Source organism: Salarchaeum japonicum, assembly GCF_049705945.1.
In the GTDB taxonomy this organism is placed as follows: Archaea; Halobacteriota; Halobacteria; order Halobacteriales; family Halobacteriaceae; genus Salarchaeum; species Salarchaeum japonicum_A.
Map to the genome: position 1 here is coordinate 1 of NZ_JBNAMV010000003.1, position 114,174 is coordinate 114,174.

General features: G+C 57.1%; 101 protein-coding genes and 8 pseudogenes. 72 read left to right on the top strand and 37 right to left on the bottom strand.

The genetic code is table 11. The annotated features are described in order from the left end of the window. Positions 1–143: 143 nt before the first annotated feature. Positions 144–1,904 (bottom strand): 5-methylcytosine restriction system specificity protein McrC, encoded by a 1,761-nt coding sequence (locus ACOZ4O_RS01070; protein WP_424523516.1) that lies wholly within the window; start codon positions 1,902–1,904, stop codon positions 144–146. Next, the gene (locus ACOZ4O_RS01075; protein ID WP_135823125.1) at positions 1,904–3,133 is read right to left on the bottom strand and encodes an AAA family ATPase; all 1,230 of its coding nucleotides are present in this window, start codon (positions 3,131–3,133) and stop codon (positions 1,904–1,906) included. The genes ACOZ4O_RS01070 and ACOZ4O_RS01075 overlap by 1 nt, the downstream gene beginning before the upstream one ends. A 43-nt stretch (positions 3,134–3,176) precedes the next feature. Here ACOZ4O_RS01075 and ACOZ4O_RS01080 point away from each other — a divergent pair. Next, positions 3,177–3,512 (top strand): annotated as a pseudogene (locus ACOZ4O_RS01080) (hypothetical protein); the annotation flags it as partial. 101 nt (positions 3,513–3,613) lie between these two features. On the opposite strand, the gene ACOZ4O_RS01085 reads toward ACOZ4O_RS01080, so the two are convergent. Then, a complete protein-coding gene (locus ACOZ4O_RS01085) occupies positions 3,614–4,501 on the bottom strand; it encodes a hypothetical protein (protein WP_424523517.1) in 888 nt (295 codons plus the stop codon). Between the two features lie 68 nt (positions 4,502–4,569). Then, the gene (locus ACOZ4O_RS01090; RefSeq protein WP_144906690.1) at positions 4,570–4,866 is read right to left on the bottom strand and encodes a PadR family transcriptional regulator; all 297 of its coding nucleotides are present in this window, start codon (positions 4,864–4,866) and stop codon (positions 4,570–4,572) included. A 133-nt stretch (positions 4,867–4,999) separates the two neighbouring features. Between ACOZ4O_RS01090 and ACOZ4O_RS01095 the strand changes: the two genes are divergently transcribed. The 22 genes from ACOZ4O_RS01095 (at position 5,000) to ACOZ4O_RS01200 (ending at position 26,354) form a co-directional block, all read left to right on the top strand. Next, positions 5,000–5,167: a DUF1931 domain-containing protein gene (locus tag ACOZ4O_RS01095; protein WP_122106698.1), complete on the top strand. Its 168-nt coding sequence runs from the start codon at positions 5,000–5,002 to the stop codon at positions 5,165–5,167. Between the two features lie 71 nt (positions 5,168–5,238). Further along, positions 5,239–5,799, top strand: coding sequence for a TATA-box-binding protein (locus ACOZ4O_RS01100; protein ID WP_424523518.1), 561 nt, complete (start codon positions 5,239–5,241; stop codon positions 5,797–5,799). An 85-nt stretch (positions 5,800–5,884) separates the two neighbouring features. Beyond that, on the top strand, positions 5,885–6,928 hold the full coding sequence (xseA, locus tag ACOZ4O_RS01105; protein ID WP_424523519.1) for an exodeoxyribonuclease VII large subunit: 1,044 nt from the start codon (positions 5,885–5,887) through the stop codon (positions 6,926–6,928). Between the two features lie 2 nt (positions 6,929–6,930). Then, a complete protein-coding gene (gene xseB / locus ACOZ4O_RS01110; RefSeq protein WP_119712814.1) occupies positions 6,931–7,113 on the top strand; it encodes an exodeoxyribonuclease VII small subunit in 183 nt (60 codons plus the stop codon). A 203-nt stretch (positions 7,114–7,316) separates the two neighbouring features. Next, on the top strand, positions 7,317–7,565 hold the full coding sequence (locus tag ACOZ4O_RS01115) for a hypothetical protein (protein ID WP_235156988.1): 249 nt from the start codon (positions 7,317–7,319) through the stop codon (positions 7,563–7,565). A gap of 6 nt (positions 7,566–7,571) precedes the next feature. After that, positions 7,572–7,994 carry a hypothetical protein gene (locus ACOZ4O_RS01120; RefSeq protein ID WP_424523520.1) on the top strand — a complete coding sequence of 141 codons (423 nt, stop codon included), beginning with the start codon at positions 7,572–7,574 and terminating at the stop codon, positions 7,992–7,994. A 28-nt stretch (positions 7,995–8,022) separates the two neighbouring features. Further along, positions 8,023–9,759: a hypothetical protein gene (locus tag ACOZ4O_RS01125; RefSeq protein ID WP_424523521.1), complete on the top strand. Its 1,737-nt coding sequence runs from the start codon at positions 8,023–8,025 to the stop codon at positions 9,757–9,759. 2 nt (positions 9,760–9,761) lie between these two features. Then, the gene (locus ACOZ4O_RS01130; RefSeq protein WP_424523522.1) at positions 9,762–10,598 is read left to right on the top strand and encodes a hypothetical protein; all 837 of its coding nucleotides are present in this window, start codon (positions 9,762–9,764) and stop codon (positions 10,596–10,598) included. A 2-nt stretch (positions 10,599–10,600) separates the two neighbouring features. Next, positions 10,601–11,716 carry a hypothetical protein gene (locus ACOZ4O_RS01135; protein ID WP_092893807.1) on the top strand — a complete coding sequence of 372 codons (1,116 nt, stop codon included), beginning with the start codon at positions 10,601–10,603 and terminating at the stop codon, positions 11,714–11,716. Positions 11,717–11,718: 2 nt separating this feature from the next. Further along, on the top strand, positions 11,719–12,840 hold the full coding sequence (locus ACOZ4O_RS01140) for a hypothetical protein (protein WP_424523523.1): 1,122 nt from the start codon (positions 11,719–11,721) through the stop codon (positions 12,838–12,840). Then, positions 12,833–15,040, top strand: coding sequence for a VirB4 family type IV secretion system protein (locus ACOZ4O_RS01145; RefSeq protein WP_424523524.1), 2,208 nt, complete (start codon positions 12,833–12,835; stop codon positions 15,038–15,040). Before ACOZ4O_RS01140 ends, ACOZ4O_RS01145 begins: the two co-directional genes overlap by 8 nt. Beyond that, positions 15,033–19,352, top strand: coding sequence for a primase-like DNA-binding domain-containing protein (locus tag ACOZ4O_RS01150; RefSeq protein WP_424523525.1), 4,320 nt, complete (start codon positions 15,033–15,035; stop codon positions 19,350–19,352). Before ACOZ4O_RS01145 ends, ACOZ4O_RS01150 begins: the two co-directional genes overlap by 8 nt. Positions 19,353–19,703: 351 nt before the next feature. Beyond that, positions 19,704–20,960, top strand: coding sequence for a hypothetical protein (locus ACOZ4O_RS01155; RefSeq protein WP_424523526.1), 1,257 nt, complete (start codon positions 19,704–19,706; stop codon positions 20,958–20,960). A gap of 210 nt (positions 20,961–21,170) precedes the next feature. Then, a complete protein-coding gene (locus ACOZ4O_RS01160; protein WP_424523527.1) occupies positions 21,171–21,704 on the top strand; it encodes a DUF7342 family protein in 534 nt (177 codons plus the stop codon). 8 nt (positions 21,705–21,712) lie between these two features. Continuing rightward, positions 21,713–22,147 carry a hypothetical protein gene (locus ACOZ4O_RS01165; RefSeq protein ID WP_424523528.1) on the top strand — a complete coding sequence of 145 codons (435 nt, stop codon included), beginning with the start codon at positions 21,713–21,715 and terminating at the stop codon, positions 22,145–22,147. Positions 22,148–22,275: 128 nt separating this feature from the next. Continuing rightward, positions 22,276–22,764 (top strand): hypothetical protein, encoded by a 489-nt coding sequence (locus tag ACOZ4O_RS01170; RefSeq protein ID WP_424523529.1) that lies wholly within the window; start codon positions 22,276–22,278, stop codon positions 22,762–22,764. A gap of 194 nt (positions 22,765–22,958) precedes the next feature. Then, entirely contained in the window at positions 22,959–23,249 is a 291-nt protein-coding gene (locus ACOZ4O_RS01175) for a hypothetical protein (RefSeq protein WP_424523530.1), read from the top strand. After that, positions 23,249–23,575, top strand: coding sequence for a DUF7558 family protein (locus ACOZ4O_RS01180; protein WP_424523531.1), 327 nt, complete (start codon positions 23,249–23,251; stop codon positions 23,573–23,575). Before ACOZ4O_RS01175 ends, ACOZ4O_RS01180 begins: the two co-directional genes overlap by 1 nt. A 71-nt stretch (positions 23,576–23,646) precedes the next feature. Further along, positions 23,647–23,949: a hypothetical protein gene (locus ACOZ4O_RS01185; protein WP_092893815.1), complete on the top strand. Its 303-nt coding sequence runs from the start codon at positions 23,647–23,649 to the stop codon at positions 23,947–23,949. Then, entirely contained in the window at positions 23,950–24,462 is a 513-nt protein-coding gene (locus tag ACOZ4O_RS01190; protein WP_424523532.1) for a hypothetical protein, read from the top strand. 31 nt (positions 24,463–24,493) lie between these two features. Beyond that, a complete protein-coding gene (locus tag ACOZ4O_RS01195) occupies positions 24,494–24,823 on the top strand; it encodes a hypothetical protein (RefSeq protein WP_424523533.1) in 330 nt (109 codons plus the stop codon). Between the two features lie 664 nt (positions 24,824–25,487). Beyond that, complete coding sequence (locus ACOZ4O_RS01200; RefSeq protein WP_424523534.1) at positions 25,488–26,354, top strand: DNA-binding protein; 867 nt, start codon at positions 25,488–25,490, stop codon at positions 26,352–26,354. 547 nt (positions 26,355–26,901) lie between these two features. Here ACOZ4O_RS01200 and ACOZ4O_RS01205 read toward each other — a convergent pair. Further along, positions 26,902–27,264, bottom strand: coding sequence for a hypothetical protein (locus ACOZ4O_RS01205; RefSeq protein WP_424523535.1), 363 nt, complete (start codon positions 27,262–27,264; stop codon positions 26,902–26,904). A gap of 95 nt (positions 27,265–27,359) precedes the next feature. Then, positions 27,360–28,148: a hypothetical protein gene (locus ACOZ4O_RS01210; protein ID WP_235156930.1), complete on the bottom strand. Its 789-nt coding sequence runs from the start codon at positions 28,146–28,148 to the stop codon at positions 27,360–27,362. A gap of 206 nt (positions 28,149–28,354) precedes the next feature. On the opposite strand from ACOZ4O_RS01210, the gene ACOZ4O_RS01215 reads away from it, so the two are divergent. The 6 genes and pseudogenes from ACOZ4O_RS01215 to ACOZ4O_RS01240 all read left to right on the top strand — a co-directional run bounded on the left by ACOZ4O_RS01215 (position 28,355) and on the right by ACOZ4O_RS01240 (position 32,910). Next, entirely contained in the window at positions 28,355–29,263 is a 909-nt protein-coding gene (locus ACOZ4O_RS01215) for a DUF6293 family protein (RefSeq protein ID WP_254824773.1), read from the top strand. Between the two features lie 281 nt (positions 29,264–29,544). Continuing rightward, positions 29,545–29,949 carry a hypothetical protein gene (locus tag ACOZ4O_RS01220; RefSeq protein WP_137685129.1) on the top strand — a complete coding sequence of 135 codons (405 nt, stop codon included), beginning with the start codon at positions 29,545–29,547 and terminating at the stop codon, positions 29,947–29,949. Positions 29,950–30,183: 234 nt separating this feature from the next. Then, positions 30,184–31,170 carry a transcription initiation factor IIB gene (locus tag ACOZ4O_RS01225; RefSeq protein ID WP_254824842.1) on the top strand — a complete coding sequence of 329 codons (987 nt, stop codon included), beginning with the start codon at positions 30,184–30,186 and terminating at the stop codon, positions 31,168–31,170. A 28-nt stretch (positions 31,171–31,198) separates the two neighbouring features. Next, the gene (locus ACOZ4O_RS01230; RefSeq protein WP_254824839.1) at positions 31,199–31,744 is read left to right on the top strand and encodes a type II toxin-antitoxin system death-on-curing family toxin; all 546 of its coding nucleotides are present in this window, start codon (positions 31,199–31,201) and stop codon (positions 31,742–31,744) included. Between the two features lie 2 nt (positions 31,745–31,746). Then, positions 31,747–31,884 carry a hypothetical protein gene (locus tag ACOZ4O_RS01235; protein ID WP_254824838.1) on the top strand — a complete coding sequence of 46 codons (138 nt, stop codon included), beginning with the start codon at positions 31,747–31,749 and terminating at the stop codon, positions 31,882–31,884. A 155-nt stretch (positions 31,885–32,039) separates the two neighbouring features. Beyond that, a pseudogene (locus tag ACOZ4O_RS01240) lies at positions 32,040–32,910 on the top strand (hypothetical protein). Positions 32,911–33,161: 251 nt separating this feature from the next. Here the strand turns inward: ACOZ4O_RS01240 and ACOZ4O_RS01245 are convergent. After that, entirely contained in the window at positions 33,162–33,650 is a 489-nt protein-coding gene (locus tag ACOZ4O_RS01245) for a hypothetical protein (protein ID WP_350355445.1), read from the bottom strand. Positions 33,651–33,667: 17 nt separating this feature from the next. Next, positions 33,668–34,219: a DUF7342 family protein gene (locus ACOZ4O_RS01250; RefSeq protein ID WP_254824841.1), complete on the bottom strand. Its 552-nt coding sequence runs from the start codon at positions 34,217–34,219 to the stop codon at positions 33,668–33,670. A gap of 136 nt (positions 34,220–34,355) precedes the next feature. Here ACOZ4O_RS01250 and ACOZ4O_RS01255 point away from each other — a divergent pair, with 136 nt between their 5' ends. From ACOZ4O_RS01255 to ACOZ4O_RS01265, 3 genes are all read left to right on the top strand, one after another. Continuing rightward, positions 34,356–35,237 carry a hypothetical protein gene (locus tag ACOZ4O_RS01255; protein WP_424523567.1) on the top strand — a complete coding sequence of 294 codons (882 nt, stop codon included), beginning with the start codon at positions 34,356–34,358 and terminating at the stop codon, positions 35,235–35,237. A gap of 138 nt (positions 35,238–35,375) precedes the next feature. Further along, positions 35,376–35,564: a hypothetical protein gene (locus tag ACOZ4O_RS01260; RefSeq protein WP_254824835.1), complete on the top strand. Its 189-nt coding sequence runs from the start codon at positions 35,376–35,378 to the stop codon at positions 35,562–35,564. Positions 35,565–35,654: 90 nt separating this feature from the next. Then, the gene (locus tag ACOZ4O_RS01265) at positions 35,655–36,035 is read left to right on the top strand and encodes a hypothetical protein (protein WP_254824834.1); all 381 of its coding nucleotides are present in this window, start codon (positions 35,655–35,657) and stop codon (positions 36,033–36,035) included. 138 nt (positions 36,036–36,173) lie between these two features. Here ACOZ4O_RS01265 and ACOZ4O_RS01270 read toward each other — a convergent pair whose 3' ends face one another. Then, on the bottom strand, positions 36,174–36,941 hold the full coding sequence (locus ACOZ4O_RS01270) for a DUF1889 family protein (protein ID WP_254824833.1): 768 nt from the start codon (positions 36,939–36,941) through the stop codon (positions 36,174–36,176). Positions 36,942–37,047: 106 nt separating this feature from the next. Between ACOZ4O_RS01270 and ACOZ4O_RS01275 the strand changes: the two genes are divergently transcribed. Together ACOZ4O_RS01275 and ACOZ4O_RS01280 are read left to right on the top strand one after the other, a co-directional pair. Then, complete coding sequence (locus ACOZ4O_RS01275) at positions 37,048–37,737, top strand: hypothetical protein (RefSeq protein WP_254824832.1); 690 nt, start codon at positions 37,048–37,050, stop codon at positions 37,735–37,737. Positions 37,738–37,761: 24 nt separating this feature from the next. Beyond that, positions 37,762–37,887: a hypothetical protein gene (locus tag ACOZ4O_RS01280; RefSeq protein WP_424523536.1), complete on the top strand. Its 126-nt coding sequence runs from the start codon at positions 37,762–37,764 to the stop codon at positions 37,885–37,887. Between the two features lie 6 nt (positions 37,888–37,893). Here ACOZ4O_RS01280 and ACOZ4O_RS01285 read toward each other — a convergent pair whose 3' ends face one another. Further along, positions 37,894–38,211, bottom strand: a complete 318-nt coding sequence (locus tag ACOZ4O_RS01285; protein ID WP_254824831.1) for a hypothetical protein — start codon at positions 38,209–38,211, stop codon at positions 37,894–37,896. A 182-nt stretch (positions 38,212–38,393) separates the two neighbouring features. Between ACOZ4O_RS01285 and ACOZ4O_RS01290 the strand changes: the two genes are divergently transcribed. Beyond that, positions 38,394–39,056 carry a DUF6735 family protein gene (locus ACOZ4O_RS01290; protein ID WP_254824830.1) on the top strand — a complete coding sequence of 221 codons (663 nt, stop codon included), beginning with the start codon at positions 38,394–38,396 and terminating at the stop codon, positions 39,054–39,056. Between the two features lie 196 nt (positions 39,057–39,252). Here the strand turns inward: ACOZ4O_RS01290 and ACOZ4O_RS01295 are convergent, their stop codons facing one another. From ACOZ4O_RS01295 to ACOZ4O_RS01310, 4 genes are all read right to left on the bottom strand, one after another. Then, positions 39,253–40,017, bottom strand: a complete 765-nt coding sequence (locus ACOZ4O_RS01295) for an SDR family oxidoreductase (RefSeq protein ID WP_254824829.1) — start codon at positions 40,015–40,017, stop codon at positions 39,253–39,255. Positions 40,018–40,188: 171 nt separating this feature from the next. Continuing rightward, positions 40,189–40,572, bottom strand: a complete 384-nt coding sequence (locus ACOZ4O_RS01300) for a DUF2255 family protein (protein ID WP_254824828.1) — start codon at positions 40,570–40,572, stop codon at positions 40,189–40,191. 62 nt (positions 40,573–40,634) lie between these two features. Further along, positions 40,635–41,042: a (R)-mandelonitrile lyase gene (locus tag ACOZ4O_RS01305; RefSeq protein WP_254824827.1), complete on the bottom strand. Its 408-nt coding sequence runs from the start codon at positions 41,040–41,042 to the stop codon at positions 40,635–40,637. Between the two features lie 48 nt (positions 41,043–41,090). Further along, entirely contained in the window at positions 41,091–41,768 is a 678-nt protein-coding gene (locus ACOZ4O_RS01310) for a helix-turn-helix domain-containing protein (protein ID WP_254824826.1), read from the bottom strand. A 271-nt stretch (positions 41,769–42,039) separates the two neighbouring features. Here ACOZ4O_RS01310 and ACOZ4O_RS01315 point away from each other — a divergent pair, with 271 nt between their 5' ends. From ACOZ4O_RS01315 to ACOZ4O_RS01340, 6 genes and pseudogenes are all read left to right on the top strand, one after another. Then, entirely contained in the window at positions 42,040–42,456 is a 417-nt protein-coding gene (locus ACOZ4O_RS01315) for a hypothetical protein (protein ID WP_254824825.1), read from the top strand. 105 nt (positions 42,457–42,561) lie between these two features. Further along, positions 42,562–43,053, top strand: coding sequence for a hypothetical protein (locus ACOZ4O_RS01320; RefSeq protein WP_254824840.1), 492 nt, complete (start codon positions 42,562–42,564; stop codon positions 43,051–43,053). A gap of 3 nt (positions 43,054–43,056) precedes the next feature. Further along, positions 43,057–43,425 (top strand): DUF7568 family protein, encoded by a 369-nt coding sequence (locus ACOZ4O_RS01325; protein ID WP_247010801.1) that lies wholly within the window; start codon positions 43,057–43,059, stop codon positions 43,423–43,425. 133 nt (positions 43,426–43,558) lie between these two features. Continuing rightward, positions 43,559–43,714: a DUF2080 family transposase-associated protein gene (locus ACOZ4O_RS01330; RefSeq protein ID WP_247010802.1), complete on the top strand. Its 156-nt coding sequence runs from the start codon at positions 43,559–43,561 to the stop codon at positions 43,712–43,714. Continuing rightward, a pseudogene (locus ACOZ4O_RS01335) lies at positions 43,711–44,292 on the top strand (RNA-guided endonuclease TnpB family protein); the annotation flags it as partial. The gene ACOZ4O_RS01330 and the pseudogene ACOZ4O_RS01335, both read left to right, overlap by 4 nt. Further along, positions 44,279–45,280: pseudogene (locus tag ACOZ4O_RS01340) on the top strand (IS630 family transposase). The pseudogenes ACOZ4O_RS01335 and ACOZ4O_RS01340, both read left to right, overlap by 14 nt. A 371-nt stretch (positions 45,281–45,651) precedes the next feature. Here ACOZ4O_RS01340 and ACOZ4O_RS01345 read toward each other — a convergent pair. Further along, positions 45,652–46,401: an IclR family transcriptional regulator gene (locus tag ACOZ4O_RS01345; RefSeq protein WP_247010803.1), complete on the bottom strand. Its 750-nt coding sequence runs from the start codon at positions 46,399–46,401 to the stop codon at positions 45,652–45,654. Positions 46,402–46,564: 163 nt separating this feature from the next. Here ACOZ4O_RS01345 and ACOZ4O_RS01350 point away from each other — a divergent pair, with 163 nt between their 5' ends. After that, the gene (locus tag ACOZ4O_RS01350) at positions 46,565–47,200 is read left to right on the top strand and encodes an IS6 family transposase (protein ID WP_247010715.1); all 636 of its coding nucleotides are present in this window, start codon (positions 46,565–46,567) and stop codon (positions 47,198–47,200) included. 199 nt (positions 47,201–47,399) lie between these two features. Here ACOZ4O_RS01350 and ACOZ4O_RS01355 read toward each other — a convergent pair whose 3' ends face one another. Then, on the bottom strand, positions 47,400–48,698 hold the full coding sequence (locus ACOZ4O_RS01355) for an IS4 family transposase (protein WP_247010716.1): 1,299 nt from the start codon (positions 48,696–48,698) through the stop codon (positions 47,400–47,402). Between the two features lie 64 nt (positions 48,699–48,762). On the opposite strand from ACOZ4O_RS01355, the pseudogene ACOZ4O_RS01360 reads away from it, so the two are divergent. Then, positions 48,763–49,465: pseudogene (locus ACOZ4O_RS01360) on the top strand (transposase); the annotation flags it as partial. A gap of 541 nt (positions 49,466–50,006) precedes the next feature. Here the strand turns inward: ACOZ4O_RS01360 and ACOZ4O_RS01365 are convergent. Further along, on the bottom strand, positions 50,007–51,980 hold the full coding sequence (locus ACOZ4O_RS01365) for a 3-hydroxyacyl-CoA dehydrogenase/enoyl-CoA hydratase family protein (RefSeq protein ID WP_256463877.1): 1,974 nt from the start codon (positions 51,978–51,980) through the stop codon (positions 50,007–50,009). Between the two features lie 546 nt (positions 51,981–52,526). On the opposite strand from ACOZ4O_RS01365, the gene ACOZ4O_RS01370 reads away from it, so the two are divergent. The 7 genes and pseudogenes from ACOZ4O_RS01370 (at position 52,527) to ACOZ4O_RS01400 (ending at position 59,717) form a co-directional block, all read left to right on the top strand. Continuing rightward, entirely contained in the window at positions 52,527–52,961 is a 435-nt protein-coding gene (locus ACOZ4O_RS01370) for a Zn-ribbon domain-containing OB-fold protein (RefSeq protein ID WP_247010718.1), read from the top strand. Then, complete coding sequence (locus tag ACOZ4O_RS01375) at positions 52,958–54,130, top strand: thiolase C-terminal domain-containing protein (protein ID WP_247010719.1); 1,173 nt, start codon at positions 52,958–52,960, stop codon at positions 54,128–54,130. Before ACOZ4O_RS01370 ends, ACOZ4O_RS01375 begins: the two co-directional genes overlap by 4 nt. A 145-nt stretch (positions 54,131–54,275) precedes the next feature. Further along, on the top strand, positions 54,276–55,925 hold the full coding sequence (locus ACOZ4O_RS01380) for a long-chain-fatty-acid--CoA ligase (RefSeq protein ID WP_247010720.1): 1,650 nt from the start codon (positions 54,276–54,278) through the stop codon (positions 55,923–55,925). 30 nt (positions 55,926–55,955) lie between these two features. Continuing rightward, complete coding sequence (locus ACOZ4O_RS01385; RefSeq protein WP_247010721.1) at positions 55,956–57,161, top strand: acyl-CoA dehydrogenase family protein; 1,206 nt, start codon at positions 55,956–55,958, stop codon at positions 57,159–57,161. 13 nt (positions 57,162–57,174) lie between these two features. Continuing rightward, a complete protein-coding gene (locus tag ACOZ4O_RS01390; protein ID WP_247010722.1) occupies positions 57,175–57,618 on the top strand; it encodes a MaoC family dehydratase in 444 nt (147 codons plus the stop codon). 279 nt (positions 57,619–57,897) lie between these two features. Continuing rightward, positions 57,898–58,737, top strand: a pseudogene (locus ACOZ4O_RS01395) (IS5 family transposase). Between the two features lie 434 nt (positions 58,738–59,171). Beyond that, positions 59,172–59,717 (top strand): hypothetical protein, encoded by a 546-nt coding sequence (locus ACOZ4O_RS01400; protein ID WP_247010806.1) that lies wholly within the window; start codon positions 59,172–59,174, stop codon positions 59,715–59,717. A 13-nt stretch (positions 59,718–59,730) separates the two neighbouring features. On the opposite strand, the gene ACOZ4O_RS01405 is transcribed toward ACOZ4O_RS01400, so the two are convergent. Next, on the bottom strand, positions 59,731–61,095 hold the full coding sequence (locus ACOZ4O_RS01405) for a restriction endonuclease (protein WP_424523537.1): 1,365 nt from the start codon (positions 61,093–61,095) through the stop codon (positions 59,731–59,733). 122 nt (positions 61,096–61,217) lie between these two features. On the opposite strand from ACOZ4O_RS01405, the gene ACOZ4O_RS01410 reads away from it, so the two are divergent. From ACOZ4O_RS01410 to ACOZ4O_RS01450, 9 genes and pseudogenes are all read left to right on the top strand, one after another. Beyond that, positions 61,218–61,619 carry a DUF6166 domain-containing protein gene (locus ACOZ4O_RS01410; RefSeq protein ID WP_424523538.1) on the top strand — a complete coding sequence of 134 codons (402 nt, stop codon included), beginning with the start codon at positions 61,218–61,220 and terminating at the stop codon, positions 61,617–61,619. 23 nt (positions 61,620–61,642) lie between these two features. Continuing rightward, the gene (locus tag ACOZ4O_RS01415; protein WP_424523539.1) at positions 61,643–61,918 is read left to right on the top strand and encodes a DUF7389 domain-containing protein; all 276 of its coding nucleotides are present in this window, start codon (positions 61,643–61,645) and stop codon (positions 61,916–61,918) included. A gap of 49 nt (positions 61,919–61,967) precedes the next feature. Further along, on the top strand, positions 61,968–62,189 hold the full coding sequence (locus ACOZ4O_RS01420) for a hypothetical protein (RefSeq protein WP_321168183.1): 222 nt from the start codon (positions 61,968–61,970) through the stop codon (positions 62,187–62,189). Between the two features lie 52 nt (positions 62,190–62,241). Next, a pseudogene (locus ACOZ4O_RS01425) lies at positions 62,242–62,540 on the top strand (hypothetical protein). Positions 62,541–62,696: 156 nt separating this feature from the next. Next, positions 62,697–63,383, top strand: coding sequence for a DUF6166 domain-containing protein (locus ACOZ4O_RS01430; RefSeq protein WP_424523540.1), 687 nt, complete (start codon positions 62,697–62,699; stop codon positions 63,381–63,383). Positions 63,384–63,534: 151 nt separating this feature from the next. After that, complete coding sequence (locus ACOZ4O_RS01435; RefSeq protein ID WP_424523541.1) at positions 63,535–64,071, top strand: hypothetical protein; 537 nt, start codon at positions 63,535–63,537, stop codon at positions 64,069–64,071. 156 nt (positions 64,072–64,227) lie between these two features. Then, the gene (locus ACOZ4O_RS01440; protein ID WP_424523542.1) at positions 64,228–65,229 is read left to right on the top strand and encodes a DUF6610 family protein; all 1,002 of its coding nucleotides are present in this window, start codon (positions 64,228–64,230) and stop codon (positions 65,227–65,229) included. Positions 65,230–65,306: 77 nt separating this feature from the next. Next, positions 65,307–65,654, top strand: coding sequence for a hypothetical protein (locus ACOZ4O_RS01445; RefSeq protein WP_424523543.1), 348 nt, complete (start codon positions 65,307–65,309; stop codon positions 65,652–65,654). A 409-nt stretch (positions 65,655–66,063) separates the two neighbouring features. Next, positions 66,064–66,993, top strand: a complete 930-nt coding sequence (locus ACOZ4O_RS01450) for a DUF955 domain-containing protein (RefSeq protein WP_424523568.1) — start codon at positions 66,064–66,066, stop codon at positions 66,991–66,993. A gap of 122 nt (positions 66,994–67,115) precedes the next feature. Here ACOZ4O_RS01450 and ACOZ4O_RS01455 read toward each other — a convergent pair whose 3' ends face one another. Continuing rightward, on the bottom strand, positions 67,116–67,811 hold the full coding sequence (locus ACOZ4O_RS01455; RefSeq protein WP_424523544.1) for a nucleotidyltransferase domain-containing protein: 696 nt from the start codon (positions 67,809–67,811) through the stop codon (positions 67,116–67,118). Next, the gene (locus ACOZ4O_RS01460) at positions 67,808–68,479 is read right to left on the bottom strand and encodes a helix-turn-helix domain-containing protein (RefSeq protein ID WP_424523545.1); all 672 of its coding nucleotides are present in this window, start codon (positions 68,477–68,479) and stop codon (positions 67,808–67,810) included. Before ACOZ4O_RS01460 ends, ACOZ4O_RS01455 begins: the two co-directional genes overlap by 4 nt. Before the next feature lie 228 nt (positions 68,480–68,707). On the opposite strand from ACOZ4O_RS01460, the gene ACOZ4O_RS01465 reads away from it, so the two are divergent. Next, positions 68,708–69,526: a hypothetical protein gene (locus ACOZ4O_RS01465; RefSeq protein ID WP_424523546.1), complete on the top strand. Its 819-nt coding sequence runs from the start codon at positions 68,708–68,710 to the stop codon at positions 69,524–69,526. Between the two features lie 37 nt (positions 69,527–69,563). Here ACOZ4O_RS01465 and ACOZ4O_RS01470 read toward each other — a convergent pair whose 3' ends face one another. Further along, positions 69,564–70,106 (bottom strand): hypothetical protein, encoded by a 543-nt coding sequence (locus ACOZ4O_RS01470; protein WP_424523547.1) that lies wholly within the window; start codon positions 70,104–70,106, stop codon positions 69,564–69,566. A 133-nt stretch (positions 70,107–70,239) separates the two neighbouring features. Between ACOZ4O_RS01470 and ACOZ4O_RS01475 the strand changes: the two genes are divergently transcribed. Next, on the top strand, positions 70,240–70,563 hold the full coding sequence (locus tag ACOZ4O_RS01475; protein ID WP_257300592.1) for a hypothetical protein: 324 nt from the start codon (positions 70,240–70,242) through the stop codon (positions 70,561–70,563). A gap of 1,066 nt (positions 70,564–71,629) precedes the next feature. Beyond that, complete coding sequence (locus ACOZ4O_RS01480; RefSeq protein WP_257300593.1) at positions 71,630–72,955, top strand: orc1/cdc6 family replication initiation protein; 1,326 nt, start codon at positions 71,630–71,632, stop codon at positions 72,953–72,955. 212 nt (positions 72,956–73,167) lie between these two features. On the opposite strand, the pseudogene ACOZ4O_RS01485 reads toward ACOZ4O_RS01480, so the two are convergent. The 8 genes and pseudogenes from ACOZ4O_RS01485 to ACOZ4O_RS01520 all read right to left on the bottom strand — a co-directional run. Continuing rightward, positions 73,168–73,302: pseudogene (locus ACOZ4O_RS01485) on the bottom strand (RNA polymerase subunit sigma-70); the annotation flags it as partial. 106 nt (positions 73,303–73,408) lie between these two features. Further along, positions 73,409–74,758, bottom strand: a complete 1,350-nt coding sequence (locus tag ACOZ4O_RS01490; RefSeq protein WP_257300620.1) for a DUF790 family protein — start codon at positions 74,756–74,758, stop codon at positions 73,409–73,411. Beyond that, positions 74,745–76,157: a DEAD/DEAH box helicase gene (locus ACOZ4O_RS01495; protein ID WP_424523548.1), complete on the bottom strand. Its 1,413-nt coding sequence runs from the start codon at positions 76,155–76,157 to the stop codon at positions 74,745–74,747. The genes ACOZ4O_RS01490 and ACOZ4O_RS01495 overlap by 14 nt, the downstream gene beginning before the upstream one ends. A gap of 114 nt (positions 76,158–76,271) precedes the next feature. Next, entirely contained in the window at positions 76,272–76,628 is a 357-nt protein-coding gene (locus tag ACOZ4O_RS01500) for a calcium-binding protein (RefSeq protein ID WP_424523549.1), read from the bottom strand. A gap of 224 nt (positions 76,629–76,852) precedes the next feature. Further along, on the bottom strand, positions 76,853–77,944 hold the full coding sequence (locus tag ACOZ4O_RS01505) for a tetratricopeptide repeat protein (protein WP_424523550.1): 1,092 nt from the start codon (positions 77,942–77,944) through the stop codon (positions 76,853–76,855). Between the two features lie 56 nt (positions 77,945–78,000). Continuing rightward, positions 78,001–78,792 (bottom strand): hypothetical protein, encoded by a 792-nt coding sequence (locus ACOZ4O_RS01510; protein WP_257300597.1) that lies wholly within the window; start codon positions 78,790–78,792, stop codon positions 78,001–78,003. A 13-nt stretch (positions 78,793–78,805) separates the two neighbouring features. Continuing rightward, entirely contained in the window at positions 78,806–80,593 is a 1,788-nt protein-coding gene (locus ACOZ4O_RS01515; RefSeq protein WP_424523551.1) for an SWIM zinc finger family protein, read from the bottom strand. A 90-nt stretch (positions 80,594–80,683) separates the two neighbouring features. Then, a complete protein-coding gene (locus ACOZ4O_RS01520; RefSeq protein WP_257300599.1) occupies positions 80,684–80,986 on the bottom strand; it encodes a hypothetical protein in 303 nt (100 codons plus the stop codon). A 233-nt stretch (positions 80,987–81,219) separates the two neighbouring features. Between ACOZ4O_RS01520 and ACOZ4O_RS01525 the strand changes: the two genes are divergently transcribed. Next, entirely contained in the window at positions 81,220–82,182 is a 963-nt protein-coding gene (locus ACOZ4O_RS01525; RefSeq protein ID WP_424523552.1) for a hypothetical protein, read from the top strand. A 75-nt stretch (positions 82,183–82,257) separates the two neighbouring features. On the opposite strand, the gene ACOZ4O_RS01530 is transcribed toward ACOZ4O_RS01525, so the two are convergent. Beyond that, the gene (locus tag ACOZ4O_RS01530) at positions 82,258–82,926 is read right to left on the bottom strand and encodes a DUF7509 family protein (RefSeq protein ID WP_303647348.1); all 669 of its coding nucleotides are present in this window, start codon (positions 82,924–82,926) and stop codon (positions 82,258–82,260) included. A gap of 112 nt (positions 82,927–83,038) precedes the next feature. Between ACOZ4O_RS01530 and ACOZ4O_RS01535 the strand changes: the two genes are divergently transcribed. Continuing rightward, on the top strand, positions 83,039–83,431 hold the full coding sequence (locus ACOZ4O_RS01535) for a winged helix-turn-helix domain-containing protein (RefSeq protein WP_144262362.1): 393 nt from the start codon (positions 83,039–83,041) through the stop codon (positions 83,429–83,431). Positions 83,432–83,534: 103 nt separating this feature from the next. Here the strand turns inward: ACOZ4O_RS01535 and ACOZ4O_RS01540 are convergent, their stop codons facing one another. From ACOZ4O_RS01540 to ACOZ4O_RS01550, 3 genes are all read right to left on the bottom strand, one after another. Next, positions 83,535–83,975, bottom strand: a complete 441-nt coding sequence (locus tag ACOZ4O_RS01540) for a hypothetical protein (RefSeq protein WP_363463574.1) — start codon at positions 83,973–83,975, stop codon at positions 83,535–83,537. Between the two features lie 14 nt (positions 83,976–83,989). Further along, on the bottom strand, positions 83,990–84,901 hold the full coding sequence (locus ACOZ4O_RS01545) for a ParA family protein (protein WP_424523553.1): 912 nt from the start codon (positions 84,899–84,901) through the stop codon (positions 83,990–83,992). Between the two features lie 445 nt (positions 84,902–85,346). Then, positions 85,347–86,654 carry a tyrosine-type recombinase/integrase gene (locus ACOZ4O_RS01550; protein WP_424523554.1) on the bottom strand — a complete coding sequence of 436 codons (1,308 nt, stop codon included), beginning with the start codon at positions 86,652–86,654 and terminating at the stop codon, positions 85,347–85,349. 563 nt (positions 86,655–87,217) lie between these two features. On the opposite strand from ACOZ4O_RS01550, the gene ACOZ4O_RS01555 reads away from it, so the two are divergent. The 4 genes from ACOZ4O_RS01555 (at position 87,218) to ACOZ4O_RS01570 (ending at position 97,544) form a co-directional block, all read left to right on the top strand. Then, complete coding sequence (locus ACOZ4O_RS01555; RefSeq protein ID WP_424523555.1) at positions 87,218–88,951, top strand: hypothetical protein; 1,734 nt, start codon at positions 87,218–87,220, stop codon at positions 88,949–88,951. After that, complete coding sequence (locus ACOZ4O_RS01560; protein WP_424523556.1) at positions 88,948–91,911, top strand: AAA family ATPase; 2,964 nt, start codon at positions 88,948–88,950, stop codon at positions 91,909–91,911. Before ACOZ4O_RS01555 ends, ACOZ4O_RS01560 begins: the two co-directional genes overlap by 4 nt. Positions 91,912–92,097: 186 nt before the next feature. Beyond that, complete coding sequence (locus ACOZ4O_RS01565) at positions 92,098–94,686, top strand: PD-(D/E)XK nuclease family protein (protein WP_424523557.1); 2,589 nt, start codon at positions 92,098–92,100, stop codon at positions 94,684–94,686. Continuing rightward, positions 94,683–97,544 carry a UvrD-helicase domain-containing protein gene (locus ACOZ4O_RS01570; protein WP_424523558.1) on the top strand — a complete coding sequence of 954 codons (2,862 nt, stop codon included), beginning with the start codon at positions 94,683–94,685 and terminating at the stop codon, positions 97,542–97,544. The genes ACOZ4O_RS01565 and ACOZ4O_RS01570 overlap by 4 nt, the downstream gene beginning before the upstream one ends. Positions 97,545–98,022: 478 nt before the next feature. Here ACOZ4O_RS01570 and ACOZ4O_RS01575 read toward each other — a convergent pair whose 3' ends face one another. Further along, positions 98,023–99,186: a hypothetical protein gene (locus tag ACOZ4O_RS01575; RefSeq protein ID WP_424523559.1), complete on the bottom strand. Its 1,164-nt coding sequence runs from the start codon at positions 99,184–99,186 to the stop codon at positions 98,023–98,025. After that, positions 99,179–100,933 (bottom strand): DEAD/DEAH box helicase, encoded by a 1,755-nt coding sequence (locus ACOZ4O_RS01580; protein WP_424523560.1) that lies wholly within the window; start codon positions 100,931–100,933, stop codon positions 99,179–99,181. Before ACOZ4O_RS01580 ends, ACOZ4O_RS01575 begins: the two co-directional genes overlap by 8 nt. A gap of 782 nt (positions 100,934–101,715) precedes the next feature. Here ACOZ4O_RS01580 and ACOZ4O_RS01585 point away from each other — a divergent pair. Then, positions 101,716–104,931, top strand: coding sequence for a DUF499 domain-containing protein (locus tag ACOZ4O_RS01585; RefSeq protein WP_424523561.1), 3,216 nt, complete (start codon positions 101,716–101,718; stop codon positions 104,929–104,931). Positions 104,932–104,945: 14 nt separating this feature from the next. Here the strand turns inward: ACOZ4O_RS01585 and ACOZ4O_RS01590 are convergent, their stop codons facing one another. Further along, positions 104,946–106,106 (bottom strand): hypothetical protein, encoded by a 1,161-nt coding sequence (locus ACOZ4O_RS01590; RefSeq protein WP_424523562.1) that lies wholly within the window; start codon positions 106,104–106,106, stop codon positions 104,946–104,948. A 159-nt stretch (positions 106,107–106,265) separates the two neighbouring features. Between ACOZ4O_RS01590 and ACOZ4O_RS01595 the strand changes: the two genes are divergently transcribed. From ACOZ4O_RS01595 to ACOZ4O_RS01605, 3 genes are all read left to right on the top strand, one after another. Further along, positions 106,266–108,938, top strand: coding sequence for a DUF1156 domain-containing protein (locus ACOZ4O_RS01595; protein WP_424523563.1), 2,673 nt, complete (start codon positions 106,266–106,268; stop codon positions 108,936–108,938). Between the two features lie 252 nt (positions 108,939–109,190). After that, positions 109,191–111,320 (top strand): DUF262 domain-containing protein, encoded by a 2,130-nt coding sequence (locus ACOZ4O_RS01600; protein ID WP_424523564.1) that lies wholly within the window; start codon positions 109,191–109,193, stop codon positions 111,318–111,320. Between the two features lie 118 nt (positions 111,321–111,438). Next, positions 111,439–111,822, top strand: a complete 384-nt coding sequence (locus ACOZ4O_RS01605; protein ID WP_424523565.1) for a hypothetical protein — start codon at positions 111,439–111,441, stop codon at positions 111,820–111,822. Between the two features lie 76 nt (positions 111,823–111,898). Here the strand turns inward: ACOZ4O_RS01605 and ACOZ4O_RS01610 are convergent. Further along, the coding region (locus ACOZ4O_RS01610; RefSeq protein ID WP_424523566.1) for a hypothetical protein at positions 111,899–114,174 on the bottom strand (2,276 nt) is incomplete at its 5' end.

Here is a 114,174-nt window from a genome sequence, read left to right on the forward strand (position 1 = left end):
TTTTATCATATTTCTTCCCGAGCAGTAGACCCCAGAACCCGTCATCGTTCGAAAGGGGGTCATGTGATGTCATCTCGTTACTCATTCAACTATCTGATTAGTGTGAAACCAGGTATAAAGAGACTGTCGGACGAAACTATTGTTCAGAGCAGTTTCAGCGGTCCCTCTTTCTCCACTTCATCGGAACCATTCTGGAGGAAGTAGAGATCGATCCACTCCTGCCCGTGCTCGCGGCAGAACACCGGTACGCATGTCGTCGTATGCTCGTAGCGCTGTTCACAGCGCGTCTCGATCTGTTCTCGCGTCCAGTCACCGTCTTGCTCTAGGTCGTATCGATTGCGAACTTCCCACGAGTGTTCGTCGGCAGCGGCCTTGAGGACGCGAAGCGAGAAGTCCCGAGTATCCTTGAACGTAAACGGACCGCTCATCGATGCCGCTTCGCTCAGGGCAGTCTCTTCGACGCCGTCGAGACACAGGCGATTCTCTGCGACGGCGCGGAAGGCTTCGAGTTCAGCAGATTTCTCGACGAGGACGTCGTGTAGGTAGCTGTGGACGACGTCGCCGTATCCCTCCAGAGTGAACGACTGCTCGGGTGAGACGATCTGCAGTTCAGCTCCGGTCTGGGCGACTCGGCGACGTTTCGGTTCGAGTAGCGGACACAGGAATGCGAGCCGGTCAGCGTGCAGGAGGTAGGCGTAGCTGAACAACCGAGACCGAGACGGCGACTCCTTCACTGGGTCGTGGCCTTCTGCGTAGTATTTCGAGTCTAGCACAGCTAGTGTCTCGTCGCCCTCTTGTAGCGCGTGGTCCGGTTCGTGGTAGATCTGGCCCTCACCCTCGAACGGGTTCACGGACGGTGATCGGACAGGCGTCACGTCGTCGAGGCCGCCGAGGTGGTCGTAGGACTTGATATACGAGAGCTCCCGCTCAATGACGACCTGGGAGTACTGCTCGAACAGCGACTCCATATTCAAAACGTAGTCCACGACCAGTTCTCGCGGGCCGTCTCGGAGTTGCTGGCCGAGTGACGATGACATCACTGCCTTGGCGACGTCGAACGCCTTCTGGTAGTACCGTCGCTGCTTCGGAAGGTCGCTAAGCGAGAGACGTCGATACGCGTCCATCCGATCTAACCCGCTGTTAACACCCATACTCTCCAGGCGCTCCACCTCTCGGTGAACCTCTGAGAAGATACGGTCGTACGCAGGGTGGTCGTTCTCGTGAGAGTTCTGTCGAAAGAGCCGAAGCAGCGTCTTCCCCGCGTAGTGGAGCAGCGAGTTCGCGGCGTTGTCGTACTCGGTTTCGTTACGGATCCAGTGTGGTTCCAGCGTCCCCCGCGCGTGGTTCATAAGCGTCTGTTCGACGTCGATCTCTCCCCGACCGTCCAGACTGTCGAGCCGTCGGATAACCAAGTCGCGGATGTACCCCTGCCGGTGGATCGTCTCTAACCCATCGAGGTAGTTGATCGCCAGCACAACGAAGATATCGTCGAGATGGATGTCGTCGGAGAGGAAGTCCTGCAGCGGGATCCCGTGATATTCGATGGAGCGGTTCTGGTCGTAGACCGCCAGCAGCATATCGAAGATGTGCTCCCAGTTGATCTTCGGATCGACCTGGACCTTTGACGACGGCGTGAGGCTCACGACACCGATGATGTCCGTCGCCTCGACGTGGAGTACCTCGTTCTCGTCGCCGTCTACGGTAACCGTGACGACCTCGTACTCCTGCTCGCCGTCGAGCGCCGCCTGACTCTTCGTGAAGACGCCGGGACTCTCTTGTGTGAATGACGCGCGACGAAGCTGGTCCCCGATGGACGACGGACAGCCCTCTATCCGGATCTCCCCGCGTTCGGGGACGTTGAAGGTGTCCTGCCCGTACTCGTAGACTTCGTCAACGGTGCTCATTACTCGTAGGAGCCCATCTGGCGACGCTCCTGTTCGAGTTCCCGTTCGGCGAGCTCAGCAGCAGGGGCGAGATCGAACTCCTCGAACTCGCCGTTCATCGCGCGGTAGTGTTCCGCGATTCGCTCGATCTGCGGGAATGCGGCGGCGTTCAGGAGTCGCGGAACGATGTACGTCCGGAACGCCTGTCCGACCGCATCTTTCTGGTCATACTCGTACTCTCCGCCTTCTCGACAGCCGACGCCAAGGAAGACGGCGACGTCGCGATAGTGCATCGGACCGAAGCGCATGATCGACCCTTGCGACGTCGATTCGTGGCCGTGGTTGATTCCTTGGTAGTCCCGCTCGAATAGCCGGAGGATTTCGCTTTCTCCGAGGTCCGTGTGGTCGGTGACGTGCGTGGTGATCCAGTCTTTGAACAGCTGTCGGCGCTTGTCCTCCTCGTACTCGTCCAACTCGATCATGGCGAACCGGCGGGTGATCGCGTTGTCGAGTTCGTTCACCGTCCGGTCGGACATGTTCATCGTACAGATGATGTTCACCCGCTCGTCCAGTTCAATGGTCTCGCCCTCGTCGGTCTCGAAGATGGTCTGATGGGGATTCTCGATGGCAGTGTACAGCGGACCGAAAATCTTCGAGATGTCGGCTCGCGTGATCTCGTCGAGGATAACGCCGTACTCGACGTCGAATCGGCGGGCACGCTGAACGGCTTCGGACACGCAGCCGAGTTTCGTCCGGTAGCTTAGCGAGTCACCGGTGTAGTCCGGGCTGATGCCGCCGATGATGTCCGACGGCGTCCACGAGGGGGTCGCAGTGTTGAGAGCGTACCCGATACCGGTCTCACGGGCGAGCTGCTTGGCGAAGGTCGTCTTCCCTGTTCCGGTCGGTCCGTACAGGACGACAGGCTTCCCGGCTTCAAGCGCGACTTTGGCGTTGCGTTCGACATCCTTCGGAACGAGTATCTCTTCGGGTGTTTCGTCACCGCGGAGACTCACGACGCGCTTGAGGCGGTCTGAAGCCAGCGGTGACTCAAGCACAGCACGCCGAACCCGACCCAGACCCCGTTCACCGTCGTGGACCACATCGAGTTTTTCGTCCTCGATCAAAAACTCCAGTACGTCTTCGCTCTCTGCATTCCGGATTGCTTCGACGACGTCGTCGGTTACACGGCGAAGAATTCCGACTTCGTCTTTCGCATCTTCAAGTGTATAGTCGTCCGACGAGTCACTCATTATCGAATACAGGTAGTCCGCAGTATATAAAATCCCGTTCAAAATCCTGCTGGCGCTCGATGAGGACATTCGGCCGCCGTCGATTACGACGGACGGCACATGATAGATTCTCCAGCGGGTCTCGAAAGCCACAGAGATCGATATCGACCATCCGAAACACGATTATCTTGCTCCGCACGGTGGTCGACGTGGTCTGGGGGAGGTGCTTGTCCGCGCGTTCGGGTACACGGTGGCTGCTCGTTACTTGGATAACTCCGAGGAGATGGTGAGAGAGCGTTACGCACATATAGAAGCTGGTGAACTTGGCGATGTCGCAACTGAGGCACTTGGTGCGTCAGCACTAGGTTTATACCGCTCGGCAGACTTCTTTCCAGTATGAGCCTCGAAGAGACGGTTGACTACCTCGCCGAGGAACTCGACCTCGAGCGAAGTGAACACGTCCGTGAGGTTGGTCAGTCGGTCGCCGAGCTTCGCGACTGATCAAAACATCTCTCTGAAGTCCCGTTCGACGAGTCCGTCCTCCAGATACGTGATGAACTCTTGTTTCGTTGGTCCTTGACGGTCGAGCAGATCGTCCCGTTCTGCTCGTTCGAGAACTGCCTGCGCGAAGTCCGTACAGTGGGACTCATGCTGCTTAGCGTACTTCGAAAGGGCTTCTCGCCAGTGCATATCCAGCTCGAACTCGGCTAATCGGATTTGGATCCCGTCTTTCCGTTCGACGAGGTCGACCTCCAAGTTTTTGAGTTGCTTGAATCGGAGATTGTTCCGGCGAACCGTGATGAGCCGCTTGGAATCAACGATGTAGGGATCGACCCACTCTCGCCAGGTATCGTCGTCGACGTGTGTTGGTGGCATCGCAAAATCCGGGTTCACACTTTCAATACAGAACTGAAGCATCGCGATGCCAGTTCGATGATTCGCATTCGGGAGGGAATGTCGGAGAATCAAATTCGACATCACCTCTCCAGCGACGTTCGGGAGTGGGGCTCCCCAGGATACGTGATCAAGTGCCTGCTGGATCTTTTGTGGTTCGAACTCCTTGTAAAGCCGAAACTCATCCTCATCTCGAACATCGACAGCAGCTTCGAGCAATTCCACTAACCGGAAAGCGACAACTTGCCCAGGACGGGGGAGGTCACGAATACGGTCGCTCAGCCATTCCTGATCAAAGTCAATATCTTGGGCTGATTCAATCTCTGAATCGCCCTCGTAGAGCACATATACCGGTGTTTCGAAGGGGTACCCGATGAGTTTTGTCGACTCGTCGGATTGCTCTCGCTGAGATTGGATTTCTGTAACCGATGCCGAGCTATATTTGAGTGAGAAATTCTCGGCCTGTGGGTGGTGATAGAAGACGAGCCGAGCCATCTCACTATGTATTCGTGGGAAGTGGGTAAAGCAGTCCCGCTTTTATATTGAGTTCTATTTGCCAGGTACTACGACGTCGTGGGTGCGTTCACGCCCTCTAAATACTGGCTTTCCCACTCACGTCGTGCCTCGATTTCCCGCAATCCGCGTTGCGTGACCGTGTACACGTTCGTCCGTTTGTCGAGTTCACCTTTCTCCAGGAGGCCCTTCCCGACGAGGTCGTCGAGGTTTGGATAGAGCCGCCCATGATTGATCTCTTGTTCGTAGTAGTCGTCAAGTTCGGCCTTTACTGCGAGCCCGTGTGGTTCCTCGAGTCCGGCAATCACGTACAAGATGTCCCGCTGGAACCCAGTTAGATCGTGCATCCGTCTGTTCCCAAATTTTGTGGGTGGCATATGTTCTCTCTGGTACTCCGAGGCGGATACAGCATGACTGGGCAAGAACTCCGCGTGGGAACTTCGAACATTTATATGGTGGACAAGAGAAGTCCGCGATGGAATGTCTGACCTAATCGTCAAAGCAGCCGTGAAGGACGCACTCTCGGACCAGAACGTCTCGGCAGATTTCTACGACGCCCTCGACGAAGAGGTCGCCGACCTGCTCGACGACGCCGCAAAGCGTGCTGAGGCCAACGACCGGAAGACGGTCCAGCCCCGCGACCTCTAATTCGGAAGGTACCACACCGACGCTCGAAGTCACTCCCCGTTTTAAGGGGGTTGTGACTGGAAGGTACTCCTATGAGTGTCACAGCCGAATCAATTCAAGTCGAGAATGTGGTCGCGTCGTCCGATATCGGTCAAGAACTCGATCTGGAAACGCTTTCTGAGGATTTAGGAGCCACCGACTACGATCCCGATAACTTCCCTGGACTCGTATATCGGATGCACGATCCTAAAGCCGCAGCGCTCATTTTCCGCTCGGGGAAAGTCGTCTGTACGGGTGCAAAAAGCGTCGACAATGTGACGACTGCGTTGGAATACGTCTTCGACGAGCTCCGTGAATTGGGTGTCGATGTCGCTACCTCTCCAGATATCGAAATCCAGAATATTGTCTCAAGTGGGGACCTCGACCACACACTCAATTTGAATGCGATTGCGATCGGCCTAGGTCTCGAACACATCGAATACGAACCAGAGCAGTTCCCGGGGCTCGTCTACCGGCTTGACGACCCGGACGTCGTCGCACTCCTCTTCGGGAGTGGAAAGCTCGTCATCACGGGCGGAAAACAGCTTGACGATGCTGAACAAGCGCTTACAGTGATCGAAAACCAGCTCACTGACCTCGGGTTACTGGAGTAATTCGACGACACAGAACAGTTGGCAGGGTACACTGGCACTGGTGAGTACATTTTTGAATCTGCTCTCCCCGTGTTAAGTTAGTGCGATGGCTGATGCCGAACGGGAGGTAGATGATGTCCTGTCCGGGAATGTTCTTTCAGTCCAAGATCTGAACGACCGAATTGCATCGGTCGTCCAGGACACGCCTGCCCTCAACGGCGTCCGCTGTATTGGCGAGGTCACGGATCTCCATCAGAACAGTACCGCCCTCTATTTCACCCTGACTGACGGCGACGCCGAACTTCCCTGTATGCTCTGGGCGAACCGCTATCAGAAGATGGACGCTGACCTCGAGGACGGGACCGAGGTCATCCTCGAAGGCGATATCGACTACTGGACAGAGGGCGGGAAAATCGACCTCAAGCCGTGGGAGGTGATCGTCGTCGGCGACGGCGATCAAGCAGCTGCCGTCGAGCGACTACGAAGCGAACTCGAAGAGCGTGGCTGGTTCGACGACGAGCAGAAACAGCGCCCGCCGGCGTTCCCAGAGCGGGTTGGGGTCGTAACCTCCCTCCGTGGCGATGCCCGTTATGACATCCAGAACGCGATCCACGAACAGGACCCTACCGTCGACATCCTGGTGAAGGACGCCACCGTCCAAGGGTCGGAGTCGCCCACATCCATCGCGAACGGCATCCACCATCTGGACCGCTCCGAGGACGTCGACTCGATCATCGTCGGCCGTGGCGGCGGGAGTGATTCGAACCTCCAGGCGTTCAACACCGAGCGGGTCGCGGAAGCCATCTTCACCGCGAACACCCCGACCGTCACGGCGATCGGGCATACTGACGACCGGTTAATCGCAGATCAGGTCGCGGATGTGGCAACGATCACGCCGACGGCCGCTGGCGAGTATATCGTGAATTCCCGCGAGGAGTTCTTCGCGGGCGAGGTCAAGCCGCTGGCACAGCAACTCGACGCTGCGTACGAAACCTTCCAGCAGGAGCACGAACACGAACAAGAACTTGCCGAAGCAGTCGACGAGGCGGCCGCACCCGAGGGGCTGCCGCCGGTCTACTACAAGGCCGCAATCGCTGTGCTGTTGTTGCTGTTGTTGGCCATCACTGGGCTTTGGTTGGGGGTGATCTAAGCGTGGCAAACGACCAAGAGATCCACGACCGGCTGGCCCGTGTCGAAGAAATCATTGAGCAGCTCGATGCGGACGAGTGTGACCTCGATGAAGGGACAAGGCTCCACGAGGAAGGTCAGGAACTCTTGGCCGAGGTGCGAGAAATCCTCGACAACGGGCGTGGAGAGGTCGTGGAACTCGAGTAGAGCGCCATTCCAACCTTAACCAACAGACAACGGCATCTAACCCCGTTGTTGGTTAACGGTACCTTTGCAAGGTGAACGAACTCTCCGGTTATAATTTACTTTAGATTTTTGCGCCAGTTGGTGGCCAGAAAGCATATACCGATCTTCTAGCTATCGCACCACCATGGACCGGGGCTCAACCGGTGCATACCCACCCCGCACATATGATCACACGGGCAGTCACCATCGAAGACATCGATGATCTGTACCTGACGTGGAACAGCCATATCAACGGGTCCGCCCTCTACCGCCGCGCCCTCCGAGATGAGATGGAGCTTCGCGACGTTAACCCTGACGAGCTTCGAGATCTCTTCGAACGGGCTCGCGAACAGGGCTACACGAAAGACGAGATCGTCGACGAGACCAACCGCTACGCTGATCTGAAAGCACTCGTCGACGACGCAGAGGAGTAACCCGCTATGTCACAGGACAATACGCCCTCCGAGACGGCTTCGAATCGCCCCGACAGCCAGTCCACGGCATCGAGTAGGCTTCCCAGGCAAGCTGTGTTCATCGTCGTCGCCCTGAGCCTGTTCGCTGTGGAACCCGCCGCCGCACAGACGAATGCCGTCTGTAGTGCGGACAACCTCCCCAGCATGATCGAGGGCTTCTTCCAGCTTACCACGGCGCTAGGCATTGTCGGCCTCGCAGTCGTGTGGCAGGCTGACTCCCTTATCGAGATGTTCACGATCACGCCCGAGCAGAAGAAGGGCCTCAAGCGGCACAAACGGTCGGCGATGAAGTCCGCGGTCGTCCTCGTCGCCCTCGGCCCACTCTACACCGTCGCTGGGTCGATGATGAACCTCCCGCTGGCGCAGTGCGTCGACCTCGCCCCCTGGTAGGCGACTACCACCCCCGTCGCGAGCCCCCATGACACAACGAGAGCTCTCCGTGCTAATGGCCGCCCTGTTCGTGACGAGCCTAGTCACAGGTCTCGTCACTGCAAGCCCGCCACGGCCAGGCACGGAGGGGAATGGCCTCACAGAAAATGAATCAGCGACACTGTGGTCTCGCGACGCGGACAACTACATCACCCAAGAGGAGTACCAGCAGCGCTACGGCGAGAGCCGGACCGCGATGCACCAGCTCGCAAACGGGACGGACATCACGTTCACGCGTCCGCCGGCGACAGCTGCAACGTGGACGCGAAACGACTTCGCTGATCTCGAAGCCGGTGGGTCGGATACGTCCGTGCATCCGCGCCACGCGTCGCTCGAAGATGGCGTGTTTATCGAGGACGCCCACGCCACGGTGTTCGCAGTGCAGCCGTCGACGCGAGGTCACTTGGAGTCGGGTGATACGCCGCTCTATATCGCGCCGAACGGCACGATGCGGGGGCTCGTCGACTATCGCGTTCGCGTCCCGAACGGCAGCTCTTCGGGGAACACGACGATCGAGTGGTCGCTCGCGAGCAACGAGGTCGAGGAGGTTCGATTGCAGAAGGACGGCGAAACCATCGTCGAGCGTGACGGCTCGCACACGCCGGCCCTCGACTACCAGATCGAGGATGACTGGAGTGCAAACCTCACGCTTGAAGCCGAGATCAGCGTCCGGCTGAAGAAGACCACGCGAATCGACCTGGGCGACGAGACCGATGTCGAGGTCACGTACCGAACCGAATCGCTCAACGTCTCGGATTCGATCGCCGTCGAGATCTACGACCTCTCAGCGTACCCCTACTACGCCGAGTATCCCAATGGTGACGCCGGTGTGGCCATTTTCCAGTCTCGACCGTGGCAGGGGTACACGCTGACGGAGAATGGAAGCGCACGAGTGCGTGGCGTCTGGCGGTTCTACACCGCTCGGAACTCCAATTGGGATACCCTCGTCAGGTCGAACCGGACCGACAGCGCCACCGTCGAGTCTGACGCAATTCCCGTGTACGTCCATGCATATCCATCGCGGATCGGCCCGAGGGCTGAACCAGTTCGCGATGGCCCAGAGATCATCGACACCTGGGGCACTGACCGACCGTCTCCGGTCGGCACGCTCGGTGAGAACATCAACATCGACATCGTCAACCAGTCGTACACGACGACGTACGGTGTTGCGGTTCGCGCGGAGAACGTCGACCGCAACGCCCTCCAAGTAGCGGGGATCGTGCGGGGTGTGAACGCCTCGATTGTGGCACCTGACGCTGGCTCAGAGCGGCAGCTCCGGCGCAGTAATCTGACTGTTGAGGTGCTCCAGCAGAACGAAAGCCAGGCCACACTCCGCATCGAGCTCCGGGATAACGAGACCGGCGCACCAATCGTGCTCAGCGATCCCGACCGACGATATCCAATCGGCGGGAACACTCGCAACGGGTACATCACCATCGCGGAGCAACGTGTTGAGACCAACGCCTCCGGGGTAGCGATTGTGACGATCGACAAGCCGGGTATCTACACGGCTCGGTACCATCCGGGTTCGTGGCTCGGGCACGACCCCGCGTATGTGAGTGCGACGGCAACTGCTCGGTGGCACCCGCTTGGCACCATCGACGGTTGGTTCGCGTTCATTTTCGAGGTCGGCTGGCAGCTCATCCCGTTTGTTGTGATGTTCTACGCTGGCAAGCGACTTCTCCGAATGCTCGGTCCAGAAGACATCTTCCAACGGAACCCGTAGTCATGACTAGAAACCACCCACACATCAGTCGGCGAACCGCCCTCCGAACAGTCGCAGGTGCTGCCCTCATGAGCGTCGCTGGCTGTCTGAACGACAATGGCGGTTCTGGGACGCCTGGTGACGGAACGACCTCTCCAGATGGCAAAGGTCCACTCACGCGTATCACTATTGAGGGAACAGCACTCGTCGTCGAACTCTCCGAAGAGGCCGACGTCGACCAGGTCAACCTCATCCAACCGAACGGCGAGCTATTCGGGAAACGTGACGTAGCCGCGGGTGCTCAACAGGTCTCGTTCGAGATCGGCACCGCGTATGCGCCCGGTGAGTATCGCGTACTCGCGTTGAAGGGTGAGGAGACAGTAGTCGAGACCACGACTGAACTGCGTCCAGAGATCCAGATACAGGATGTCGGACTCTATCGGAATAATCCAGATAAGCCGTGGGACGAAGTCTATGGTGAGAGCGAGACAGACCGGATCAAGAATGGCGAGGCATTCGTTACGGTAGAGAACACAGGAAGCGGTCCGGAAGCGATAACTGAACTAATCTTCTCCGGGGACGTTCCCAATCCAATTGAGAACCCCAGAGGCAGTGGAATGCACGAAACCGACCGGGTAGTAGTCTCCCCTGGCGAGACGGCCGACCTGTTCAGTAGTTCGTTTCCGTTCGGCACAGAAACTGAGGACGGGATGGGATGTTCCCCAGACGGGAATAGTGGCCAGTTTACTGTTATCGTTGAGACCCGGGTCGGTGGAAATCAGGTCTCAAGCACCTACAACGTCCAATACACTAGTTCCGACGATATGACTGATTGTGAGGTCACGATCACTGAGGTATAACGATGGTCGATCTCATTGATGTCGTCCTTGAGGGTATCAAGGGCGTCGTTGAGTGGTTTATTGGGCTGTTCATGGACGGTCTCAGATCAGGGTATGAAACTCTGACTGAGGGAATGTTCGGGACACCCACTCCAGAGACGAACGGAGCTTTTGTCTTCGGTGAACCGACCAATGCACCCTGGCCAGCGATTCACGATGCTCTCATCGGCGGCGAAATCATGCTAGTTGCCCTCTTGCTCCTTGTGATGAGCGTTCAGGGCCGTCACACGGTTCGGATCTTCAATATTGGAAGTACCTACGAAGCCCGAAAAACGAAGAAAACGGCCTGGGTCGGTGCTTTTCTAATCATTACGTGGTACTGGATTGGGACTCTCGCGCTCTACCTCGTTGACGGATTCACTATCGCCCTGATGCCGGAGCTTTCCTCGGTTACGGAGGCGATGATTGGATTCTTGGAAGTATCTATCACAAACCCAGGGCTGGGATTATTGTTTGCCGTGATTGGTGGAATCTCGATGTGGGCGTTGGAGGCGCTGTTCTACATCCGGATGATTCTGCTGTATGTCTACCTGTACGGAATGCCGATTGCATTTGCACTGGCCTACGGAAATATTCCGGTCGTATCCGATATCGCGATGGGGTTTTGCAAACGGTTTGTCCCGTTGGCTGTCCTCCCGCTCCCGGCAGCGATGGTCCTCAAGGGGTACGACTTGATCTACGGCGGTGGGACGCTCACGCCAGGAACAGCGTTCCTCAAATATCTCGTCGCTGCGTCCCTCCCGCTGGTCGCCCTCTACATCACGTGGAAGACGTTCAAATACGCGACTCCGCTGACGGCCAAAGTCGTCGGCGGTGCGACGAAAGGCGCAGCACTCGTTGGCGGTGTCGCCGCTGGAGCCTACGTCGGTGGCGCCGGCGTCGCGACGACCGCCGCTCGGTGGGGGCCGAAAGCCGCCGCTGGCCACGCCGTCGCCCAAAAAGCGGCTGCCCGCGGTGGGCATGGAGGAGACGATGGCGGGACGCCATCGTACCGTCGAACAGAGAATGACCCTGGTGGAGCGACAGCGGAATCGGCGAGTGACGACCGTGGGATGGAGTTTGATCGAGGAATCCACTAACAATGTCAGCAGATCAAGACGCGGCCGCACGGCGCATCATGGATCAGTTCGGCGAGGAGAGCCGCATCCCGTATCTCAATATCGAGGAAGGGGACGTCGGCATGCTCATCGCCTTCCCCATTATTGGGCTGTTTATCGCGGGCCTCACCGGGATCGAATCACTGGCTCTCCCGTTCGTTGCTGGCGGGCTTGGCTTTGGCGTTGCCGTCATCTACGTCTCACCAACCCACCTGAACGCCTGGACGTGGACCAAAGACGTCTATCGGTACCTCAAACGGCCTCAGGTCACGTTCAGTGCGCCCGCCAACGCCGACACGGGTACCAACGAGTCAGAGCGCAACGAGGGCGGACTCGCGAACTACACGCCGTTCAAGCCGGACGAGCGAACGCAGGATCTCACCAACATCAAGCGAGCGTGGCCGGGCGCTGGTGCTATCCAGCGTGAAGACGGCTCGATGGAGGCATTCATCGAGATCGATCCGGCCAACATGGACTTCGCAATGTCCGACGACTGGGCACAGCTGCAAGACGCCGGAGAAGAGTTCGCCAACAAAGAGCTGGACTCGAAGCTCAAACTCCACGCCACAACCCGTTCCTTCCCGGTCGAGCAGATCACCGAGACCATCGAGGAGCGCCTCACTGACGAAGACGTTACGGAGAACCCGATCTTCCGGGAACTCCTCGAAGAATATCGGGAAACACGGCCGAAGGAGATGCGTGACCGGGGCATTCAGCAGGTCCGGTACTACATCGGCGTTGAAGTCAGCCCGATAGAAGTGTACGACCGCTTCCGCGACGAGGGCACCCCCGCCGAGAAGCTGACCCAGTTCCCCGTCATCGGGTTCCTGTTCAACCCGTTCGTCACCCGCCGCGAGGACCTCACCGACGTCGAACGTCGTGCGCAGATGTTCGAGAAGCTCGACAGTCGCGTGAACGACGTTCGCTCCGAGTTCATCCAGCAGGCGTCGGGGTGGTCCGCACGTCGACTCAGCACGGTCGAGCTGTTCGTTCTGAATATGGACTTTTGGAACGGCCGCGAACATGACTACGACGAGGCGGAACGTGTCGTTCGCGACCAATCGATCATCGGCCACTCGCGCCGGGAGGACCCACACGATGCGTAATGTGATCCTCCAGACTGATGGTGGCGCGCTTGGCTCCGTCACCGGGTGGCTCCAGAACCTGACACCAGCAGAGAGTGCAGTACTAGCCCTTGCAGTAGGTCTCGGCCTTGGCGTCGGCGGTAAGTACCTCTGGGACCGCTTCACTGCGGATGATGAACCAGACGTGGACTTCACCGATATCCTCGACGAGGAGACACTCGAAGAAGGCGAGGCCGAACGCAAGCTCCTCGACGACATCTCCGAGTCGCACAAGACCGTCACCGCGCCCGGAGCTGTCGAGTGGGAAACGCGAGCCGCACGGGTCGGCGAGCAGTGGACGACGACACTGTACATCGCTAACTATGCCGACTATCCCAACGACGGGTATCTGAGCGACCTATTCGAGATGACCGACGTGCAGTTCGATCTGACGGCCCACATCACGCCGAAGAACCAGGAGCGGGCCCGGAACGAACTGCAGGACATCGCGGACGACCTCCAGGTCGATGCTGACCTCGAACAGAGTATCCGGAGCGCGTATCTCCAAGAGCGCGCCAACGAGGCCGCAGCGACGTACAAGGCCGTCGAGAACGGCGCGAACGTCTTCGACCAGGGAATGTTCATCACGGTCAGAGCCGACGAGAAAGACGAGCTCAGAGACGCTGTCCAGACGGTCAAGAGTGCGCTCCGTGACGACCCGGCGAACCTCACGCCAAAGACCGCTATCTGCCGACAGGACCTCGCCCTCCAGTCCGCCGCACCCATCGGCGACAACGAGTTCGGCCGGACATCGATTGCGCTCGGCGGCGCCATCGGTGCGTTACTCTCCTCGCCGCACAACGCGACGATTCTCGAAGAGGGCGGCGTCGAATTCGGGATTCACAAGGACAACCAGAGCCCGGTCGTCATCGACCCGTTCGCGCGGGATAACGGGTACGCGATGTTCACCGTCGGCGACACGGGGTCGGGGAAGTCGTTCAGTTCGAAGCAGAACTTCATCCGTTCCATCGAGCAGAGCAAGGACCGCATCGGCATCATCCTCGAGCCGTTGAACAACTGGGCCGGCGTCTCAGAGGCTCTCGACGCCAAGCGGATTACCGTCGGCGGGACGCTCGGCCTCAACCCCCTAGAGATTCGAGAGACACCCGAACACGTCCAGCGGGCGATGGGCGAGGACGCGAGCCCGTTCAACGAGAAGCTCGACGACGCGATGAGCTTCCTCACGAACTTCTTCGCCCTCCGGGGTATCTCACTGGGAGATCGGCGCACCACGCTCGAACTCGCTCTCAAACGTGCCTACCAGCGCAAGGGCATCACCGACGACATCTCTACGCACAGCAATCCGAGTCCGACCATCCGCGAGATGATGGACGTCTTCGAGGATATGGTCGACGACCCCGAGGAGTTCGTCGTCCGGTCCGACGAGGAGGCAGGGAAGATCAAAGAGGACGCGACGTGGCTGCTCGATCAGCTCCGCCCCTTCGAGGACGACGGCCGCCACGCCAACCTCGGCCAGGAGTCCGACTTCGACATTCGGGACGAGAAGGTCATCTACCTCGACCTCGCTCAGCAGGAGGGCAGCGTCGACAGCAGCACGGCACTGACGATGCAGTTGCTGATCTCGCTGGTCTACGAGCGGGCGAAGGTCTCGGAGAAGGAGGTCGTGTTCTACATCGACGAGGCGCGCTACATCATGCAGGACGCCGCGAGTCTGGCGTTTCTCGAGACGGTGTTCCGCCACCACCGTCACCACGACCTCTCGATCCGGTTGGTCACCCAGACCGTCGACGAGTTCTTCGAGCACGCCGAATCCGAGGCGATTCTGGACCAGTGTGCTGTCAAGCAGTTCCACCGTCTCGACGGGATGGACAAGGAGTGGGCCGACGAGTTCGGTCTGAACTACGCACAGATGCGGTTCGTCCAGGACGCCGTTCCTGGTAACGAGGACGCCGGCTTCTCCGAGGCCCTAGTGGGCGTCGACGGCGAGTGGCGTGGGATCCAGGTCAAAGCGATGCCCAAGGAGAAGCAGGTCATCGACTTCGAGCCAACCGAGCAACGGCGAGACTCACTCCCCGGGACTGGTGAGAATGCTGTGGACGCGGAGGTGCAGGCGTTCCAAGACGATATTGAAAGCCGAGCGACCGACAACGGACAACGCCCACCTGAGCAGACGCCAGCAGAGGCTGATGGTGGCGCAGCGGGAGGTGACGACGATGCGTGAGTACCTTCGCGTGACGCCAACCTCCGAACGCCTCAATCCGGAACGTCTGCCCCAAGCACTGGAGAGCCTCCACAAACTGACCTCCACGGACTCGACAGGGCTAGCTGACAAACTCAATCCGCTACATAGCGACACACCGCTACGCTTCGAATTCCTCGCGCTGAGCGAGGGGAAAGATGACCCCGTCGAATTCTACTACGGTGCAGACGACCATCTGGATACCCTTGAAAAACGGCTCCGGTCGGTCTATCCCGAGACGTTCGACATCGAGCGTACCGAGGTCGACATCGCATCCCGACTCGTACAGCCTGTCGAATTCGACCGTGAGACATTCGTCGAGCACTATGAATCAGGCGAGCTCACGTACGAGTTCGGCCCTGACGAGCAATACGAGAGTGGCACTGACGACAACAGTCAAGCGGGGTCAGGGGACGCCGAATCAGTCGCGGATGGAGGAACGGTCGGCGATCAGTCTGCCGACCACTTCATCGAAATCGAAGATACTGTCCTCGAACTCGCCCCCCCAGATGCGATTCCCGAGGATGAGCCACTCACGACGCTTGCCAAACCAACGGTAACAACGGAGGGGACGATACTCGCCCGGCCAGCGTCCGAATCCGTCTCCCCACTCGGCGTGCGGTGGCAAGGGTCGGCTACTCGGAAGCAGGACTGGATGACTTCACTCTCACCATATACTGCCGACGACGAAGCAGAACTCCCCGCGGTCGATCAGCCAGGGGGTGCGCTCGCGTCGCTCGTCGACCACCTGATGGAGGCGACAGCACCAGTAGCGTTCCAAGTCGTCTTCCAACGACGCGAGAGCTGGCAGTCCGATGCCGACCTTCGCAAGGAGGACGTCATCGACGGACGAGACACACTCGCTCAGGAAATTATTGGCTCCCTCTTCGAACTCGACGATCAGTCGGAGAGCCGGGACAGAAACCAGCTGAGCGACGCCGTTGCAAAACGTGTCGCGGCAATCGAGGCGAAAAACCCGAAGCGGTCGTTCACCGCGAACATCCGAGCCATCGGGATTCCATCCGGTGGTGACGGTCGCGATGATCTCAATGAGCGGATGCAGTCACTTGTCCCGGTGTTCGACCCGCTTGACGGGCCGTACTACCAGGTTGCGGCTGAACGGGTACGTGACAGCGGCTTGCGGGCAGCCACGAAAGAACGGAACGCACGAGCGGCGCTGCAGCGGCTCTTGGATCGTGAGATCACGACCGGTCGCGGGACGACCCGACCGGAGTTCGTCCTGAGCGGCCGAGAACTCGCGCACTTCGTCCTCGTCCCCTCCTCGGAACAGCTTACTGTCGAAGGGGCACGGGGGACGCGTGCGGAACAGCAGAGTCGGAATCCGTTGCCCCGTCCGCACCAGGACCTCATGAGTGAGTTCCGAGACGGGATGGCAATCGGGTATGCCCTCGACGACACTGGCGAGGCCGAAGACGTGCCGACACACATTCCACCCGGACTGTTGCCCACTCATTACGGCCGGTTCGGAACAACCGGCTCTGGGAAGTCGAAAGCCCTCATCAACGATATGCTGTCGCTGTACGACAACACGGAGGGGCCAACGATCCTCATCATCCCGAAGAACGACGATATGGCCCAGAATTACATGCGAGCTCACGCGCGTCGGTTCGGAATGACCGACCTCGAAGAGAACGTCGTCCACTTCCCAATTCCGGACGTCCTCCCCGGGTTCTCGTTTTTCGATCTCGAACCGTCGATGGAGAGTGGACGGCGCCGCGAAGACGCCGTCCAACGGAAGGCCGACCACTACGAAGAGATTTTGAAGCTCGTGATGGGAACCGACCGCTACGAGCGGGCGACTGTAGCCCCGACTCTCATCAAGACACTCATCAAGGCACTGTTCGACGAGGAATACGGCCGTGAGAACGGGCTATACCGAGCGTCGACGGACTACTTCGCCCACCGACAGCTCGAACACGTCGTCGACCAGCTCTGGGAGGCCGGGCCACCGAACGAGAACATCGCCGACGCCCCGCGGTCGAGCGACGAGGAGGTCACCCGGACGATTCGACGGCAGCTCCAGTTAGATTCGAACACCTTCGCGAACGTGATGGGCGGTGTCGGAAACCGCCTTGCGTACATTTCACAGGATACGCACCTGCGGCAGATCTTCAACAATACCGAGAACCAGTTCGACTTTCGGGATGTCCTCGACGAGGATACGGTCATCCTCTTCGACCTCGGCGACCTCCGCGACGACGCCGCCCGGATTATGACCGGTGTGATCCTGACGAATCTCGATGCAGCCCTCAAGGACCGCAAACAGGCGCTCTCCCAGCACCCGGACGACTACGTCGTGAACTTGCTCGTCGACGAGGCAGCATCAGTCGTGGTCTCCGACATCATGAACGATCTCCTTGAGAAAGGGCGGGGATTCCGGCTCTCCGTTGGCCTGTCGATGCAGTTCCCCGAACAAATGGAGGCTGAAGGTGGGCGGAAGATCTACCTGAACGCTCTGAACAACATCGGCAGTTCGCTCATCGGGAAAATCAACGTCGACCGAGAACTGGCGCGAGCGATGGCCCACGAAGAGATGGACCCCGCGGATTTCGCCAATCGGATTCGTTCGTTGCCGCGCGGAGAGTGGATCGCCAGCCTGCCAAGCCCGACGTTCGGTGAAACGGGGCCGTATCCGTTCAGTCTCGAACCACTCCCGATCCCACCGGGCCACCCCGAGAGCGAATCCCCGCTCACTGAGCGTGAAGAGGAGCAGTTCACTGAGACACTCTCCTCGATGCACGAGCACATCAGTGACGAACACGGCGTGCCGGCCGCAACAGACGCCTCAACAACGAGAACACCGACCGACGGACACGAGGTGCTCGATATCGGGAGCGACGACCTGGACGTCGCGATTGCGAAGGTGGTTCGGAGTCTGCAGCTTCGAGAGGGCTGCCGTGAAGAGAACGGCTGGGTGGCTGTCGAAGCAGTTGACGACGAACTCAGACGGCTCTTCGACGACGTCGACGCCGAGCCGCCATCGTATGATGCACTCGCGGACATCCGAGAACGATCACGATACCTCGATACGACCGTCGATATCGACGCCGACGAGCTCCGCATCCGGCTCACTGACGCCGGAGAGGATGTCTCGACACCCGATACTGGTGGCGTGCAGGCCGCTGGTGGAAGTACTCACGATGCAGCACTCCTCCAGATCGAGGAAGAACTCACCGCGCTCGGCTTCACTGTCTCGATCCTCGCACAGGATGGCAGCGAGAAACCTGACGCGAGGGCGAGTCACCCCGACGTTGACGACCGATTCGCCATCGAAGTCGAAACGACGACACCCGAGAATCCCGCAAAGGTGCTTACGAACCTACGAAAGGCCCAAGAAGCAGGGGATATCCCGCTGTTTGTCGTTCGCCCAGGAAACGACGAAACTGAGTGGGCCGAGCGTGTCGACGGCATTCTCACACCACCCGTCCGTACCCTCCAGAATGGTGAGACACGGTTCTACACGACTGACTCGAATCTCACGTTCAACGGTGGAGCGACCGAAGAAGGTGGAGTGACGGCCGTGCGACCGGCGACCGACGACGAGAACGGGACCCAGAACATCTGGCAGCGTGATGGCGACGAGATCGTCCTTCGTGATGCCAGCGGGACGGAACACATCCGTCTCCCATCGCTTGGAAAACTCTCGAAAGATCGTGTTCCAGCCATCTACAGCTACGACCACGCTGCCGACGAGTACGTCGTTTATGAGCATGGTGAGCAACACATCTACGAGACGAAATCGGCGTTCGAGGACGACTGGGTGCGTGTCAAGAAGCCATTCGTCCCCGAAGCTGAACTCCCCGTACCAGACTACACACGTTCGACGTACGGTATCGTTATCCTTCACGATGAGGCGGAATCGGTCGTGTATGAAGACGGTGAGAAGCAGCCACTCTCGGCAATCACTGACGGGGCGCTCCGTCCCGCATCGCCCGAATCATCGGCTGCTGAAGAACCACCTAGTCAGACCCACCAGGCAGATAGCACGGTCGAGAAAGAGCAGAAAGACCCATCGCCACCGTCGTTCGAATCGTTCGTCGACGAATATCTTGTCGAAGACGCGGATGAAGCCGTGCCGAAAGATGACGTATTCGACCTCTATAACGACTGGACAGAGGCACATGACATCGAGGATCCGCTGAACAAGAGCTGGTTCACACGGAAGCTCAATACCCACATCGAGGTAGACTCCACGAAGAAGCGAATCGACGGGGAACCCGTCCGGCATTACACTGGTGTCCGCCTCCGGTCTGAGGAGGATTCTCACCCATGAAATGGAAGTACACGGTCCAATTCCCAATATCATCGCAAATTCTCGGCAGCTGTTCCACCCAAACTGAATCATGACCCCATCCGATCAGACCCTCAAGTCGAGAATCACCCGACTGCGGCATGTTCCACCCAAATCCCCAATGGGTGGAACACCTACGGACCGAGCGAAATGGGTGGAACACGCTCACGTCCAGCGATTTGCAACCAGACATAGTGAGTGTTCCACCCAACAACCAACTAGAATAGAACGGGGGGTCCCCGTTGGGACCAAGGGATTGGATCGCGACGTAACGCAGAGAGAGTTCTGTGCTGGCTCAGAGACAGTGAGAGCCATGCGAGGTGCTGTGTGAGAATGAGTGAGCCTATGATCGACGAGCCGGAGGCAATTCCGGAGACGTTGCGCGAACGCGAGCAGTGGGTGTGCTGGCGGGAAGCAGAGCGAGACGGCAAACCGACAAAGATTCCGGTGACGCCGGGGGCTGGGGGGTTCGCGTCAGCAACAGCGTCGGAGACCTGGGCGAGTTTCGAGGCAGCACTCGACTACACCGAGACGGAGCACGCCGATGGCGTTGGGTTCGTGTTTACTGACGACGATCCCATCGTCGGCATCGACCTGGACGACTGCCGTGATCCTGAAACCGGCGACGTCGACAACGACGCACAGGACATCATCGCACGACTCGACTCCTATACGGAGGTATCGCCGTCCGGCACCGGCTATCACGTCCTGATCACCGGCACACTCCCCGACGGGCGGAACCGGCGCGGGAGCGTCGAACTGTACGACACGGCACGTTTTTTCACCGTTACTGGCGACCACGTCGGCCGGACACCCACTCGCGTTGCACGCCGGCAGGACGCGCTCACAGCGATTCACCGTGAGTACGTCCAGGACACCGAGCGTGACACGGCCCCCGAGTCCAAGCAGTATGAGGGCGCTGACGACGAGTCACCGACGACCGATGCTGTCGACGTCGACCTCGAAGACGAGGACCTCCTCGAGAAAGCACGCAACGCATCGAACGGCGAGAAGTTCGAGCGGCTCTGGAACGGGAATACGGTCGGCTACGATAGTCAGTCGGAAGCCGACATGGCGCTGTGTTGTTTGCTGGCGTTCTGGACCGGTGGTGACCGGACTCAAATGGAACAGCTGTTCCGCCAGTCGGGATTGATGCGGGAGAAGTGGGACGAGGTCCACTACGCTGACGGGTCGACGTACGGGGAGAAGACCATCGAGCGAGCGATTGCAACCACGTCGGAGTTCTACGACCCGGACGCCGGCGACGACGCCGCAGATTCCCACGACGCACCTGACAGGGTCACTGCTGGTAGTACGCCAGACGACGCAGACCGGAGTCGTGCGTACCTGGCGGAGAAAAACCGCTTGTTGAGCGAGCGCGTCGACGAACTCGAGGCAACACTCGAACAGAAGACGGAGCGGATCGAGACTCTTGAAGCAAAGGTCGAGCGGCTCACCGACGAACTCGCAACCCGTGACCGGGAGACTGCGCAGTCTCACGAGGAAGACTCCGGTACTGCGAGAGAGACCGATGACGATTCAGAATCACCCTCTATGTTGAGTCGATTCTTCGGTGGCCAGTCCGAGTAGTAGCGCCGCGTCACCTTCATCCGAGAAGTCCTCCCTCGAGCCTTCTGATTCTGCGAGCCGAGAAGATTAACCAACAAACTCGGTGTTACACGCTATTTGTTGGTTAACTGCGCTCAATCTCGCCACAAGACGGGGGCTACTGCAGGATACTACAGTCAGGAAACTATTCGTCGAAGTAAGAACTATATCCTCTGGCCTACAAGCCCACGTATGTCCGAGTCAGACGCCACCGATGGGCCGCCTCCCTTCGAGGATGCGTTCGCCGGCGACGATGTCGAACAACGCATCTACGGCACCATCCTGCAGACCCGCGAGCCGACGACGGCAAGCGCGATCGCCGACAGCGCCGACTGTGACCCCAAGACCGCCCGGAAGTATCTGGGGTGGTTCGACGACCTCGGCATCGTCACCCGGCACGACGGCCATCCAGCCACCTACGAGCGCAACGACGCGTATTTCGAGTGGCGACGAATCAATCAGCTCGCAGCCGACCACTCCGTTGAGGAGCTTCAGGAACGTGTTCGTGAACTCACGACGCGCATCACCGAGTTTGAAGAGGCGTACGACGCCGCGTCACCGGCTGCCGTCGACGCCGTCACCGCCGCGGAGGGCAGCGAAGAGCAAACCATCGACGACGTGTACAGCGACCTTGGTGACTGGGCGACCGTCCGCGAGGAGCGAGACCGCTACGAGCGCGCCCGCCAGCAACGCACGGGTGGCGAGCACGAACAGGCATCCGGGTAGCCCGCTCGATGGTGCCACCGACAGGCGATGGCGGGAGCCCTGCCCCCATCGATCGCCCCATCCTCGAGTTCCTCCAGACGCGGCTCCAAGCGACGAGGCAGGTCTCCCACGCGGCCATCACGGATGCAAGCGGCCATCTCGAGCTTCAGGTCGTCTTTCCATCGTCATACTACCCAGCGTCCGTCGACGACGCAACCCTGACGGTCCGCTGGTACACGAACGACGACTTCACAATCCACTATCGAGAGGTCCATTCGGAGCACACCTGGGAATGCCGATGGGATCGGCATCCGAACCCCCACAATACGCGCGACCACTTCCATCCCCCACCCACCGCCCCGACGCCCGGTGACGATGACTCCTGGCCGACCGACCATCGTGATGTCCTGCGACTCGTCCTCGACGAGATCGAAGACCGGATTGCAGTACTGTGGAACGAATAGGCGACTGCCCCCGCAGTGGCGTTTTTCGCGCCGACCAAGGGTGACGGCGCTCAGCATGATGGGCACCACCAGGAGTGCCGTCGTGGTGTCCAGCCAGGTGTCAGCTGAGTGCAGTCACAGGTGAATCTATGTCTACGTTCAGTAACTCCGAGACAGCGAGTGCATCGCCGTCAGAAAACCACACGAGCCCACCCCGAGAGACCGAGAACACAGAGCCACAGACATCCTGGCCAGACGATACGAGCAGCGAGGATGGAACACCAACGCTCAGGATGGACCAATGTCCGGAGTGTGGGAACCGTCGCTTCGTCTCAAAACTCCTCGTGTACGAGGTCACCGGCTACGACGAGGGCGGCGAGCAAGAATTCCGCCGCCAGCATGTCCGTGCAGAGTTCGAATACACCTGCAGTGAGTGCCAGACGACACTCCGCACGCTTCCAGCAGATCGCCGTGACTACTACGACGAAGTTGCGGTCCTCGAAACGGAACGGCGGGCAGCGCTCCGTGATCAACTCCGCCAGCTGGGGAGACGGTTCTGGCGGCGTCTCGCAGCGCGGACGACGTGGCTGGCACTCGGACTCGTAACACTCGTGACCGGGCTCGTGATCGCCCTCTAACAGACCGACGGGGACCGACAGCAAGGGGTGGCTCACAGTAGGTGTTGGGGTAGCGTCATGCTCCCTTCCGGCCAGGAACGAGGCTAGCTGGAGGCAGATCGCTGACGTAGGACATCGAGTCCGCACCGCAGGTGTGTCTATCGGCGCCAGGAGGCGTGAGGCGCGCTCGAAGCGCGTGCAGAACATGAGCTTCCATGACTGAACCAGATATCATCGACGACACGACAGGCGACTACGACCGGCTCGAAACCGAACTCGTTGCACAGGACCGGGATGCGGTCCGGGTCGCGACAGGAGACGTCGACGAGCGGAGTGCCCGCCGTCTCGTTGGCGAACTCGTCGAGGACGATGTGGTAACGCCGATCCCTGACCAGCGCGTGCTCGTCCACGAGCCCAGTGGCAAGCCCTTCGAGTCGATCACCCAGCTCGCCGTGTTCCATCGTGGCTGGCAGGCCGCCACCGACGTCGACGCGGAGAACAACTGATGCAACAGACGCTTTCTGGGTGTGCGTTCTGCGATTCACCGCCCGGTGCAGAGATGGGCGAGGCGCATACGTGGGGGAAAGACGAACGGGTGACGCACCCAATCTGTGTCGACTGCGCCACCCAGACGCGGTCGGATCCCGACGAGAGCGACCACCACGCCTGCGACGGGTGCGGACTGGTCGTCGACGCCCTCGCGGCACTTACCCGGTTCCGCGTCGAACTCGGCCATCTCGAGGGGCCGCTCCAACTGTGTGCTCGCTGTAGCCCTGGTGGGCTCGCGACGTACTGGACGCGTGACCTCGAAGAACACCTCGTGGCCGAGTGAGGCTTGGTCGAGTGAGGCTCACATCGTACACACGAAAACGGCTAAGTGCGTTGGCTCACAATGTACACATCATGAGCACCGATAAGAAGCGCGTGCAGTTTCGGGCCCCCGATCGGCTCATCGACCGGGCCGACGCCCTGGCCGCAGTCCTCGGGGAAGACCGAACAGACGTCCTCGTGACCGCGCTTCGGGAGTACCTCCAAGACGCCGCTCACGACGACGCACTCACCCAGGAGATCGCCGCCGCCTATTACGACGATGAGATCACCTTCGAGCAACTCAAAGCGCTCGTCGGCGCCGAGGAGGCGGCAAACCTCCGAGTGTTGAAACAGCAGTTGGACGAGGACTTCATCGACGAGGTCGCCGACGCATAGATGTCGCGGCTCATCGCAGATGCCTCCGCCCTCGTGAGTCTCGGGATCGTTACTGACGACGATCCCGATCCACTCGCACTTTGCCTATCCCAGTACGATGTCGTCGTCCCAACAGCGGTCATCGATGAACTCCAAGAGATCGCCTCGTACGATGACGTCCATGGACACGCTGCGTCCGCCGTCCTCGACCAAACGGAGTCATTCACGACACAGTCGGTCGACCTCGATGCCGAGTTTCCGCTCGATGACGGTGAGAACGCGGCGGTCACGCTCGCGAACGATCTCGATGCTGCGCTCTTCCTCTGTGACGAGTTCAACCAGCTTGGCTTGATCCACGCCTCACTCGCTGATACCCGGCTCGTCACAACACCGACACTGCTCTCGGTTCTCGTTCGAACTGAACACCTATCAGCTGCTGATGCGCGGTTGCTCCTCGATGCGATCAGTGACGCCCGTAGCTGGGGCGCGAACAGTTACGTGCAGCGAGCTCGCTCGTTGCTCGAGGAGACCTAACACCGTGGAGGATCCTTCGAAGTGATTTGGAATGTCCGATAACGACGCTCTCTACGACGTTTGTGAACGAACGAAGAATCCCGAGCACGCATCAGTTGACGATGTAGTCGAACTCGTCCTCGAACGCGCACAGCATCCCCGGACGGGGCACCGGGACGCCCATCTCGACGAGATGATGGCGACTGTCGTCGACAGATACGGGACCGGCCCCGTCCGAACCGTAATCCATCGCATCCTCGTCGACCACTACCCCTTTCGGACTGCCACGCACGACCTCGAGATGCGTAACGTCGACGGTGTTCGTATCGGGACAGCAGCCGGCCAGTTCCTTACAGAATTGAACGCGAAGCACGACGATTGAAATACAGTTTCTGAAAGCCCTCGGCCGCTCGGCATCCCGCGACCACCGCTGCGCGCCTCGTCCCTGTGGTGCTTGCGGGGTCGGGGGACGACCGAGACGGCCTCGCCCTTTCTGAGTCCGCCAGGACATTGGCTGGTTCTCCGAGCGACGAACCCGGTTGAACGATGTTTCTCCACGGGCCCGCCCCGCTCGCCGCTGCCGCCCTCCGCATCGCTCGCGACCGACCATTCCGGGCGTGCGGGCGCTCTCCGCACCGCCCGCGCCCGTTCCGGGCTAAAATGGATGTGCCCTCGGCGCCAGCGGGTATCCCCGTCGGTTGCGCCCCTTGCGGGCTTTCGCGTTCCAGCGCTTTGTGCCGCCTGCGCTGGCGCGCGCCACACCGCGGCGCGCGTTCTCGGCGACAGTCACCCTGGACACGAACCCGCACATCGGGCCGGACACGAGCGGGCATATCCCGCTGGCCGCTCGCTCCGGGCGGGTCGGCGCGCGGTGCTGGATGGGCGTCCGCCTCGGGCGCGCTCTCGCTCGCGCCCACAGGGCGCTCGCGAAGGCGCGAGCGAGAGCGCGCAGACGAGTCTGTCGGTCGTTGTCGTCGAGGAAATCCGCGATGTTGTAGCATCGCGGTGTCGGGCGCGTGAGCGCCTTCAGGAACCAGTGAGTTCCAATGTCAAGTAAGAACGTCTCCAGTGAAGTAGTTTCGGTCGATGAACAGGCTTTCGAGAAACACGATGAAGCTGAGGTCGACGAGGACGGATTCGAGGTCGTCGACGAGACCCCGGAGTTCCGGGCGACGGTCGACATGGAAGTGCAGGCGAAAGTCGATTCCAACCACCCAGATGCGCGGGTCGAAGAAGGCCCGGATCACATGTTCGGGAAGACCCTCGAACAGGAAGAGCGCATCGAGGCCCGGGAGGCCGAGCTGGAGCACATCAGTGCCCAGGCAGAACTCAGTCAACAAGAGGGACGCGCGAAGCGGACGCGAGAGGTCGTCGTCGAGCAGTGTGGCCGTGACGAGCCCGAACCGGTGGAGCGCACGGATCCCCGGGAGATGCTAACGCAAGAGGAACTCGCGACGGTCAACAAGCAGGCGATGCGGATCAGCGACGAAGTGCAGGGCGGCTGGTCGAGAGCAGTCGTCGCGAAGCAGTTGGCCGAGAAGGTGCAGCGCGGAGAGGACGTGACGAAGGCGGTGCTGGAGACGCTGGAGGAACTGAAGGCGGTGCCAGGTGCAATCGTACCCATCGCGGATGTGCCGGACGTGCCCGTCGGGGAAGTGACGGTCCAGGGTGAAATCACTGAGCTCTGGACTCCAAGTGACAACTCGATTCAACAAGTCGGACTCATCGAAGACGAGAGCGGGCGCACGAAATTCACGGTCTGGGAGAAAAGCGGGAAAACGATAGTTCGAGAGGGGCAGACGGTCAGGTTCAGAGCGGTCAAAAAGAACTGGTACCAAGGTCGGTGCAGTCTCGCCATCACGGGCTGGTCGAGGATCGAATTCCCAGAGCGCGGTCGGTGGTGGGAAGAATAGCCAGTTAGCGCAGCCTTCTTTTTTTGCTGTGTGCCGGACCGACCCAGACCCCGCCACCCCACCCTCCGCTCCCGGCCTCCCGCTGGTCGGCCGGCAGCCACGACCGGGCTCCCACGCTTGAGAGGAGCGCAGTGAGACGGCTGTCCAGGGTTGAGAGAGTGGTGTTTGTGTGTACCCAGAGGAGCAGTGGGGGCACAGACAACGTGCCCTGAGCAACGATGTCCAAGGAACATACTCTCACAGCCCGCGAACGGCTTCACATTCCACCTCCGCGAAGCTCACCGGACGACCGACTCACCGATCGTCGAATCACAGTTAGCTGCCGCACTGGACGCCTGGGAAGACCTACCGACGATGCACCTACAGGAGGGGATCTCGGTCATAGACTCTGCAGGACACCTAACACCACCAGACACTGAATGGGCTCGACGGGTCGTGACACAGGAGATGCACAACGTCTCCGAACGCGCCCATAACGGTCCCGAGCGTTCCGGTGAGGACCAAGAGGGCAAGCAAGACCAAAAACGGCCACAGTTCGTCAGCCATCTCAGTCTCGAAGGTGGGAGTCTTCGACCCGGACCAGTTGGAGGGACGGGAACGGTGCGAAGGGAATTTTCTCCTCAACGAGGTCTTCGAGTGGGATTGCAGCTTCCCGGTCGCCCCATCTCGGGATGTGCTGTTCGAGCACATCGAGTGGAGTAACTACGATGATCTCGTCGTCATCCGGGTACTTCGGAGTCTTGTCGGCCAGCGTGTCCCCGTCCTCAAACTCCCACTCGTCGAGTTCGAGTCCAGGAATGTTTACGACGACCAAGGCGATCGGTTCGTCGGCCTCAGTATCGTGGACAATATCGCCGTAGATGAACTCCGGGTCTTCCTCCTCATCGTCCAGTTCAAGTTCCAAGGCCATATCGAGTGACCGTTGGAGTGGTTCCTCGCGTCCCGGAGGCTGCCATTGTTCTTCGTCGGTACGTCCGTCAGGTGGTCCGCCGCCTTTGCGTGGCATTAGTTGATCACCATGAATTCGTCAAGTGCTGTTTGCGAGCTGTGCAGGGCCTCGATCCTCCAGTTGATAGTCTCGGTCAACCGTTCGGGGTCGTGTTCCCCGTTTGGTTGCCTGCACTCGTCCAGGATCGACGTCTTCCCGGAGAACGCAACGACCTCGTCTGGGGCGTGGAGGAGGTGTTCGTGTGAGACCCGACCGTTGAGGTAGATCCGATCCGGGCCGAGCGTCTCGACCAGGGCCTCCAGGTCATCCCAGAGGTTGAACTTCGAGTTGTACTCGGTCCCGTCGAAGGCACACGACTTCGTGCCGAAGACCTCGAACAGCTCCCGGCAGTGCTCGTAGTGCCACGGTTCCCACCCCACGATGATGGGATAGAGTTCGACGTCGAGTTCGGCATCCTCAACCATACGGTAGAGCGCCTTCTGCCCCTCGACCGATCGCTCAATCTCGCTCAGGAGTTCGCGACGGTCCATATCGTCGCTGTCCATGACCCAGCGGTCGCCTGGGAAGTAGACGTCGACGATCCCGTCCAGTTCCTGTAGCCGCTCGAACTCGTCCTCAGGAGTACGACCGACCAGGAACTCGTTCTGCTCCATCGAGTTGATGATGAGCATCTGGTCGGGATGCATGAACGCCTCTCGTGGTTGGTTTACGAACCAAGTCGACCGGCGGAACGGTGCTTGGAGGGCCGGAAACTCCTCGACGTTGTAGCCGAAGAGGCGTCTATCGGTGGAAGCTCCAGGTTTGGTCTTCGGTACGAACTCGTGCGGGAATCGGTCGCCGGGCATGTCGGATCTCTCAGGCGCGGTTGTGTCTCGGTGGCGCCTGTCGTGGCACTATTCACCGCACAGGCATAAGTCTTGTTTGCGTTTATTCGCACAAACACTATTTCTTAGGCTTGCCAAAATACATACTGCCTGTAGAGACCATAATTCGTCCCACATACGAAGCGTATAACGAAGGTCTTTAGCCTAAACCGCAGACAGAGGGAACTATGACCGAACGAGTCCATATCATCCCAGTTGGATTCGACTTCGAGCGTCTCATCTACCCAATTTCGCAGGGACAGATGGAGGCCGACCGAGTCGTGCTCATCACGCACGAAGGCGATCCAGACGATGAGGCAACGAGTAAGGCCGCGCAACTCGCATCGAATATGACTCGCCGATTGGAAGATTCGTTTAAACTGATTGATGTCGAGGTCCAGCGCGAATCCATCGAAATCGAGGGCATGTTTGACTATGAGACCCTCTATCCGATGGCGTACGACTACATCCTCGACGAACTGAAGGCTGATAACGAGGTTTTTGTCAACATCTCTTCGATGCCTCGCACGGTCGCCTTCGCGTTCGCTACTGCGGCCGACTCGATAATCGCCGAGTTCCAGGAGACTATGGATGAAATTCGAGACCGGCTCCACACCTACTACGTCTCTCCGGAGGAATATCTCGTGCACCGGATGATGGAGGTTCTGGAGAACGCCGCGGACACACTCGATGATCTGAAGCAGTACGAGGACCTGACCGTGCACAGCCAGTACGAAGAGATCGTGCAGCTTCTCGACCGAATCAACGAAAGCGGTGTGACGGAGGGTGCCCGAGACCTCGACGGGCAGATGTACGTCGAGTTCCCGTCGTCGCCTGGCAGTGACGTTGAGGATTTCGAGAAGACCATTCTGAACTTCCTCTTTGGGAAGGATCCGATTGCGTCGACGTCGGCGCTCGCCGAACAGCTGGCTGAAGAAGAGGGTGAGGAGTACGACGAGTCGTTCCGCAGCCGCGTCCAGTACAACGTCTCGAAACTCGACGAAAAGGGGTATGTAGACCGCGAGAAGGTCGGAAATAGTCTCGAAACGCAGCTCTCGACGATGGGGCGGATGTGGGTGGAAACTCACCGAGGATGAACTGGATCCTCGCATAATGGACACTCCGCGTAGACCGCTCGGTGGTCGTCCTTCTCGTACTCGATGAGGAGCATACCTGCGGGTATCTCGGTGTCGCAAGCCGGACAGGTTCCGAGGATCGATTGTTCCGACGACATGGGGGATGGAGCGCTGGAGCGTGTGACACTGTATTCCGGGGCTCCAAGTGTAGTAATGGAGTATACGTTCAAAAATTCGAGCCAAGCGAAGTGAAAGTGGAACGCGGAACAAGACCTATGCTGGAACAGTCTGATTATCCGACAGTGTTCGACGACCTCCATCAGACCATCAACAAGATCCGAGGTGACTTCTCCGGTAACAAGGACACCTCTATCGCGGTGGGTCGGGAGGCCGTTCTAGAGAACCTCGAATGGATCTACAGTGGCGTGTGCCTGCTACTCCTCTTTGGCGTGCTGAAGTTCAAGGACGCCGTCCTGCTCGCCGTCTACGGTGGTACACCATTCGTTCTCGACTCAGGCCTCTTCCTGCAATCCGTCCCGTTGCTCAGTCGTGTGCTGCCGCGTGTGACGATGTTGATAGAGCTCGGGATGGAGTTCGGGGCTGTAACCGTCGGTATCTCCCTTGGCGCCGTCTACGGCATCTACAGACTCATTGGCGCGGTGAGGATGGGCGTGCCGTACTACGCAGCACTGAAGCGGGACGATTAGTCCTGCCCCATCATATCCTATGAGAAAGGACTCGATCTGGAGTACAGGAGGTCTAGTGACATTTCGTCGTAGCCCCAGTCGCGGACCTTGTTCCACTTCTTGCCGTTCTTACGGCAGGCATCGAAGTTCCCCCGACTCCCTGTGTAGGCACTTCAGTCCAGCATAGAGTCTATTGTCCCCTCAATGGGTGAGGGGCTCGCCGTACTGGCGGGTTCCCTGAACACGGTGAGAACCATGGCAATCAGAGACATCTACGAAACTGACTTCGATGAGGACGCCCAGACGGAGTCGAGCGCTAACCTGTGTCCCGAGTGCGACGGGCGGGTCACCACCAACGCAGTCGAAACCATCTGCGAGGACTGTGGCCTGGTCATCAACGAGCAGCGGATCGACCACGGGCCAGAATGGCGAGCGTACGATGCAGACGAGCGCGAGCGAACAGGCGCACCGTTAACGGCGGCCCGCCACGATCGAGGCCTCTCGACGGAGATCGGTCACAGAACCGATGCTCACGGGAATGAACTCTCAGGACAGAAGCGACGGCGGCTCGCTCGGATGCGGCGTGAGCAGACCCGTGGTCGCTGGCGGTCCAAAGCGGAACGGAATCTCGCACACGGGTTGGGCGAGGTGCGCCGGCTGGCGAGTGCGCTCGAACTCTCCGAGTCGATTCGTGACCAGGCGTGCCAGCTCTTCCGGAGGGCTCAGAGCGAGGATCTGCTTCGTGGCAGATCCATCGAAGCCATCGGTGCAGCGAGCATCTACGGTACCGGCCGATGCAACGGCCGGTCGCAGCTCCTCGACGACATCGTGGCAGTCGCGACGGTCGGGGAATCACGGGTCACGAACGCCTACAAGACACTCAACGAGGAGCTAGGTCTCCCAGCCAAACCCGCGACACCGACGATGTACATTCCGCGGCTCGCATCTGACCTCGACTGTCCGGAGCGGATCCGACGTCGAGCGCGAACACTTGCCGAAGCGGCCGAGGATGCCGGCGTGACGACCGGCGTCCATCCCGCCGGCTTCGCTGCGGCCTGTCTCTACACGGCCGGCCAGGAAGCAGGGCGATGGGTAACACAGGGCGAGGCCGCGGCCGTGGCGAGCGTTACGGCAACGACGATACGGAACCACCGCGACGTGCTGCAGGAGCTCGACATCGGACAGCGCGGAGATCTTGCCACCGCGGTGGCCCGCGAGTGCGCTCCACAAAACAGTAGATAGATACGCGTTGTCGTAGAGGATATCGACAATGGGCGAGGACTCGGAGTCGATCAGCTACCTGTCGGCCGACGACATCCAGGCCATTCACGCGTTGATCGTGGAGGCAAATGCAGAGACTACCGCCGGGGTGGCCTCGCCAGGCGATATCGAATACGCCGTGGAACACGTTCAGGAAGGCCAGTTCGGTCAGGGCCCCGAGTCGCTCCACGAGAAGGCCTTCCAGCTGCTCCGGCTCATTGCGGCCAATCATCCGTTTGTCGATGGCAACAAGCGAACAGCACTCATGTCGACCCGGATTTTCTACGCGCTGAATGGGCTGCGCTTCGACTACGATCGGGAGATCAAAGAGATTCTGAAGGCACTCGCGACAGACGAGTCCAGTGTCGATGTGGACGATGTGCTCGCGTATCTGCGGGCGCACACAGAGCCGCTGGCACCGGAATACGAGGCGACCATCAATCTGTGGCTGGCCCGTATCGACGGGACGGAGCAGCTCCCAACGGACCGCGACACCGGCGAGCAGGAATCCCACGAACCGAACGATTATGACCACGACCCCCGTAATGAGGAGTAAGCATGGCCGCTGAAAGCGAGCCGCCCGAGATTCCCGATGAGCTGTCCGCCGAGGAGGCGCGGCAGTATCTCATCCGGTTCCTCGGTCGCCAAGACCTCGACGAGCACGCGGAGATCTACGAGGAACTCGCCACCGAATAGGACGGCAGCCGGCGGTATTACGGCGATCGCTCGTTCTTCAATCCCCCAGACTGAGTCCCGCTCGGCATCTGTCTCAGTAGCGTACCGCTCGGGGAGCTGTGTGGACAGCGTCCGGAGACTCAAGTACCAAACCGGGGGAAACGCGGAGCGAATCGATGACTGACCGCAACTCAGACCGAGACGCGTTCCAACCTGTCGGGGAAGGCGCTCTGGTGCCGGACCCAGCGCTGGATCAGCCCGCGGACGGCCAGCCAACCCGCCAGCGTGAAGCCGCGCATTCGGGTGGGTATCCGGATAGAACGGCCGACACAGACCGAGCCTGTGTCTCCTGTGGCGCATCCATACCGGCGTCGCAACGGAAAATGCCGGTTCTGTCTCGAACACGAACTCGACGCCGCCTCAGCGTCGGATGCTGCGAGTTCCGAGCAATCACTCCGTGGTGTGATCCACTTCCTCGTCGAATCCGGGACGTTCTATGGTGCTGTCGCGAAAGGGGCAGCTGCAGCGACACTTCTTACGTCAGGTCACGACGAACCGATCGACGACTGTACGCTCATCTACGCTCTCGACGACGAGCCCGCACCCCAGCTAACCGAACGCTGGCCTACGCTCCCCGCGGCCGCCGAGGTGACCTCAGCGGCCGGTGAGGCGTTGCTAACAGCGACCCGTGAGCGGACAGCGTGGAACGAGAGGAACAATCGCCCTCAGAAGGAGATTCCACGCGTCTATGACGAGCGAGGCCAGGGAATTCGTGATGAGTCGTCCCTCGAGCACACGCTCGACGACAGCGATCAGCTGTGGATCGTCCCAGCAATCGCTGTTGAAACAGTTCCCCGCAAAACCGAATCCACCAGTACCGGAGCTGAAATCCCGACCGTGACAGCCCTGGAGTGCCAGCACTGTACGAGAGAAACAGAACATCGGTTCAGGACACGTGAGTCGCTCTCTGACGAGACCTGGACAGGCCAACCAATCTGGGAGTGCCAGGTGTGTGGCACAGGTCGCTACGGACCTGCTCCCGAATAGGGCAGGAGGAATCTCGCCGATTAACCAACAGTCTCCGACAGAGATGGCTTCTGTTGGTTAATACGGTGAGTACCCTCAATTCCGACGGCAGTCACGGCGGGCGTTCATTTGGCAGGGTTCGCAGCGGCTTACCTCCACAAATCGGGGCGGGAACAGGGGTAGTGGGTAGCGCACCGTGACATCGCCGAGTCCGGAAACGTCACGCCGACCACGACACGGACGCATCACCAGACGCTCGATGAACTCGCTGTCTAGACGGGCCAGGTAGGGAGCGAGGGCGCTCCATTCTTCCAGTGGATCGCATCTAGCGCGGGCGGGAACTGCTGTAGTCGGTCATCGAGGACGGCGAGTGGGTGCGCATCGAGAAACGTCGCCTTGTGCCGATCAACCGGCGTGTCTTCGTAATTGAGTTGGATGTGACAGAGCCCAAGGTCCGGATGGTCGGCGTCCTGGTGGAATCCGAGCATCAGATTTCGGTCCGGTTCGACCCAGTTTATGCGGTAGTATTCGTGGTCGACGCCGGCGGGGTACCAGAAGCGAATCTCCAGTCGTGCTGTCGCCGCATCGTACGAGTCACTCAGGAACGTCGTCGGATCGACATCCGCGATGACGTACCGGGGTCGGCGTCGAGACGGGCGATAGCGGACCTCTTCACACCCTGGCTGGTTCGTCAATCGGTCGTGAACGTCGCGGAGGAGGGTCCGCTGTGTATAGCGGTCGCGACCGGCAAGAAAGATCATTCTGTGAGAGAGGAGGGTTAGCTCGTGGCGCGGTCAGCCACGTCGGTCATCTGCTCGCGGGCAGCTTCGACGTCGGAGTAGAGTTCCAGTGCGTGCTTGATGAGGCGGCGATCCTCCTCGTTCTCACGCCAGAACGCGATGACGTCGCGGCGGTCCCGGAGCTCCGCACTTGTGAGGTCGCCGTCGGCGAGCGACTGTTCGAGGTCTTCCCACGTCTCGACGTCGTAGGTCGCCTGCCACTCCTCGATCTCCTCGGTAATCGCGGCCAATTCACTCCGCAGCTCCTCGCGGGTGTTCTCCTCGATGAGCGTGCGGATCTCCTCGAAGAGCAGTCGCGTGTAGTCCGGCTGGTAGCGCGTCGTCTCGCCGGCCTCGACGCGACGCAATTGGCCCTGGTCGACGAGATCCTGAAGTTCCTCGTTGGTCGTACTCCAGGCAGCGTCGGCCTGCTCGCTGATCCAGTTGACCGACCGCGGTTCGCGAAGTGACTCGGCGACCGCTCGAATGCGTTCGCGGGCGCTCATCGACTCAGTCCACGATTGGACCTCATCTCGCGAGGATTCGGTCATGGTTGGCACCTCTTGGGACAGTGTTCGCGCCCTACTCCCATATATGTTTGTACCGTCTCGCATAATCAAGAGTGCCTTGCAGGCGAAGGCGTCCGGACGTTGAAATGCGATACCGACAGAAGGTATGAGCCAACCGATGCATAACCGATATTCTGACTTTGCAAAACTACGGCCGACTGGCGAGGCGTCCCACATTCCGGACACGAGGCTGGACGACGGCTGTGAGGGTGCCCCCCGACGGCAACGCGTCGCGACGAACGCTGGTGGCTACCCTGATGCGCCGACGGCCACCGACGGCGAGTGCCGGTCCTGTGGGGCCTCAGTCCCAGACGGCCAGACGAAATGCCGGTTCTGCCTCTCTAACCATCTCGGAGGTGACGCCACTAGCACGAACGAGGCAGCGTCGACGACGTTCCTCGGCATCGTCCACCTGGTCGTCGAGTCGACCACGTTCTATGGCGCCGTCGCGAAGGGCGGCGCCGCGGCGAACCTCCTCTCTGCCAACGAGGCGGAGCCGGCCGTCGACGACTACACGCTCATCTACGATCTCGACGAGGCGCCGGCGCGCCAGCTGGCCGAGCAGTGGCCCTCACTCCCCGACGCGGTACAGGTGGCGTCAGAGGAGGGAGAGCGGCTTCTCAGTGCCGCCCGTGACCGGACTGGGTGGCACGGGCAGGAAGCGTCGGAGCGGCAGGAACAGGCCCCGACGCGGCTCTACGACCAGCGTGGGGACGGCATCCGCGGCGCGTCGCGTCTCGACGCGGTCCTCGACGACGCCGCCGACGCGGTGTGGCTGGTTCCAGCGATGGCGCTGACCGAATCCACTGGCGAGGCTGCGGCTGATCGCCAGGTGTCGTCGGTGCCGACGACGCAGGAACTCGACTGTCAAACCTGTGAACGGGCGACCGGCCATCGGTTCAAGACCCACGAGTCGGTCCCGGATGAGGCGTGGACGGGGCAACCGATCTGGGAGTGTCGGGTGTGTGGCTCGGCTCGCTACGGACCCAGTCTCGAGTAGCGCCAGTGCTGGGCGTCGATTAACCAACACCCTGCGAGTAGCGTCGAGGTTCGTTGGTTACGTCCGCGAGCTCCTGCAAGCCCGACGCCAACCTCGATGGGGCGTCTTTCCGCGCCGGCGAGCGGTGAGGCGCTTCCGATGGAGCAAGAGTTCAAACAGGGCTACCGGATGCATCGTATACTCAGCAATCTCAACCGACTCGACATCGACCGATTGGACGACGCGGATCGAGAGCGAGTCGAGACCGCGAGAGACCTCCTGGAAGAGGTGAGTCTTTTCACGCGGCCGGGCGACGGAGCCGGGTCGGACGTCCACGCAGACTCCTAACTGGCGTCGCCGGCCACGCCTCGGGAGGCACCTCTCGCGTCGGTTTATCGCCCCGATAGGGGTGCGGGGGCGACCCCGTGAACTCCAGACATGGCTACACTGCAAGCTGCGACGACGTCGACCGACGCGATCGTATCGGATCCACAGGCAGTCCGCGAGCTCTGTGAGAGCTACTGCTTCGGGACGCTCGACTGGGAGGTGACCGACGAGGGCGAACTCACCATCTGGGGGTACGACGACTTCGAGGTGTACGAGGCGCGGGAGAACGGCCTGCCGGACTACGAGGGCGGGATCGTGACTCACGAATTCCTGCAAGAACTCGCCGACCACCTCGAAGCTGACGAGGAGTTCGATATCCAGACGGCGGGGTTCACCAAGTGCCGCTTCCCAGTCCTGGCGAAGCGGTACGTCGTTCGCGACGGCGAAGTCCTCCACGCGGACCTCAGTTCCCCCGACCCGATCGACGAGTAGCAGTAGTTTCCGATACTGTTTCTTTATTTAGAGTGAGAGCTGAAACAGCTGGTCAGTACAGAGCATAGATGCATCAGAGCGGTCACTACAGGAACGTGAGCAAACGGAGTGAAAACGATTTCCGGCAGTTATATTGGATTAATTAACATTTGCGGCGTCTTTCCACTGGTTCATAATGTCGTTGCTAAGACGGCCAGAGTCGTACTGGAAGCGTTTCCCCGTTTGGACGCCTTCGGCGACCTCTTTTACGTCATCGGCATAATCCGGGTCCCAGCCTTTTTCAGCGACTAACCAGGCTCTGATTGCTTCAGGATCGAAGCTGATACCGTTGCTATGGAGGGTTTTGAAGATCTCGATACAGGTAGCACGATCTGACGAATGCGTGATCCCAGTCGAGGTGTTGACCAATGCATCGAGCGTGTCGACAGCTTCCTTGGCGACCGGATTATCGATTTCTGGTGCATCGCCACTCGCATCTGATTGGAGTGCTGACGCGCCCCAGGTATCGATCCAGAACTGGACGGTGTCCTTCGACCAAGGCACGACGAGCACATCGGTCACACCATACATTCCGTCAATCTTGTCCAGCAGGTCTTTGTCTGGGTAGATAGCAAGGACAGGACCGCTTTGCCACCCCGATGGATCAATCCGTTTCGTCATCAGCTGGATCTCTGCTTCACCGACGCCGACCGGCTTCTTTTTATTCAACGCCTTTGCTGCCTGGTCACCGATCACAGTAGATACGACACCGTCCAGCTGCTTTTTCGTGTTTACTGCCAAGACAGCATCTCGTTTCTCTTCATGCTGCTCACCGAGCTGTTGCACCCACGCGAAGGCCAGTTCGACAGCCTCCTCATTTGGCCCCTCGTAATCGATGAACCAAGATGTTCTGTCGTTTTGACTCATAATTCGGTACTTCTCAGCAACTCTTGAAAAATCAGGTGGGTATGTCTGATTGAGGCTGCTCTCCTACGACTTATAATACTGGTCTGTGAATACTTGCAGTGATAGGATGTCGGTTGGGCAGTACGTGACTGAGCGGTTCATCGGGAAGCTCATCCTTGCCTGGCTTGCTGCCTCCATTCTCGCAGGGATCGGAACCGTCTATACACCTTTTTCGCTCGTGGAGATTGCTGGTGTGATCGGTATGTTAGGCACTCTGGGTATTCTAGCGATCCAAGTCCACAACACGTCGAACAATAGAGTCGAGCCGGAGGACGCTGGCGAGTACGTGGACGGGACTGATCGGTCCGATACCAGTGACGATGTGGTGAATGGGGATGGAGATGGGGCATCGACGGAGCATGACGTAGGTGCGACAGAGGGGTTATCGGCGACCGAGCGGCGGGTCCAGAATGAATTGATCCGTGAGTCATATCGTAGGTTTACAGAGCAGCCGTTTACGTTCTGGCCGAGTCCACAAGGTGAACGGCTACGCAGCTATCTCAACGATGAATTCGAGGACGTTGATGAGGACGTGATCGATAAGGTGTGGCGGTTCTCAAAGGATGATGGGTTCTTCAAGCGGCGGCCAGGGAAGCGGTCACTGACGATTACACCGACGACGCTGTGGCGAGCAAAAGAGTTGGGTGAGGAACTCTTGTTGGATGACGCGGTTCAGGATGAAATCCTGGACGTGTTACTCCAGTCATACCGATCGGATCCTACCTATCCACGGGTTGATCGTGACGAGTTGATTTAGGCAGTGGGCCGGTCGTCAGACGTCGTGGATCATAACCTCTGGTTGCTCCGAGAGAAAGGATACGTCGAGACACAAGCCTACATCAATTCGAGTGACGGCGGGTACAGTGAGGCGGAGATCACCAAGCTCGGGCGGCAGGTCAGTCAGTAACCCACTTCAGTTGAATTGACGTTCAAGGAACCGCTGAGCCGCAGTCTGAGACAAAACTTCCCACGATGGGAAATCCGTGTGCTCGTCGACATAGGTATCGAACTCATCCTCCGGGATGGCCTCGAAATCGTCCTCGTCCTCAACATCCCATTGACTTGCCTCAAGCAACGCTTCGAAAGAGTCGAATTCTGTGTACAGCTGCATGAACTCCTCTGTGAACAATTGCTCCAACGGGATCTCATTCTGCTCGTTCATCCGGAGCCCTGACTGCTCCTCTAACGCCTTCTCTATGTTCTTCTTGAACTCGCCGGCGTCAATATCCATACACGCATTTACACTGACTTCGTTCAAATAACTAAGCAATTCTACTTACCGATTTAGCCGCCCCGATTTCACTACTCATCCCGAATAAAGAAGCCTCGATAGCAACTACTGGTAGCGTTGTTCGTCCCCCGGGAGGGGTGCGGGGCGATCCAGTCGCGGTCGCCCCGTGAGGTGATTGCTCGATGGGACACCGCGCACTCGTTGCGTACGAACGCACGGACGGACAGTACACGCTCCACTACAGCCATTGGGGCGCAGCGAACCTGAAGCTCAAGCACCGAATCTCGGCTGAGTCGCCGTTCGGTGGTGACGACACCGACTCCAAGTGGGCGAAACAGCTCCTCGCAGAGCTTGCCGATGGCCTCGAGGCAGATGCGGTCGACGGCTACCTCGCCGACGAGAACCGACCGTCGACAGTCGTCGAGCCGAAGCCCCGCGCCACCGGGCTCACCCTCGACGAGATCGTCGCGGACCATCTCGACTACCTCCACCACGAGGCGTTTTACGTGGTGTCGCCGACCTTCGAGGTGACCGCCTACCGGACGCTGTGGCTCGGCCTGCAGTACGATTCGGAGACAATCGACCACGGCGAGACGGTCGGGAACGGGGCGCTCGCGACGGTGCGCTGGTACGACGGCGAGCCGGTCGGCGACGGCCATCTGAAGGGGCTGTTCCGGGCACTGAAAGACGTCGTCGGCGATATGGTCGACAAGGGTGTGTTTACCCAGTCGACGGCTCGCCAGTACCTCAAGCAGAAGCTCGGCAAGTGGGTCGGGAAGCGGCAGGAGTTGCGCATCCCGAGCGGTGAATCACCCTTCGAGAAGGCGAGCCTGAATCACTTCTAATTGGTTCTGTTGAAACCCTCAGCCGCTGATAGTATTCTGGGGGTGTGCTGAATACAGTCAGGATACTTCCCGTGGACTATTGCTACACTCAGCGGGAATCCGGAATCCCTCAGTTCGAGTAATTTCCACGGCTAGCTGTCGTGTTCCCTCGGCTTGATGCTATCCAGGAAGAGTGTTCGACCTTGGACGAGCGTGACTACGGTTGGACCTGATCCGTCGGCCGGATCAAGACTTCGTTGATGTCCACGTGCTCCGGCTGCGTCACGACGAACGTAATCGTCCGCGCGATATCGTCGGGTTGGAGCGCCTCCATCGATCCGACGTGTTCCTGTACTCCTGCCTTGATCTCCTCGTCAGGGATGTGTTCGAGGAGTTCTGTACTGACCGCCCCCGGTTCGATTGTCGCCACACGGATTCCCTCTTCGGCGACGTCCAGACGGAGCGAGTCACCGAACATCTTCACGCCTGCTTTTGCCGCATTGTAGTGAGAACTGTTCGCTTGCAGGAACCGTCCGACAACCGACGAGAGGTTGACCACGTGGCCGCTCCCTTGTTCCAGCATCGTGGGGATGACGGCGTGTGTGAGCGTGATGAGGCCAGTGAGGTTGACGTCGATGGTCGTTTGGAGTGTCTCCCTGTCCGCAGTCCCGATGTGTGCGAGCGGCATGAGCCCCGCATTGTTCACGAGGATGTCGATGCGACCGAATTCGTCGGTCGTCCGCTCGACTAAGTTGTCGATGTCCTCGTCATCGGTGATGTCGGTCGGCACAGCAAGCGCGTCGCCATGTTCGTCTTCGATCTGGGCCGCGAGCTCGTCGATTTCGTCCTTCCGCCGAGCAGCGAGGACGACACTCGAACCCCGCGACGCGAGGGACTTGGCCGTTGCTTCGCCGATTCCCGAGGATGCGCCGGTAACTATTGCGACCTGCCCGTCTAGCTCGGAGCCAAACTCTGCTGTCATCAAGTGAACGGAGGGGACGCGGCGGGGTAGATTCGGTGCTATCTGGAAAGGGTGTTTATGTATCAGTCCGGGGGACTCGGCCCAGGCTCGCCGAGGCCACCAGGTACCCGACCTCCGAGTCTCCAACACAGAGCGCTACCGCCGCCACCGGTTCTTCGAGGGGGTCGATGATCAGTCGCCAGTTCCGCGTGGGATGACCCTGACGGTGGCAGCGCGGGCTCGTTCACTGACCATCGGTTTGAGGTATTGACTATACTCGTACTTCTCGCGGTAGGCCTCGTCAATGCGGTCGAGAATCGGTCCATCGACCTGCTCGAAAACGACCTCCTTCGTCATGCCGGCAGCTTCGATTCGGCCCGCGTTCTCACGGACTGCTGCTTGGTACCAACTGGAGTCCTGGCCGTTGTAGGCACGCACGTAGAGGTCGTCCTCAACCCGGACGGACCAGATCCACGTCGGCGTGCCGTACGTCTCGCCGTCCTCCCGAACGGGAGCGATGTGGAAGTCGTCGGAGTCAGCGATTGCGTTCAGTTCGTCGTCTGTCCATGCAGACATTGGTGTTGTTCCTCGGCATCGAGGGAATACTCGGATGGTGGTCCGACTGTCGAGGTGATGGATTAGCTCTCCGAGTCTGTGGGGTACTCTTCGTCGGTGACGTGTTCCAGCCACCTGACGGCCTCCCCATTTTGCTCCTCTTGGATGGCGATGTGGGTCATCGCCTTCTCTGGCGTCGCGCCATGCCAGTGTTTTTCGCCCGGCGGGAACCAGACCACGTCACCCGCGCGAATCTGCTCGATATCTCCGCCGTCTCGTTGCACGAGCCCACAGCCGCTCGTTACGACCAGCCGCTGGCCGAGGGGATGGGTGTGCCACGCCGTGCGAGCGCCTGGTTCGAACGTCACGCTGGCCGCCGCCGCGCGAGCCTCGTCCTGCGGATCAAATAGAGGGTCGATTCGGGCGTTCCCTGTGAAGTACTCGTCAGGGCCTTCGACTGAGGGTTGCGAACAGCCGCTGGTGATATCCATGGATTGTACCCGCCCTTCAGTTGGGCGGGGTGTGACTTCGTTTCGGGGCTATCTGGAAAGGGTGTTTAATTCGCCTTGTATATCGAGCGAAGAGGTGAGGAGTTGGCGCTCGCCGCGTCGGAGGAGACTCGACAGCGAGGGCTGTGAGATGTCGAGTTCTTCGGCGAGTTCTTCGGCCGTCACCTGGCGTGGACTCTCGTAGTAGCCACGAGACACGGCGAGCTCTAGGGCCTCCCGTTGCCGGTCAGTGAGTCCATCTTCTCTGGAGTCGTTGGACGCGGATTGGTTCGACGTAATGGAGATGAGATCGACCGAGATTCCGTGGTTTTCGAACGTGGTGTGGAAGTCATGGAACGTCTCGTAGTCTTTGAACTCCTTCGTTTCGCGCCAGCCCTCGGACGTGATGATCGTTGATTTCATCTTCGCGCCATCGAAGCGTTCTGGGTCGAAGGCCGGGGCGATCGACTCATCCAATTCAACGGTGAGCTTAAAGACGGTTTTGTCACCCCGTTCTCCGAGCGGCTTTACTGAAACGACTTCGTCGAGCGCGGCGAGCTGGGCTTTGGAGAGCTCGTGTTCGGCGTCGATCTCCACGTGAAACACTCGCGCGTCAGGTTCGAGACAGAGTGCGTGAGAGCACACGAGTTCGTCTGGGGGGAGCGTCGCCGGGATGCTGACGAGCGGAAGGGCGGACGAACGGAGTCGAAATTCCGTCGTGATGGTCATGGAGTGATTCTACTCCTTTCTCACAGTTAAGCGTCCGGACGCCGTTGGTCGGCCAAACTCCAGTAACTGGGCAAACCTACCGAAGGGCTGTTTCGGCACTGACGGTTTGAAACAAACAATGCCTCGCCTGCCACCTACACCCTCAACATTCAGCACGCGACACCTATCAGGTCCTGGGAGTTCAACAAAGCTCCTAATTAAATCTGTTTCGTGGAAGATGCTGTTTTTCAGGGGCCGGAATGGGTGAGCCCCGTCATAGGCTCGTGATTCGATGACCTCAGACGACGATCCGTTTCACGACTGCGAGTTGGATCCCGAAGCGATCCTCGGAACACACACCTTCGAAGACGTCCTATTCACCGACGAGACAGAAACTCCGGTGAACGTGATCACCGGCGAGACACCGGCACATTCGCAAACAACCGTCGAGGAAGCGAAGGAGTTCGCTGCGAGTATCGATACGGAGACGCCCCAGATCGCGCTTCCCGCATCCGTCGAGTCGCAGGTCGAAACACAGAGCAAGCCCTACACGGCGGCCGCATTCTTCCACTTCAAGGCGACTGGCTCGCTCGAACTCCACCGCGCCTACCACGCAGCCCACAACTCGGACGCGTTCGCCGTCGATTTCGAGGCCGACTACGAATCGGGCGATCTGACCATCACTGTCGAACGAGCGGACGAGTCCTGAGAATCCGGCGTCACGGGGGAGAGTTTTTCGAGCGCCGGCGATGGGTGCCGGCGCATCTGGAGCGAGCAACGACACCCGGTGCGTCGGCGTTTCGAGGTGTTCGAGATGCACATGGTGATTTACGCCCTCGTAGAGGCATCGACGCACGACGACGCACTGGCCACCGGAAAGACGGTGTTCGACCGCTTGGTCGGCGCGGACCCACACGCCGGCGCCGTCTTCGACTACTACGTCTGTTTCGATGAGGAGGATACGTCCGTTGCGGGCAAAGCGCGGTGGGGAGAGCTCCCGACTGCAGCCCCCGTCGACTCCGACGACGGCCGGGATCTCCTCGAGCGTGGCTGGGAGGCGACGAAGGCGGAATTCGAGCGTAATCTCGAGCGGGTGAAGGAAGCCATCGACGAGTTCTCCGACGAGGAGATCATGCGCGACGAGGACCTCGCGCGGCACGCCTTCCACCAGGTCGGTGCGTACGACGGCCCAACGATCTTCCTGTACACCGAACACGGAACCGGCATTCGCCACCGTGGACAGTTGGATCGACTCCTCGAGGAGAGTGAAGAGCTCTGGATCGTGCCCGCTGACGTCCACTTCTGAACAATGCCCCGCATCACCAACTGGCGACGCGAGTGCCGCTCGCCGACGCTCGCGTATCGGAACACCGAGACCGGTGCGCGAGCCGTCCTGCATCGAGCGCCAGATTCGTATCGGTACAAATGGCGTGGAGCAATCCTCGTCGACGGCTACCCAGTGTGGTCGCGGGGGTACGAGACGAAAGACGCGACGGCGTTCCGTGACGAGCTCCGGGAGCGTCCCGCTCCGGACCTCAGCTGTCCGGAGTGTCCGAACGAGGACGTTCGTGTCGGCGAGAAAGCGGCAGACGGAGCGAAAGTCCAGCGGTGGTACGACTGCCCGGACTGTGGGTACGAAGCCCCCTCACGCATCATCTACGGGCGGAGTACGCCGTAACTCAGGGCTTGACTCCGAGAGTGAAGGCCGTACATTCCGCTAAGGAACGGGTGTGCGTGGTTTGTCTGCTTCTCACATATATGGAGGGTCAGCCACCGAGCCAATTAAGTATATCCAAAAGATATACATCGATATGGCGAATCGATTTCAAATCGACGGCGAGGAAGTTCTCGACGGCCAAGTCAAGGAGTTCGGGAACAGCGCCCACGTCACCGTCCCCAAACGCTGGCGTGGGGCTGACGTGAAAGTCGTCCGTACCTCAGAACCAACCAAACAAGACGAAGAATGACTGATTCACAGGCTCTCATCAAGACGCTGGACTTCCAGCTCGACATCCAGAGCGACAATGAGATCCTGCTGTACGACGCCACCCTCGAAGCGAGGTCGGTATACAACCAATCTATCCGACTCGCTAAGAAAGGTGTGGATTGGGGCGCCATCCCCGATCGCGTGGCCGAGGACGCCAGCCTCGTGAAAAACACGATACAGCGCGTCGTCGCCAAAGCACTCGGTGCGATGGAGAACTACTACGAGTATGACGACTACAACAAACCCAGCCACACCAAAGATGGAACGTACCCGCTCCGGGCGAACTACGAGGAGGGGTACAACTTGTTCCTTACCGACGACGGCGACGTGGCGTTCCGGATCAGCGCGAAGCCCTACAAGCACGTCAAGGGCGTCCTCGATGGTGACGACGCTCATCTCGACATTCTCAAGACCGCACTTGAAAGCGATGCATGGACGATTGGGACGGCGGAAGCCCTGTTCCGAAACGGCAACGCCGAGCTGCACGTCAACGTAACTATAGTAACCGTTAGAACTTTTTGCTCGGAGACTGTTGTAAGAGATAGTGGAACATCTCGACGAGATCTCTGTCGAGGAACTGCAAGACGCTCTTGACAATGTGGACGGAAAAAAGCCGACACAACGGCTCTTAGCCGCAATCGCGTACAAGAACGGTGTAACTCAGACCGAGCTATCCGAGTGGTACGATGTTCAGCGGCGGACGATCTACAGCTGGCTCACGCGACTCGACACTGACGAGTCGCTTGAGCGAGCCGTTTCTGACGATAAGCGAACTGGGAGAAAGAGAAAACTCTCAGAATCACAGCAAGAAAAATTCGAAGAAACCGTTCACGAACCACCTGAAGAGGTCGGGATCGACGCGCCGGCGTGGACGCCGGCGCTTGCCCAAGAGTATCTCGAAGAAACGTACGGTGTCGAGTATTCAATCCCGAGTTGTCGGCGGTTGCTGAAAGAAGCGGGATTGAGCTACCAGAAACCACGCCGTTCAGCCGCCGAAGCCGACGACAACGAGCAAGAAGCGTTTCACGAGAAGCTCAAAAAAAGCGGCGGGAAATGGACGCCACCGTAGTCTGTATCGACCAAACCAAGAAATCTGTGCAAGTTGAGCCGCGGGCCGCGTGGTTTCCGCAGGGCACGCGGCCCTCGGTCGAGCTTTCAGGCCAACGTGATTGGACGTGTCTGCTGGGCGCGATCACCGAGGACGGTGATCGCTTTTTCTCTCGGTTCACCGAGTACGTCACGGCCGAACACGCGAAACATTTCATTTTAGCGTTATGCCAAGAATTCGAAGATGACTTGCTCGTGGTGCTGGATTGTGCGCCATACTTCCAGGCGTCAGCCCGTCACGGACCTGGCGGCCCGTGACGATCTCGCCTTCGTGACGTTACCGTCGTATTCGCCGGAGCTGAATCTTGTCGAGGAGTGCTGGAGACAGCTTCAAGCGTCGCTTAGCAACCGCTTCTTTGACTCACTCGACGAGCTGACGACTGCGATTGATACAGCTCTTGACCAACTCTCCATTCCAAAAGTAAGCAACTATTTCTAATCGCTACTATAGTGAATTTCCTGTTGCGGAATCTGTGGCTGATTGCCCGCTGGAGCGGGCGAGCATTACCCGTCTGCTTTGAGGTATTCCGGAGGTGGATCAACCACGCTCTCGACGAGATGCTTCGTCGGAAGTGGGAAGTATCGACCAATGGTGTCGGGGTTCCTGTGATGTATAGCCTACTGGACGGGGGCTCGGTCACTCCGCACCCAGCTGTGGCTCTCTGGAGAGCGACCCCTTCGACTCTCGCATGTGAGGGCTGTGCTCTCACTACTGTGAGACCACCGTCTCCGCGTCCATCGTCCAAGTCTCTGGGAGGATCTCGCCTCTCTTCCTTGGGAGATCGTGTCAGCCATCAGGGACGATGTGAACTACTGATAATGGAGTTCGACTTCAATAACATTTGCGGCCTCTAACAAAGAGTCAATAATATCCTTCTGGTGTGAATTCTTAGCAGGGACATACATCGATATTGCGCCCGTAACTTCTCCACTCTCTGAGTCCGTGATTGCTGTTCCTATTCCTTGTAATCCGATACCAATCTCCTCGTGATCAACTGCATATTCTTGGTTTCTTATGTCTGTCAGTTCGCTTTGTAACTCATCTTCATCAGTAATAGTCTGGTCAGTCACCGCTACAAGCCCCCGCGATTCAATAATATTCTCTACTTTTTCTTCCGGGGAATGGGCGAGAATCGCTTTTCCAGGTGCAGCTGAATGAAGAAGAAAATGTGTTCCCTCGTGGGTTAGTGCATTCTGCATATTCTCTCCGCTTACCGTATAAAGGACAACACCGTATCCACGTTCTTCGATGGTCAATACTACTGGTGCACCTTTTGAGGTAGCGAGATCTCTAAGTACCGGCCTAGCCGTTCGAAACAACTCATTTCTTTTTCGCAGATTTCCTCCCAGATTCAAAAATTGGTGACTCAGACAATATTCCCCATTCGTGTTGATGACATAACCTTCCTCTGTGAGGGTCCGTAAGTAATCGTGGACAGTACTTCGGTTCATCTCTAACTCATCAGCAATCTTCGTAGCTGTTAGATTGCCGGACGCCGAGAGTAATTGGATTATATCGAATGCGGTTCGGACCGACTTTATCGAGTTTGAGGGAGTCATGTGTGAGTCTATCAATGGTGAGTATTTAATTGTTGGTAATGTCGACAAGATAGTGTTGAGATACTTGAGTTCAAACGTTAGATGGGGTATAAATATCTAGTAACAGCAGACGGCGGTGTTCAGATAAGGATGAAGGATGAGGCGTTCGTTTTCTGAGTGATCTATGCCCGAAAACGACCGCCTCAACGGGTGTTTAGACGAGATCGACTTAGAGTTTGTTGAACGAGAAGCGACACCGCGACTGCTGATGAAGCTCAGTATTCAGCTCCATCTTGCTGGTCTATCGCTTTCGAATACTGTATCTATTCTTGAAGTATTCGGTGTCGAACGCGCTCGGTCCACCATTCATAATTGGGTTCACAAGGCCGATCTACAGCCCGACTCCGGTCGGTGCCCGGATCACATTGCGGTTGACGAGACTGTGATCCGACTGAATGATGAGCAATATTGGCTGTATGCTGCCGTCGAGCCAGAAACAAACGAATTGCTACATACAAAGCTTGAACCGACGACAACGAAGGTTCTCGCGCATTCATTTCTGACGGACCTCTCCGAGAAACACGACGTCTCCGACGCCGTGTTTCTCGTCGATGGCTCGCACTCGTTACAAGACGCGTGCCAGCGTCACGGCTTCGATTTCAGATACGAGAAACATGGAAATCGGAATGCTGTCGAACGTGTCTTTAGAGAGATAAAACGTCGAACTCTCTGCTTCTCAAACTGTTTCAGCAGCGCCAAAGCAGAAACTGCCGACGACTGGCTCAGATCGTTCAGCTTCGCATGGAATCAGCTTATCTGAACACTACCCAGCAGACGGACTTATACTAGTCACATACACATATACGGCTCCGTTGAAACCCTCCGCAAGTGATATATCCTTACCTAGTCGGGGTCAGCACAGGATATTCTCGGAGCAAGTAGCAGTGTCTGGTGATATGACAGCTGTCGACCAATGCTCCGTCCCACCGGTCTTATGATGTACCCGCATCGGTGTTCGGTTAAGCACTGGATCGCCTCATGAAGGCTTCAGCCACTCGTTCGCCGAGTAAGAGGCGTGATTTCTCTGGCTGGCGAGCGTCACGGAACATCAACTCCGGCAGATTCGGCGGTGGATGTCCGAACGACTGGGCCAAATCTTCGAGAATGATCTGGGCGACAGACCGGAAGGTCTTCGCCCAGCGTTCGCGGGGAAACACCGTCTCCGGGAATAGCTCTTGAAACACGCCGAGTAAGGCTCTGCTGACCGTCAGCGTCAGCAGAGCCGCCACCACCAGCAGGTGAACGATTGCTGGATCACTCGTCTGGAACTTCTCCAGCCCATACAGCGACTTCAGTTCCCGGAACAGCAACTCCACTTCCCACCGCAACCCGTACAGCGCTGCGACCTGCCTTGGAGTGAACTCATCGGGTAGATTCGTCACGTACAGGTGGTAGTCGTCGGTGTCCTCGTTGCGGACACCGACGACGCGAAACTCCACCGAATCGGTTGACTGCTTCCCAGCGTATGCCCGCCGTTTGAACTCGATCTCCACGGTTACGTCGATAATCTCCCGACTGAGATCTCCTAGAACGTCCCGAAGACGACGCTCTGGCAAGGAAATGGCGCGCCCGCGCCATTTCCGCCGCTCTCCGACGATCAATGGGTTTGCGTTCGACTTCAGCCGAGTCAGGAAGAAGCCGCCGTTCTCTTCGATCAACGCGAACCGGCGGAAACTGTAGAAGCCCAGATCGAACAGTAACAGCCGCCCTCGCAGCCAACTCCCGGTGCGGAGTTGGCTGCTCTCGTGGGTGCGTTCATCGGTGAGCTGGAACTGCTCGATCGTCTGCTTGGTCGCGTTCTGCACGAGGTGGAGTTTCGCGCCGGATTGATCCGCGTGAGTCGCCGGAAACTCGTTGAGGAGCCGATGCAACCTGAAGACGGTTGCATCGGCGATCAGCACTTCTCGAAACAGCTCGAACTGTGGCGCGATCGTGTGAGGAACCGCGACCTCCTCGAGAGCGTGCTCGAGGAGGTCGCTCAACAGTGCTGCGAGTGCCGGCGTGAACCGGTCGTAGAAGCTGGAGCGGGCAACGGTCTGGTTGGTTGCTGCGGAGTACGCCCGTTGAAATCCGGCGATGGTACGGGCTTCGCCATCGACGGCGAAGCCCATGATGAGCGTCCAAACGAGCATCGTGATGTCGATTGTCCGGTGGCGTTGGACGACATCGCGCTCGCGCGCGATGTCTTCGATACGTTCGGCTGGAAACAGGGAAGTGAGCCGCCGTCGTATGAGGTCCGGGGAGAGTTCCTTCAGCACAACCTCTCCCCACGCGGTCTACGCCGATAACTTCGTCAGTAGAGCGCAGTCTCTTGGTTTCTCAGCTAAACCGAACACGGATGGCTTTCTCACTAATCCCAAATACGCTATCGACGACTTCTTCGACAGGCTCGTCGAGCAGGCCGGCATTCGGGGTCTGCCCGACTCGACGTACTCCACCAATTCGCCGCACATCGAGATGATCCAGTACAACGACGCTGTCTCATGAAACTACGATCCAACCGCCAAAGAGTACTACTACAGCTTCGGGTGTACAATCGTCTCAACCGGTGCAAGGATTCCGATAGCAGCGGAGTTCAAACAGGCTAAACAAGCAGACTAAGAGACGGCGATGCACATCACACGTGGCGCGCTCGCCATCAATACGCCAGTCAGGATGCTTGAGGCAGCAGCTACGACATCCTCGATTGGCACGACCACCTGCTGAACGCAGGGTCGTGCCGATTGCTCCCTACAATCCGCGAAACATTGACGACTTGAAAGACATCGAACACAGGGTCGAAGACCGAACCGAGGAACACAGCGAGGATGTTCAGCTGAAACAATCCATCTTGGACGAGACGTACGACAACCGGACAGGGGTCGAACGAACCAACGACATAGCCAAAGACTCTGGCCTCGGGCATGTGCGTGCTCGAGGCCGCGTCCACGCACGAACAGAGGTGTTCCTTGCGCTGTGTCTCCGACTCGTTGTTGCAATCACCACCTCCGAACAAGGAAACGAACCGGGCTGTGTGAAGCTATGAGATGAATTCTATGACACGTTCGTAGACGTTGATAATATCGACAATTGGAGGCTTTAGGAATCCCCCATCTAGGGCCATAGAATAACAAAGCTACTATTGTTAGTCTATAGGGCCATCATCCGACTATAGCCAGTGTTGACGATATCAACAATTTTGGATCCGGCCGTTGTTGTAGTGAGCCTATTCGCTGCCACTAGGCGATGCGTGATCAATCATTTAGTAAAACGAAGGGGATACGACCTGACGTGGTATCCAACCCAGCCTAGTGGTATAAGTTAAAATGGCTGTAGTGAATCGCCGGACGTAGCTTAATTTCACTATGCCACCGCCTGCCTGATGTGTGAACCGTACACATCAAGGTGAGTTCGCGGAACTTTCCAAACATTCTTTGTGAAGCAGGGATCTTTGACATAATCAGCGGCGGTTTCCCGCTTCATCTCCCTAGTTCTAACGGTAGAAGCAGACGCTATCCAACGATTTGCCGAAACCGAATTCGTTAGTATCCGCCAATCAATATTCGTACAGTTCCGTCGGGACCTTTCTATCGCTTCCAGTCCGCTTCGCGTTTTTCGAGAAACGCCGAGAGTCCCTTCTCAGCTTCTTCCGACTGCGTCCGTTTGACGAGCCGGTCCATCGCCTCGTCGAACCACGTTTCTAGCAGATCGTCTTCCATCTCTGTCCATAGGTCTTTCATTTCCCTAACAGACTTCGGTCCCGATGCAGTCGTCGAATGAGCGAGTTCACGAACGATATCTTCTACCTGCGTTTCATCAACTGCGTAATTGACGATTCCCATCGATTCCGCTTCAGTAGCGGTGAATTGATCGCCTGTCAGCGATATTTCCATGATCTCTTTCTTTCCGAGACTCATCCGACCGTATGTGAGTCCAATTGGTGGGAGCGCCCCGATCTGTCCTTCTGGAAGCGCGAAGCTACTGTTCGTAGAGGCGACTGCAAGATCGCAAAGTAGAACGAGCTCACACCCCCCGCCGTTAGCAGCTCCCTCAACAGCTGCAATTACCGGTTTCGGATGATCGCGAATCGTTTGTACCGTCGGGCCTACGACCTCTTCGAACATTTCTCTGGCATCCTCTGTCGACTCAAGGCTTTGGATCTCCGCGATGTCGTCGCCAGCACAGAATGCTCGTCCTGCTCCCTGGAGGACTGTCGCTCGAACTTTGTCGTCATTCGCTGCCTTCTCGAGAGCGGCCTTCAGACCGTTCCAGCTCGACTTGTCAAGCGCGTTGAGTCGATCTGGTCTGTTGAGCGTAATCCATGCAGTGTATTCACGTCGCTCATATCTAACCGTCTCGAACTCCGCCTGCTCGTATTCCCACTCGTAGAAGCCGATTCCTGTCTTCTGCCCGAGTTCCCCGTTCGCCACCGATTCATGAAGAGATGGGTTGGGTTCATACTCATCCCAACCCGACCGGGAATGCAACTCTTCCAACGTCTCGACAAGTCGGTCAATCCCGTACTCGTCAGCCATCTCGAGGAGGCCTCGCGGCCAGTTCATTCCGATTTGCATCGCCTTGTCGATCTCTGACTTCGTGGTCACGTTGTTCGCCAGCATCCAAGCCGCTTCGTTTACAGCAGGCGCGACTAGATGTTTCGGATCGAAGTCATGGCGACGCTCCTGTGGAATCTCAACACGTGAATACTCCCCTGGTTCAGGATATGTGTAGAAGCCCTCACCGGTCTTCATACCGTAATTCTCGGCCTCCTCTTTTTTTTCGAGCAGATCGGGGATGTGCAGGTCGACTCCTCGTTCTTGCATCGAGTGGGCAGCCATGGTAGCGACATCTATACCACTGAAGTCGAGAACCTCGAACGGTCCCATTGGAAGGCCGATCCGCCGGATCGCGGCGTCTATTGTTTTCCTGTCTCGCCCCTCTTGGTCAACCTGACGAACTGCCTCAAGCCAGAATCGGAGATTGATCCGATTGATAAGGAATCCGGGGATATCCTTCTCAACGAGAACTGGGGTCTTGCCAATCGCCTCGCTGATCGTTTCAGCCGCCTCAAATATATCGTCGGCCGTTTCCTCACCCCGGATAACCTCGACGATGTCCATAAGCTGAACTGGATTGGAAAAATGCAGGCCGACAACCTTGCTCGGCCGATCCGTCGCGGACGCAATTTCGGTGATCGGGAGAGTACTAGTATTGGTCGCTAGAATCGTTCTTTCCGGTGCGTGGTCATCGATCGTACTAAAAACATCCTGTTTCAAGTCGATGTTCTCAGGTACTGCTTCGACGACAAGATCGGCATCACCGTAGGCATCTTCCTCTGACGTCGTCGTCTTGATCCGTGCTAATACGGCATCCGGATCCTTAGTGAGTTTCTCGAGACTTCCTTCGATTTTTTCGAGAGCGGTTTTCAAGACGTCCTCGTTGATGTCGATAATCGTAACGTCGTATCCAGACATCGCAAAGGTTTGAGCGATACCATGACCCATTGTTCCGCCTCCGACGACTGTCACAGTCTCTACACTTTCGGTTAGTGGCGCACTCATTTTTTCACCGTGCTTAAGACGTCTCCATCGTCCTTGTTATAATTTTCCCCAGTCTTTGATGCTTCATCGGTCATTGGTGGTTCTATTGCTCTTCCGAGGCCACTCACAATACCATAGGAAAATCGCGTTCTGGTGATTTAATCTCGTTCGAAGTACTACCTGGTGCTGTCTGGTGAGGTAGTGGAAAGTGAGATCTCCGGTGGTTCCTAGAGAGCATAAAACAGAGGCAGAGAAGGGACTCGACGCGCTGGTGTCATTGCCGCTAACCATTCGATTTACGATGGGATACGAAGCTATGAAGGAATTGTTCCGCAATGGGCGTCCTCAGGTAATTTTCACCCAACAATTCGGGAACTTCACCTGCGAGGATGTGACGGGCCAGTCGGTGACACCGACTGGCCCGTCTCTTCAGCACGGTCTCTCGAAAAGAGCAGCATAGCGTCCCAAAACGAGCAGAAACAGGGCGACTGCGCGTTCCACCAATGGATACTACACCACCGGACTACCGGCCAAACACTTATATACACAGCATCAATTTGGGAGCGTATGCGACAGGTGCACCCCGACTATAATGAGTCGTCGGGACTCGTCGTTGACGGGTCGATTCGTATTGCCGCCGATGATAATCCAGTGCTGATAGGGACCGAATGTTCCGAGTGCGAGTACGTTGTCTTTCCATCTCGGCCGTTTTGCCGCAATTGTCTTTCGGACAACGTCTCTGATGTCGAACTTGCACGAACAGGACACCTCGAGACCTACACCGTTGCACATACTGGTCAAGATGGAATCGAACCACCGTACGCATTCGGCTTTGTGAACCTGGAAAACGTACAGGTTTACTCTCGCTTCACCGAGTGGAAAGAAAGATCACTCGAAGTTGGCGACCAAGTGGAACTGGTACTTGAAAAAATCAAGACAGATCCGGAGACCGGTGAACCGTTGTTTGGCCATATGTTCCGCCCCATGGAGGAAGAACAATGACTGAAAACGAAGTAGCTGTCATCAACGTCGGCCAGTCCGACTTCGGCGAACTGGAGGGACAGCGCGTAACTGAGTTTGGGAGCAGAGCCGTTCGTGAAGCGCTCTTGTCTTCGAGCGTTGAACCAGATGATATCGAGGAAGCGTATATCGGTAATGTCGCTACTACTGCCCAGGATCAAACCAGCGTTATTGGCCAAGCAATACTCCGAGAAGTAGGGGTAACAGGTATCCCGGTCATCCGAGTTGAGAACGCGTGTGCCAGCTCAACCTGTGCATTCCAAGAGGCCTATAAGAGAGTTCAATCAGGCGAATCCGATATCGTGCTCGCTATGGGTGTTGAGAAAATGACTGGTGTCCCGACGGAGGTTACTCTCAAAGATATGGCTGGTGCGGCGGACGCAGAAGTTGAGGGTGCAATGGGGATGACGTTCATGGGCCTCTACGGGATGCGCGCTAATGCCTACATGAATCAGTTCGGTAATGTACGCGAGGAATTGGCCGACATCGCGGTCAAAAACCATGACAATGGGCTTAAAAATCCACGGGCACATCTTCAGCTCAACGTTGACCGCGACGACATCCTTGAATCCCGCCCAATCTCCGATCCTATCCGGCTGCTTGATGCCTGTCCAATGTCAGATGGAGCAGCAGCAGCAGTCATCGCACGCGGCGAAATCGCCGAAGAGTTGGTTGAAGAACCAATCTACGTCGATGCTGCCGAAATGTTGAGCGGCAATTACCTTGAGGAGGTCGAATTCTGGCGTGAAGAACTTGACGAACGCGTGGCCCAAAAGGCCTACAGTGAGGCTGGTATCGGCCCGGATGATCTGGATGTTGTCGAAGTTCATGATGCGGCTACCATCGGCGAGCTAATGCATTACGAAGGACTAGGGTTAGCGGATCGAGGGGAAGGTGCTTCACTCGTCCGGAGTGGTGACGTTATGCTCGATGGTCGTACTCCGGTTAATCCAAGTGGTGGACTCAAGTCACGCGGTCATCCGGTGGGAGCAACGGGGGTGGCCCAGATTTGTGAACTCGTCTGGCAACTCCGTGGCGAGGCGGGAGCCCGGCAGGTTGAAAATCCGTCTATTGGATTAGCCCAGAACTCGGGTGGCGCACTTGTAGGTGAAGGCGGCGTATCGACAGTAACGATCCTCAGTAACCGCTGATTTTTTGTTTTTACTAGATATTCGGTTTCACATTCCTATCTAAAGATCTGTCGTTAGACACCTCTAAAAATTGTTTCCCAATCGGCAACAACAGAATAGGTTGTCACCCCGAACCTATATATATGAAAGCACATAACAAGAATCCATGGAGGTCATAGATGGATTCCCATCGACTAGTGGAGACGAGTATCCGCTCAACACGACAAGATTCATCGAGGCGGCAGCACGAAACGTTCCTGATCGGGAAATCGTCTCAGGAACAGGTGAAGACCAGTTCCGGTACACCTACGGAGAGGCGTACGAACGAATGCAGCGCTTGGCCAATGCCCTCGAAGAGTTGGGTGTTGAGGCCGGAGATCGCGTAGGTGTGCTTGCGTGGAATGACCACCGTCACTATGAATGCTATTTCGGCATTCCCGGAACCGGTGCCGTTTTCCTTCAGCTCAATCTCCGACTGCATTCAGATCAACTACAGTATGTGTTAAATCACTCGGAACCGCGGTTCTTAGTGGTCGACGAATCCCTTCTGGAAGTCGCTGAAGGTGTCGCCCACGAGGTCAGTTCCATAGAGGGATTCGTCGTCATGACTGATAACGAGCTCGACGAGGTCGAAACCGATCTCGAGCCGACGTACTCCTATGAAGACATATTAACTGAGGCGGAGCCGGAGTACGATTGGCCATACATCGACGAAACATCGGCATACAGTGCCTGCTACACGACTGGAACGACGGGGCGTCCCAAAGGGGTGTACTATTCCCACCGGAACATCTACCTACACACGATGCAGTTGGCGAATTCCATCGGTATCTCACATGAGGACTCAGTCGCTCAAATCACTCCGATGTTCCATGGACAAGGATGGGGACTGGCCTACGCTGCGACGTACGCTGGCGCAAAGCTTGCGTTCCCAGGCCGATATCGGGCGGAAAATCCCGAACCGCTGGTTGATCTCATCCGTGACGAGGATGCGACCGTAACAAACGGGGCACCAGCTATTTTTATGCCGATGCTTGATTACATTCGGGATCTCGACGATATCCCGAACTGGAACGATCTACAGATGATGTCTGGGGCCACAGAGCCGCCGCTGGACATGATACGGGGATACAAAGAACTCACGGGGGCAGAGATCGTCCATGCATATGGCGCAACTGAGACGACCCCGCTGGTAACGATGAACTACATCAAGCCGTCGCTTGAAGAAGACCTCTCTGAGGAAGAAAAGCTCGATATGCGGCGCAAGCAGGGACTGACTGTCCCGGGTATCGAGATGAAAATAGTCGATCCTACCACAGGGGAGGAACTATCACACGACGGTGAATCCGCCGGAGAAATTCTCATCCGTGGCCCATGGGTGGTAAGCAGTTACCATGACGACGACCGAACCGAACATTCGTTCACTGACGATGGGTTCTGGAAAAGCGGAGACGCTGGGGTTATCGATAAGGAAGGATATCTAAAGATCACTGACCGTATCAAGGATGTTATTAAAAGCGGTGGGGAATGGATTTCGTCTGTCGACATGGAAAACCTCCTCATCGAACATCCGGATGTCAGAGACGCGTGCGTTGTTGGCCTTGAACACCCGGAATGGGAAGAGCGCCCATTCGCACTTGTTGAGGTCGAAGACGAATTCGATCGTGAAGAACTCGATGAAATTCTTTCCCAGCGGTTCGCGGACTGGCAACTCCCCGATGAAATTGAGTTCACTAACGAGATTCCAAAAACAAGTGTGGGGAAAAACAACAAGAAAGTAATCCGTAATCAGTACGAAGGTCGGTACTTCGATTGAAAGCATCTTAGACTAGATTCAAACAGGGATATGACAGGCATTAATTTCGAAGTTGACGAAGAGACGCAGCTCGTATTGAACAGCCTTGATGAGTTTATTGAGCGGGAAGTAGCACCCTTAACAAGTGACCTTGAATCGAAACTTAACAATCCCACCCTAGGTCGACGAGCAAACGGTCAACCCACTGATGAGATACTCGAAGCAATCCAGAGTATTCGTCAAAAGAGTGGTGAGGCTGGGTTTTATGCTATGCATATGCCCGAAGAGGTGGGTGGCCAAGGGGTCTCAAAAATAACGTGGTACGCAGCGAAGCGCCACGTCGCTTCGAAGGGACGAGGGCTCTCTGAGTATGTCCTCAAGGGGCCGGAGGGGCCAAATGCGTTATTGGGTCTTGCTGAGGGTGAACAGGTCGAACGGTACTTCAAGCCAGTCGTGCGTGGTAAGAAATCGACTGCATTCGGTCAAACTGAACCCGATGTCGGCTCTGACTCACCCTCGATGTCAACCGAAGCTGAAAAGAACGGTGACGAATGGATAATCAACGGTCGAAAGCAGTGGATTACGAACGCGGCATTCTGCGATTTCGCCCTCGTGCTGGCACGGACAAAGCCGCTGGCGGAGGTCGATCGGCGATACGATGGTATCACGTGTTTCATCGTCGAACGAGACGAGTTCGAAGTCGGCTCGGTCAACAACGCTATTGGCTTAGAGGGTTGGCAAGCCGAAATCCTTCTGGACGACGTTGCCGTACCTGAATCACGCGTTCTTGGCCCCAAGCATGGCGCATTTCGAGATGCAATGGAACTATTGACGATGGGTCGACTCGAACTCGGAGCAGAAGCTGTTGGCTACTCCCAGTATCTGCTTGAAAAGAGCCGGGAGTATGCACGAGAACGTGAAGCGTTCGGAGAGTCCATCGGGTCGTTCCAGCAGGTGTCAAGCATGTATGCACGAGGACGTGCGAAAACGTATATGGCAGACGCTGGGGGGCTACGAACCGCATGGAATCTGGATCAGGGTAACGACATCGTTGAGGATGTCTCAATCTTCCATTGGTTCGCGACTAACGCTTTCTGGGAAATTGCGGATAACGCGGTCCAGATTCACGGTGCAAACGGCCTATCAGAGGACAATCCATTTGTTGATCATCTCCATCTCGCTAGAGTGCTTCGGATCGTAGAAGGAACTGACGAGATCCAACTCAACACGATCGCTAAGCAAAACGGTCTCCTCTAGACGAAAAATTGATATGTATAATAGATATTACGAAGATTTCGTCGTCGGCGAAACTCATAAAACCGATGATGTCGAAGTTACCAAGCAAGAAATCCTTGAGTTCGGGCAGAAATACGATCCGCTTCCGTTCCATATTGACGAAGAGACCGCAGCGGAAACGCCATTTAATGGCGTAATCGCAAGTGGACTGCAAACTTTTGCACTCTCCCAGAAACAAGTCGTCGATAGTTTCTTTCGAGAAAGCCACCTGCTAGGGAGCGTCGGTTTTGACGAAGCAGAGTTCCCGAATCCTGTTCGTCCCGGAGATACACTTTCCACGACGCTTGAAATCCTTGAGAAGCGCCCATCAAAATCCAATCCTTCCCGAGGACTCGTGACGATTATGCGTAAGGTCGTTAATCAACACGACTCCGTTGTTCTTCGGGTAACCAATAATGTTCTAGTAGAACGGCAATAGGAATAGCATGGTTGGTCCACCGTTCTCTTCTGAAGGACGGGCTTGATTAGACACTCATCAAAATACGGTTTAGCGGTTCTATACTCAGCTTTACACGTTAGTGTCGGCGGTTGAGTGAACGAAGAGGTGGTTGATCTCTTCCATAGAGTCCACAATCATCGGGCCTTGTTTAGACGCTCAAAGACGCGTAGCTCAGCGGCACCTCCATTAGTATCGTGTTCCTAGAAGGTTCCGCTACATGTCTAATTTACTAGGAAGTGAAGCGGGTTAGATTCGGTTGTGCCAACGAAGCTAGCCCGCTTCACTATGCACGTCGTAACGCTGGCCCAAAAAGCCGTCGTCGGGACTCCTAACCCGCCCGTTCAGAAGGGTACTGGCGGCTACGCCGACTGGGTGATCGTGTCGATTCACGGCCTCAAGACGTATCTCAATTTACCGTACCGACGGCTTCTCGAGGTCCTACACGAAATGCCGCGAGTCGCTCGAATCATGGAGTTAGAGATGGCTCAGCCACCTGATTTTACCACAGTGTGTGTCCGGATACAACAGCTCAAAATGCCGCTCTGGCGTGACTTCCTCCGGCTGTCGGCGGAGCTGCACGACACCGGCGAGATTCAGGCGATCGACGCAACCGGCATGGATCGCATCGCGGCGAGCCAGCACTATGCGAAACGCACGAATTACACGTTCAAGGCGGTGAAAACTACCGCGTTGATCGACTGTAAAACTGGTACGATTCTAGATATACATTGCTCGATGAAACAACCGCACGACTCACAGATCGCGTGGCAACTGCTCACGCGAAACCTAGAGAAACTGAGCATTCTCACCGCCGACAAAGGCTACGACTGGGAGCTGCTTCGCCACAAACTCCGGTCATAGGGCGTCAAACCGGTAGTCAAGTACCGCGAGTTCGGCTGGCACGGCGTCGCCAACAATGTCTTGCTTGATGATACGATCGACCACCAACGCTCGAACATCGAGGCGACGTTTTTCGCGCTTCGGCGCAAATACGGCGAGATCGTTCGAGCGAGAACGTGGTTCGGCCAGTTCCGAGAACTCGTTCTCAAGTGCGCAGTCAGAAACGTGGAACTCGCGCTCGACCGCTCAAACACATGAATTCAGGCGTCTAATCAGGGCCTAATTGAGTATATTCATCGAGTCTCGACGTACTGCGCGCTGTACATCGCCTCACCAGGTTCGGACCAGCGGCCGACGGCTTGAGGAGTAACTCTGAAACGCCAATTATTGACGAGTTGTCGGGCGTTTATTGGCGTGTACACAGAGCTCCACGTGGGCAGGGACAGACATCGCACCCATGTTCACGCCCTGTAGTGTTGGAGTCTGACATTCCACCCCTGCCCCTCGTCCGCTCTCATGTTGGAGAGCCATCTCTCGGTCGCTGGTGTGCCCCCGATCCGAATCGGCTATCCGAGACCACCTCCACCACCGATTGCTGATTGCCGCTTGTCCAAGTGGCGAACGAGGAGTTCGATGGTACAGAAATCTCTGAGGTATGCTTAGCGACGCAATGGAGACATCGTAGAACTCGAATACGTCGGAGCGGCCCCCGTGAAACGGATGGCGACGCCGAGCGCGTCGCACAGGTGTACCGGCATTCAGACGGTTACCCAGGTAGCGTTCTGCGGGATCTCTCCCAGCTAAAGGAACTTCTCGATGCGACTCGCGCCGAGCGCGGACCGGGGTACACAGCGGCGACATTCGTGTTCCTCGACAAGCTCTCGACGATCGACCTGTATCTGGATGGTGACCCAGACCGAACGATCCACGCTGACCAACCCTCGGATCTCCTCGAGCCGGACAATATGGAGCACCTCGACCAGCCGATGTTCCTGCTCGGACACGGCGTCGAGAGCCCAGCCGACGGCATTCACGGCGACGAAGAGTACCTCTACGTCGTCGAACTCCCGACCCGGAACCCGTTCGAGGGCCCCTCCGAGTGGACCGTCAAGGTGAGTGGTCACTCCGCCTTCCCCCGGTGGGATGGTCCGACCGAGGAAGCCTTCGAGCGGGCCAGCTGGCAGTTCCACGGCCCGCTTGAGCACGCGCTCGAAGAGCTGGTCGCTGAGCCGGCGTGAACGCGTAGCCCGCTCAGATGATGCCGCCGATGATGAGTAGTCCGACCACGAGCAGCAGCGTCGCGACAACGCTTCCCCCGGCCAGCCACTTGTTCTCCATCGCCTTCTCGTGGAGCGGCATGTCGGCGTACTCCTCGCGGAACGCCTCGAGATTCTCCTGGTCGTAGAAGTACTTCGTCTTCAGCGCGAACCGTTCCGTCACCGCACAGCCCGTACAGATCGGCTCACCTTCCAGCCGCTCCATTTTGATGTGACTGGAGCAGGCGATGGCCCCGCAGTTCGAACAATAGGTGTACGTCTCATCGATGCCGCTCGTGTCACAGTGGACGCACCGATGGATGCCGTCCTCGGCTGTTACTCTGGACGGGCCTGCCGCGTAGTACTCGTAGGGGTAGGTGTACGCTTGGATGTCGGTGGTGTGCCGAACCTCGGGGAGGTATACGGGCTCGATCGACTGCACGGAGATGTCCGAACGATTCGGCTCGCAAGTCTTGTGGTACGTGACGTTGTTGTCGCCGGTGTAGGTCACCGTCGTCATGTGGTGCTGCTGGAGGCGCTCGACGGCCCACTCCTTGTACTCCGTCTGAGTCTGTCCGAACCGGCGCTCCTCGACGTCGTCGAACACCTCTCCGAACTGCTCGGCGTCGAGGTCGACCGTCGCGTGGAGATTCTCGGTGACCAGCGTCCCGACGTCCTCGTCGACGACCTGCGGCTGCCCGCGTTCGGCGTGGGCAACGAATCGCGTCCGGTCGTTGATCCGGTGGATGACGCCCACCGACGTCTCGAAGACGGCGTTCGTGTCCGCGGTGACCGCGACCACTGGGCGGAACGTCACCGATGAGTGCGGTTCTGGAAGGTCGGCGGCTTCGATGTTCTCAATATCGCGAAACGCCTCTTCGACGGGTGCGTCGACGTCGGCGGCCGGGTCGTAGGGACGTAGCGTCTCGTCGCAGAGTATCTCGATGCGCCCGTTGTAGAGGTCGAGGCCGATCTCGTCGGCGATCTCCCGGAGGTCCTCGCCATCGAGCAGCTCGATTGGATGTGGGTCGTCGTTCTGCTGGAGGCGGTCGGCGTACTCCTGAGCAGGGTTCGTAAACCGGCCGGTCGTGGCGACCATTCCGCGTTTCGGGCCGTCGAAGTCGAACGTCGCGATCGCCGAGTGGAGCTTCTGGACGACCGGCCGCCCGACCGTCCCCGTGTGCTTGCACTCGACAATTATCGCACGCCGGGTCCCGTCGACGACCTCCTCCATGATGACGTCGCGACCCTCGTCAGCCGTCTTCTCGGCCTGACGGACGTTCTCGTAGCCGAGGTTGCGAAACACGTCTTCGATCACGTCCTCGAACTCGAACCCCGAGAGATCGTCCAGTACAGCCATCCCGATATACCTGGACAGTGCGTTGCAACTGTCAAATACGTTGTCGAACGCAGCCCGACCTGTTTTTTGAACCCCCGAGAGGGGTGCGGGGGTGATCGAACGAACCTCCCGCGAACCAACCTATGAGTGGAATCAGCGACCCACGCTCGCATGGACAGTCACGGGTCTCGGATGATGGCGACACCGTCTATGTCGGCTACCGTCGTCGAGGCTGCGCCATCGTCGAGAACCAATCGGATCAAGAACAGCTCACGCCGGAGCGGAGTCTCGCGCTGGTGAACCACAGTCCCTCGGGGTTCGAATGGGGGTATGGTGGCAGTGGTCCGGCACAGCTCGCGCTCGCACTCCTGCTCGATTACACGGGCGACGAGGCGTTCGCCCTCGATCACTACCAGGAGTTCAAAGACGAGGTCGTAAGCCAACTCGAATGTACAGGTCCCGACGGATGCTGGCGCCTCACCGGGAGTGACATCGACGCAGTCCTTCACGAAACATCCGGAGAGCCGGTCGTACCGTCCATCTAAGCACCAATCCCCGAGAGTAATCCATGTCAGAACACAACCAGACGTCTCGTTCGAATAGCGAATCGACCGAAGCCAGTGAACAGCGGACACGAACGGAATACGTCGAACGCAGTGATGTCGGCGTCTCCCTCACCGTGAAGCTCAAACGGGGAACCGGTACCAGAGATCAAGACGAAGTTATCGCGAAGGCGAAAGGCAAGACCCTCGAAGACGCCCGCAAGGACATGGAAATCCTCAGAGAGTACATCCACGATCTCGCTGAGGACACCCGTCAGATTCAGCCGGAAGAAGGCGGGTAGCGGAGAGCGCTGTTTTTTCGCGCCTCGACAGGACTGGAGGCGATCATCTGTGACCAATCCTGATGGACAATCGACTGACGCTAACGAGCTTTCACCAGAGCAACGGCTCGAAGCCCCGAATACGCGACTCATCAACGCCGGCATCGTGACGATCAACGATATGGAGACGCTACGAGCCTGCGTCGCCTACGAAAACGCGAATCAGCAGCGCGTCCAGATCCTGCGCCGGCTCGAACATCGGGCCAGCGAAATCCGCGCAGAAGACGGTTGACCCAACACCCGGAGGTTTCTGGTGGAGCCTCGGCGGGTGGGGCTCCAGTCAGATGAGCGATCGCTCCGAAATCGAGATTCAGCGACAGACCGCCTTCGGTGACGATGGCCAGCTCGAAGTGACCGAATCGAGCGTCGAGACCTCACTCGAGAACTTCGGTGCCGACGTTGATCACCGCGACCGGGATTCACGGCTTGGTCGCCCCAGGGCGAGTGAGTTCGGCGTCGACGACCGACCCGAAGTTGAGCAAACATCGGAGGGTGATCAGTCGACCCTCTTCCCGATACAGACGAAGACCAGCAGACCCTCGCTGGTAATGATGGGGTTGGCCGCTGTCTCTTCGAAGAATAAACTGCCCCTGTTGATTAGTTATCCGCCGAAATGTTATAGTCTGAACTATAATAGTCTGAGTTCTAACTTTGAAGCGACGCTGAGGGCCTAATAGCCGGTGGTGGTTTTTCGACCCCCAGCAGGGGTGCGGGGAATCCGAACGCCCGCATTCAACCGATGGAGACGGATCCGACCACCGACCCACGAATGGTAGTACAGGATACGAGTGAGTGGTGCCAAGCGAACGCAGACCGCGTTGAGTACGTCGGGATGCGCGTCGACGGGACGCCAGTAGTGCTGAACCTCACCGACCACGAGCGCCTCACTCCGGATCGAAGTCTCGATCTCGTGCGCCATAGCCCGGCGGGATTCGACTGGGGCTATACGGGGAGCGGCCCGGCGCAACTCGCCTGTGCGCTCCTCCTCGATTACACCGACAACGAAACCGTCGTCCAGCAACACTACATCCAGTTCCGAAACGAGGTGGTCAGTCAGTTGGCGTGCGACGGCCCAGCCGACTGCTGGCACCTCACTGGAAGCGATATCGAAGCAGCACTCGCCGAATTCGAAGCGCACCACGCACTCACACCGGATGGCGGGGGATCGTCGCCATCGCTACCGGCGAACTGGAGCGTCGTGAGTCGAGCAGATCGGACGGTCTTCCAGCGCCGAGACATCGACCACTACGTCGTCCTCGGCGACGGGAGCGAGGAGTGGTTGATCATCCTCTGCGCGCAGGGTGACCGAGCGTATCCCGCCCCGCTTGACCATCGAACGCTTCCGGTCGAAAACGACCCTGCCTCTGCCGTTCAGGAACTCGTCACTGAGAGTAACGACCTCGTCGAGCCGGAGGGAGACACTTGATGGAGAAATTCCGACTTTCGCGAGCCACGCACCGACTCATCGAACGCGCCGCCAAGGCGTTGGAGTGCATCGGCCGAGAACGCGAGCGATACAATGACCGGCACGAGCGAACAGCGGGAGAAGACACAGACGAGATGAGTCCCCGTGAATTATGACCGGCGAAGCGACGCTCGACGATTTTGAGGCCGAGACACCATGCGGAGAATCCAGCTCGCTCACGCTGGAAGAGCGACTCCTCGCCCCGATCTCCCCGTCCATCGGTCTGCGGGTGATTCCGGGTCGAGGCGATCCGGTCTATCTCCAAAATCGGGGAAGAGAGCGGTATCTCTTCCGCGACGACCACGATCGGTGGTTCATTCTCCAACCGTCGGCGAAAGACTCTGAAGAGGGGTTCGTCCGCTGGGTGTATCTCCCAGCAGACCAGCCCGAGCGGCTGGCGCGGTCGGCGCTTCGTCAACAGACGGTGAGCGGCTATGACTACGTCCGGCGGTCGGTTGCACCAGACCCAATCAGATCAACGGTGACGGCGATGTTCGTCACAGAACGCTGGCCCGAGACGATCTACGAATGTGGGTCATGTGAGGCGCTGTTCGATACGGCACGAGAGCACGCCCTCCATTGCTGGGATGTTCATCCCTGGGTGCCGAATCCAGAGCAGGTACGCCGGCGGCGTCAGCCCAACGAGTGAGTTGGATAATCCTTGGCAGGTATCGGAGCCGTCCAGATAATTAACCAACAAAGTGCGGTCTGGGGTTTAATGTGGGTTAATGGTGGACTGCGACTCCGTTTATTGCCCCTCTGAGAGGGTGCAGGGCGGCCGGATTCGCCCTCGCAGGCCACATTCATGTCGCTCGATATCAGCCCCAGCAGCAGCACTGAACGTGAGATTTCCGCTGCCAGACAAGCCGACAGCGTGGCGTTCCTTCATCGAGCGCCGTTCGCTCTGGATGCCTACAGGCTCGGCTACCTACCTGGGTTCCGAGAGGACTGCGGATATCAGCAGGCCCAGTTCAAGCATCTGAACATTCCCGTCGGGATGTTGGATAACGACTTTCGGAATCCCGATCTGGATCGATACGTCGCCCGGTTTTTCGAACACGAAGCCAAGGTCGGCGTAATTGGAGACGTGTACGACCCCGACGACGTCGATAGGTACGTGGCCGCTGCGCGTGAGATCCAGGCGAGCTATCCCGATACAGACCTCGTCATCGTCCCCAAGTGCCGCAAGGTGATCGGCATGATTCCCGACGACCTTGTGCTCGGCTACTCACGGGGGTATGCCGACCGATTGGCCCACGAGTTCTCCGAGCCGACCGACTGGCGGGGCCGTCGTGTTCATATCCTCGGTGGAAGCCCGCCGAAACAACTCGACGTCATCGAGCAGCTGACCCGACCGACGCTCACAGACGACCCACCGGCCGACATTGTTGGTCTCGACTGGAACGGTCTACATCGCGGGGCACAGTTCGGGGAATTCTGGACGGCAGATGGTTGGGACGACAGCGGTCGCGACACCGACCACGTTACGGTTCGCAAGACGGTCCGCCACAGTCTCGCCCGTCTCAAGGAATTCTGGCAGGCTCAAGATGTTTGGCCCGAATCGACACCACAGGACGACTCCTTAGAGATCGAGTATGAGGGACCATCGCCGGGGGATCTCGATGGTGCTGCGTGTACCGAATGCGAAGCGAACGTCTGGACGACTCAGCGCGGTCCATTCGTCGCCGAGTATGATACCGGCGCAGTCTGTGGATACTGCAGTTACGACTGCTACTTTGCCCACCGCCATCGAAATAACCTTGAGGAAGTCGCCAGCGAGCAGAGCGTCTACCTCCCGCCGGCGTGACGCAGTGAGCTGTTTTTCGCGCCCTCCAGAGAGGGCGAGGGCTCGATCCAGAGGGTCCTCAGAGATGGTGATTTTCCGTGAGTCAACAACAGCGTCCGAACGATGTCTCGATTGACGACATTCCAGTCGACGTATCGAACACCCAATCAGGCGAGGTCGATCCCGCTGAGGTACCCGAGGAGATCCGGTCGATCACTCGTGGACTCGCGAGCGAGCAGCCGCCGACGAATCCGCTCGTCGTCCTGAAGGCCGCCCGCTGGTGGTATATACATGGCAAGGGCGGAACCGATCCTGCGTTCCAGTGGGCCATCGAGTGGGCACGACACCTCGCGGCGGACACGCCGAGCGATGTCGACCAGTTCAACGCGTTCCTCGAGTATCTCGTCACGGTCGGCTTCGCTGACGAGAAGACAGCGCTTCGATAACCGATCCCCCATTCACACTGCGGGGTGTTTGACCGGAGACTATCTCGAACAGAAACGAGTCTGACCGCAACCTGTTCAGATAGAAGAACATTCACTTAGAATTGGTAGCACACAACGTCATCTCCACCACAGGTCGGACACGTTTCGGCGTCCTCGGAAAGGGTCGTTCCGCAGTGTCGGCACTCATACAGGGTAGACGGGCTGGACGTGCGAGTACCAACGACCCCGCGGAACGTTTCGACGAGACCCATTCTCTCGGTGATTGTGTCGCACTGGTTGTTAATCCCAGCGTCCGATAGCAACCCCGGCATAAACCCCGCAGTCGCGCCGTCGTTTATTGTGCGCCCCCGAGGGGTGCGGCGCGTCCTGACTTCTCGGAGACGTCGTCGTACTCGATGTGATGCAATCCATGCTGACAACCAGTGAGTCGGAGGTCTCGTTCGAGGAGACCGACACCCGACACGACGAGATGCACAGTACCATCGAAGACTGGATCGACGAGCTCATTGCAGACGTCGATGAGGCAAAAGCCAGCCAACAGTTCCAGGAGTGGCTCGATGTCCAGTCCCGATTCCACGACTACTCCCATCGCAACACCCTCCTAATCAAGCTCCAGTGCCCCGAGGCAACGAAGGTCGCCGGCTACAACACCTGGCGAAATGGGTTCGACCGGCACGTCCAGGAAGGCGAACAGGCGATCTGGATCTGGGCACCCATTATTACGAAGCAGTGCCCTGAGTGCGAGAACTCACCGAGCTACCACGAGCAAAGCGACTGTGACTATGACGAGACACCGCCAGAGGAATGGTCGAAAGGACTGGTTGGATTCAAACCAACGGCAGTCTTCGATGTGTCTCAGACCGAGGGCGAACCGCTCCCCGAGCTGGAAACCGAGGCAGCTGGTGACGCCGACGACCTGGTGCCAGCGCTCCTTGATGCGGCACCTACTCTCGATATCGACGTCCGTGTCGTCGACGCTGCCGAGTGGGAGCATGGCGACGCGGAAGGCGTCTGCAAACACCGGACTCTCCACGAGGGCCAGCCAGTCGTCGAAGCGAAAGCCCGCTCAAATCAGGCCGATCTCGCGGTGACATTGGTTCACGAGTACGCCCACGCGCTGCTTCATTTCGATGGCGACGACGAGCCCGAGCGCGCAAAACGCGAGGTCGAAGCGGAAGCCGTTGCGTACATCGTCGGGCGGTATTTCAACCTGGATACGAGCGGGTCAGCGTTCTATCTTGCCGCGTGGCAGGACGACGATGCGGAGAGCATTCAGGAGCGTCTCGGTCGGATCAGTTCGACCGCTCAAGAGATCATCGGGACGATCTCCGAAGGCTGAACACGCCTTCTCCGGCTGTTAACCAACGCCGGGGATGCTTTGTCCACACTGTTGGTTAATTCGGCCGGCGTCCGACCCCGTGTGTTTCGATCGGTCCCGAGACATACCACTGACGGTCGATATTATCGTTCAGAATCGATTCGGCGCTGCTGGTCACGAAGGAACTCAACGACGGCATCGATATCCTGTTCGGGAACCGTTTGCTGTTCGAAGACTCCTTTGAATGCATCTTCGAAATCCTCCGACGTGAGGCGGTTAAGGACAGTCTCGATGCGACCAGCGAGCTTCTCGGACTCCCCGCGATGCAGATGAGTCGCGATCCGGTCGAAATCCGCGCCAGCAGCCAGCACTACCAGATCCCGGGAGTCTGCCTTGCGGCCACTATGAAGTTTCACGGCAAACAGCAACTCCCGTTCCGGGATCCTGGCTGTTACCGGGCGCCCGGTTCGCAGTTCCTCGGTGACAGAGTGTTGGGCCAGATAGCGATACGACCACTCAGCTTCCGTCTGGCGACAGCCCAGCGCGTCCACCATCGCGTCGAACCGAACCGGATTCCCGATATCTTTCGTAAACCGGATAGTCCGGCCCTCGTAGAGCTCGTTTCGCTCGACATCGGCCGTTTTCTCGTAGCCGCGGTCGGTGAGAAGGTCCGTGTAGTCGTCGACCGCTTGGGCCGGAATGACGACGTCGACGTCCGTGGTGAAGCGTTGATTGAACGCCGCGATCGCCCACCCACCGACGAGCACGTACGGCAGGTCAGCGTCAATGACGGCCTCCAGGGTGTCCAGCAATTCATCTTCGCGTTCACCGAGACTCATGCATTGAGACGCGGGTCCTCGTGGGACGCGTCGATATCGCGGTCATATTCATCGGCGATCATCTCCAACGCCGGCTCGTAGTTCACCCGGTACTCCAACATGTGCTCGATTGCCTCGTCCAACGGAATAACCGGATTGCCGTCAACCCACTCGCGAGTGATCTCCCCACTCGTCGGGAACAACACGTACGAGACGGTCGCGTCGTAGTCGGCCGCATCCGGCCGCTCTTCGATCCGGCTCGGAATCCCGAACTCATCAAAGAACGCCGTCCACTGCTCGACATCCCGGTCGGCGACCTGGATGAAGATCGGATAGTCGTCGTGGCCGCGGGCGATCTGATAGCCGCCGTGGGTCCAGACGTAGACGCCGTCGATTTTCGTGTACGCAAAGGGCATCCCGGCGAAGTGCGGAATGACGTAGCCGTCGTCGATCGAGGGAGGAACCGAGCGGGAAATAGCGGCGACGAGATCGTAGTAGCGATCCCTGACAGCGTGATTCTCGATGTAGACGCCGTCCTCGCGCCGGATGAAGCCTGCGTCCTCCAACCGCTCGATCCAGTCGTAGACCCAGGAGTAGGAGCCGTCGATCTTCTGGGCGATTCGACGGATCGAGTCGCCCGGCTGGGCCGCAACCATGATCTTCGCCGCGGTCTCGTCGACGTACTCCATCATCGATAGTTATCGGTATCGCATCTAACGGTATTAGTCTTGTCCCCTGTATTCCCTATGAAGTTATCGCTATACAGATACACTATTCTTGGCTCTGGTAGTCCGATCCGGCTCAGCATTCGAGCAGAGATGAATTAACCAACAGAGGAGACGGTTGATCGCTATTCGTTGGTTAAGTTTTTCAGCGCCCGCCGAGGGGCGGAGGCGCACTCCCGTCTCCACCGACCCATGACCGACCGATATCTAATGACCGTTCTCGACGAGGCAGAGCGAGTCGCAGAGCACCACGAGCAGGTCGCCCAATCTTCAGACAATCCGAATCACGAGTATCTCCGGTACGCCGTCCTTCGGCTGCTCGAAGACGAGGGTGACGAGACATCGGTGGAGATACCGCAGATCGACGGCGTGACCGTCGGATACGGGGAAGATAAAGCGATGTACGAGAGTTGGGATGACGACGTCGAGTGGTGGGAGTTGGTTCCGCCGCAGGCGGATTGTACTCGCTTCCGGATGTTCTACCCCGACGAGCACGAGGCTGTTCCGCGAGTCATCGTCGACGTGATGGCAGCACTCGGGGCGTGGCGTGTCTGGACTGGGAGCGCTGCCGCCTGTGGCTCCTACGATCATCGCGAGCGGCGGGAAGTCCACTATCTGTGGCCGGAGGGGCATCCGGTCGAAACCCTACTTGTGGATCGTCTCCAGGACCCCGAGGCTGCGGTTGCCCCAGACGGCGGCCGCTCCGGCGACGTGCGCGATCGGATGGTCGTCACGGAGCACTCTCCCCAGTCCGACGACCTCGAGCCGCGAACCAGCCGTGCCGTCGACGAATCGATGTCCGTCTCGCTGCTCGAAAAGGGTGGCCGCTATGAGGTCCGATCGGCGTCCGGAAACTGGTACGAAGTCGACGTGATCAGCGAGTCGTGTACGTGTCCAGACTGGCGGAAGCGTACGCCCGAGGGCGGGTGTAAACACCTCCGGCGAGTCGATTATGAGATCAAGCAGGGACGGGTCCCCCGGCCTGATGGGCGCCTCCCCTCAAAGTCGTAGCGTCACTGGTCCACATGTAGTCTCACTACTGCAAGAGTCACACAGGGCGAGACGAAGGAAACAACTGACTGAGATACTTGCCGAGGAAAACCGAGCCGATCACGATGACAGCCCCACCGACGAGCATGGCGATCCAGACCACCCCCAGTCGATGTGATTCGGCTGGTGCCAGATCAAACGTCGAACTGACGCCAATCGTGAGGCCGAACGTGACGCCCACACCGATTACGAACGGGAAACTCCACGCCAAGCTGGTGGTCACAAGAGCATCCACCCGGGTTAGCTCGGTCGTCTGGTGGAGGTAGATGCCGACTGCGGCGAGCGGCACGAAGACGATCGCCAAGAATAGGGCAGCGAGGAGGACTGCTTCATCGTACATCGCCAGCACGCCAAACCCAGCAACCAGAAGGACGCCGCCGAGCACGGCAATCGAGACGTATTTGAGCAGTTGGGGGACAGTCCCTGTCCGTCGTCGAAACCCGACCACTCCGACCAATACTAGGGTGAGGACCGCAGCCAGTCCTAGGAGGATCGCCAAGAGCGCCAACCCGAAGAAGCCGGCTCCCAACCCATTCGACATTAGCTATCGGTTTTAGCCCCCGAACTGTAAATCATCGGCCGCGTTGACAGCGAGCGGGAGAAGTCGAATCTGAACAGATTTAACCAACAAAACTATGATTCTACCACCAGTGTTGGTTAACACAGATCGGCCCATGTCCTACGAACCCCCGACGCCGCCAGCGGAACTCCCCACCGACGTCATCGACACGCTCAACGACTATTCGCCAGAATTACTCCGAGACGTTGCCCACTATGCCGAGGACCTCTCAGAGTATCGCGAGCGCGAGGCCCGTCTTTCCGAAGCAGAGGAGGAAGACGAGAACGACGAGCGTCCCGATGACCTCCCGGATGATGTCCCGACGAAGGCGACAATCACGATCAAGAAGATCAACGACAACCGCTACTACTACTGGCAGTGGCGGGAAGGAGACCGCGTCACGTCAAAGTACAAATCCCCAGTGAATCCGGACGAGTAGACGAGATAGTACTTCAGTCGGATGGCCAGTTGTTCGGAATGACACCGCGTCTGCGAAGTGAAAGACGCGAAGCGTTTCGCTCAAATGAGCATCGGTTTGCTGCGAATTGATAGAACCGACTGTCTGTATCGGTAGCATCGTTAATACAGGAGGCCAGATATCGAGATTTCTGAACTCGATTGAAAGGTTAAGGAGACGCACCCCTATCGACTTGTTCAACAAAACCACCTGCATGCGGAGAGTCACCTCTATCGATTTGTTCAGTGGGAAGTCGTCCACGGAAGACCAGTATTGAACCACTGGAGCGGAAATGCCGAAATTGAGTATAGAGCCGCCCCTATATGTGATCGGATGCATCTATCGTGAACGTGTCGGTAGGACCACACACCCACCCCTATCGATTTGTTCTGGCGAGAAAGGGTGGGGAGGGGAGAGTTGATCACGAGGAACCGGCAAGGAAATGACACTTCAGGGTGAGGTCCTTCGGCTGTATCGGTCTTTATTAACTTGATTACTACTGGATTCGATAGAAGGGAGTGGAGTCAAACAAATCGATAGGGGAGAGGGTAGAGTAGTTTATTTGGTAAACAGAGGGGATACAAGACGTCCGGCTATGGTGCCTACAAAATACCCGAAACCGCTCTTGTTCTTCTGATTTCTCGATCATTGTTTATATACTCAATTAGGAGAGAAATAGAGGAGAGGATGTAATTAGAACAAGTCGATAGAGGTGCGTTCTACTAGCTAGCTAGTAGCTAGAACTAGAAAGAAGAGAAGAAGAAGATGAAAGCAGCTCTCAATCCCATGCTAATCGTGACGTAGATGGGGCGATAGTCCGTTCGGGAATTCTCTCACCCCACCCCTCCTTTGTGGTTAGAACAAATCGATAGGGGTGAGAGGGTGTTCGAGAGTTCTCCTGGATCGACCGAGAAGGGTTCCTAACAAATCGTCGGAGGTCGCGGAGGATAACGGTGTAACCCTCTGATATACCTGTTCTGAACGTCATACCGGTAGAAAAGAAATCGACAGGGGAATCTTTTAGTATCCTGATAGAGTGGGGTTCGGTATGCCCACGGATCCTGGTCCCGAGGAGACCCCCGAGTCCACGGGTTCTATCAAAGATCTCATTCTCGAGCAGGAAGAAGCCGCGAGTCTCATCAAGAACCGGTCACTCCTCGAACCGAACGAGATCGTCGACGAGGAACGTATCGTCGGTCGTGACACCCAGCTCACCGATATCACTCAGCACCTCCGCGTCGCGATTAGTAACGAGCGGCCACCGAACCTTCTCCTCTATGGCCCCTCCGGGACCGGGAAATCGCTCATCATCAACGCCGTCTGTCAGAATATCATCGAGCTCTGCGAAAGTCGTGATATCCGGTTTGGCGTCATCCAGATGAACTGCCAGAACGTGGGAACCCTCGGCGCAGCCGTCTACGAACTGGCACGAAAGGTATCGAACGATATTGGAACGACTGTCGACGTCCCAGAGCATGGGGTTCCAAACAAGAAAAAATGGCGCGAACTCTACCGTCTCATCAACGAACACTACGACACAGTCGTGTTCATCCTCGATGAACTCGACATGCTCGTCGGTCGTCGCGACAAGGACGAGCCAGCCTTCTCCCGCCTTCTCTATCAGCTCTCTCGTGCTGGAAGCACCGACGAGATCACCGCCCAGGTCTCCGTAACCGCGATCACGAACGACACGAAAATGATGGAGAGCGTGGGAAGTCGCGCTCTCAGTTCGTTCACCCCCGAAGACGTTCATTTCAGTGACTACGACGCCAACCAACTCCGAGAAATCCTCCGGGCTCGGGAGGACGCTTTTCACGAGGATGCACTCAGCGACGATGTCATTCCCCTCGCAGCGGCATTCGCCGCCCAAACCAACGGAGACGCACGGAAGGCGATCGACCTGATGCGAACAGCGGGGTCGATCGCAGAAAAAACAGGTGCCGATAAAGTTCGTGAGGAGCACGTTCGACAAGCCCAAGATAAGGTCGAGAAGAACCGCGTGTTAGAGGTGACTCGTGGGATTAGTACGCAAAAGAAGCTCTGTCTGTTCGCGACTGCAGCTGTGGCACGCGAGACTGGAACTGGTGCAGCGAGAAGCCCGATCGGATATCGGGTGTATCAGTACTTGACGGGCACCTTGGATTCGGATCAGTATCACCAGGAGACGTACGTGAATAAGATGAAAGAACTCACGACGTATTCGTTGGTCGAGACAGAACGGAAGAGTCAGGGGCCACATTCGGGCAGCTATCTCGAGTTCACGTTTGGTGAGAACCCGGAGACAATTATCGAGACGCTTCGGGAAGATTCGCGACTTGATGACGTCCACGATGACGAACTCCGTACCGTCGTGAATGCACAGCTCAACCAGTAGGCTGTTCCTCGAACAAGTCGATAGGGGTGAGGGTGTTATCGATGACTCAGTTCCATCACTGACAAGAACAAGTCGATAGGGGTGGGTCTACAAATCGTGGTGGCCATTCACACAACAAATCGATAGAGGCGAGTGTCCAAGAGTTCGTGTCACCGATATTCTGCAGTTGTTGTGACACTGAGCTCTTCGAACTGGTCGACCTCGTCGAGGAAGACGACGGAGAGGCCGTCGTCATAGGTAATGCATCCTACGTTTTCGAGACGGTTCACGGCCTGTTTCACCGTCTCCTACGGCGTGTGGTGGGGGGCGACACGGCAGATGGGGTCACCACTCTCGATAGCGAGGATGACCTACGCCGCCGTATCGTCGAGCACCTCGTACATCTAGTAGTTGACAATATTCTGGCAATAGCTAAAAGTATCACCTAACTGTGGGCTTCGATGTGCTCACTGTTCAATCAGAAGGGTGTGGCGATACCGCAAACTGCTCAGCCAATTCAACCACATCGTAGACATGAACCCCGGTTTTGAACCACAACAGCCGATCAGAGGCACCCCCAAACTCCTCACTTGCGCAATCTAGCCGCTCCGAGACAGCCAGCACGAAATTGTCGGCCTCCACCTGTCGGATCTTCTTTAGCTTCCCGTCCAAGTACTCGGGCGTCCAGAAGCCGACAATCTCGAGAATTGCACGCCGACCGTCCGGATGTTCGATCGCGAAGTCGGGGATCATCACCTCGGCACCCAGATCGAAGACATCGTCTTCCCGCACCAACTCCCAGTCCGTATTCGCTCGCTCCCACTTCCGGGTAAGCGTCCGCTCCACGTCGCTATCGAACTGGTCGCCGGCGCTGTAGTGCGAATTGAGGCCCTCCGTGTGGTCGAGCGCGAACTGTCGGGTCCCGCCGGTCGTCTCGTCGACGAGGATCTCGGCAGTCATCTCCCACCGGTCACAGAGTGGTAACGCCGGCAGGAAGTTCGCCAGCCGGATTCCATACTTCTGCGATTGCGAGAACAGCGACGCCGGGCCGTCCAGTACGGCCTCGTAGCCGGCGGCTTGGTCCGTGCTCGCGACGCGCTCACCATCAGCGTCGATCGGATAGATCCGATGCATCAACCCGAACAGCTTCACGTAGCTGAACACCGTCCCGAAATGGTCCCACACCCGAATCCGCATTTCTGTGGCGTCGTAGAGCACCGCCTGGGCGAGCGCGAGGTTGTAGCGCGTCAACAGCCAGTCAACGGTGAGATCCGTATGTTCGTAGGCCTCGTCGCTGCTGCCGGTCAGGTTTGTCGTCGAGGTCGACGTATCGTCCTCACTGGCGTACTGGTCGGCTGTCCGCGTACCGATCCGGACGAGTCGCTTGTTGTCCTCCAAATCGGCGTACATCCCTCGATAGCACTCCTTGAGCGACACCCCGAGGTCGTCGGCGACCGCGCTGTACACCTCCAGTTTCTGTGTGTCCTCGCCGAGCGTCGGTTGGCGGACGATCGGATAGCGCTCGTTGGCTTTCTCGAAGAGTCGCCGGCGAATCTCCCGTGGGTCGACGGCGGCCATGACCTCGAACTCACACTCGTCTTTGAGGAGCTTCGCGAGCCCCTGGACGATCTTGTAGTCGGTATCCGCGACGGTCAGCTCGTCAATCGCGTCCTCGAGGTCACCTTTTGGTTCGTCGAGATGGGCTTCGAACAGGTGGATGAGTTCCCGGGCCGTCTCCCGGTAGCGCTCCTCGTCGGGATCGATGAACAGCGGGGTGACCGTCTCGTCGGTCGTGCGCGACCGCGCGAGATCAGCCGTCAGCACTGGCACTCACCCCCTCCCGGCGGCGCTGGGAGACGTACGTCTCCATCGTGTCCTCGGTGATAATTTCGTAGAGACGAGCCGGCTGGCGGTCGTCCGTGGGTCGCAGGATACGGCCGAGCCTCTGGGCGTACTGACGTTTCGAGGCGCTCCCCGAGAGGATGATACCGACGTTCGCCGCCGGGACGTCGATCCCCTCGTCGAGGACTTGGGACGTCACGAGCATCGAGTAGTCGCCCGTGCGGAACCGCTCCAGAATCTCGGTGCGTTCGTCCGTCTTTGTCTGGTGGGTGATACAGGGGACGATGAACTCCTGGGAGATGTCGTAGGCGAAGTCGTTGTTAGCGGTGAAGATGATCGCGCGGTCGTCGTGATGGCGCTTGATGAGATTATCGAGCGTGTCGAGCTTCTTCTCTGCTGTTCGGGCGATCCGCTCGGCGCGTTGCTTGGCGATGAGCGCCCGCCGACCCTGCGGGTCGTAGGAGGTGCGCTTGAGGAATTCCGCGTAGCCTTCCTCTTTCCAGAGGTCGAATTCGTGGCTATCGACGTAATCACGATAGATCTGGTACTCTTCGTCGTACGTCTCCCGTTCGTCAGCCGTGAGCTCGACCGACATGTGGATCGTCTCGTACTCGCTGAGGTATTCGCCGGCGAGTTCGTCGACGTCCTCCCGATAGACAACGGGGCCGAGGAGGTCCTCGAGGAGTTCGTGCTTGCCGTCGGGCCGCTCGTAGGTCGCCGTGAGGCCAAGGCGATACGGCGCGATCATCATCTCGGGGATCTGCCGGTAGGTCGGTGCTGGCAGGTGGTGTTCCTCGTCGACGACAAGTAGGCCGAACTGATCGCCGTACTCGTTGACGTAGCGGTAGGCGCTGTCGTAGGTGGTGACTGTGATCGCGGTGACGTCGTGGCTGCCGCCCCCGAGGACGCCGACCGGCTCGGCGAGTTGGTCGCCGAAGGCGTTGGTGAGCGTGGCGTGCCACTGGTTCATCAGGTCGATCGTCGGCGTCACGACGAGCGCACTGACGCCGGCGTCGGCAATGGCCTGGAGTCCGAGAAAAGTCTTCCCGCTGCCCGTCGGGAGGACGACACTCCCCCGTCGGTCGTGGTCGATCCAGGCGTCGAGGGCGGCCTGCTGGTAGTCACGTGGTTCGATGTGGAGCGCCGGCGTGAGGACGAGATCGGGATAGGTTCGGGCGGCGTCTTCGAGGGCGTGAGCGAAGCCGTCTTGCAACGTTGCCTGCTCGTTTCCGTCCGTCCACGCGCCGGCCCATTCGAGGAGCGATCGATATCGATACGCTTGGGCGCGGTACTCGTCGACGCGGTCATCCCACTCCGCAAAGGGCACATCGTCGGGGGGATCTTGGAGCAGGAGCGTCCCGTCGTCGAATTCGATTCGCATTCAGTATCGGGACAGAGGTCCCCGACCGGATTCAATATGTGGGTTGTCCGGGATCTAGTGAAGCACGTCTCTGTCCTTCTGTGGTTGAGGTTTTCTATCGAGGGCCAACGGTTGTTAGCGGTTGAGCCAGTACTGCCAGTCTGCGATCGCTTGTTCCGTGTTACTACTGGCTTCGACAGGCTCCAGTTGCTCCAGTGGCACGCCAAGCTCCCTTCTCATCCACTCTATCGTCACGAACATCTGGCTGAGAGTCGGGTCTGTCGGGGACATTCCAACCACGCGAACCGTTTCGCCTTCCTCTAGTGGTGACTCCTCTCGCTCGGTGACACAGCACGCTTCGAACGGGAAGTCCAGCGTATCGCCCAGATAGGCGTACCATCCCCACGCCTGTTCTTCAGGGCTGTAGTTGTCGACGATGATCCGCATCTTGATGCGCTCTTCCCGCTCTTCGTCCTTCTCGGCCCGTGTCATGCTGACCAATACTCATCCCGCCTTCAAGTGCTCGGGGTGGCCGAAACCACCTATCGACCGATGCAGGTCGCACTCAATCCTGGCCGTAGAACAGATCCGAGTTGCTGAACGAATTAACCAACGAACCCCCGATGAATCTGTTTACTGTTGGTTAAGATGGAGGATAGGATTGTCCGATGACGAACGTCGACGGCTCACGGCGTGCATCAGTCGACAAAGACCGCCTATTCCTCTTGTGACTCGGACGTGTCCATATTAGCCAATCGACGTTCGAGTACGTCGATTCGGTCAGAGACGGTCGATGGCTGTTCGAGGGGATCTTCGGCGTTTAGCGCCTGTTCGTACAATGTCAAGGCGCGTTCCAGCTCGTCAGCTGTTGGCTCGTCAGCTCCCTCCCGCCAGTAGCTATCTGCGAGTTTCTTGTACGCCCAGGGATCTTCGGGATAGTCTCGAATGAGCTTCTCGAACTCGTTTCTGCTCTCGGTCACCCGTCCCAGCTCTGTCAGCGAGTCAGCGACAAAGTGGCGGAAGTCAAGAAGAAACTCGTCGGATGCATCCGGGAACTGGGTACAGATCTCCCGACAGAATTCGAGGCGTCGTTCGTGATAGGTCGGGTCGTCCGCTGCCAGGGTGGCAAGGTCGTTGTCGAGTGATCGCAGGAACGCTTCCAGGGAGAGCACATCCGGGAGGTGATCGTCAGCCGCCTCGATTGTCGTAATGTCGTCCGGCGTGACGGCGACGATGATCTTCCAGGCACTCAGCCACTGTTCGCAGGCTTCGGCGTCGTCCCCCTGCTCCCGGAGTTCTCGACCGTCCTGTACCAGGTCGTAAATTCGCTCCTGATAGGGGAGATCGGGTGCCCACCGACTCCAGAGGACTTCAGCTGCCATCCAGATGAAATCCTGATCGTACCCCGACGCGTCGACGTCGTGGTCGTCCTCCCACTGGTCGGCGAGTGCCATCGCCGAGTCAACCGCGGCCGCCCGGTCACGGAACGACGCTTCGGTCGTGTCGATACCGTGCTCGGCAAGCTTGTCCGTGATCTCTCCCGTCGATAGTGCTTGTACGTCATGTAACTCCCACCGCTCATCCGACTGGCGGTCGGTCCCCAGGGACATGTCTACCGCTTCGTCCGTGTCTTGCTGGGCATGGGTGGTATCGTCGTCGCTTTCTTCGAGGTCGTGGTCGTCGATGTACTGCTCAACCCGCTTGGTGTCGATCCGACCGAGTTCGTCGGATTCGTGGTCTTCGTAGAGATGTTTGCGGATACCGGATTCGTCCGCGAAGGATTGCTCGCAGTACGGGCAGTCGGCCATTGGTCGAGTGTTCGAGGAGTCCGGTGAAAAAGTGCGGGGCAACCGTTTGCTCGTGTCTATTGTTGGGGTCGTTTCTCGTCGATGATCGCGGCTGTCTCGGTCGCTGCGAACGGGTCACGTTTTTCGAGGAGGTTCTCGATCTCCTCTGGATCGTACACCTCCTTCACGATGCAGTAATAGCGCGAGGGAGTTCCAAAATCGCAGACCATGCTGAGTCTATCTCCTTCCCAGAGCGTCGCACGTTCGGCAATGTCGGAAACCGTCATCTCGCTTGCGGTCGTGTATGCTGGATCGTTGACCGCAGTGAACTGGTGATCCGGGATGACGTTGAGTGTCGAATCCATGTACTCGTCTTCGAGCCCGTACATCCGAAGATGCAAATCATCGAGCGTCGTGAACCGGCAGACGAGCCTGTCGAGTTCTGTTATGGTTGTTTCGGGCCGGACGACGATGTCGTACCACTCTTCGTGGGCCCGGCCCTTCTGCTTCCATCGCAAGCGATATCCGACTGTCCCGATGCGTTCGCCGACGCCATCGCGTTCGTGCTGTTCTCCTCGCTCAGCGTGTTCTACTACCGCTGTCCAGCAATACGAACATACCTCGTCCGGCGCATCACCTTCGAATGCCCGCTTGTCGAACCCTTTCCAGTTGGCGTAGTCTCGAAGTGTGATGTACTCGCTTGCGGGTGAGCGCGTACTCCGGTCACACAGCTTTTCGCCCGGTAAGTCCTGTCGAGATGTGTACGGCGATCTGTTCGCTGAGTCTGCTTCGAGGTCGACGATGTGGTCGACTGTGCCCACTTGGCTGACTTCGATGACAAATCGATCTGTGGTTGCTGTGTCAGTCATGATCGTCGTTGTGCTATCGATCGTCAAACTCCTCGAGTAACTCTTCCAACATCGGTCGGAGCTTGTACTTTTGAGAGTGTTCATCCCGGAGATCCTGTACGTAGGCCCGCCACTCGTTGAGCTCGCCGGCAGCGTCGGCTGCCTTTCCGGCTGTCGCTAGCCAGTCTACGGCGTGTCGATACTGCTGTGATTTCCCTTCCTCGATGATCGGTTCGGCCTGGGCTTTGCAGGCGTCGATCGTCCACTCCGGGCGCTCCTCGAAGACGGCGTCGGCGACCGGTTCGACCACTATGTCGTCCGAAAACCGGTCCGCGATGGCGATGGCCTCGTCGTATCGCTCCGCGTACAGGAATATCTCGACATGTCGTTGCGCATTTCGCTTGGTCGTGTCTCGGTTCGCAAGCGATCCCAGTATCTCCTCGCGAACAGCCGGCCAGTCTTCACCAGCGAGTTCTTCTGTCGCCTGGTAGGCCGCGAGTGTGGGTGCGGCTTCGAACGCGGTGACGGCCGCCTCTAGCGCCACCTCTGGTTCGTCCAAGTCGCCGGCTCTGTCGCGGAGCCACTCGGCCAGATCTGCCTTCCCGTTGTCGTCCAAGGACAATCCGTGCTGGGCTATCCCCAGCGCTGCCTGTGGTCGGTCGTATTCTCGGAGTACTCTGGCCAGCGTGAGTGCGTTGTCGGGCGCGTGCAGGTTCTGCTGGCCATACTCGATCGCCTCGTCGATACGGCCCTCCTCGATGAGCATCGTCGCGTACGCGTCGATTTGCTCGGTGGCGGCCGCTAGAGCAAGATACTCGTCGACGCGGTTCTGTCGTTCGAGGACGTTGAGTCTGGCTTTGACGACGTTCTCGGCGTACCACGGCGGGTTATCGTCCCAGAGGGTAGTGTACCTACTGTCTGCTCTCATCTCTCGCTGGACTACGTCGAGGGCGACGCTGTACGGTGGTCGGTCCGTATAGCTCTCCATCTCACGCTGCCACGTTCGCAGTCTCGCCTTCCAGTCATCGCGTTCGGCGTCGGAGAGATCAGCCGTGAGTAGTGCCTCGGCCAGCGCGGTGTCGACCTCATCAAAAAACTCGAAAATGGCCTGTGAATCGTCGTACGAGAGCGCAAGCCATGCTTCGTTCATCAGCTCATCTGCGAGTGGTTCGAGAACATCTAGGGCCGCCTTGCCGTCATCTGCTTCGATGGCTGCCCATGCTTGATCGAGTAGGTCGCCAAGCTTCTTGACGTCGGTTTCGACTGCTGTATACGGATCCTGCGTTCGGCCTCCACGTTCCTTCGGGGGCTGGAGGACATACTGAACTTGCTGTCGAATCGAGTCCCGATTTATGTCTGGGCTCTGGTCACGGGAGTCGTCAACAGTAGCGTCCGATTGGGCTGTCTTGAGCCGCGATTCGATCCACTCTCCGAGGTCGGGCTGGCGTTCGACGAGATCAACGAGGAGGTCTCGGAGCTCGGCTGGATCTGCGTCGGCGACCTGTTCGGAGATAGGTGGGCGCTGGTTAACCTCGTCGGGATTGCGGCTGTACGTCAGGAGGACGGCCACACGATGCTTACAGATTCCTCCCTGATCGTACGGACAGGAACACGCCGTGTCCACGACGCCAGTCTCATCCAGATTGATTTGGACCTGATAGGGCTCGTACTGACTGCCGTCGACCGACGCTCGCAACTGGTCGCCCCGACGCGTGATGTCACGGACAGCCCCCTGATCGTAGTAGTTCTCGCCTCGATCGTATGACTGCGGTCGAGCGAGGGTGCGGATCGCTGCCTCGGTAATCGTCGGTGCCTGTGCCATCGGCTCCTCTTCCGTCTCGCTTCTACGATGTCGCTCGATAGAAAAGGCTAGGAATCGTGCTCGCCGATAGCCTCCCACAGTGGGCGGAATTCAGGATTCAGTGCGAACTGCATCGGTTGGTGCCAGTAGCTCATCGAGGAACGCTGTGACGAGATCATCCGGGTCGCGAGGAAGGCCGTCCGGTGGCTCTTCCCAGAGTTCGACTGTAAATTCCCGCGCTGCCGTTGCCCGTCCTTCACTGGCGATAACCATCAGAATCGCGTGCTGATAGATCACGATCGTTCGCTGGTCGTCGACATCGAGATACTCGATTGCGGCCGCCTCGAGTGCTGCTGGGATATCCACCGGCACGTTCAGCGTGCAATGCTGGACCGGCTCATCCTCATCCGTCATAGCCGATTTACCATCCGTTCGTACAAGTATGCGCCGACGGCGTGACTCTGACCGTTCACCCGTTTCGTTGCTGATGCGTGGTCATGCGTATTGACGGCATGATAGGGCGGATTGTGGTGAGTGGGTCGCTATCGGGATGTCCGCCAGTATGACGAGCTTCTGCCGACAGCTCTGTCCACCCTGCAATCTGGACGAACTGGGGATTTTAAGCTCTCAGCAGCGAGAGTATAGATATGTCGTTCAGTGAGAACTGGCACACGCTCCTCGAAGCGGCCGAGGAGCGTTCTCCAGAGGCCACTCTCATTACACCGCTTTCACACACCAAGTTTCGTATTACCGACATACAGGAATTCCGCGTCATCATCGAAATTCTGGACTCGGACGATTCTCAGCCGCTCCAGCGCGACCAGTTCGAAACGCTCTATCGACGCGTTCAGGATGCGGGTGGCGGCTTTGAGCTTGACCGGCTTCCCCCGGATGCCGAACCCTATGCTGCCGTGCTAACGCTTCATCCGCAATTCGAGATAGACGAGGACGCTGGGATCCTCGTTGAATCGGACGCCTCGACTGCCACTCAGGTGATTGGTGAGGGATCTACCAAGAATGACGATAGAACTGAGCCGGATGTCGGCGTGTCTGCTGATGCGCTCCTGTTGATCGATGAATTAGAACGCCACGATCCGACCAGCATGGATACCCCGGATACGGAGGCACTCATCGACCTTTATACGCTGCTCTCGGACGTGCAACGTGGCGCGAACGACCTTCGGAAAGACATCGCCGACACCCTCCTTGATCGAGTCGATCACGACCAGCCAGTTCATGCCCAGTACGGCTCTGTCCAGCGAACTTCGCGCCGGTCGAAGTCACTGAAAGACGACACGGAGGTCCTCGCTGCGTTGGAGGACGCCGGTATCGATCGGGATCGTGTCCTCGGCGTAGACCCGGACAAGGTTGATGATGCACTTGAGGTGACTGACCTCCACGAGCAGGACGTCTACGACATCGATGAGCGGGCGTACGTCAGGAAAGCCGACGTCAACGAGGACGTGAAAGAGACGCGATTGCAGGGATTGAAGGACCGACTCGCGGCCACTGAAAGCGAGGAGGCAGACGTACTCCGAAGCGAGATCGAAGACTTGGAAGATCGAATCGACGAACTCACGAGCTTTCGCACTGGCTCCGAGGTGCAATAAGAATGGGTATCGCTGTCGGGTGACTCTCGCAGCAGATCCGGCGACGTAGTCTTCCCGGGCTGATCGCGAGTCCGATCAGTCCAGACGGTCGAGCGATCCATAGAGCTCCTCGTTCTGAATGTGGGTACAGAACTGTGCACAGAGCCGACAGCAGTCCGCGGCATCGGTGAACGTCCGAACACTGGCGTCCCAGCGCGCGTGGACGGCGCCAAGCATCGCACTTCGAACCGATGGTTCGGTCGCGACCATAACCCGTCGCGCACGCGTTGGTGGCGTTGCATCGGCTGCCGGCCCCTGCATTCCAGCTGTCGACAGAAGATCTTCGAGGACGCTCCCGATCTCGATCCCAACACCGAGGTTGTCGCCGACCTGTGGAGCGATAAAGATCGTTGCATTACTCGCCTGCGCAAAGGCGAGACTCTGTGTGGCGGCATCCATATCGTCGAGCGGAATCCCGACGTCGATTGCGAGAAAGGCATTAAACCCGCGGTCGCGGAGGCAGTCCCGCGTTTCCTGCAGGAGCCGCAAGACCTCGTCTTCGGCGTACTCGCCGCTGGTCTCGTCCCACGTCGCAAATGACGGGGCATCGGTTTCGACATCGGCGTCCGCCGGCAGCAGCGCGTCCACGTCGAATGTCCGGTATGGCCCCATCAGATAGACGAGAAACTGTTCCCGCTGGACTGGGGCGAGCGCATCTGAATCACCGGCGGCACGGGGGAGATTGTCGATAATCCGTTGCCGCATTCAACTCGTCGGTTCGAAACGGTAGTATATAAATATCGGTGCTTTCAAGAATATTCTAGTCGAGAACGACTAAGTACGTGGCGTCCCAACGTAGAACCTGAGGCACCCCCAAATGTCCGAAACTGATCGCCAACCAACGGAGGAGGTTCGCCAGCCGGAGCCGCCGCTTCCCGAGGATAGCGGGCTGACGCTCGAGGAATATCTCGCTATGCAACAGGCGATCGGCCACCCGACGCGGTTCCGAATCCTCCGCACGCTCGTCGCCAACGACGAACTGAGTGCTGCCGATCTCAAGGCCACGGTCGATGTCGAATCCCACAATTTTCACTACCACCTCGACGAACTGGTCGATGTCGGGCTTGTCGACAAGCGCCAGCGACGGACCGCCGACAGCCAGGGCTTCTATACGTACTATCGGCCGACCGCAATGGGCCGCGGCATCCTTGAGCACGGTGTCGAGGAACTGATGCGCCGTGAACGCGAGTTCAACGACGCTTATTCGTAAGCTGTCGTAGGGTTTTTTCTGTCTCGATCGATGATCCAGTTACCCTCTCGGATATCGATGCCGGAAAATCCTCACATCATTCGAGATTCTGTGAATCAGTGACTCACTGATCGCCGTCTTGTTTGGCGAGTTCGCGAATCTTCTCCTTCGTTTCCTCCTGGTGCTCGCCAAAGGCCACCTCGAAAACCCCGCGGTAGAAGTGCTTGTTTTTCTCCAGCGTGATGTCCTCCCGTTTGAGCTGCTTTTTCAGGCGAGTGAACGTGATCTCGATGTCCTCGCTTTGCTCCGGTTCAACGTATATCGTGGCTGAATCCCAATCTTCGCGGATGTTCAGCGGTTCGTCATCTGTCTCTCCTGCCTCACTGGTCGACGAATCAGTCTCGGTCGTGGATGCGGTTCTCTGCTGATCTGATCGATCCTCGGTCGCTGCCGCAGTTTCACGACCCTGTTCTTCCGATTCCTCTGACGTCTCTGCGGTCTCCTCGTCTGCGACCGCGTCCTCCTCTTCCACCTCGTCTGAAGGATCCTCGAACCGCTCGTCCATTCCCCGGGGCATTCTTACGCCTCCACCTGTGTTTTGTCAAACGCTCGCTCCATCGTCTCCGCAACCTCCAGGAAGAGTTCCCGCTCTACTTGTTGGTCGTTCGCGTCTTCCCATCCGAAAATATCTCGTCCGTTGTCCCACGCACGCTGGATTGCTACTCGCATCGGGAGTTTGAAAATCGGTGCCATCGACGCGAAGGACTCGTCGAAGGAGCTGAGGAATTTCTGTGACTGACCGTCGTCCCGGTACATATTCGCCAGGAGTCCGACGATTGCGATCTCGATCTGCTGGTTGTCCTCGATGGACTCCAGCTGGTCCCACAGATCGTCAAGTGCATCCCGTGATGTTGCTTGGGTCTGTGCAGCCAGGAAAACGTTCTGAGCCGCGATGAAGGCCGCGTCCGTCAGGACTGAGAGGTCGGGAGGACAATCGACTACGATAAAATCGTAGTTGTATCCGTCGTCAACCATCTCTTCGAGGGCGAGTTTCAGTGAGAGACGGGCATTTGCATCATCCATCCAATCTCGAGCAAGGCCCATGTCCTTGTGACTGGGAATCAAGTCGAAGTTCAGATGGTCGTACTCGTCGGCTTCGATCACGATCTCTGAGAGACTAGTATCGTGCGTGCGCGGGTTGTCGACGAGTACGTCGAGCAGGTTCTCGTCATCGGTGACTAGTGTGTTAGGGAGTTCGTTCTTCGGGCTTGATGGATCGTTGTCGTCGCCCGGACCCAGTCCAAGCCCTTTCGTCATATCGGCTTGTGGGTCCATATCGATTGCAAGAACATCGTGGTCGCGAGTGGCCAGCGCCGCGGCACTGTTGATCGTCGCGGTTGTCTTTCCCGTCCCGCCTTTCTGGTTGCCGAAGGCGATCGTGGGGATACCAGTCGATGGTGTGACGCCCCATCCACGAGGTGTCTCGGTCATAGTTCGATCATTGAATCAATGACTCATAAATCCATGTCAGACACTCAGTTGTATCTCTCCCAATGCGATTCTGTCGAATATGGGCGTTTGAGGGGCTAAGGGCTATGATTGCCTCCTTCCCGAGCACTGTCTTTGAATCATTGACTCACAGACTCAATGATTCATAACGTCAGGACTTCACTGATTCATTGATTCAGTGATTTCGAGATGCGAATCTGGTGTTCCTGAATCCTCAACTCAATGCTTCGGGTGCTCACTGATTCAGTGGCTCAATGAATCTCTGAGTCAGTGAATTCACTCTCTCCATTATGGCAAATGACGCTATAGATCATGGACTCTTTGATTCTTAACTTCCAGAAATCAATACTTCATTGACTCTATGACTCATTGATTCAGTCATCAACCGAGGACAGACATTTGGAATAGCTCGACAGATGGGTTGATGTTACGTTCTCTCTCCGAAGGCTGCGTTAAGTTGGTCTCGCATGAATTCTCGTCGGACTCGGCGAGCACGCGAGTCAGACAGGTAATTTTGCATCACTACCCGAGGATCGCTACTACCTTGCTCTGCAGCGATTTCGTCAACACCTTCGAGAACGCCTTCGAGGACTGCTGTATAGGTGTCGTACCAGAATCGACGACAGAGCTGTGGACTCGGTCGTTCACCCTCGATCCGCTCAGGGAGATCTGCTTCCAATGCAAGATTTTGGAACCAATTCCGGATTGTATCTCGGGTCACGTACGGCGTTTCTCCCTGAGAGGAGGGGAACAGGTATCCAGTCCACGTATCGTCTTCCGCTAGCTCGTCAATTCGGGAGTCGAGCACGTGCATTCCGTACAGGAGAGACACCTCACCGGGCCCGTTCTTGCGGCTCTCGAACGTGATGAAGGGGATGTCGTCTTCGGGAACGTCACGCTGGAACTGCGATACATGGAGTGCGGCGACCTCACTCGCTCGAAGTCCCCAGCCAGCTAACGCCACCACGAGCAGCTGTTCTCGTGTTGTCTCCGACGCCTGCATCAACTTCCGAATCTGATTCGCTGAAAGCGAAGGTGTGGGGGAATCTTCGACTTCCCACTTGAATTCGTCGTAGAGGCCGCTCGCAGGGTTCATCGAGGCGATCCGTCGACCGACCAGATGCTGATACCAGGCGTCGACGACGCGCCGCACACGCTGGAGAGTCTGGGCGCTGTATTCGCGTTTAGTTCCCTCGTTCAACCAGTCGAATGCTGCATAGCACGCGTCAACGGCTTCGTAGTCTGGATTCTCTTGATCTCGTTGAATCGGTGTAAGGAGGTCATCTGTCCCGTTTGCCTCTCGATAAGCACGGACGTAGAGATTCAGTCGCGTTCGCAGCGCGTCGACGGACGACGTCGCAAGGCTGTATCGTGATTTCCGCCGGTTGAGGAACTGTTCAAGGGCGTCGATTGTTGCATCATCCGTTGTTGCCCATGTGTAGCCCTCTTTATCATCACCGAGTTCGAGGTCCTCGTTCCAGAACTCCCCGAATGAACGATCGTGATGGCGACGAAGAGCCGCGAGGAATGACCGCGCATCGTGATCCCGAAACCACTGGTGGGTCGGCTTCTCGCCCCTCGGATCGATACCCTCTGCTTTGAGGCAGGGGGCAATCTCGTCCCAGTACAGGTCCGTGAAGTCCTCGAGCGAGCACGAGGTCCATCGGACACCACCGAATGATGGCACCCGCTCAGCGTCGGTCTTGCCCTCCTGCTCGGCATCCGACCGACTCATTGTAGCGATCTCTGGGGGATTTGACCGTCCAAAATTGGATTGGTGCAGAATTCGGTTAGAAACCTAGTCTCGGCCCAGTATGGCGATTCTAAGAGTGGCATATTCGAGTCGTTCAGCGTTTCAATTGGATTCCTTATCAGTTTGTGGGTTGGGCAGACCAATTCAGTCTGCTAAACCCATGCCAGATCGTGTGTGAATATGCCTACAAAGAATATACTGTATGTCGCTATACTGAACCTGCAGCAAATTTTGTGCTTCTTGGAGCAACAGATATTGTCTCGGAGTACTAGCTCAGAGGATCCCATAGTGTTACATATGCTCGTCGTCTTCGAAAATCACCAGCCGTCGAATATTTTGGGCGCCAACACGAATGGGCGGAAGGTCCTTCGATTCCTCGCAGAAATTCGTGGTGTCAGTATAGATCCCGTGAGAATGAGTTAGAGACGCACTGTAGGAGCTCGCCCAACCAAGCTGATGCCAATTGTTTGGTAAGCATTTAGCGCCGAATTGCGAAATTATATCAGCACAACATGACATAGGATATCACAACTCACCTATCACCAATGTCTGAGTCCGACCGAATTCGCGAGGCTGGAAGAATTCTCACTGGATTTGATACTGAGCGGTATGAGGTATTTGCAGAGGACGACTCGCAAAACATCGTTACGATTTGGCAACCACGCGGCAGGGTGGAAGACATCACCGTCTTTCCGAAACCTATCGGTATGCACTCGAAGGCCGAATCGTTCCTCCAGCGGGCGTCCGAAGAGGATGCCCACCTCGCAGCAGCGCCGGAGTGGGCCTACAATATCGATTGGATTGAGGATCATGATGACTTCCTCTTCGCGGATACGGGTCCACTATTTGTCCTTGGGTGCGCCCCCGTTCAAGTAGACGAAATGGAAACTCGGCTCGCCGAATTGAATGAGGAGTACGACTGCTATTCAGCGGAAGGTGAAACTGATGGGAGCCCCGCCGTGCCAGACGAACCGGGAGAATTCGTCACACCGACAATCATCCCAATAGCTGCGAATGCGAGGCGTGGTGAGGACAAAGACGCGTTATTTGTTCAATTTAAGAACAAGCACATGAGCAGCCGTGCGAATGATGTCGAGCTAAAGAGGCTCTGTGAGGGCACAAAGATCTGGGGCTTCCGCTTTTTGAGCGGTGCTGCCGTTGTTCCGTGGACATGCTCCGATGTAATGCAGAGAGAACTCAAAAATGAGGTTCTTACATTCTGCCAAGACGGTCCCTCGTATTCTGTCCATGTCCAATGCAACCCCGATCCATTCAACAAAACGTGGGTCAACTATCGAAAGGAACTTTTTGAGACCGAAGCCCAGGTGTCGTGTATCGTCGCAAATTGGGGGAGTGTGCCACCGATCGGCCCCTTTGGCTATTCCGGGATCTACACTACAACAGATGATTCAACTACGCTGGAGTCAGAGTACAACGACTCATACGAGCGAGGAGGGTTGGTAGCGACCCAACCGGACATTGGATGTGAGTATCTCTGCCTCATCCCTGATGACATCGTAAGTACAGTCATATTCCGACGAAAAACAAACCACGGAACGCCCAGTGGATCGGCAATGATGGCAGATCTCAAAGTCTCAACGACAGCTGTCTTCGATACAGCTGCAGATGAGTACCAACACAAAAATCCGGTCTATCCGGCGCCTGAACCGGATCCCTGCAAAGAGTGGCGAGAGCAGCTTAACACGACCCCACTCAACCGAGAGCTGTTGACCGCACTCCTTCGCGCAGAAATCGAAGCGGACAGTCTTCCAGAACAATTTCCCACCAACCAGAAAGTTTCTTGGGAATCTGTTGAATCCCTCAACGGCGAGATGTGTGAAGAATTAGGACATCTCTTGGAGAATCACCCACGCCGCCGTGGTGCCGGTGAGATCACGCCGAGTACGAGGGATGCGCCTGAAACAATTGCCGAACGGCTAATGGAAGCACTCTCATTTGCAGAGGATGAAGCCGATATTGTCCTCAAGAACGCCTTCGACCGAACAGACGTTCCGGTCAACGCAGAATATCGGGTTGAACAGGTTCCCATTTGTTTGACGACGCTTCCCAACTCAACACCTAACAGTGAGATTGACCGAGCTCGCTGGTTCGTAGAGTGGTTGCGAGTAGACGGAGTCAACTTCAAACCAGTTGCGCTGACTTCTAATTTCAGCTCCAGTAAAGTGAAGACACTGGCCGGATATGAGGACGTCTCTAATATGGTTCGTAATCCAGAGCGAGTCGATGCAACCGATGGATTGGAGGAGATCACGCTATGAACGGATACAATCGCCTTGAACGGCTATACGATGAAGAACACGTAGAACAGGTAGAGGGTTCAGACGACCTCTACAAAATCACACATCCTCGAAGAGGGTACGATGACGAGACGATCCTTGTTCGGTTTATACAACCAGATGATGACTTGGACGAGCTCGAAACGGAAGACAACCGTCAGCTCGAGGTTCTGTTTTATGATGATAAAATTCCGAACCAGTGGAATATCCAGCTCTTCTGGGCATACCCCGAAGAGATGGATATAGACGAATCAAGGCGTACAACGTTCGAGTCTAATACGCGATTTGCGATACGACGGTTTGTCGCCATCGACTCGTTGGATGCGTTTCTGCAACCGCTCCAAACAGTTATTCGAGATCTCGAATCGATGGAAGTTGAGTTCAACCGGGGGGAACTTATCCAGGAGATTCTCGAAGCAGATCTGGGGCTTCTCTTTGAGACCGACTCAACCAACCGGGATGAGCGGCTTGAAAAACTACGCAAAGGAAGTGATTTAGAGGCAGGACCAACGAAACCGAATTTGCCGAAGGGACCTGAGGGAATCATTGACTCAGTAGAATTGGGGTCAGACTTCCGCCGACCGGCTAGCAAGAGAACGCTGGATGCAAAGCCGTTCACACTTCTCTACGGACGGAATGGGAGTGGCAAGACTAGTCTTCTTGATGCGGCCACGCTTGGAATGGTTGGGCAAGTCCGAGGTGAGACTACTCAGCGGAGCTGGAAATATCGTGACTTGAATGTGACCCTCACAGGCAACGGAGACGGACCGGTCCGGCTTTCGAATGACACGTCCGACGTGGCTGATCGGATCAGCGCTTGGTACGGCTTTCGACCAGAGGGTAAGGCAACACGTCACACCGAGTTCTATCATGTGAATTATCACGAAGCAGGTTCGACTACGCGACTCGCAGAACTCGATACGGACCTAGATATTGAACAAACAATCCGGCGTTCGTTGTACGGGGAGCAGTTGTCGAAGGCCCGTAGTGAAAAAAGAGAGTTGGTAAAAGAAGCCGATAGCCGGATTGAACAGGAAGAAAAGCGGATTGCGGAGTTGACTGCCGAAATCAGAGAACTGGAGAATAAGGCTGATCGAGCAGAGAACTTATTTTCTACTGCACGCACAGCTCGCGAAGAACTATCGCCAGGGATGAGAGAACTCATTCCGAATCCTCCGTCGCCCCGCCATGACGACGAAGGAAGTGGGGACTCCAACGAAAAGTGGGTCGATACCTGGACAACCTGGGATGAACGAGTTGCTAGACTTGATGAGAGTCTTAAGAGTGCGGGCCTGAGCAGCGATGAGCCAAAGACGCCTGAAACGTTAGCATCCGAGCTGGCTAGCGAGAGAAACCGAACAGAAACAGCGATTGACAAGCTTGAGGATATTGAAGAGCGGCAAAATAAGCAGAAGCAGCTAAGAGAGCTTCAGGAAGAACTCCATAGCACACGCTGGGGAGAAGCACCGCCGACTGTCGCTTTCGTTGCTATCATCCTCTCAACTGAAGAATTCGAGATTCCAGATCTCTGCGCCATAGAGAAGGCACTCTCTGATGAAGGTCCTGACTCAGAGGAGTCGCTCGAAAAATGGCGAACACGGGTAACGGCTGTTCTCAAGGAGGAACTCGAAAGACTCTCTGAGAAGCGAGAGACGATTCGAGAGATTTCTGACCTACAGGCGAGGCGTGAGGAGCTCTTAGACGAGATTCGCTCACAGACAGAGGAGTATCTTGATATCACTGACGAGGTTGCACACTGTCCAGCCTGTTATCTCGAGCAAACAGAAGCGTCGATTCGAAACCGAGAGCCGCCAGAGGGTCTTCTTTCCTCGGAATCGGGAGTCCCTGATCAGCTACAAGCAGATATCGAACGCATTGAAAATGCACTCGAAGTTCTGGATCGACCCACTTGGGCAACGGTAACGGACAAATTCGAGACTCAGTATGGTGATGTTTGCCGTGCTGAAGACTTCTGGGGAGTGTTTGAGCGAACGAGTTTTGAGTCTTTGCCAAGCGTGTCCGACGCTCACGTCACCAGATTTGGTGAGGCGATTCGACAAAACACGCTCTGGGATCTTAGCAGTGGAGAAGCTATTGAGTTAGTGGGGGATACCCGTCAGGAAACTACAGAGAAGTTGGAGTCACTGGAGAAATCCGTCGAAGACTTCGCTAGACCGATTAATGACGTTCCGAAAGCCATTCAGCGACTAAAAGATCGGCGTATAGAGCTTGACGCTGGCATTCAAATCCTCGAGGATCACGCAATCGGAGAACACCAACAGAACGAGTTTCGTGTGGCGGCTGATCGAACAGTGCTGCACACCGCCAAGTCGGAGTTCCAAAGCGATGCGGTCGTCGTTGAGTCGGTCGCGCAGATCAACGAGCAAATCGAGGAAAAGCAAACTGATCTGGATCACCACCAACACAGGAAGGAAGGTTATGAAGACGGCATTGAGCGATTACAAACCGTCTTCGACAAAGCGGGAGGTGACGAGAACCTCACAGCATACGTCCGAGAACACATGTCGGCAATAACGACGCTGTTTCAGGCGTTCCAACGTCCGTATCAATTCAACGAGGTGCAACTCAATGACGACGACGAAGTTCGTGTGATTCGCCGGGGGCAGGATGACCCGAAGCCAGAGCCGATCACTGATATGAGTTCAGGCCAACGGGCTGCCTTAGCACTCGCAATCTTCGTGACGAACAATCTCACCCATGCACATGCGCCGCCAGTGATGCTACTGGATGAGCCGTTTGCACATCTGGACGATATTAACACGATTTCATTCTTCAACTTGCTCATTGAGCTGGCAACACGCCGAGATGGTGAGCAAGACCGGCAAGTGATCTTCGCGACTGCAAATGAGGACATTGCAGACCTGTTGGAGCGGAAGATTGGTGACTCGCCCAAATTTGACCGGACCCCCATTGAGGGATAGGCTCCGGTATCGATTATCTTTGTCACCCTCTGGACACTGAGCCTGCGCACGTGTTTTGTACTCCACTACCTCACTGGGGCCGATTTTGTGTATTTCTCGGAGGCCTATGGTGTTTCTGTGCTGATTCTAGTTTGAGTCGGCTGTTCCGACGACACATTTTTGAAACTCACCTGAGTCCGATAGTCCGTGTCAATTACACGAGCGAAGTCTATCGATTCTCTCTACGAGGAATGCAAGGATTTCGACCTTGTGCTCGTGCCGGATGCGCCGATGGCGAGTGCCCTGAACCGGCGTCTTGATCAACCCCACTTCGGCCCGTTCGCGATCACACCACGGCGTTTGGCTGCTCGACGTCGAGAACAGGCCGAGGATCGACTCGCGTTCCTCGAAATCATCGAGACGACTGCTCTCAACTGGAAGGAGACGTCCTATGCGGTCGGGAACATCCTCCAGTGCTGGGAATACCAGGGAACGGCTGACGCTATTCTGGACTACGAGCAGTTCGCGACGACGGCAACGCACACTGCTGTCGACTGTATCTCAAAGATGGACACGACGTCTAACCGTCTCACTGAGTACAGTATCGAAGCCGACACGTCGGTCGCTGTTGTCGGCTTCAAGCAGCTTACCGAACTCGAACGCTCGATCCTTCCCCCAGACTACGAGACGGTCGACCCGTTCACCGAGGAGTCATTCGACCATCCATCGTTCCGCATTCTCGACTCACCGGCCGCAATCGTCGACGCAGTCCTCGATACGGTCACGCCGGAAGACGCCGACGACGTGGCTGTCGTCCTCGATGCAGCTAGCCAATATTCCTCGCTCATTGAGTCGGCGTTGGAAGCTGCAGAGATTCCATACTACGGAGGTCCGGGGTTCAATGACGATGCCCATCACCGCGCATTTCTACAGCTCCTTCGAAGTGCCCACGCTGGCCAAGATACGCGAGTAGGCGACGTTCGACCACTCCTCACCCAGCTCGGGATGCTCGTCGACATCGAGCACGACGAGAAGCGTCTCTACGACCTTGACCGCCCGGAAGTAGACTGGCTCCTCGAGTTCCGTGATGAGATTCGTGCCCGCACATTCGAGGAGGCCATCGACGAATACGAAGCAGTCACGGATGCCTCTATCGACGCCTTCAGAGAGGAACTTGCAACGCTCGGCATCCTCGACGACGCCGTCACCGAACCGGCGGTTGACCGTCTTGAGTTCTACTTGCAGTCGTACGAAGTGCCGGTGGATCGGGAGAACGAAGGTGTCCTATTGGCAGATGCAAAATCGGCCGCTCACGTCGACCGCGCCGTCGTGTTCTATCTCGGCCTCGACGAAGGGTGGACACATTCGTCGCCTCGTCGCCCGTGGGTCGACCGAGATCAGGAGTTCGAGCGCAACATCCGGCAGTTCCAACTCCTCCTGCAGAACGGCGTCGACCAGTACTACCTCGTGCAGGACACTGCCGGTGGAACGCCCGTCACCCCGTGCCTATACTTCGAGGAACTGTTCGACGAGGAGTTCGACCGATTCAGTGATTTGGACTCACTGCAGCATTCACGGGCATCTCGAACGACACAGGACGGATTCGAAAAAGAACCACTCAATGTCTCACCCGAGGAAGTCACCGCACTCAGCCAATCGAGCCTGAACACCTACGTCAACTCTCCCCGCGATTACTTCTTCAGCCGACTCGTCGACAACCCGGACAAGGATCACTTTAGGGAAGGGAACCTGTTTCACGATTTCGCGGAGTTCTATGTCTCGCATCCGGACGCCATCACGTCTGATACACTCGATGAGGTCGCAGCAGTCATTCTCGACGAGGTTGACCCGTTCCTCCGAGGCGTCGATCGGGAGGTTCGACTCACCAAGTACCGCGTTGGTCTCCAGACCATCGTCGAGTTCCTCGATACAAACCCACCTCAGGGCGACGGCATGACGACACCAGATACTGGCTGGGGAGAGAATTTCTTCGCTGCGTATTACGATCGCTCCATCGATGCGTCGCACACTGAACGCTGGTTCGAGAACACCGACCTCGGATTGAAGGGGAAGATCGACCTCGTTCACAGCCCTGCCCGACTCCTCGACTACAAGAGTGGCTCAAAGAAGTCGGCACACTCCATCGTCAAACACTCGGCGCTCGACCCACCGAGCGACAAACCGAACTTCCAGGCATTGCTGTATCTTGCTCACCAGCGTACTGAGCGCCCGGATGAGGAACTTCGATTCACGTTCTTCCACTTCCTCGAAACGCTCGACGATGTGGTGACGGGGAATGGGTCTCTCGACGATTGTCTCACGACTGTGACGTATTATCCCGTTACGTACGAGGGATACATCGCGAGACGAGACACCTTCACCGAACTGCAGGAAGACGCCGCAAACGACTGTAACAAGACCTTCTCCAAGGTGGAGTACGAAGAGTATTCGGAGTTCTTGGACGTACACGAGTTCCCGGAGACAAGAGACAAGAGTGAACTCTTGGATTCCATGTTTGCTCGCCTATTGACGGAACAGATGAAGGAGAGCGTTGGCGACTACAAGTACGTGAAAAACGGCTGCAAGCAGGCCCTGAGACACTTGCTCCGTATTCGCAACCAAAACTACTTCACTGGCGACGTGGACGCGTTCGAGCAGTTCGTCCGAGATCGCCTTTCGGAGTTGAACACTCGCCGTGCGGGTGACGAGCGCTTCCCAGTTCAGGGACTCGGTGGCGATCCCAACTATCGGTACGTAGACAACCGAGATTGCATCCTGGAGAGTGAGTCGCGATGACCGCACCAAACGACCAACAGCAAGACCTGATCGACAGCAAACAGGGCATCCACGTCGTCGACGCCGGCGCAGGGACTGGAAAGACGTTCACCGTCACCCGTCGCTACGCCGAAATCGTCGACCAAGACGACGTCGAACCTGAGGACGTCCTCCTCGTGACGTTCACCAACAACGCGGCGACAGAGATGAAGGACCGAATCGTCGCCCACTGTGACTACGGGATGCGTGAACTCTCGGACGCACCGATCCAGACGTTCCACAGCCTCTGTCACGACATCCTCATGGAACATGGCTTCGAGGCACCGACGCTCCTCGGCATTGACGACCGCATCACGGGGTCCACACGTGTCCTCGAAGACGAAAACGTCGAGAAGACGCAGTTCCGCGAGTTCATCCGTCGATTCAGCGACGACCACCCCGAGTATGACGACTTCTTCCGCGCCGTTGAGGAACCAGTCGAACTCCTCGGTTTGATTAATCAGCTCGCGGCGAAAGGTGTCTTCCCGACGGCTGATAGCTGGTACCGGAACGGCGAGCGGCATCTGGACGGCGACTTCGACGCATTTCGAGCGATCTTCGACGAGCTGAACCAGCCCCGTAACGACGGGAACAAGCAGTCGAAGCTTCGCTCGAAACTCGGGGGCTACGGGAACGACAAGTGCTATCTCCCAGACGCGCCCGATGAGGACGAAATCCGTGGCGGGTGGGGTGAGAAGCAGGTTCCTGATGGCGTCGCACAGCTGGTGTTTGACGAACAGCGAGAGGACCTCAAGAACTTCGTCCACGACGTCTACCACGAGTACCTCGAGTTCGCACTCAGTCGGAACTACCTCAACTTCAGCTTTCTTCAACTATTTGCGTTCGTCCTGCTCTGTGACGACCATCGACTCCGCGATGACGTCGCGTTCGAGTACGTGATGATCGACGAATTCCAGGACTCTAGCGAGATCCAGTTCAAACTCGCACTCCTGCTCGGGGACACGAACAACGTCTGTGTCGTCGGCGACTGGAAACAGAGCATCTACTCGTTCCAGTACGCCGCCGTCGAGAACATCACCAAGTTCGAGTCCCGCCTGGATCGGTTCGTCGACGAGCTCAACGAGGACCACGAACGAGTGTCGTGGGCGACCCGCCCGATCATCGATATTGAGCTAGTCGAGAACTACCGGTCGACGCAGGACATTCTCGACTTCTCCGAGCACAGTCTGGTGACGCCTGCGGCAAGCACAGACGACGTCGACGAGGCGGCCGTCCAAGATAGAATTGTGTCGCTCTCCTCGAACGCTGCGCACGAGAACTCCCGCATCGAGGCGATTCAACACGAAGACGAACACGAGGCCGTTCTGACCAAGATACAGGAGATCGTCGGGAACGACGCGTATCAGGTCGAAGAGGACGACGAACTCCGTCTCCCGGAGTACGGTGACATCGCCGTCCTCACCCGGACTCGTGACTTCGGCCGGGAACTCCTCTCTGTCGCCGAGGAGTACGGGTTGCCGATGGCGTACGAGGGCGGCATCGAGTTGTTCCGGTCCGACCCGGCGAAGCTTCTGTTGGCGTGGTTACGGATTCTCGAATCAGACGCCGAGCGAGGATGGGCGGTCGTCCTCGAGGAAGCTGGCTACACGCTCGATGAGGTCAAACACGTCCTCGATACCGAGGCGTACCCCGCCAATATGCAGACGTTCAAGTCGGAGCTTGGAACACTGGAGACGGTCGGTGGGGTTGCCCAACGCGTGTTCTCCCAGTACGACTACGACGGGGCCTACGCCGACGTGCTGCTGACGACGATTCAGTCCGTTCACAGCGCGACGACATTGACACGAGGTGACCTCATCCGATTCATCGAACGCGGGATCGAAGACGGAAGCACCCACGAGGTCCACGCGAGCGCCGGTGTGAATTCGGTGACGGTCCAGACCATCCACGCGGCCAAGGGGCTCGAGCATCCCATTGTCGTGCTCGCGAACATGAACTCCCATTGCTTCCCACCATCAGGCGGGAACAGTAACGCGATCACGTTCGACGATCCGATTGGACTACGCCAGCGGAAGCTCTACGCCGACGACCACGGATATCCCCACATTCACGACAACTGGCGGAGTGACGTCCTCCGGAAGTGCCTGCCGCGTGGGTACGACGAAGAACGACGCTTGCTCTACGTCGCGATGACGCGGGCTGAGAGCCACCTCGTGTTCGCTGCAGGCGAGAATCCGAACACATTCATCGAAGAACTCCCGGTCGACCTCGAGGAACTGGAGCCTGACGTTCAGGAAGCCGACATCAGCGAGACGACGCAGGCGCACTTGCAGATTGCCGTGCCGACGCCGGATGGTCCAGTCGGTCACTCGCCGCATACGCTGATGCGTGACGATGTGTTCGAGGATGTCGATGACGGGAGAGGGACAGCGTTCGGTACACAGACCCACGAGTTCGCTGAGCGGTACGTACTGGAAGGAGACATCGATCCCTCGAACGACGACGAACGTCACCTCAAGTCGCTCATAGACTCGCTCGATGGTGAGCTACGAGTTGAGGAGGATGCGTATCTGCCACTCACTGTCGACGGCGAGCAGGTCACCATCTCTGGAATCATCGACCTCGTTCACATTCGTCCCGATTCCGTCGAGATCATCGACTTCAAGACTGATCTCGGACGGCACGCCGAGGGGGAGTATCGGAAGCAACTCAGCGTGTACTATCACGTGCTGAATGAATGGTTCTCTGGTCGAGAGGTGACCGCAGAGATCTTCTATACTGCACAAGGGGTCCGTGTTGATATTGATCCACTCTCGAAACCGGACCTAGTCGCGCTGATTAGTCAAGAACAGCGTTCGGAAGCCAGCATTCTCGAGTAGTCGTACCGCAAATCCAGATATCTCCTTCGACATATCCGGAATTCGTTCGGGGCCAAGTTGTTCGGCGGCAACGGATTCCTCAGAGCAGAGAAGAACATCCGCGCACTCAGCACCGACCGAGATGAATTGGGGGTGCTTGTTACTTGTCTGGTGCCATGCATGCGTTTATACGGTAGAAGAGTCAAAATCAGGTCGACAAATGAGTCTTGATGAGGCCGTTGAAGAAGCGCTCGCGACGTATAATATGTCGCGCAGCGAAGAGGCCGAGGAAACGGGCCGAACAGTCGCCACCCTCCAAGACTAACAGCGCCACATCACCGAGGTTTCGAATCTTTTCAGCAAATTCTCACTTCGGTAGCCCTGGCGTTGCCTTCAGTTCCGGATATCCAGCTCGTTCGGCGGCTTCCCTGACGAATCAGTGTGCTAGCTGTATTCGCTCAGCGGCTTTGCTCTATTGAACTATCGAGGGGTCGCCGTATCACCGCTCTTTGGTACAACTCTGGCATTTGAGTCCATCTGAAATCGTTTGAAGCGGGTTGCGTTCGGTGAGTTTCCGTTCACACGACGAACATCGAACAGTATCAGCTACACCGATCCCACTCCCGTATCCGAGAGTAACGGTTTGATGTATGCTACCGTCGATAAGTTCGAAATCGATCTCGCCTCGCTCGTACTCAACTTCCGTCAGAGTAAGCGGTGTGACCTGCACGTCGAGTGAGTGCCGCTCTCGGATTTCTCGTTGCCGATTAGGGAATCCACTGTCACGGCGCTCCTGTAATTCGTTGAGCGTCTCGTCGAGTTCCTCGTACTCCGATTTGAGTTCTTTCCGTTCTCGCAGCGCTTGGACGCGTGAATCCTCGTCTCCTGTGTTGATCTTCTCACTCAGCTCGTTGATCTTCGACGACAGGTTCGAGTGTTCTTCCTGTAGCTCCTGGATACGCTGTTGTTGCATCTGGCGGTACTCTTCAACTTCTGAATCTGCCGCACGCGAGGCTTCTCGATGAATGTCGTCGAGCTGCCCCTGTACGCTTTCAAGCAACAGTTCCCGGGCTGTTTCGAGGAGAGGACGCACGTCTGTCTTGGTCAGCTGTACAGCGCCACTAGTGGCCGTCTCGCTCTCTACTGTGGTGGTCTCGAGGAATGTCTCCGCCAGTTTTGGAAGGCTCTCCTCTGATCGCGTGTCTACAGCGACGGCGCGGAGAAGCTCTTGCTGGTATTCACTGACGGTCTCGATACCGACACGAAAGAGAACCACGATGGCTGTGCGGTCGTAGTACGGAGTGAACTGTGCGCTCTGCACCTCGACAGCGCTCTTTTGAATCCACTCCGGACTCTCGATGTCTGATTCACTCTCTATCGACAGCTTGCCAGATGGCGATCGTTCACCCGCCTCACGGAGTAGCTGTTGAAAGAACGCACTCTCCGGATGCAGTCGTTTCGTTCTATCATCGTCATCGTCTGGAGTTCCCTCCCCCCGGATGAGTGTGTGTCTCCCGTGGGTGATCTCGGTGTCTATGTCATCGGGTACCGACACCAGCCAGTGATCGTCACTTCGCTCGATGGAACAGCCGATAGATCGGAGATACCGTTCTGTGAACTGCTCTACCACAGATTGCGTGACAGAAATCGAAGCGTCAGTCATCGCTCTCCCCCAGATCGAATCCTTCGAACACACCGCTATTGAACTCCTCAAGTTTGTCGGCGAGTTCGCGCTGTTCCTGGAGGTCAACTGCCATCGCATCGAAGTCGTTCTCAAGATCGACTTCGGAATCAGCGGCCACCAACCGTTCGAAGATCTCGTCTTCGAAGCTTGTTCCCGACTCTTCCAAGCGGCTCAAGATTGAACTCAGTTCTCCGACGCTCTGCTGGAAGAGATCGATCTTGTGGTACAACCGTTCCAGTACGTACTCTTCGACTGTATCTTTCAACGCCATGTTGAAGATGAATACGTCTCGCTTCTGGCCGATCCGGTGTACGCGTCCGATACGTTGTTCAACACGCATCGGATTCCACGGCAAGTCTAAATTGACTAATATATTGCAAAACTGTAGGTTACGGCCTTCACTCATAGCGTCGGTTGAGACGAGGATTCCTCCCTCTTCTTCGAAGTCTTCGACAATTTGCTCCTTCTCGCTGCTTGAGTGCCCGCCGTGGAATGCGTGTACTGTGTATCCCTCCGAGGCGAGTCTGTCGAGGATCTGCTGTTGGGTTGCTCGGAACTGAGTGAAGACGATGACTCTCCCCATCTCAACGTTGTCGCGGGCTTCTTCGACGATATCCAAGAGTCGTTCCTGTTTGGTCACGGTATCGATCTCATCGATCAGATCTAAGATCGACTCCAGTTCGTCTGCGTGCGTGAGCTCCGACTGGTCGTAGAGTCGCTTCTCGATGGTCTTCTTGAGTGCGACCGGGCTGCTGACGACCTCCTTCTGAAGGAGCATCAATACGAGCTTCTGGCCTTGGTCCTGACTGTACGCACCTTTGACGTAGTCGGAGACTGCCTGGTAGAGTTCACGTTCCTTCGGGGTGGGATCGAACGTCCGTGTGTCGATAGTCCGATCTGTGAAATCGATATCTGTGTCTTCCCGTCGGTTCCGGATCATCACTTTGTTCAACCGATCCTGTAGCTCGTCTCGATTCACCAGTGTCTCCTGATTGCTGTTCACGAAGTAGTGGTGGAAGACGTCGCGTGTGCCGAATAGCCCAGGGCGGAGTAGCGAGACGACGTTGTACAGGTCAGTCAGTTCGTTCTGAATCGGCGTCGCCGTCAGGAAGAACGCGTAGTTGTAGGAAAGTCGGTCAATCAGGTCGTAACGGTCCGTCTCTTCGTTTTTGACGTAGTGGGCCTCGTCGAGTACCAGAACGTCCCAGTTACGGTCAAGAACCGTCTGACGATGTCGCTCGCTCTTCGCAGTATCGATGCTTGCAATGATGTAATCGTAGGCGTCGAAATCTTCGAATTCGTCGTCGTAGTTGCAGACGAAGTCAAGACCGAATTTCTCTCGGAGTTCAGCCTGCCACTGTTTGGCCAACTGTGCAGGAGTGAGGATGAGGACGGATTCGTCCGTTTCCCGGAAGTGCATCTCTTTGAGAATCATCCCGACCTCGATGGTCTTCCCGAGACCGACCTCGTCAGCCAGGAGTGCTTTTCCGTCCATTTCGAAGAGAGCCCGGTAGGCTGCATCCACTTGGTGTTCGAGAAGTTTGACGGCGTTCTCGTCCAACTCTTTCAGTGACCGGAGTTCTGAATCTGGTTGGCCTGCTTGCAGACGGAGTGCCTGGATACTCTGCAGATGACTCCCATCAGTACCGTCCTCAGACAGTGAATCCAGAAGATCGTCAGCAGATTCGTGTGTGACCTCGATATCGACGAGGTCGTACCCGCTCATATGTTCGTAGAAGCAGGTGTGCGTGAAATACGTTTTGTGACTACAAATCAGCAACCAGGCAGCTGTGTCTCCATTTCGGAAGTGAAAATATGCAGCTGAACTCCCACCGAATCACTAAGTGGGTGTGAAATAACATTAGGGTAGGTAATCAAAGATGACCCAGTGGGCCAGTCACTACTTAGAAATCCCCGAAGCAATCCGAAGTAACGATGCCCTTCAAACGCAGATCGCCGATATCATTCCTGGTCGCCCAATCTATGGAAAGAGGGTAGAAGGCGGTGACCGAGAACAAAATGCACGAGATATTCTCCTCGACTTCTTTGACTGCGAAATTGAATATCAAGAGGCATACGAACGTGTTCTACAGGAGCTTCCAAGGCGCGAATCGCCGCATTCACACGATAATAATACGTTTAGCAGCGATTGGAATGAGGCCTTGATTCGAATGCAAGCTGTTCGCTTCTACAACCACGGGGCATTTCTACAACTGAAGGAACTCGGGTACTCAGAATGCTATATTCCACATTCGCCACACGAAAACAGAGGGTCAGAGTGTACCAGGAAACTAGCTGGCGACACGTGGGAAATTGACCCGCTACTTAACCGATTGAAAGAACGGTATGATAAAGAGAACTACGACACGCCCGTAACAATCCCTAGTCGGCCGAATTGCACCCACACTCCGATTCCTCCCGATATGGCTGAAGACTACTAACAAAGCTGCTGAATTCGCGGGACCATAGTGTTTATTGGGTGCCACTGAGGTTTGTTTAAGTATCAAGATGGCACAGACGGGATCCTTACCAAATACGCTCGAAGACACGGTGACCCTCAGCCGCGAGCTTCGGGAAGAAGGACAGATCGATGGGCAGGTAAAACTCTACAATGTTGATGACGATGACGAGTTCGAGTCTGACGCAGCACTCTTTTTCGAACGGACGCTGATGACTCAGGGCCTTCGGGAGGCCCTTTCGATTCTTCGTGATTCCTTGACTGGGGACGACCCACGTGGCACGCACATTCTCTATGGCCCGTACGGCAGTGGGAAGTCTCACCAGATGGTGGCACTGTACCACTGTTTCGACGATCCCGACGCCGCGGGTGCGTGGGCAAGTGATTCGGTTGAAGGGTTCGACGCTGCGCTTCCGGAGTCGGCGACGCCGATCACGGTTGCGATGCAGAACGAACAGTACGAGTACCTCTGGGAGCCGTTCTTCGAGGCGCTCGATTACGATCCTGGAACGTTCGAGTCGGGTGGCTATCCCGATATGCAGACGATTCAGGAGGCTGTCGGCGACACCACGGTCGCATTCTTCGTGGACGAATTAGAGGACTGGTTCGATACGCTTCAGGGTGACCGAAAGAGCGCGAACAAGGCCTTCCTCCAGTCACTGCTCGAATCGACCGCGCTCTCGGATCTCGAACTCTACACGATCGTCTCGGTGCTCCGCGAAGGATCTGAGGTTCACGACATTCTGAATCGGGAACAGGCGGTCGAGGTCAACATGAACAACCAGGTGGACAAGCGCGAGGTCCTGCGCCACCGCCTGATCGACTCCGTAAACGAGAGTGCGGCCCGCGAGATCGTCAACGGGTACTTCGACGCATATGACCAAGCCGACGGGCACGTTGATCTCCCCGACGACTTGCTGTCGGAGATGCACGATCTCTATCCGTTCCACCCTGTGCTTCTGGATGCCCTCGAGACACGCTACTACGCCGATGAGGGCAACCAGAACACGCGCGGGATGATCTACCTCTTCTCGAAGGTCCTCTTGCAGATGCAGGATCAGACGGACCTGATCACACACGGCGACATCGACGCCATCGAGTTTGAGGACGAACTGGCGAAGATCAACTACGAACGACTGAACGCCGCTACCGGTGACATCAAAAGTCGTGTTGACACGGATGAAGTGCCCCACGGTCGTCGCATCCTGAACACGATTCTCCTCTACTCGTTGAAGCCGAGCGAAGGCGAGGGTGCGGAGGTGTCGGAGATCGTGATGGGTGCCTACCAGACAGGTGATCTCGTCTCCGACGTCGTCCTCAACCTCGAACGATTGCACGGCGTTGCATGGCACCTCCATAAGCTGAACGGGAAGTACGCCATCCGCGACCGGCAGAACCCGAACGCACTCATCCGGAACGCAGCCGTCGACGTGTCGGAGACGTCGGCGAAGGCCGAGATCGCGGACTTCATCACGGATATCTTCGGCTCGAACGCGCACCCGGTCGGGTTTCGGACGAACGATATGCGGGACATTCCGGACGACCGTGAGGTGAAGGTCGTCGTGAAGGACGGCCAGTGGACCCAGGACGAGGTGAAGAAGGTCATCACGAACGACGGTCGCGGACGCGAGTGGCGCAACACACTCGTGTTCGTCCAGCCCTCGGGGGACAAGGCCATCGAGTCCGGCACACGGTACATCGATAAGGCACGGTATATCGAGGGCGCGCGACAGGTACTCGCCGACGAGTCTCTCGACGACGAAATCCGCACATCGATTCGCAGTATGATGGAGCAGGAGGAGAACGAACTCCGTGAAGAGCTTCAACTCCTGTACGGCGATGTGATCGACGGAGACAATCTGATGGACGACGACGAGTGGGCGAAGGTGGAGCCGATGGATCTCGATGTCTTCGTCCTCGACGAGGCGGAACTCGACGCCTCGAACATTGCAGACTCTGCGGCAGCTGACCCGTTCGACCTCCAGTCGCACGTCTGGGACATCGCCGAGGACCTGCTGGAACGACGTGGGGAAATCTCGGTCGAGGACATCTACGAGCAGTTCCTCCGTGACCCGGAACTCCCGATTCCCGGCAGCGCCAACGACGTGTTGAACGCGACCGTCGAAGCGCTCGACGGCAAGCCGGTACTTGCCCGTGACACCGGCGGGTTCCGCGACGACCTTTCGGGAAGCTCGCTGGACACTGTACTCGTTCAGCAGGACGACGTGGACGTGTGGGGTGTCGATGACGCTGAGCAGGAGCTCCGCCAGCGCTTTGGGAGCGGCACGACTGCACTCGATATCGGTGACTTCGAACTGGAGCTCGTTGAGGACGGCGAGATCTGGATCGACGGTGACAGCCACGACGTTGTGATGCGGGCTATCGGCCGGCTCGCCCGTGAGGACCAGTACGTCATCGTGAAAGGGAACGAGATCCTCGACAAGCCACAATCCGACGCGACGCTCCGTGACGTCGGCGGTGCGGAGGTCGTCGGTGCGTCGTCCCTCGTGGACCGTATCGAGGAGCATATCAACGACGACGGGTACGCGAATCTCGACACGATCATCGGGGAGGTTCGGTCAGATGAAGCAGTGTTCCTGCCGCCGGACGAGACCGAATCGGTTGCTCGTGAGGCGGTCAACGAGTTCCTCGTCGACGACTACGTGCTGGAGGCAGGCGGTCGGTATCTCGGTTCGCTCGGCGACCGCGAGCCGACGACAGTCAAGATCGTCCCGACGGTATCCGACCGAATCGGTGACCAGATTCTGGCGTACATCGAGGACCTGGAACCGGGCGACCAGTTCACCGTCAACAAGGTCACCGACCGCTTCGACGACAGCGTCACCGAGTACATGGTGCGGACGTTCCTGCTGGAGAACATCGGGAAGGACGAGGAACCGGAGTACGTGGTCAACACAACCGGGTCGGACAAGGCCACCGACTGGGTGCCCGGCTATCCGTTCCGGAAGGCTGATACAGAGGCTGATACGTGGCGCTTCGAGTACAACGGCGACGACGTCGCCGCGATGCGGAGCAAGTGGCGGAACAACCACCAGACGGGGAGCGTCGAGTACGGCGACGTCACCTTCATGCTGCCCGACAGGGAGGGTGTTCCCGGTGCTCTTCAGGGGACCGCCGACGTTGAGCGGACGCAGGTCAGCTTGACGTTGCGGTCCGAACAGGACTACACGAAGGTGCAGGACCTGTTTGAGCGGATGCCGGAAGAGGCGTCGAGCCTAAAGATCGAGATCACCTTCCAAAAGTAGCGTTATTGGGAGTGCTACGATCCGGTTTCTTGGATATCGTCCTGAAGATCTTTGGGGAGAGATTTCATCTGAGCCCACTGAGCAACATACCGTAGCAATCTCGCCAATCGTCCATTCTCAGAGGTCGTATCTGATTCAGTACTTGACTCGTCTCCGTTGTCTACTCCTAGAAGCTCTCCCATTGTGGGGACAGTCGTGTTCATATCTAGTCTCATAATGGTGAAGAGCCGAACCGTGTAGAACGCACTTGCAGAGAGTATTGTGATCTGGGCAAGTAGATTAAGCAGGATATGGGAACCATCGATTACGTCGAAGAATATCGAGGGGATGGCTTCGACAACCTGCATCGGCAACGAAAGATCTGGTGAACTGATTAGAAACAGCATTGGCAGGAAGATCCCAAAGACTGCGAGTCTCGCACTAGTAGAAAGAACATGTGATCCGAAGTTGCGCTGCAGGAAGTCCGCCGTCAAGTCACTTTCTACGGCATTAACTCCGAAGCTATCTAAGTCCGAATCGAGAATTTCCATTATCGTCACAAGGGAGAAAATATTCTTCCCCGTCAAGTCCTCTGGGCGGGCACCTGCAATGTTCTCGTCTCGTGTTCGTCGATTTCTGTCTAACCACGCACTGATCCGATCAGCGTCTCCCAGTATGTCATCGTGATAATAGAATCCTTCTGCTTCTTCAGGTGGTTGACCAGTTATTTCTGTATAGAGAATTCTATCATTTCCATTATCCCGGTAGAGTAGACTGTATTCAAGTTCTTGGACGGCATTCTGCAATTTTGCTAACTGGTCGCGTGTGGGTTCTGCTGAGAGTACGGTGAAATCAGAGAGGATATGTGAAATCCCCGAGGTGAGCGCCCAGACCTGCGCAGAAACTGGTGCGTTCTTATTACTGGCCCATGACTCAACTGAAGATACGTCTTCCAACTCGTAGCGTGTGTTGTCAACATTAATATCAGAATTTTCTCTGATTGTCCGTGCGATTGTGTCCATCAGCGGCTGATATCGTTGTTTGAGTTCGATTGCCTCTTCTCGTGCTTTATCAGTACGCCTACGCCGGCGTTCCCTTCGGCTCAAATGAGTAGAGACTGTAAACGCAATTGTCAGGCCGATAATTGCTGCCGATGCCTGAGCAATCGTTGAATAAAACCACGCTGGGGCGGCCATACTATCTGTCTGACCTTTGCCTGTATCAAACCATGTACTTTCCACCAGATCAAGCTTAGATCACTCTCAGGCTCAGGGGTGGATTACTGGGTCTCTCTCTACCGCTGAAAGAACGCACACTTATGAGGTTCCTGCGTTATCGCTTGTATACACTGAATAATGTCTGAGCAATCTGGGTCTTCACAGGATCGGCTGGAGCGGACGGAACTCCCCATCGAACGCGGGTTCCCTATCGAGCGCGTGAACGAGATTGCTGCCAAAGAGGGCCGGGCGAAAATGTACTATCGTCCTATCTATACGATGCACAAGTGGTGGGCTCGACGCCTGGGCTGTGTCTTCCGTACCATCTCACTGTACGCACTACTTGACGACCCAGAAAAGGTCTCCGTGTTCGAACCAGGTCATGAGGGCAGCACGCTGGCATCCTACGGTAATGACGCCGATGGTGAGTCTGATCTCGATGTCGCCTCCCTACTCGAACGCGTGGACATGACCGATCCGGAGAGCCTCTGGGAACTCTACCCGAAGGATGTCCGGGTTGAGGACAAGAAAATTCTTGATCCGTTCATGGGCGGCGGTACATCGCTCGTTGAAGCCTCCCGGTTTGGTGCAGAAGTTGTCGGCAATGACCTGAACCCAGTCGCATGGTTCACGACGAAGAAGGAACTCGAAGCCGGCCAGACCGACGTTGAGGAGCTGGAAGAAGCATTCGAGCAGGTCAAACAGGATGTTGCCGATGAGATTATGCAGTACTACAAGACACCCTGCCCAAATGGAGATCACGACGCGGACGTGATGTACAACTTCTGGGTGAAGGAGTTGGACTGCGTCTCTTGCGGGCACACAGTTCCGCTGTTCAAAGACTACCGGGTGGCAAAGGGGCGCTACGAGAACGACGACAAGTATAACGTTCTCTGTCCGGGCTGCGGTACTGTTACGCTGGTGGACGACTGGCAGTCTGAGAGTGTCTGCAACGATTGTGGACACGGTTTCGTTCCGAAGGAGGGGAACGTCTCACGTGGCGGGAAGTACAACTGTCCTGATTGTGGTCAGAAATATAATATCACTGACGCTATCGGGGAACAGGGCGAATTCAGAACACGTCTATATGCTCTGGAGTACTACTGTGAACATTGTGACACCGACGGACTAGATCGTACCGAGGTAAAGGGTTACCGAGAAGCACTACCAACCGATTTAGAGTCGGCTAATGCTGCAAAGAACGAATGGAAAGAATCAGAAGAATTGACTCAGTTCGTGCCGGATTTGTCCATCCCTAAGGGGTCCAAAACCCAGTCGTCATCTATTGACGGAAGTGATGTGTTCGAACATGGGTACGAGCAGTGGTCAGATATGTTTAATGAGCGGCAGAAGCTCGTACTGTCGAAATTACTGAAATCCATTTCTGAAATAGAGGATCAGAACCTGAAAGAGTATCTGTTGCTCGCCTTCTCCGATTCCCTGATGTTCCAGAATACATTCACTATCTACAATCTCTCTGCGAACAAGATTGAGGGGGTTTTCAAGAGCAATGCATTTGATCCTCAGATGGACTTCGTCGAGAATAACGTCTGGGGGACAGAGTACGGGCGAGGTACTTTCGAATCTACATGGAGAAAGCTTCTGCGGGGTATCAGGTATTCTTCGGCACCGACTGAGAGGTATGTCGAAGATGGGGAAAGCGTTGAATCTGCCGAGTTTGGAAAACCAATCGGTGAAAACGCTACACTTCGATACGGTGATGCCAGAACTATCGATGAGGAGAATGAGTTTGATGCAGTCATTTCTGATCCACCGTATTATGATAACATCATCTACTCAGAACTTTCTGACTTCTTCTATGTTTGGCTTAGGATTGTGCTCCAAAGTGAGTACGAGCATTTCGAACCGACTGAGACTCCTAAAACAGACAGTATTGTAGCTAATCCGTCACAGGGGAAGGGTGTCGAGGAGTTTGAGGAGGAAATCAAACAAGCGTTCGCCACCGTCAGAAACTCATTAAAGGAAGACGGGGTGTTTTGTTTCACTTATCACCACAGTGATTCAGATTCTTGGGGTGAATTATTAGAATCACTTTGCGAAGTTGGGTTTGAAGTGACTGCTGCATACCCTGTTTCGGCGGATCTCAATAAATTAGTTCTGGGAGAGTCTGTTTCGTTTGATATCGTCATCGTTGCACGACCAGCAAACGACCGTGATGCGACGAGTTGGAATGCACTCCGTCGTGACATCTACCGCACGGCTCGTCGTACTCGTAAACAGCTTGAAGAGAACCGTGACATCTCTCGCGGCGACATCGGCGTGATGGAGATGGGAGCGTGTTTCCGTGAGTACTCAAAGCACCACGGGAAGGTACAGCGCGACGGCGAGATTATGAGCGCGAAGGAGGTCGTCCAGGAGATCTACGGCATCATCCAAGAGGCCAGCGACATCGGCGTCGAGGACGTGTTCATCGACTTGATCGACACGCCGAACCCCTCGTTCGACGACGTCAACAAGCTCTGCCGCGGGACCAACGCCACACCGGAGGATCTCAAGGAGACGTGCCTGTACAACCAGGACGACGGCTTCGAACTCGGCACTTGGGACAACGAGAAGCGCCAGGCGTACATCCAAGAGCGTGTCAACGGCGACGGTGGCGACCACCTCTCTAACCTCGACAAACTCCAGTTCCTCCGGTATCGCTACGAGAAGGGCCAGGCGGTCCAGAACTATGTCGAAAAGTGGGATGTCGATGACGACCTGCGTGAACTCGCTGGACGGCTCGCGGACGTGACCGGCGACGACACGTACACGCGGGTGCTCGGAGACCGGGACATCACGAGCTACTGAGCCCGGTAACAGCTCTCCGTACCGTAGAATCGAAAAATCGGTGCGTTTCCTGTGTCCACGTCCGTCTTCGACGCCTATTGGCTTGCACCCCAAGGCTTCCGGGACATGATCACACAGGCTCTACGCAGCACCGTTGCGCTCGATAGTTGATTAGCCACGCCTTGAAATAGCGCTTTGGATGGCTGACCGAGGTACGCTGTTGGAGCGAATACCACCCCGGGAACTTTCTACCTCCTCTGAACACACGACCATATGGAATCGGGAAAGAAGTCGTTAGAGGAACTGACGACGGCAGGGGTATTCCACGTCCCGGAGTATCAGCGCTACTACTCGTGGACTGAACCGGAGTGGGATGACCTCTGGACTGATCTCTACACGCTTCCGCCGGACAAACAGCACTACTTCGGGACGATCATCATCCAGAAGACGGACGAAACGGAAAGCGGTGGGAGTACTAGTGGCTACGGCTCTTCGAGAGAAAAACCCATCAACCTCCTTATCGACGGCCAACAACGGCTCACCTCGCTTGCCTTGCTGGTTCGATCGATGACGGAATGTCTGGCAGAAATCGCACCGGAGACGGATCACGAGGCCGAGATACTCGACGACGTCGAAGAGATGCGCGAGACACTTCTCGTTGAGGACAACATCTATCAGCTTCAGCTCCTCGACGAGGAGGACAACAAGTACCTCGAATGGCTACTCACGGGCCACGACGTTCACGAACCGGACCGCCCGTCTCAGCGGAAGATGATCGAGGCGAAGGAATACTTCGACGACCAACTCGACGACCTCACCGCATCCCCCGATGTCGATCCCGTGGACGTCGCTACGGAACTCAAGCAACTCTGGGAGACCATCCTCGAACTCGAACTGATGGTGTACGTTATTGACGCAGCCAATCCCGAGAAGGCGACGCTCATCTTCGATAGCGTCAACGACCGAGGTCGGTCGCTCTCTACGTTCGACAAGACGAAGTCGTTCCTGATGCGGATGGCATACCTCGCTGCGGATACTGAGAGCGAGGCACAAGCGACCATCCGCCGAATCCGACAATCGTTCGGGGAGATGTACAACGACCACCAGACGATGCTGGAATCACCGTACGTCACCGACATCAGCGATGACGCAGTCCAGCGCTACCACTTCATTTCGTATTTTGACTGGTCGAACTCCGACGAGTACAGTGATCCTGCCTTCCTTAGCGAGCTGAAAGAGCACATCCGCAAGCTTCGACAGGAAGATCCACGAGCGTGCTTGGAATACATCAAGGACTACACCAACAGCTTGGAACGCGGCTTCAACGCGTTATCGAAGATACTAGACTGCACCGGTGATGACGAAATTCCGACCCTCGTCCAGCGAATACACCGTCTCCGTCACGCAACGAAGTTCTACCCGTTGCTCCTCAAAGCGTGGCCGAATCTTGATGACGATGGCAGGCGGGAGCTCCTGAACGCGATTGAGACGTACATTTTCCGCGTCTACTCGATTGGGAACCATCGAAGTCACACCGGTGAGTCCAGTCTCTACGTCCGCACGCGAAATATCAGCGAAGACAGTCCAGCCGATATCTGGGTGAGCAAAGTCGTCTCCCTAATGAATCGATACGAGGACGACTCGCAGTTCCGACGATCCCTTTCAGCCGCGGATCTGTACTCGAAAGCGAGCTCGCAGGACCTCCGGTATCTCTTCTACTTCTACAACGAACACCGAGCTGACGAGAAGGGTGAGCGCGGTGGACCATCGCTCACGGAAGCGATGAGCAACGAATACACGGTCGAACACATTTGGCCACAGAGTCCCGACGAACTACCCCTCGAGGATGCCGACGAGTATCCCAGCCCTGAAGCGCGGTACGAGGCATACGTTGATCGACTCGGGAATCTCACGCTTGCGAGCAGACCGTGGAACTCGAAGTGGGGGAACGCTACATTCGAGACCAAGTGTGATGAGGGATACGTGGAGTCGAAGCTCTGGGTGCAATGGGATATCCAGAACGACTACGACGAGTGGTCCGTGGAAAATATCGAGGACCGCGAGGAGACGATAATCGACTTTGTCCTCGACGAATGGGCGACGCCCGAGACACGTCTTGGAGACGTCGAAGAGCCGGCGGACGCGATTGACCGGCTTACGAAGGAGGAACAGTTTGTTCTCAAGGCACTCAGCCAGAACACTGGTGGCGCGGTCCGTCGTGTTATCCACGGGGACGCGACCGAGCTTCCGGACTCACCATTCGATGAACCGAATTCGAACGGTACAGAACGAAATGAGGTAGGTTCAATTCTGAGCCGTCTCCAGAACGTTGGCCTCGCTGAGCAGAACAAGCATACCTGGTCGCCCACCGACGAGGCGCTTGGCATTGATCTCCCGACCTAACGCCCAACTACCGCGATCGGTATAATGCACTTCGACGCGTTAACTCCCTGCAAGACCTCCGACGGGACGATTGAGGTACCGCACCCCTTTTTGACCCCTCGGCGACGTGCTATAGGTAATGGCAGCCCCCGGACAAATACCCGGACAGTACAATCTCGTCATTGAAGGTGCCTACGAGACCTTCGAACACCAGATCCCCGTGAAGGAGTTCCTCCAGCGGCTCAAGGAAGATGATGTTCCCGAGAAAGTGAGTGTCGTCGGACTCGCGGATGCCCTGAGTGACGAGGATCTGGCGAACGAACTCGCCCGTGAGATGGATCAGCGTGCGAACGATCTGGAGTATCAAAGTCCCACGATACAGTTCGTCATCGAAGGGTCGTTTCACCGAAGCGGGAAGACTTACGACCTTCGGTACGATGACGAACTCTACTCGCTTCAGCAGGTCTTTGGTCCACAACTCGAACGGAAAGAAGGTGGGGAGTGGCTCGTCGTGCCGTTTTAATTCTCACCAGCGGTTATCACCCCTGTATGTAGTCTGGTCGTACTATTTCGAAAAGGGGCGCAGAATCGACCGCACCCTATTCAGTATGGTCTTTGAGAGTTCTACTCCGGGTAGTCCCTTTCAAGGCCTGCAGTACTCGTTCTTCGACGGTGTCGCAGGCGTCGGTGTCCACAACAGAGTATCCGTCTTCTCCGCTCCTGATCTTCTCTATGAATGCCCTTCTGAATGCAGCTTTCACTGAAGGGTATTCGATTATCGGATCGTAGTGTCGGTCGAAGGTATCGTACAGCGACAACAATGATTCGAGAGGGAGGAATGCAACTGGAATCTCTTCCTTCTCCACATCCTCACTCTGCTCGAACCACTCCTGTACACGAGAGGCGACATAGGGGAATTGACCTTCTCGGAAGTTATTCGAGACGAAGAGGTGGGCGTCCAGGTTTTCGTCATCTGAGAGCGAAACTGAGAGAGCACCACCGAGATTTTCCGTAACCATGTACCAAGCAGCTTTGTTCTTCTCACCGGCATCGAGATCGTATCCCTTCTTTGTGTAGGTGAGTTTCGGGTCGTAACTTGCGATGAAGTAACCGCCGTCTTCAGGAATTACGAGACAGCCATCTGTTTCCGTCTCTCCTTCTCGCCCCCACCGCTCGGTGAAGAGGAACATAAATTTCAGGAGATAGAACACGTCCCGTTCAAACTCGTTGTAATCGTAATCCTCCTTCAGTTCCTCCCGCTCCTCCTGTGAGAGATCGTCGAATTTGCCTGCTGCACCGCGCTGATGTAGGTCCTGAAGGCGTTCGAACGCTTCGTCAGCCCGGCCAATAATTCGGTTTCTGAACTGGGACTTGCTGTCACGAATCGCTGAGGTAAGAAGATCCTCTGGAGAATCAGTCATCAACAGGTCGTGTAGGTCAATAGTCCCGAAGTGCTCTCGCCCGTTGAGATACGCTTTCCCGTAAACGACGAGAACAGAGTTTAGCAGGTATTGATTAATTCGTCGAGGAAGGCGGCCGTTTCCGAGACAATAGTTGATGTACTCATATCGGTGTGTGTTGGCTTCTTTTCCTGCACTCGCCACTTCTTGGAATGTGGCTCGGATGTAGTCGTTGTGTTTCGTCTCATACGCATCGATTGAGACGTCCAAGAAGTTGATGCCATTATCTGAAAGCGTATCACGGATCTCTTTTAGCGACTCAAATGCTGCTTCATGGATCGCCTCATCGTCTACGCTGACCTCCCGACGGATGTCGTCCCTGAAACTATCACCTTCACATTCGTCACATTCGTCCGGCTTTTCTTCCTCATATACCTCGTGACAGCGATAACACTCATATGTGTCAATCTCGGCTACGTCGATGAATTCGTTCAAAAGTGACTGTTCTTCTTCCGGTAAATCCTCGAAATATCGGTTATACGTCTCAACTGCCCCAGTGAGAATCTGGTGGAAGATGTATGAATCTCGTAGCTGGACGTCATATGGATAGATGCTATCGAATGAGATGCCCAGTTTGTCCTCGATCAGTAATCGAATTGCCTCCTTTTCTGACTCGGGCAGGTACCGGTCTTGGATCTCAAAGTAAAATCCTGTTTCTTCACGCTCTACTTTTAGCTCGACCTTCTTCCCCGTCTTGTTGTGGTTGAAGCCGAGATGGGACAGTTCGGATAAGCTCTGAAGATCGACTAGTTCCTGAAAGACGGCTTCTGAGTTGAGATCATTTCGAACTCCCGTAGGGTTGCTGAGGGAGAGGGATGATCCATCGGGGAGATAGGTTCGTTGGAACTCTACCTCGGTGAGTGTGAGCGCTTCAATCTCATCGTTGAAGATTGACGCAAGTCCATCGATGACGTGCTGAGTCGTTTGTGATCGCTCTATTCTGTCAACTCCATCACTATCTGTGAAGGTCTTTGAGAATTTCTTGATTCGACTCTTTGCACCTCGTACCTCTACCTCACCACCACCATTTTTCCGAACGAATAGTGGGTGGGCGCGCTCGAACAAGCGACTTCGGACACGGTCGTCTTCCCGAGTGGTCACACGAACCTCTTTGCTCGGCCACACCAGTGTAAAACCGTCAATCAACTCTTCGACGAAGAGACCCTCATCTTCGAGTCGGCGAAGTTCGTCCTCGAAATTAGTTTCCACCTGGAAACCGTTGCCGCCGCTGCTCTTTTGCGCCCATTTTTCCTCTGCCCAGATGGTGAGTAGAAGCTGTTGTGCACGATCTGGTGATTGGTCCTTTAATTCTGCGAGTAAGTCGGCGACTGACTCAAACCGGGAATCAATCCGTTTCGTTCGCCCAACGTAGAACTCCGATACGAGATTTTCGAGCGTCCGTTCTGACTCCGGGA

Bases quoted from the DNA above. Each gene is read 5' to 3' on its own strand.
- ACOZ4O_RS01070 (WP_424523516.1), bottom strand. From the start codon at position 1,904: ATGAGCACCGTTGACGAAGTCTACGAGTACGGGCAGGACACCTTCAAC.
- ACOZ4O_RS01075 (WP_135823125.1), bottom strand. From the start codon at position 3,133: ATGAGTGACTCGTCGGACGACTATACACTTGAAGATGCGAAAGACGAA.
- ACOZ4O_RS01085 (WP_424523517.1), bottom strand. From the start codon at position 4,501: ATGGCTCGGCTCGTCTTCTATCACCACCCACAGGCCGAGAATTTCTCA.
- ACOZ4O_RS01090 (WP_144906690.1), bottom strand. From the start codon at position 4,866: ATGCACGATCTAACTGGGTTCCAGCGGGACATCTTGTACGTGATTGCC.
- ACOZ4O_RS01095 (WP_122106698.1), top strand. From the start codon at position 5,000: ATGTCTGACCTAATCGTCAAAGCAGCCGTGAAGGACGCACTCTCGGAC.
- ACOZ4O_RS01100 (WP_424523518.1), top strand. From the start codon at position 5,239: ATGAGTGTCACAGCCGAATCAATTCAAGTCGAGAATGTGGTCGCGTCG.
- xseA (WP_424523519.1), top strand. From the start codon at position 5,885: ATGGCTGATGCCGAACGGGAGGTAGATGATGTCCTGTCCGGGAATGTT.
- ACOZ4O_RS01115 (WP_235156988.1), top strand. From the start codon at position 7,317: ATGATCACACGGGCAGTCACCATCGAAGACATCGATGATCTGTACCTG.
- ACOZ4O_RS01120 (WP_424523520.1), top strand. From the start codon at position 7,572: ATGTCACAGGACAATACGCCCTCCGAGACGGCTTCGAATCGCCCCGAC.
- ACOZ4O_RS01125 (WP_424523521.1), top strand. From the start codon at position 8,023: ATGACACAACGAGAGCTCTCCGTGCTAATGGCCGCCCTGTTCGTGACG.
- ACOZ4O_RS01130 (WP_424523522.1), top strand. From the start codon at position 9,762: ATGACTAGAAACCACCCACACATCAGTCGGCGAACCGCCCTCCGAACA.
- ACOZ4O_RS01135 (WP_092893807.1), top strand. From the start codon at position 10,601: ATGGTCGATCTCATTGATGTCGTCCTTGAGGGTATCAAGGGCGTCGTT.
- ACOZ4O_RS01140 (WP_424523523.1), top strand. From the start codon at position 11,719: ATGTCAGCAGATCAAGACGCGGCCGCACGGCGCATCATGGATCAGTTC.
- ACOZ4O_RS01145 (WP_424523524.1), top strand. From the start codon at position 12,833: ATGCGTAATGTGATCCTCCAGACTGATGGTGGCGCGCTTGGCTCCGTC.
- ACOZ4O_RS01150 (WP_424523525.1), top strand. From the start codon at position 15,033: ATGCGTGAGTACCTTCGCGTGACGCCAACCTCCGAACGCCTCAATCCG.
- ACOZ4O_RS01155 (WP_424523526.1), top strand. From the start codon at position 19,704: ATGAGTGAGCCTATGATCGACGAGCCGGAGGCAATTCCGGAGACGTTG.
- ACOZ4O_RS01160 (WP_424523527.1), top strand. From the start codon at position 21,171: ATGTCCGAGTCAGACGCCACCGATGGGCCGCCTCCCTTCGAGGATGCG.
- ACOZ4O_RS01165 (WP_424523528.1), top strand. From the start codon at position 21,713: ATGGTGCCACCGACAGGCGATGGCGGGAGCCCTGCCCCCATCGATCGC.
- ACOZ4O_RS01170 (WP_424523529.1), top strand. From the start codon at position 22,276: ATGTCTACGTTCAGTAACTCCGAGACAGCGAGTGCATCGCCGTCAGAA.
- ACOZ4O_RS01175 (WP_424523530.1), top strand. From the start codon at position 22,959: ATGACTGAACCAGATATCATCGACGACACGACAGGCGACTACGACCGG.
- ACOZ4O_RS01180 (WP_424523531.1), top strand. From the start codon at position 23,249: ATGCAACAGACGCTTTCTGGGTGTGCGTTCTGCGATTCACCGCCCGGT.
- ACOZ4O_RS01185 (WP_092893815.1), top strand. From the start codon at position 23,647: ATGAGCACCGATAAGAAGCGCGTGCAGTTTCGGGCCCCCGATCGGCTC.
- ACOZ4O_RS01190 (WP_424523532.1), top strand. From the start codon at position 23,950: ATGTCGCGGCTCATCGCAGATGCCTCCGCCCTCGTGAGTCTCGGGATC.
- ACOZ4O_RS01195 (WP_424523533.1), top strand. From the start codon at position 24,494: ATGTCCGATAACGACGCTCTCTACGACGTTTGTGAACGAACGAAGAAT.
- ACOZ4O_RS01200 (WP_424523534.1), top strand. From the start codon at position 25,488: ATGTCAAGTAAGAACGTCTCCAGTGAAGTAGTTTCGGTCGATGAACAG.
- ACOZ4O_RS01205 (WP_424523535.1), bottom strand. From the start codon at position 27,264: ATGGCCTTGGAACTTGAACTGGACGATGAGGAGGAAGACCCGGAGTTC.
- ACOZ4O_RS01210 (WP_235156930.1), bottom strand. From the start codon at position 28,148: ATGCCCGGCGACCGATTCCCGCACGAGTTCGTACCGAAGACCAAACCT.
- ACOZ4O_RS01215 (WP_254824773.1), top strand. From the start codon at position 28,355: ATGACCGAACGAGTCCATATCATCCCAGTTGGATTCGACTTCGAGCGT.
- ACOZ4O_RS01225 (WP_254824842.1), top strand. From the start codon at position 30,184: ATGGCAATCAGAGACATCTACGAAACTGACTTCGATGAGGACGCCCAG.
- ACOZ4O_RS01230 (WP_254824839.1), top strand. From the start codon at position 31,199: ATGGGCGAGGACTCGGAGTCGATCAGCTACCTGTCGGCCGACGACATC.
- ACOZ4O_RS01235 (WP_254824838.1), top strand. From the start codon at position 31,747: ATGGCCGCTGAAAGCGAGCCGCCCGAGATTCCCGATGAGCTGTCCGCC.
- ACOZ4O_RS01245 (WP_350355445.1), bottom strand. From the start codon at position 33,650: ATGATCTTTCTTGCCGGTCGCGACCGCTATACACAGCGGACCCTCCTC.
- ACOZ4O_RS01250 (WP_254824841.1), bottom strand. From the start codon at position 34,219: ATGACCGAATCCTCGCGAGATGAGGTCCAATCGTGGACTGAGTCGATG.
- ACOZ4O_RS01255 (WP_424523567.1), top strand. From the start codon at position 34,356: ATGCATAACCGATATTCTGACTTTGCAAAACTACGGCCGACTGGCGAG.
- ACOZ4O_RS01260 (WP_254824835.1), top strand. From the start codon at position 35,376: ATGGAGCAAGAGTTCAAACAGGGCTACCGGATGCATCGTATACTCAGC.
- ACOZ4O_RS01265 (WP_254824834.1), top strand. From the start codon at position 35,655: ATGGCTACACTGCAAGCTGCGACGACGTCGACCGACGCGATCGTATCG.
- ACOZ4O_RS01270 (WP_254824833.1), bottom strand. From the start codon at position 36,941: ATGAGTCAAAACGACAGAACATCTTGGTTCATCGATTACGAGGGGCCA.
- ACOZ4O_RS01275 (WP_254824832.1), top strand. From the start codon at position 37,048: ATGTCGGTTGGGCAGTACGTGACTGAGCGGTTCATCGGGAAGCTCATC.
- ACOZ4O_RS01285 (WP_254824831.1), bottom strand. From the start codon at position 38,211: ATGGATATTGACGCCGGCGAGTTCAAGAAGAACATAGAGAAGGCGTTA.
- ACOZ4O_RS01290 (WP_254824830.1), top strand. From the start codon at position 38,394: ATGGGACACCGCGCACTCGTTGCGTACGAACGCACGGACGGACAGTAC.
- ACOZ4O_RS01295 (WP_254824829.1), bottom strand. From the start codon at position 40,017: ATGACAGCAGAGTTTGGCTCCGAGCTAGACGGGCAGGTCGCAATAGTT.
- ACOZ4O_RS01300 (WP_254824828.1), bottom strand. From the start codon at position 40,572: ATGTCTGCATGGACAGACGACGAACTGAACGCAATCGCTGACTCCGAC.
- ACOZ4O_RS01305 (WP_254824827.1), bottom strand. From the start codon at position 41,042: ATGGATATCACCAGCGGCTGTTCGCAACCCTCAGTCGAAGGCCCTGAC.
- ACOZ4O_RS01310 (WP_254824826.1), bottom strand. From the start codon at position 41,768: ATGACCATCACGACGGAATTTCGACTCCGTTCGTCCGCCCTTCCGCTC.
- ACOZ4O_RS01315 (WP_254824825.1), top strand. From the start codon at position 42,040: ATGACCTCAGACGACGATCCGTTTCACGACTGCGAGTTGGATCCCGAA.
- ACOZ4O_RS01320 (WP_254824840.1), top strand. From the start codon at position 42,562: ATGCACATGGTGATTTACGCCCTCGTAGAGGCATCGACGCACGACGAC.
- ACOZ4O_RS01325 (WP_247010801.1), top strand. From the start codon at position 43,057: ATGCCCCGCATCACCAACTGGCGACGCGAGTGCCGCTCGCCGACGCTC.
- ACOZ4O_RS01330 (WP_247010802.1), top strand. From the start codon at position 43,559: ATGGCGAATCGATTTCAAATCGACGGCGAGGAAGTTCTCGACGGCCAA.
- ACOZ4O_RS01345 (WP_247010803.1), bottom strand. From the start codon at position 46,401: ATGACTCCCTCAAACTCGATAAAGTCGGTCCGAACCGCATTCGATATA.
- ACOZ4O_RS01350 (WP_247010715.1), top strand. From the start codon at position 46,565: ATGCCCGAAAACGACCGCCTCAACGGGTGTTTAGACGAGATCGACTTA.
- ACOZ4O_RS01365 (WP_256463877.1), bottom strand. From the start codon at position 51,980: ATGAGTGCGCCACTAACCGAAAGTGTAGAGACTGTGACAGTCGTCGGA.
- ACOZ4O_RS01370 (WP_247010718.1), top strand. From the start codon at position 52,527: ATGCGACAGGTGCACCCCGACTATAATGAGTCGTCGGGACTCGTCGTT.
- ACOZ4O_RS01375 (WP_247010719.1), top strand. From the start codon at position 52,958: ATGACTGAAAACGAAGTAGCTGTCATCAACGTCGGCCAGTCCGACTTC.
- ACOZ4O_RS01380 (WP_247010720.1), top strand. From the start codon at position 54,276: ATGGAGGTCATAGATGGATTCCCATCGACTAGTGGAGACGAGTATCCG.
- ACOZ4O_RS01385 (WP_247010721.1), top strand. From the start codon at position 55,956: ATGACAGGCATTAATTTCGAAGTTGACGAAGAGACGCAGCTCGTATTG.
- ACOZ4O_RS01390 (WP_247010722.1), top strand. From the start codon at position 57,175: ATGTATAATAGATATTACGAAGATTTCGTCGTCGGCGAAACTCATAAA.
- ACOZ4O_RS01405 (WP_424523537.1), bottom strand. From the start codon at position 61,095: ATGGCTGTACTGGACGATCTCTCGGGGTTCGAGTTCGAGGACGTGATC.
- ACOZ4O_RS01410 (WP_424523538.1), top strand. From the start codon at position 61,218: ATGAGTGGAATCAGCGACCCACGCTCGCATGGACAGTCACGGGTCTCG.
- ACOZ4O_RS01415 (WP_424523539.1), top strand. From the start codon at position 61,643: ATGTCAGAACACAACCAGACGTCTCGTTCGAATAGCGAATCGACCGAA.
- ACOZ4O_RS01430 (WP_424523540.1), top strand. From the start codon at position 62,697: ATGGAGACGGATCCGACCACCGACCCACGAATGGTAGTACAGGATACG.
- ACOZ4O_RS01435 (WP_424523541.1), top strand. From the start codon at position 63,535: ATGACCGGCGAAGCGACGCTCGACGATTTTGAGGCCGAGACACCATGC.
- ACOZ4O_RS01440 (WP_424523542.1), top strand. From the start codon at position 64,228: ATGTCGCTCGATATCAGCCCCAGCAGCAGCACTGAACGTGAGATTTCC.
- ACOZ4O_RS01450 (WP_424523568.1), top strand. From the start codon at position 66,064: ATGCTGACAACCAGTGAGTCGGAGGTCTCGTTCGAGGAGACCGACACC.
- ACOZ4O_RS01455 (WP_424523544.1), bottom strand. From the start codon at position 67,811: ATGAGTCTCGGTGAACGCGAAGATGAATTGCTGGACACCCTGGAGGCC.
- ACOZ4O_RS01460 (WP_424523545.1), bottom strand. From the start codon at position 68,479: ATGGAGTACGTCGACGAGACCGCGGCGAAGATCATGGTTGCGGCCCAG.
- ACOZ4O_RS01465 (WP_424523546.1), top strand. From the start codon at position 68,708: ATGACCGACCGATATCTAATGACCGTTCTCGACGAGGCAGAGCGAGTC.
- ACOZ4O_RS01470 (WP_424523547.1), bottom strand. From the start codon at position 70,106: ATGTCGAATGGGTTGGGAGCCGGCTTCTTCGGGTTGGCGCTCTTGGCG.
- ACOZ4O_RS01475 (WP_257300592.1), top strand. From the start codon at position 70,240: ATGTCCTACGAACCCCCGACGCCGCCAGCGGAACTCCCCACCGACGTC.
- ACOZ4O_RS01480 (WP_257300593.1), top strand. From the start codon at position 71,630: ATGCCCACGGATCCTGGTCCCGAGGAGACCCCCGAGTCCACGGGTTCT.
- ACOZ4O_RS01495 (WP_424523548.1), bottom strand. From the start codon at position 76,157: ATGCGAATCGAATTCGACGACGGGACGCTCCTGCTCCAAGATCCCCCC.
- ACOZ4O_RS01500 (WP_424523549.1), bottom strand. From the start codon at position 76,628: ATGACACGGGCCGAGAAGGACGAAGAGCGGGAAGAGCGCATCAAGATG.
- ACOZ4O_RS01505 (WP_424523550.1), bottom strand. From the start codon at position 77,944: ATGGCCGACTGCCCGTACTGCGAGCAATCCTTCGCGGACGAATCCGGT.
- ACOZ4O_RS01510 (WP_257300597.1), bottom strand. From the start codon at position 78,792: ATGACTGACACAGCAACCACAGATCGATTTGTCATCGAAGTCAGCCAA.
- ACOZ4O_RS01515 (WP_424523551.1), bottom strand. From the start codon at position 80,593: ATGGCACAGGCACCGACGATTACCGAGGCAGCGATCCGCACCCTCGCT.
- ACOZ4O_RS01520 (WP_257300599.1), bottom strand. From the start codon at position 80,986: ATGACGGATGAGGATGAGCCGGTCCAGCATTGCACGCTGAACGTGCCG.
- ACOZ4O_RS01525 (WP_424523552.1), top strand. From the start codon at position 81,220: ATGTCGTTCAGTGAGAACTGGCACACGCTCCTCGAAGCGGCCGAGGAG.
- ACOZ4O_RS01530 (WP_303647348.1), bottom strand. From the start codon at position 82,926: ATGCGGCAACGGATTATCGACAATCTCCCCCGTGCCGCCGGTGATTCA.
- ACOZ4O_RS01535 (WP_144262362.1), top strand. From the start codon at position 83,039: ATGTCCGAAACTGATCGCCAACCAACGGAGGAGGTTCGCCAGCCGGAG.
- ACOZ4O_RS01540 (WP_363463574.1), bottom strand. From the start codon at position 83,975: ATGGACGAGCGGTTCGAGGATCCTTCAGACGAGGTGGAAGAGGAGGAC.
- ACOZ4O_RS01545 (WP_424523553.1), bottom strand. From the start codon at position 84,901: ATGACCGAGACACCTCGTGGATGGGGCGTCACACCATCGACTGGTATC.
- ACOZ4O_RS01550 (WP_424523554.1), bottom strand. From the start codon at position 86,654: ATGAGTCGGTCGGATGCCGAGCAGGAGGGCAAGACCGACGCTGAGCGG.
- ACOZ4O_RS01555 (WP_424523555.1), top strand. From the start codon at position 87,218: ATGTCTGAGTCCGACCGAATTCGCGAGGCTGGAAGAATTCTCACTGGA.
- ACOZ4O_RS01560 (WP_424523556.1), top strand. From the start codon at position 88,948: ATGAACGGATACAATCGCCTTGAACGGCTATACGATGAAGAACACGTA.
- ACOZ4O_RS01570 (WP_424523558.1), top strand. From the start codon at position 94,683: ATGACCGCACCAAACGACCAACAGCAAGACCTGATCGACAGCAAACAG.
- ACOZ4O_RS01575 (WP_424523559.1), bottom strand. From the start codon at position 99,186: ATGACTGACGCTTCGATTTCTGTCACGCAATCTGTGGTAGAGCAGTTC.
- ACOZ4O_RS01580 (WP_424523560.1), bottom strand. From the start codon at position 100,933: ATGAGCGGGTACGACCTCGTCGATATCGAGGTCACACACGAATCTGCT.
- ACOZ4O_RS01585 (WP_424523561.1), top strand. From the start codon at position 101,716: ATGGCACAGACGGGATCCTTACCAAATACGCTCGAAGACACGGTGACC.
- ACOZ4O_RS01590 (WP_424523562.1), bottom strand. From the start codon at position 106,106: ATGGCCGCCCCAGCGTGGTTTTATTCAACGATTGCTCAGGCATCGGCA.
- ACOZ4O_RS01595 (WP_424523563.1), top strand. From the start codon at position 106,266: ATGTCTGAGCAATCTGGGTCTTCACAGGATCGGCTGGAGCGGACGGAA.
- ACOZ4O_RS01600 (WP_424523564.1), top strand. From the start codon at position 109,191: ATGGAATCGGGAAAGAAGTCGTTAGAGGAACTGACGACGGCAGGGGTA.
- ACOZ4O_RS01605 (WP_424523565.1), top strand. From the start codon at position 111,439: ATGGCAGCCCCCGGACAAATACCCGGACAGTACAATCTCGTCATTGAA.